This window comes from Zavarzinia marina (genome assembly GCF_021568905.1).
GTDB lineage: Bacteria > Pseudomonadota > Alphaproteobacteria > Zavarziniales > Zavarziniaceae > Zavarzinia > Zavarzinia marina.
In genome coordinates, this window is sequence record NZ_JAKGSB010000001.1 from 394,383 (window position 1) to 506,048 (window position 111,666).

The following is a 111,666-nucleotide window of genomic DNA, read 5'->3' on the forward strand; positions in this document are numbered from 1 at the left end:
TTGTGTTAAATATTCCAAACATCGAATTTTTGATGTGAGGTATTGAAGGCGAGACCGTTCGGGTGCAAATTACCTCCGGCGCGGATGTTCCGCGCCGGAGGTTCCGAATTGTCCGAACTCGACTTCCTGCCCGCGTTCGAGCCCGGCTGGGTCTGGCTGGCCGGCGCCGGTCCCGGCGATCCCGCGCTGCTGACCCTCGGCGTGCATGACGCGCTGCGCCAGGCCGACGTCGTGGTGCATGATGCGCTGGTGGACGGACGGGTGCTGCGCTTCGCGCGGACCGGCGCACTGCTGGAATTCGCCGGCAAGCGGGGCGGACGGCCGTCGTGCCGCCAGGCGGACATCACCGCGCGCCTGATCGATCTCGCCCGCCAGGGCAAGCGCGTGCTGCGCCTCAAGGGCGGCGATCCCTTCATGTTCGGCCGGGGCGGGGAAGAGGCGCAGGCATTGTCGCGCGCCGGCATTCCCTTCCGCGTGTTGCCGGGCGTCACCGCCGGCATCGGCGGCCTTGCCTATGGCGGTATTCCGGCCACGCACCGCGACTTCAATTCCGCCGTCACCTTCCTGACCGGCCATGATGCCGGCGGCGATGTGCCGGATGGTCTGGACTGGCCGGCGATCGCCCGGGGTTCGCCAGTGATCGTGATCTACATGGGCCTCGGCAAGATCGGCCGTATCGCCGATCGCCTGATCGCCGCCGGCCGTGCGCCGGGCGAAGCGGTCGCGGTCGTCGCCGATGCCTCCCTGCCCAGCCAGCGGGTGGTGGAGACGACGCTGGCCGGCGCCGCCGAAGCGGTCGCCGCCGCCGGCATTTCGGCACCCGCCCTGATCGTCGTCGGCGAAGTGGTGAAGCTGCGCGCCGAACTCGACTGGATGAACCGTTTCGTCGCCCCGCCGACGGATGCGGTCTCGCGGCGCCGGGCCTGATCGTCAGGGCGCCTTTCGCCGTGCCGGCAGAAGCGCGAGCACGGCGCGCTTCCCGTCCGCATCCATGAAACCCCAGGCGCCGATCTCCTCGACCGTGCGCAGGCAGCCGGTGCACTGCCGTGTCACCGGATCCAGCTGACAGACCCTGATGCAGGGGGAGGGCGGATCGCCTTCCGATCCGAAGCGTGATTTGCGCGACATGACGGGCCCTTCCTATCAGGAAAGCAGCGCCCTGCCGATTCCGAAGCGGGGACCGGGCGCTCCGAAACGCCCCGGCCCCGGTTGACGCAACGTCAAGCGAAGTCCGCTTGATCCCGAGTTGCGCACGGCTATCATCGCTGCCACCAAAGCCGGCCCGACAACGGCGAAAGGTGAGGAGAGTAGTCATGGATCTTGCGTTCAGTGCGGAAGATCTCGCGTTTCAGCGCGAGGTCCGCGAATTCATCGCCGCGAATTATCCGGCGGACATCAGGGCGCGTTTCGACGCCGGCCTCGAACCCCGCAAGGAGGATTTCGTCCGCTGGCAGAAGATCCTCTACGAGAAGGGCTGGATCGCGCCGGGCTGGCCCAAGGAATATGGCGGCACCGGCTGGACCGCGACCCAGAAATACATCTTCCAGGAAGAGCTGGGCGCCGCGAACACCCCGGGCATCATTCCCTTCGGCCTCGCCATGGTCGCGCCCGTCATCTACACCTTCGGGTCCGAGGAACAGAAGAAGCGCTTCCTGCCGGGCATCCTGTCGTCGGACGTCTGGTGGTGCCAGGGCTATTCCGAGCCCGGTTCCGGCTCCGACCTCGCCTCCCTGAAGACCAAGGCGGTGCGCCAGGGCGACAAATATATCGTCAATGGCTCCAAGACCTGGACCACCATGGCGCAATGGGCCGACTGGATCTTCTGCCTGGTGCGCACCGACAGCACGGTGAAGCAGCAGGAAGGCATCTCGTTCCTGCTCTTCGACATGAAGTCGCCCGGCGTCACCGTCCGCCCGATCATCACCCTCGAGGGCGGCCATGAAGTGAACGAATGCTTCTTCGACAACGTCGAGGTGCCGGTCGAGAATCTGATCGGCGAGGAAGGCATGGGCTGGACCTATGCCAAGTTCCTCCTCGGTCACGAGCGTTCGGGCATCGCCGCCGTCGCGCGCTCCAAGCGCGGCATCGCCAAGCTGAAAAAGATCGCCAATGCCGAACAGGCCGACGGCGCGCCCCTGATCGAGGATCCGGATTTCCGCCGCAAGCTGGCGGAACTGGAGATCGATCTGACCGCCCTCGAATATACCGAGCTGCGTACCCTGGCCCGAGAGAGCCAGGGCAAGGGGCCGGGCCCCGAATCCTCGATCCTCAAGATCAAGGGCACGGAGATCCAGCAGGCGATCACCGAAATGGCGGTCGAGGCGGCGGGCTATTACGCCTTCGCCTTCAACCGGCGCGCCATGGACGGTTCCAACGAGCCGATCATCGGCCCGGCGGCGACGGCTTTCGCGGCGCCGAGCTATTTCAACATGCGCAAGACCTCCATCTACGGCGGGTCCAACGAAATTCAGAAGAACATCATCGCCAAGATGGTGCTGGGTCTTTAAGGGGCGGACGACGACCATGGACTTCAATTACAGCGACGAGCAGAAGCTGCTGATCGACAGCGTCGAACGCTTCGTCAAGGACGACTACGACTTCGACACCCGCCGCGCCATCGTGAAATCCGAAGCGGGCTTCCGCCGCGACCTGTGGCAGCAGTTCGGCGAGCTCGGCTGGCTGGCCGTGCCTTTCTCGGAAGAGGACGGCGGCTTGGGCGGCACCCCGGTCGAAACCATGATCATCATGGAAAGCTTCGGCAAGGGCCTGGTGGTCGAGCCCTATCTCTCGACCGTCGTCATGGCCGGCGGCCTCCTGAAGCTGGGCGGCACCGCGGCCCAGAAGGAAGCGATCCTGCCGGACCTGATGGCGGGTGGCTTGATCGTCGCCGTCGGTTACGCCGAGCCGAGCTCGCGTTTCAACCTCGCCGACGTCTCGACCACGGCGAGCGCGTCGGGCGACGGCTATGTCCTCAAGGGTCACAAGTCGGTGGTGCTGCACGGCCCAATGGCCGACAAGCTCATCGTCTCCGCCCGGACGTCGGGTGATCGGCGCGATGCCGACGGTATCACCCTGTTCCTGGTCGATGCCGGTGCCGCCGGCGTCTCGCGCCAGGACTATCCGACGGTCGACGGGCTGCGCGCCTCCGAAGTGATCCTCGAAAATGTCCAGGTCTCGGCCGCCGACATCGTCGGCCCGCTCGGCGGCGGTCTCGCCCTTCTGGATCAGGTGGTGGACGAGGCGATCGCGGCCATCTGCGCCGAGGCTGTCGGCGCCATGGAAGTGCTGCACAAGGCGACCCTGGAATATTGCCGTACCCGCGTACAGTTCGGCCAGCCGATCGGCCGCTTCCAGGTCATCCAGCACCGTCTGGTCGACATGTACATGGCCTATGAGCAGGCAAAATCCATGGCGATCATGGCCAATCTGAAGCTGGATGCCGAGCCGGCGGAACGCCGCCGCGCGGTCTCCGCCGCCAAGGTCCAGATCGGCAAGTCGGCCCGCTTCGTCGGCCAGCAGGCCGTGCAGCTTCACGGCGGCATGGGCATGACCGACGAATTGAACGTCGGCCACTACTTCAAGCGCCTGACCATGATCGAGACCCTGTTCGGCAATACCGACTTCCACCTGAAGCGCTACGCCGCCTGAGGTTACGAGCCCTTTCCCGCGACAGATCCCGGCCTGCGCCGGGATGACGGCCAAAAGGAAGTCGTCGTCCCGGCGCAGGCCGGGACCTTTCAACGGAAGGGGCGCCTATCGCCGGTCGTAGTCGTGGTGCAGGTCGTGGATCACGACGCCGCCGCCCGGCGCCGGCTTGTGCAGCCAGTCGGGGCGGAGCAGGGTGCGCTTGGTGTCCTCGTAGCCGGCGCGCCAATGTTCACGCATCGAGGTGCGGGAGAATTCGAAATCCTTGGCCTCGCTCTCGTAATCCATCTGCTGATAGATCAGGTGGGCGATGTTGACGGGCGGGATTTCCGAAACCTCGGCCAGCAGGGCCTTGTCCTCGTCGTCCATCAGATGGGCCGGTACCTTGGACAGGGATTTCGCCACGCGCAGCCTGAAATCGTGATCGCGGCGATAGGTGTCGGTGGTGAAGCGCGTCCGGCTCGAATAGGTGATGTCCTTCTGCCGTCCCATGACGTCGCGCATGTCGCGGGGCAGGGTGCCGTTGGCGCTGAACAGATCGACCTGGAAGGCGAGGGTCGAGAGTTTCTCGCGCTGGCTGAGCAGATAGAGCAGGGGCGTGTTGGAGACGATGCCGCCGTCCCAATAGTAGTCGCCGTCGATCTTGATCGGCGGGAAGGCCGGGGGCAGGGCGCCCGAGGCCATGATGTGCTCCGGTCCGATCGTCTCGCGGAAATTGTCGAAATAGAGGAAATTGCCGTTGCGGACGTTCACCGCCCCGACCGAGAGGAAGATGTCGTCATTGTTCAGACGCTCGAAGTCGACGAGCTTCAGCAGGGTGTCGCGCAAGGGCGCGGTGTCGTAGAAGCTGGTCGCGCCCTCGGCGCCGCGAAGCTGGAACCAGGGATTGACGGCGCGCGGCTCGAAGAAGCCGGGCTGGCCCTGCAGCGTGGTGATGAAGGAACTCCACTGGTTGCGCCAGACGCGGAAAATGTCGCCGTCCGGAGTGTAGAGCCAGATCTTGCGGTCCGAGATCAATTCCCAGAATTCGCGCAGGCGCTCGACGCGCTTCTCGGGCGCATTGCCGGCGATGATGGCCGAATTGATCGCGCCGATGGAAACGCCCGACAGCCAGTTCGGCTGCACGCCACGTTCGGCGAGGGCTTCGTAGACGCCGGCCTGATAGGCGCCGAGGGCGCCGCCGCCCTGGAACACCAGGGCCACCCGGTCGTAATGGGCGACGATCTCGGCGACATCCGTCGACTCGCCCGCCACCGTGCTCTTGTCCAGCATGATGTCATTCTCCGGCCGCGGCCAGGGACTGGCCCTGGCGTTCGGCCATATAGTCGTGAGCCACCCGGCCGAGGCCGAGGGTGAGATCCGCCACGATATGGGTACCGCCGATGACGCGGCGCACCGGCAGGCCGGCGACATTGGCAATCGCGTGCGGCTTCAGGTCCAGCGCCGCCGGGCCGCTCCAGGCGCCCTTCAGCACGATGTCCTCCAGATAATATTCGACCAGTTCGCAGATGCGCGGCGTGCCGTCCACATGGGGAATGATCTTCAACAGGAAGCCGGGTTCGCGCAACGACTCCATGATCGGCTCGGCGGGCAGGGCCCGGTGCTTGAAACCCATGGTCGCGGTGGCGCAGACGATGGAGCCATAGGTCAGCGTGCCGACCAGGACATCCTTTTCGACCCGGATATGGGGTTTCGCGTATTTCTTCGGAAAGCCCCAGAGTTCGCGGCCGCCGGCGATCGGCGCCTCGTCGTCGAGATACATCGAATGGACGAAGCTGCCCTGGCGCCCCTCGAAGCTGACGGGGATCACCTGCCCGGTCTCGGTATAGTCGCCGAAGCCGGTCGAATCCGGCATGCGGATGAATTCGTATTTCACGATCGGGTCCGTCACCTCCAGCGGCTCCGGCACCACGGCGCGCAGCGCGCTCATGTCCGTCTCATAGGTGACGATGAAATATTCCCGGTCGACGAAGCGATAGGGACCGGGCGGAAACGAGGGATTGGTCAGGGGCATGGCGAAAGCCTGCCGCTTGACGTCGGCGATCTTCATCCGTCGGTCTCCCGCGTAGGGCGATGTTGCGTTGCAATATATTTCGCATGTTTTCATTGCGTTGCAATGACGGCGAGACCCCGGACAGGGCAGCCATGCTCTAACCGTCGTTGAGTTCGCGGCACCGTGACCGATGCTGTCGCGATGGACACGTCTTCCGGCGCAACGCTCGATCATTCCGCGGTTCTCCGCATCATTCTCGGCATCATGCTGGCCATGTTCCTCGGCGCGCTGGATCAGACCATCGTGGCGACGGCGCTGCCGACCATCGGCCGCGAGCTGGGCGATGCCGCCGATCTGTCGTGGATCATCACCGCCTACCTGCTCTCCTCGACCGCGGTCACGCCGCTCTACGGCAAGCTTTCGGACGTCTACGGCCGGCGCGTGCTGCTGCTGACCGCGATCTCCGTCTTCATGGTCGGTTCCGTCGCCTGTGCCCTCGCGCCCGACATGCTGACCCTGATCGTCATGCGCGGGCTGCAGGGCATGGGCGGGGGCGGCTTGATCTCTCTCGCCCAGACCATCATCGCCGACGTCATTCCGCCGCGCGAGCGGGCGCGCTATCAGGCCTATATCGCCGGCATGTTCGCCATCGCCAGCGTCGGCGGGCCGGTGCTGGGCGGCCTGATGGCGCAGCATCTGCACTGGTCGCTGATCTTCTGGGTCAACCTGCCGCTCGGCGTTCTGGCCTTCGTCATGACCGACCGCACGCTGCGCCGCCTGCCGCGCCATGACCGCAGGCACAGGATCGACGTCCTCGGCGCCGTCCTGATGATGGCGGCGGCGACGACGCTGCTGCTCGCCATCACCTGGGGCGGCATCGCCTATCCCTGGGGCTCGGGCCGGATCGTCGGACTGATCGTCGCCTCGGTCGTGCTCTGGGGGGCCTTCGTGCTGCGCGCGGCGACGGCCGAGGAACCCTTCCTGCCGCTCGCCGTCCTGCTCGAACCCGTGGTGCGCAATTCGATCGCCGCCGCCTTCTTCGGCATGGGCACGCTGATTGGTCTGTGCATGGTGATTCCGATCTATCTCGAGACCCTGCGCGGTCACGACGCCTCGACCTCGGGCCTGATGCTGATCGCGCTGATGGGCGGAACGCCCCTCGGCGCCATGGTCGCCGGCCGGGCCATGGCGCGCTGGGAGCACTACAAGCGACCGGCGCTGGTCGGTCTCTCCCTGTCGACGCTGCTGGTGCTGTCGATCGGCTTCTGGCCGCTGGCCCTGCCGGATTGGGCGCTGCTCGTGATCCTGGCGCTGATCGGCGCCGGCATCGGCTGCGTCCTGCCGCTCTCGACCGTCTCGATGCAGAACGCGGTGCCGATCGCGCGCATGGGGATCGCCACCGGGGCGATGAATTTCTTTCGCGCGCTCGGCAGCGCGCTGATCGTCGCCGTGCTCTCGGCCGTCTTCTTCGCCGGTCTCGGCGAGGCGGGGGCGGCGGGCGGCTCCCTCGAGATGATGGCGGCGCGGGCGGTGGCGGAAGGGCGCGACCTGGGCGGAGCCTTCGCCCCCGTGTTCCAGGTCGCCGCCGCCTGTCTGGCGCTCACGCTCGCCTTCATCGTCGCGATGAAGGCGCTGCCGCTGCGCACCACCATCGCGCCCGCCTCGGCGGAATAGGGCTCCTAGATCTTCACGATCAGCTTGCCCGTGTTGCCGCCGTCGAACAGCATGTTCAGGGTTTCCGGCGCATTCTCCAGCCCGTCGACCACGGTTTCGCGCGCCTTCAGCTTGCCCTCCACCAGCCATTGGGCGAGCTGCATGCTGCCCTCGATGTAGCGGTCCTTGAAGTCGATGATGATGAAGCCCTGCAGGCGGATCCGCTTCATCAGGAAGGGCGAGATGTCGTAGCGCGGGCGCGTGGTGTCGTTATAGGTCGAGATCATGCCGCAGAGCGGCATCCGGCCGTAGAGGTTCATGCGGGCGACCACCGCCTCCATGATCTCGCCGCCGACATTCTCGAAATTGACGTCGATGCCCTTCGGCGTCGCCGCCTTCAGCTGCTCGCGCCAATCGGCCGCCTTGTAGTCGACGGCGGCGTCGAAGCCCAGTTCCTCGGTGATGAAGCGGCATTTCTCCGGCCCGCCGGCGATGCCGACGACGCGCATCCCCATGATCCTGCCGATCTGCCCGACGACGGAGCCGACGGCCCCCGCGGCCGCCGAAACGACCAGGGTCTCGCCCGGCTTCGGCTGGCCGATCTCGGTCAGGCCGAAATAGGCGGTGAGGCCGGTCATGCCGCAGGCGCCCATCAGGGTGGTCACCGGGATCGGCAGCCCGTCCGGGATCACCGTGGGCGGGAACAGTTCGCTCGGCCCGCCGGCGATGCTGTAGTCCTGCCAGCCGACCAGGCCGTTCACCAGGTCGCCTTCCTTGAAGGCGGGGTTGCGCGAGGCGACGACGCGGCCGATGCCGCCGCCGCGCATGACCTCGCCGATCGCGACGGGGGGCATGTATTGCGGCTGGTCCGACATCCAGATCCGGTTGGTCGGATCGAGCGAGAGATAGAGATTGCGGACGACGGCCTCGCCTTCGCCGGGTTCGGGCACCGGGCTTTCGACCAGATCGAAGTCATCGCGGGTCACGCGGCCCACGGGGCGGCGTTTCAGGCGGAACTGGCGGTTTATTGTCATGCTCTCCTCCCTTGTTTGGGCAAGACCATAGACCGAATGGCGGCCACGACAAATGCGCCCGTTGCCGTCGCGCCCCGCGCCCGGTAAAGCTTCCGCCATGAGAGAACCGCTGCGCCTGGCGCTCGCCCAGATCAATTTCACCGTCGGCGACATCGCCGGCAATGTCGCGCGTATCCTGGCGGCGCGGTCGGCCCCGCCCGCCGCCGGCTGCGACCTGCTCGTCACCTCGGAACTTTCGGTCACCGGCTACCCGCCGGAGGATCTGGTGCTGAAGCCCGCCTTCGTCGAGGACGCGATGGCGGCGGTCGGGGAGTTGGCCCGGGCGACGGCGGACGGCGGCCCGGCCCTCGTCGTCGGCAGCCCCTGGGCTCAGGACGGTCGGCGCTACAACGCCGTCTTCCTGCTCGCGGGGGGCGAGATCGTGGCGCGGCGCTTCAAGGTCGACCTGCCGAACTACGGCGTCTTCGACGAGAAGCGCGTGTTCGACGTCGGTCCCATGCCCGAGGTCGTGGACTTCAAGGGCTGGCGCCTGGGCCTGCCGATCTGCGAGGACGTCTGGACGCCCGTGGTGACCGCGCATCTGGCGGACCGTGGCGCCGAACTGATGATCGTGCCGAACGGCAGCCCCTTCGAGGCCGGGAAGGACGGCCAGCGCGCCGCCCTGCTGCGCGACCGGGTGCGCGAGACCGGCGTGCCCGCGATCTATCTGAACCAGGTCGGCGGTCAGGACGAACTGGTGTTCGACGGGGCGTCCTTCGCCGTCGACGCCGACGGCGCCATCGTCCTGCAGATGCCGGCCTTCGAGGAGGCGGTCGCGACCATCGACTGGCGGGGCGGGCAGGGGGCACGGCGCTTCGCCAACGGCCCCGTCGGCGGCCTGCCCGACGGTCTCGGCCAGATCTATGCTGCCATGGTCCTGGGCTTGCGCGACTATGTCACCAAGAACCGCTTTCCGGGTGTCGTGCTCGGGCTTTCGGGCGGTATCGATTCGGCGCTTTCGGCCGCTGTCGCGGTCGATGCGCTCGGGCCCGACCGGGTCTGGTGCGTCATGCTGCCGTCGCGCTACACCAGCGCCGACAGTCTGGAGGACGCGGCGCTCTGCGCCCGGATGCTGGGGGTGCGCCTGGACGAGGTCGGGATCGAGCCGGCGGTGGGCGCCTTCGCCCAGATGCTGGGCCCCGTCTTCGAAGGGCGAAAGCCCGACATCACGGAAGAGAACATCCAGTCCCGCGCGCGCGGCCTCTCGTTGATGGCGCTTTCCAACAAGTTCGGCCACATGGTGCTGACCACCGGCAACAAGTCCGAGGTCTCGGTCGGTTACGCAACCCTCTATGGCGACATGTGCGGCGGCTATTCGGTCCTGAAGGATCTCTACAAGACCACGGTCTTCGCGCTCTCCGACTGGCGGAACGGGAACCGGCCCGCGGGCGCCCTCGGTCCAGACGGCCCGGTGATGCCGAAGCGCGTGATCACCAAGCCGCCGACCGCCGAACTCCGCGAGAACCAGAAGGACGAGGACAGCCTGCCGCCCTATGAGGTGCTGGACGACATCCTCGAATGCCTGGTCGAGCAGGAGATGGCCTTCGAGGAAGTGGTCGCCCGGGGTCACGAGCCGGTGACCGTGCGCCGCATCGAGCATCTGCTCTATGTCGCCGAGTACAAGCGCCGCCAGGCGGCGCCAGGCGTGAAGATCAGCCGCAAGATCTTCGGCCGCGACCGCCGCTATCCGATCACCAACGGGTTCCGGGACGCGCGCTGACATGGTTTCCGTCCGCTTCGCGCCGAGCCCGACGGGCCGGCTCCATGTCGGCAATGCGCGGATCGCCCTGGTCAACTGGCTCTTCGCCCGGAAGAACGGCGGGCGTTTCATGCTCCGCCTCGACGATACGGACGCGGAACGCTCCACCGCCGAATTCGCCGCCGCGATCGAGGCGGATCTGCGCTGGCTCGGCCTTCATTGGGACGATTTCGCCCGCGAGAGCGACCGCTTCGCGCGTTACGACGCGGCCGTCGAGCGTCTGAAGCGCGACGGCCGGCTCTATCCCGCCTGGGAGACGGCCGACGAACTCGACCTGCGGCGCAAGCTGCAGGTCGCGCGCGGCGTGCCGCCGGTCTACGACCGCGCGGCACTGCGCCTGAGCGAGGCGGAAAAGGCCCGCCTGAGCGAGGAACGCGGCGCGCCCCACTGGCGCTTCCGTCTCGACGGCCGGCGCCTGTCGTGGACCGACATGGTGAAGGACGAGACCGTGGTCGATACGGCGTCGCTGTCGGATCCGGTGCTGATCAGGGCCGACGGGCGGCCGCTCTATACCTTGACCTCCGTCGTCGACGACATCGACTTCGCCGTCAGTCACGTCATCCGGGGCGAGGATCACGTGACCAATACCGGCGTTCAGGTCGAATTGTTCGAGGCCCTCGGGGCGGCCGCGCCCGTCTTCGGCCATCTGTCGCTGCTGGTCGATGCCGCCGGCGCGGGGCTTTCCAAGCGTCTCGGCGCCCTGTCCCTGGCGAGTCTTCGCGAGGCCGGCGTGGAGGCGATCGCGGTCGACGCCCTGCTGGCCAGGCTCGGCACCGCCGATCCGGTGGAACCGGTCGCCGATCTCGACACGCTGGTCGCCGGGTTCGATCTCGCGCGCTTCGGCAAGGCGCCGGCACGCTTCGATCCCGCCGAACTCGAAGCCCTGTCGCGGCGCTGCCTGCAGCTTCTGCCCTATGACGCCGTGCGCGCGCGCCTGCCCGAAGGCGTCGGACCCGCCTTCTGGTCGATGATCCGGGGCAATGTCGCCACTGTGGCCGATGTCGCCGACTGGTGGCGTATCGCCGGTGAGGCACCGGCGCCGGTCGCGATCGACGATGCGGCCGGCGTTCTTGCCGTTGCCGGCGATCTCCTGCCCCCCGGCGAACCGGACGAGACGACCTGGGGCATCTGGACCAAAGCCGTTTCCGCCGCCACCGGCGCCCGGGGGCGCAGCCTGTTCCGGCCGCTGCGCCTGGCCCTGACCGGGCGCGAACATGGGCCCGACATGCAATCCTTTCTGGTTTTTTTGACGCGCGACCAGATTTACGCCCGCTTAAGTAACATTTGATCCACTTCAAGGATCCTTTGGGCCGACTTGGGGCATTAACCGAGTTGGAACGGTAATGGCGTTCACATATAAGGAACGCCCGATTTCAAATCCGTGACGGTCCCAAGGTGCGCAGGAGCCACCCGCGAGGGTCGGCGAGAGCATGTGTTCGTTCAATGGCGGCAGCCCCGGTTGAGGTGTCGTCCCGACGCTGGAGTCCGCCTGTGGCGAAGACCGATGATGCAGAGAGGCGCGATCCGAGTTGGGCGATCCGTCCCTTTTTCACCGCGGCCCTTTCCGCCGTCTTCGCCCTCGCCGCCACCATCATCGCCTTCTATGTCTTCGTCACCGATCTGCGGGGCCTGGTCGGGCGCGATCTGAACGACATGGCCGCTTTCCTGGCCGGGGAAACGGGCGCGCCGCACCTCGCCGATCACGTCCATCAGGACAATCCGATCCTGTCGTTCCACAGCCGCTCCACCGAAGTGCCGCACGCGACGCCGGACGAGTGCATCGCGACGATGGTCGCCTGGCACATGCGGCATTTCTCGGACCATGATCCGAGGGCGGTGACCGCCCTGGTGACGCCGGTGTGCCATGGCGCCAAGATTTCGACGGCCAAGGGCCTCGGTTCCTCCGTCTTCGACGTCCTCGTCGCGGTCGAGGGCGACGATCGCCGCGTGATCGCCTTGTCGGCCTTCGAAGGTCGCCTCGACTCCGTCGATTTTCTGCTGGGCAATCCGCTCCTGATCGGTCTTGCCTTCGCCGTCGCGGGCAGTGCCGGGATCTTCGCCTATTTCCTCAGGCGGAGCAGCTATCAGGCCTATCTCGCGGCCCAGGACCGTGCCAGCACCGACGGCCTGTCGGGCACGCTCCGGCGCGAGGAGTTCCACACCGCCTTCGAACGGATGCTCGGCCAGATCAACGCGGGCAACGGCTTCGCCAGCCTGCTCGCCATCGACATCGACCATTTCAAATCGGTCAACGACCGTTTCGGCCATGCCGCCGGCGACGACGTGATCCGGCGCACGGGCCAGCTCATCGGCTCCACGCTCCGCGGCGGGGATCTGGTCGGCCGGGTGGGGGGCGAGGAATTCATGGTGGTTCTGCCCAGCCTGCCGAAATATGTCGCGGCCGAGGTCGCGGACCGGCTGCGCAAGCGCATGGCCGCCCACGCCTTCACCTTCGGCACCCAGTCGCTCTTCGTGACGGTCAGCATCGGCGTCGCCTCGGTGATGCCGGGCGACGATCTGGTCTCGGTCACCGAGCGTGCCGACCGCCGGCTCTATCAGGCCAAGCGCAAGGGGCGGAACTGCGTCGTCTGGGAAGACGACGACAATCACGATTTCTGAGCGACCCGAGCCTGTTCCAAGCGACCCCAGCCTGCGGCGGGGCTGGTCTGCGCGTGTGGACCGGGGTGATCCGATCTGCTAAAGCGAGGCCCTTGATCGGAGGTCGGGCAAGTGGTTCTGGTTCTTCACAACGGGGCGACCGGCAAGCGCGAGGAATTCGTGCCCCTGCGCCATGATGCCGTCGGCATGTATGTCTGCGGGCCGACGGTCTACGACTATGCCCATATCGGCAACGCGCGCCCCGTCATCGTCTTCGACGTGCTCTACCGGCTCTTGAAGCGGCGCTATGCTCATGTCCATTACGTCCGCAACATCACCGACGTGGACGACAAGATATCGAACCGCGCCCGCGAGGCCGGGGAGCCGATCGGGGCCATCACCGCCCGCACCACCGCCGCCTTTCACGAGGACATGGCCGCCCTGGGCAGCCTGCCGCCGGATGCCGAGCCCCGCGCCACCGCCCATATCGCGAATATGATCGCCATGATCGGACGGCTGATCGAGCGCGGCTTTGCCTATGTCGCGGAAGGCCATGTGCTGTTCAGCGTTTCGGCCAAGGCGGACTACGGCAAGCTCTCCAACCGCTCGCGGGACGAGATGGTGGCCGGCGCCCGCGTCGACGTCGCGCCCTACAAGCGCGATCCGGCGGATTTCACCCTGTGGAAGCCCTCCACCGGGGACCAGCCCGGCTGGGACAGCCCCTGGGGCCGGGGCCGGCCCGGCTGGCACATCGAATGCAGCGCCATGAGTCTCGCGGAACTGGGAAAGACATTCGACATCCACGGCGGTGGCCGCGACCTCGTCTTTCCCCATCACGAGAACGAGGTGGCGCAGTCGGAAGCCGCCAATGGGGCCCCCTTCGTCCGCTATTGGGTGCACAACGGCTTCCTGACCGTCAACGGCGAGAAGATGTCGAAGAGCCTCGGCAATTTCGTCGTCGTGCGCGATGCCCTGCGGAAGGCGCCGGGCGAGGCGCTGCGCCTCAACATGCTCTCGACCCATTACCGCGCCCCGATCGACTGGACCGACGAGGGCATCGCCCGCGCGCGCCAGGCCCTCGATCGCTGGTACGGCCTGATCGAGAAGGCGGAAGCCCATTGGGGCCGCGCCATCGCGCCGGCGGATCATGTTCCCGAGGCGGTGGAAGCCGCCCTCGACGACGACCTGAACACGCCGAAGGCGATCGCCGAGATGCACGCCATCGCCAACGAGGGTTTCGGCGCCGGGACCGAGGATGCCCTGGTGCCTGCGGCGGCGAAGCTGAAGGCGGCGGGCGCTGCCCTCGGCATCCTCTCGCAGGAACCGCATCAATGGTTCCGCTGGCAGCCGGCCGGCGATGCCTCGGGGCCGACGGACGACGAGATCGAAACCCTGATCGAGGCGCGCAAGACCGCCCGCAAGGCGAGGAATTTCGCCGAGGCGGACCGCATCCGCGACGAACTGGCGGCCCAGGGCGTGATCCTCGAGGATGGACCCCAGGGCACGAAATGGAAAAGAGCCTGACATGAACGGCCAAGCCGATGGGGCGAAGGAACGCCTCTACCTTTTCGATACGACATTGCGCGACGGTGCGCAGACCCGCGGCGTCGACTTCTCGGTCGAGGACAAGCGCGCCATCGCCCTCGCCCTGGATCGTCTCGGCATCGATTACGTCGAGGGCGGCTGGCCCGGCGCCAATCCGACCGACACCGCCTTCTTCGGCAATGCCCCGGCCTTCGGCCATGCCGCCTTCACCGCCTTCGGCATGACCCGGCGCCCGGGGCGCAGCGCCGACAACGATCCGGGCCTCGCCGCGCTGCTCGACACCAGCGCGACGGCGATCTGCATCGTCGGCAAGACCTGGGATTTCCAGGTCGACGTCGCCCTCGAAATCCCCCGGTCGGAAAACGTCGACATCATCGGCGACAGCATCCAGCACCTGAAGGCGCGCGGCCGCGAAGCCATGCTGGACGCGGAACATTTCTTCGACGGCTACAAGGCCAATCCCGCCTATGCTCTCGACTGCCTGCGCGCCGCCCATGGCGCCGGCGCCGACTGGGTCGTGCTGTGCGACACCAATGGCGGCACCCTGCCGCATGAGGTGGAACGCATCACCGCGACGGTCGCGGAGAAGATCCCCGGTATCCGCCTGGGTATCCATGCCCATAACGACACGGAAAACGCCGTCGCCAATTCGCTGGCCGCGATCCGCGCCGGCGCGCGCCAGGTCCAGGGTACCCTGAACGGCCTGGGCGAGCGCTGCGGCAACGCCAATATCGTCAGCCTGATCGGCACCCTGTGCCTGAAGCCCGAATTCGCGGAACGCTTCGAGACCGGCATTTCGCCGAAGGCCCTGTCCCATCTGACCCAGACCTCGCGTCTTCTCGACGAGATCCTGAACCGCAGCCCGAACCGCCATCAGCCCTATGTCGGCCAGGCGGCCTTCGCCCACAAGGGCGGACTCCACGTCTCGGCCGTCCTGAAGAACCCGGCGACCTACGAGCATGTGAAGCCGGAGGCGGTGGGCAACGAGCGCCAGCTCCTGATCTCGGACCAGGCGGGCAAGTCGAACATCCTGGCCCGGCTCCGCGAGGTCGGCATCGACCTGCCGGCCAAGGATGCCCGCGTCGACCGCCTGCTCGAAGAGGTGAAGGAACGGGAATACCTCGGCTATTCCTATGATGGCGCCGACGCCTCCTTCGAACTGATGGCGCGCCGCGTGCTGGGCCAGGTGCCGGACTATTTCTTCGTCGACAGCTTCAAGGTCCTGGTCGAGCGGCGTTACAACGCGCGCCGCGAGCTGGTCACGGTTTCGGAAGCCATCGTCCGGGTCCAGGTCGACGGCGAGAAGATGCTGTCGGTGGGGGAGGGCAACGGCCCGGTCAACGCCCTCGATGCCGCGCTGCGCCAGGATCTCGGCAAGTATCAGTCCTATATCGACGATCTCGAACTGGTGGACTTCAAGGTGCGCATCCTCCAGCTCGGCAATGGCGGCACGTCCAAGGGGCTCGCCAATGTCGATCGCTGGCAGGCCGGCACCGGCGCGGTCACCCGCGTGCTGATCGAGAGCGCGGACGGGGCGGGCAATCGCTGGTCCACCGTGGGGGTCTCGCCCAACATCGTCGAAGCGTCGTTCCAGGCCCTGGCGGATTCGATCGTCTACAAGCTCTATCGCGACGGCGCGCCCGCCGGCACGGCGCCCGCCGAATGAGCGACGGGGTCTCGTGATGGTGGACGACGACGCCCCCCGTGCCGAAGGGGCCAATCCCTTCGGCGTCGGCATCGGCTCGCGGCCGAAGCCCAAGGGCATCGGCGTCGGCCCCGCCGAAGGGCCGGCCCCCGCCGTGGTGCTGGTCACGCCCCAGATGGGGGAGAACATCGGCACCACCGCCCGCGCCATGGCTAATTTCGGCCTTTCCGAACTTCGTCTCGTCGCCCCGCGCGACGGCTGGCCGAACGAACGCGCCTTTTCCGCCGCCTCCGGCGCCGACTGGATCCTCCAGGACGCCAAGCTCTATGAGACGACGGCGGAAGCGGTCGCGGACCTGACCCATCTCTATGCGACGACGGCGCGCGACCGCGACATGGTGAAACCCGTGGTCACGCCGCGCCGCGCCGCCCTCGAATTCAAGGGGCTGATCGACAAGGGACAGAAGCCCGGCATCCTGTTCGGGCCCGAACGGACGGGCCTGGAGAACGATGACGTCGCGCTCGCCCATACCATCCTCAGTGTGCCGACCTCGCCGCGCTTCTGGTCGCTCAACCTCGCCCAGGCGGTGCTGCTGATCGGTTACGAATGGCACATGCTGGGTGTCGAGGTACCAGAGAAGTTCCTCCGCATCGGCGAGACCCAGCCCGCGACCCAGGCCGAGGTCCAGGGCCTGGTCGATCATCTGGTGACGGAGCTGGACGAAGCCGGCTTCCTGCGCCCGGTCGAGAAGAAGCCGTCCATGGTGCGCAACATCGTCAGCTTCATCCAGCGCGCCGAACCGACCGGCCAGGACGTCCGCACCTTCCGCGGCGTCGTTCGCGCCCTGACCCGGCGCTATCAGCGCGGCCAGCCCAAGCCGAAGCCGAAGCGGTAGGGGCGAAACACGGACCTAGCCGCCCGCCAGCCACGTCCGCGTCGCGTCGTCCGCCGGAAAGAAGATCTCCACCCGCAATTCCTGCAACGTGACGTCGCGCGGCCCGCCCAGGCCGCCCAGGATGGTCAGGAAGGACAGCGGTCCGGCCGCCGTCGTGAAGCGCGCGGGCAGGAAGGGCTGGCCGTTGCCGCCGGGCGCGGCCAGGGGCTCGCCCCGCAGATGGGCCAGCACCTCCGCGCGGTCGGGCATGGGCACCCGCAGCCCGGCCTCGTCCTCGAGCAGCGCGATCAGATTGGGCCCGGCGCGCCCGGCACTGGCGCGCAACAGGGCGTCGGGCCGGGCGATTTCGGCGATCAGGCGGCCGGCGCCCTGGTTGAAGTCATGCACCGTCCAGGCCGGATCGACCACGATCGCGGGATTGGGATCGATCCGCGCCAGAAGAAGCCGCAGCGCGTCGCGCGCAAGGCCCAGGCTCGGATCGTCGATCGGCGTCTCCGCCGCCTCGGCCGGCAGGCCGGCGGCATGCAGCAGGCCGTTGGTCGCGCGCAGCGACAGATCGAGGGCGCGCGAGAGTTTCAGGACGACGTCCCGGCCGGGGCGGGCCCGGCCGGATTCGAGGAAGCTGATGTGGCGCTGGGCGACCTCGCTCTCCAGGGAGAGGCCGAGCTGGCTCAGCCGCCGCGCCTGTCGCAACTGGCGCAGCAGACTGGCGAAGGGCGGGCGCTGACCCGCGAGATCCGCGATGCTTGCCGTCATGGCCGCCATTGTAGCGCGCCCCCGTCAGACGAGAAGCAGGGCGGCGCCGGCACCTTCCATCGCGAGGAAGGCCGCCGGGAACTTGCCGATACGCTGTTCGCGCAGCAGCGCGACCAACCGGCCGAAAGCCATGCCGGCGAGCGCGATACCGACCACCACGGCCGGCCCGGCGCCGAGTTCGGGCAGCCACAGGGGCGCGATCAGCACTGCCGCCATGGCGAGACCATAGCCGCCATAGACGGCCTGGATCTCGTTCCTGGCATCGACGGTCTGGGCCGGCAGGCCGATCGGGGCGAGCATGGCGGCGGGCCGGACGAAGGCGACGAGGCCCATGACCGCGAAGATGACGGCGACGAAGATGGGGGCGAAACCGAGGCTCATGGCGCTCTCCTATCGATGGTGACCCGGAAAGGGTCGCGCCGAGAGGGAAGCGCCGCAATTACCTGCCCGGTAATCAGGGTCTGATTTCGATCGTGGTGCCGACGGCGACGGTCTCGTAGATCTCGCGGATCGCGGCATTGGAGACGGCGACGCAGCCCGCCGTCCAATCGTAGGGCAGGGTGACGAAATCGGGCATCCGGTTCGGCTGGCCGTGGATCATGATGTCGCCGCCCGGATCGACGCCGGCCGCCGCCGCACGCGCCCGGTCCGTCGCGTCGGGATAGGAGACGCGGAGCGAGAGCGTATAGGCGGAAGCGGGGTTCTTGGCGCTGATCCGATAGCGCCCCTCGGGCGTTCGGCCGTCGCCTTCGCGCGTCTTCGGCCCGACGGGCGAAAAGCCGAGGCGGATATCGTATTCGGCGATCAGGGCGCCCTGGTCATAGAGGCGGAGCTTGCGGTCGGCCTTGTCGATCCGGATCAGGTCGACGTCGGCCATCGCCGGACCGGCGATGGTCAGGGCGAGACAGGCGAGGGGGATGATCCGTTTCATCCCCGAGGATGCGCCGGCGAATGCGGCGGTTTCGCGGCTCAGTGCCGGCGGGCGGCCTTGATCTGCTCGACCAGGGCGAGGGTCTGCACCGCCTGATCCGGGGTCACGCGGGGCGTTCCGCCGGTGCGGATGGCGGCGAGGAAATCGGCCAATTCATCCAGCAGGGGTTCGCGCCGCCCGACCGGGATCACCGTGTCGACCACCGTGCCGTTTTCGCCCGGCGTATGCAGGGTCAGGGTCTGGGCGATGTAATTGGCGGTGGCGACCGCGTGTTCGCCCTTCACCTCGAGGGTCCGGATGCGGATCGGCGTCATGCGGCTGGCGCTGAAGGCGGTCAGGATCGGGCCCGGGAAGCTGACCAGCGCCGTCGCATAGTCGAAGCCCGGCACGTCCGCGCCGCGCAAGCCGTCGACATGGGCGCCCGCCGCCACCGGCCGGCCCAGAAGATCGAGCACGACGTCGATATCATGGACCATCAGATCGTCGATCACGTCGACGTCGGTGATGCGGGCCGCCCGCGCCAGGCGGCGCGCCGTCACGGCGTGAATAGGGCCGAGTTCCGACAGGTGGTCCTTCAGGGCGACCACCGCCGGATTGAAGCGCTCCAGATGGCCGACCGCCAGCACGACGCCCGCCGCCTTGCCCAGGTCCGCGATGCGCGCCCCTTTCGCCGCCGACAGGGCAAGCGGCTTCTCGATCATGCAATGGGTGCCGGCGGCGATGAAACGCGCCGCCAGGTCGACATGGGTGGTCGACGGGGTGACGATGGAGACGGCGTCGACGGCCGGCAGATCGTCCAGATCGGCGAAGGTCGGCACCTGGAACTGGCTTTCCGCCAGGGCGCGGTTCTCGGCATGGGGATCGACGGCACCGACGATGGTGACGCCCGGCAGACGGGCGTAGCAGCGCAGGTGATTGCGGCCCATGTTGCCGCAGCCGACGACGGCGACGCGAAGGGGGGAGGCGGAAGTCTCGGTCATGATGGCGTCGGCTTAAACGCCGGGGTCCGAAAAGGCAATGGCGAGCCGTAACTTCGCCGCGTTCGGGAGCGAAATTGACGATATGACACAGGTATCCGCTTCATCGTCCAAACGTCGCCGCCCCACCGCCTGGCCCTGGCGGGACCGGCGCGGCCGTTTCTCCCCCTTGAAGGCCGCCGTACTGGCGGCACTGGTGCTGCCCGGCATCGGCCTTGCCGTGCAATGGGGGGCGGGCGCGCTCCAGCCCCGGCCGCTGGAGGAGATCATCCATGCGACCGGGCTCTGGGGCATCCGCTTCCTCCTGCTGTCGCTCTGCCTGACGCCGATCCGGCAGGAGAGCCGCTATGCCGATCTGGTGCTGGTCCGGCGCATGATCGGGGTCGGGGCCTTCGCCTGGCTCTTCGTCCACCTCGGCTTCTATGTCGCCGATCAGGCCTTCGATCTGGGGCTCGTGCTGCGCGAGGTGCTGGGGCGCTTCTATCTGACCCTCGGCGCCATCGCGCTGATCGTACTGGCGGCGCTGGCCGCGACCTCGACCGACGGCATGGTGAAGCGGCTCGGCGCGCGGCGCTGGCGGGGGCTGCACCGGCTGGTTTACGGCGCCGGCGTGCTCGCCATCGTGCATTTCTTCATGCAGTCGAAGGCCGACCCGGGCGAGGCGACGGTGGCCGCCGGGCTCTATTGCTGGGCCATGCTGCGCCGGGCGGTGCCCGGGCTCGGGCTGGCGGGAATCGCGTTGGCCGCCGTGACCGCCATGATCGGCGCCGGCGTGGCCGAGGCGGCGTTCCTGTTCTTCCTGCGCAACATCGAGCCGGCCCGGGTGCTGGCCGCCAATCTCGATTTCGCCTTCGGGCCGCGGCCGGCGGTCTGGGCCGGCATCATCGTCCTTGTCGCCGAAGTGCTGTTCAGCCTTCGGCGGCGCGCCGCGCTTCGAGTTCGCGGTGGATCCGGGTCAGCGCCGTCGCGTCCAGCGGATAGCGCCGCATGACCAGGGCACCGGCGACATTCATCGCCATCGGCAGGAAGACATAGAGCACGATCAGCGCGGCCAGGCCCGGGATCGGCGCATCCGGCGGCAGATCGGCAACCGCTGCCGGCGAGAAGCCGAAGAGGTCGAGCAGGGGATAGGTCACCCCGACCGCCAGCGCGAAGCCGATCTTGTTGGTCATGGTCAGCAGGCCGTAGAAGAGGCCGGTGCGGCTGCGCCCGGTGCGCAGTTCGTCCTCGTCCGCCGCATCCGCGATCAGCGCCTTCAGGAGGAAGGTGCCCGAAGCGAAGCCGAGACCATAGAGCAGGGTCAGGGTGACGAGCGCGGTATCGTTGCCCGGCCCGAGGAAGACGAAGAAGAAGCCGATCACGCAGTTCCACACCGCGCCGATCGCGAAGGCGCGATGCTTGCCGAAGCGATACGAGATGGCGAGCCAGATCGGAATGCCGAGGATGCCGGCGACGAAATAGCCGAGCAGCAGGGTGGAGGTCAGATGGGGCGCCCGGACCACCGATTCGACCATGAAGACGAAGAGCGCGCCGGTCACCGCCGGCGGCACGCCCGCCAGCAGATCGGCCAGCAGGATCCGCTTCACGTAGGGATTGCGGGCGATGGTGATCACCGCCTCGCGCAGCGACAGATGGGCTTCGCCACAGCCTTTGCGGCTGGGCGGGTCCGGCACCCGGGTCAGCGCCAGGACGGCGCCCAGGGGGAAGATGACGATGACGAACCAGCCCATGGCGGCGATGCCGTCCGCCCGCTCGGCGTCGCCCGCCAGTTCGATCAGTGCCGGCATGGCCAGGACCGCGACCATGCCGATGATTCCGGCCATCTCGCGCCAGCCCTGGATGCGGCTGCGCTGGTGATAGTCGGGGGAGAGTTCGGCGCCCCAGGACATGTGGCTGATCACGCCGAGGGCATAGCCCGCGTACATCACGATCAGCCAGATGAAGACATGCAGCGGCCCGGCGCCTTCGGGCGGCATGAACAATTGCCAGGTGCCGAGGCACATCAGGGGCACCGCCAGGGCCAGCAGGGGCCGGCGTCGGCCGAAACGGCTGCGCACCCGGTCGCTGATCGCGCCGAGCGCCAGATCGGCGGCGAGATCGAACAGGCGGCACACCATGAAGATCTGGCCGACCAGGGTCAGGCCCAGGCCCATTTCCTTGGCATAGAAGGGCGGCAGATAGACGGCGACCGGCAGGCCGATGGCATAGAGGCCGAGGGCCGGGGCCGAAAAGGCCGCCAGCATGCCGCGCGGCACCGCCTTCGCCGCCCGGGCGCCCTTTTCCGTCATGGGCCCATGGCGTTCGGCGACGCCCTCCGCCTCGGCGGATGCCGTTTCGATCGAAGCCATACCGAACCTCCCCTCGCGGCCTTCTTGGGTTTTTTCGTTGCGACCGCAGGGGCACAGCCTGCAATTCCGCGCCCGGTGGGTCAAGCGTCCGCGCGGTTACGAAATCTTCAGGGAATCGGGCCTAGGGTTGCGGACATGGCGACAGGACATCCGCCCTGTCGCCGGAATTCCTCCCCTCTGACTGGTTTTCTGACCGACCCTCCGCCTCGTCGCGGAGGGTTTTCTTTTGCTGTCCCGTGACAGTAAGGTCGTCGGAACGGTGCGCGACGACGGGAGGGGCGATGTCGGTCCTGGGCTTCGACGGGGTGCTGCAACGCCTGCCCGCAACGTCGGTCATGACGGGAGCGGACAAGGCGGCCGCGGTGGTGGATGCGCCGGCACCCTGGGCGATCCGGGGGCGGGGCTTCGCCTGCCTGCTGCGCATGGACGGCGCCGCGCTCGACGGCGATGTCTTCGCCGCGCCCGAGCTGAAGGGCCGGCGCCGGCCCGGCCGCCTCGCCATCATGATGTATGTCGATTATGCCGAGACGCCCGCCGGGCCCTATCGCGAGCTGCTGTTCATACCCGGCAGCTACGAGTTCGCGGGCCGGCGCTTCTGGGCCATCAGCCGCATCTTCGTCTCCACCATGGACAGTGTCGTCAACGGCCGGCGTAACTGGGGCATTCCCAAGGAACAGGCGGATTTCGCGGTGACGCCCGACGGCAGGCGCGAGCGGGTGACGGTGACCGTGGCGGGCCGCCCCGCGGCGCGCTTCACCTTGAAGCCGGCGCCCCTGACCGTGCCGGTGACCACCGCCCTGGTGCCCGAGGGCATGCGCCGCCTGGGCCAGGTGCTGGGCAATCACCTGTTCGTGCTGGCACCCTCGGCCGCCGGCAAGGCCGGGCTCGGCGGCATATCCGACCTCTGGTCCGATCCCGCGCTGTTCCCCGACCTGTCGCGCGCCCGGCCCCTTCTGACCGCCGAGATCAGCCGTTTCCACATGACCTTCCCGCTGGCTAATATCACGCCCCTGTGAAGGGGGAGGCCTGTGAAGGGGGAGGGATGATGGCCGAGACCACGGACCGACGGGCGATTCTGCTGGCCCGCGCCATCGTCGTGCTGTTCCGGGATTTCGAGCGGGTGGCGCGCCAGGCCGACATCACCGTGCCGCAATACCGCTTCCTCCTGTTCCTGAAGCGCGGGCCCAAGCGCGCGGGCGATCTGGCGATTCAGGCCGCCATCGGCAAGCCCACCGCATCCGCCCTCATCGCCGACATGGAGAAGCGCGGCCTGATCACGCGGGAGGCCGATCCGGCCGACGCCCGCAGCATCAGGCTGCGACTGACCGAAATGGGTCTCGCCCGCCACGCCGCCTTCGAACGGGCCCTGGCCGATCATCTCCTCGCCCTCATGGGGGCGGAGGCCTCGGACGCGATCCTGGAGGCGACCACCACGCTCGCCTATCTGATCGATGCCAAGCGCGACGAAGCATCCCTCGAACAGGTGGGCGAGCTGATCGCTTGACAGCGGGGGCCTTCATCGGAATAGTTCGCCTCACGAACTAACGGCGAAAACGCCGCGGGAGGAAACGCCCCATGCAATTGACCGAGCAGCACGAAGAACTGCGCCGCACCATCCGCCGCTTCGTCGAAGCCGAGGTGAACCCCCATTGCGACGAATGGGAGGCGGCGGAAATCTTCCCGGCCAAGGAGGTCTTCCGGAAGATGGGCGCCCTCGGCCTGCTCGGCATCAACAAGCCGGAAGCCTTCGGCGGTCTCGGCCTCGACTATTCCTATGCCGCCGTCGCGGCGGAGGAATTCGCCCGCATCCATTCGGGCGGTATTTCCATGGCGATCGGCGTGCAGACCGACATGGCGACCCCGGCGCTGGCGCGCTTCGGCTCCGACGATTTGCGCGCCGAATTCCTGGCGCCCTCGATCGCGGGGGAGAAGGTCGCCTGCATCGGCGTCTCCGAACCCCATGCCGGGTCGGACGTCGCCCAGATCCGCACCAGGGCGGTGGCCGACGGTGACGACTACGTCATCAACGGCTCCAAGATGTGGATCACCAACGGCACCCAGGCGGATTGGATGTGCATGCTGGCCAACACCTCCGACGGCCACAAGCATCAGAACAAGTCGCTGATCTGCGTGCCCCTGAAGGACGAGAACGGCCAGCGCGCCAAGGGCGTCACCGTCGCGCGCAAGCTGAAGAAGATGGGCATGCACGCCAGCGACACGGCGGAACTCTTCTTCGACGACGTGCGCGTGCCGAAGCGCAACCTGATCGGCGAGCCGGGCATGGGCTTCGTCTATCAGATGCTGCAATTCCAGGAGGAACGGCTCTATGCCGCCGTTTCCTCCCTCGGCGGTCTCGACCTGACGATCCAGGAGACGATCGACTACACCCGCGAGCGCAAGGCCTTCGGCAAGTCGATCCTGGACAATCAGGTGGTCCATTTCCGCATCATCGAACTGATGACCGAGGTGGAGGCGCTGCGCGCGCTGACCTGGAACGCGGTCCAGACCCATGTCGAGGGCGAGGACTGCACCGTGCTCGCCTCCATGGCCAAGCTGAAGGCGGCCCGCCTCTCGCGCGAGGTCAATGACGCCTGCCTGCAATTCTGGGGCGGCATGGGTTACATGGACGAAACCATGGTCTCGCGGCGGTTCAGGGACGGCCGGCTGACCTCCATCGGCGGCGGCGCCGACGAGGTGATGATCGGCATCATCGCCAAATTCAAGGGCCTGCTGCCGGGCAGGGGTTGATCACAGGCCCGTCATCCCGGCGAAGGCCGGGATCTTTCGCCGGAAAGGGTGCCTTCTCGTCACGAGGCCCCGGCCTTCGCCGGGGCGACGAGCGAAATTACAGATCTTCCGGCACCGTATCGACGCCCCAGTCCTCGTAATGGGGGATATGGTCGTCGCCCAGCACGATCCAGGGTAGTTTCTTCGAGACCCAGGTGTGATACTCGGGCGTCACGCGCTCGGGCTCGTCAAGCGTCGCGCAGGTGAAGTCGATTTCGCCGGGCAGGCCGTGGAAGCGGAAGGTGATCTGGCTGCCGCAACGCGCGCAGAACTGGCGCAGCGACTTGGGCGACCAGGCGTATTCCGAAACCTCGCCCGTCAGATGGAAATGATCCATCGCCACCGTCGCCCAGGTGACATAGCCGGCGGCGGAAGCCTTGCGGCAGAGCGTGCAGTGGCAATGGCTGCACGATGAGGGCGGCGCCGTGATCCGGTAGCGGACGGCGCCGCAGAGGCAAGCGCCGGTCAGCGGATCCTCGGGCGTGATCGGCCGGGTCACAGGTCCAGCTCGCACCAGACCGGGGTGTGGTCCGAGGGGCGTTCCTTCTCGCGCGGGCTCTTGTCGACGCCGGCATCCACCAGGCGGTCGGCGGCCTGGGGCGAGAGCAGCAGGTGGTCGATGCGCAGCCCGTTGTTCCGCTCGAACGCCCGGCCCTGGTAATCCCAATAGGTATAGCGCCGGGGGCCGGGGTCGATCGCCATCAGGGCATCGGTGAAGCCGAGGTTGACGATCCGGCGAAAGGCCGCGCGGCTGTCGGGCTGGCACAGTGCATCGTCGCGAAAGGCGGCGGGGTCGTAGCAGTCGCCATCGGTCGGGCAGACGTTGTAGTCGCCCGCCAGCACCAGCGGTTCCTCGAAGGCCAACAGTTTTTCGGCATGGTCGCGCAGCCGCGCCATCCAGCGCAGCTTGTAGGGAAATTTCTCGGTATCGACCGGATTGCCGTTCGGCAGATAGATCGAGGCGACGCGCAGCCGCCCGCCGATCAGGACCTGAAGGAAGCGGGCCTGCTCGTCCTCCTCCTCGCCGGGCAGGCGGGTTTCCTCCACCTCCACCGTCTCTTTCGAGAGGATGGCGACGCCGTTATAGGTCTTCTGGCCGACGTATTGGACGCTGTAGCCCGCGTCCTCCACCGGTTCGGTCGGCATTTCGATCGTCTTGAGTTCCTGGAGGCAGACGACGTCGGGCCCGGCCTCGTTCAGCCAGTCGACGAGATTCGCCATCCGGGCCTTGACCGAATTGACGTTGAAGCTGGCGACGCGCATCGATGGGTCAGATGGCGAAGGACGAGCCGCAGCCGCAGGACGAGGAAGCGTTCGGATTCTTGACCTGGAAGGAGGCGGCCAGCATGTCCTCGACATAGTCGATGACCGAACCGGCCATCAGGTCGAGGGAGACCTGGTCGACATGGACGACGGCGCCGTCCCGCTCGATCACCAGATCGTCGTCCTGCACGTCCTCGTCGAAGGAGAAATTGTACTGGAAGCCCGAACAGCCGCCGCCGGTCACGGAAACGCGCAGGAAGGCGGCGGGATTGTCCTCCTCCTTCATCAGGTGGGCGATGCGGGCGGCGGCGCTGGCGGTCAGGCCGACGGCACGGTCCCCGGCGCCGGGGCCGGGGGGCAGGCCGTTGGCGCCGTTCTCGACGGTCTGGGTCTCGGACATGGCGGGCACTCCGGCACGAAAATCGTTAATCACGTGTCTCAAAGATAGGATGCGGCGGGCGCATGTCAAATTGCCGTCTTCGCCATGCTGCCTTTCTTGAAGCGCAACCGAGGGGCTAGTAGTTTCCCGCCATGACAGACGCCCGCGCCCCCTATGCGAGCGACCCGCGCCGCAGTCGCGGCCGCCGCACCCCGGAACCCGAGAGCCTGACCCGCACCGCCTTCCAGCGCGACCGGGACCGGATCATCCATTCGGGCGCCTTCCGCCGTCTGCAATACAAGACCCAGGTCTTCATCTTCGACGTCGGCGATCATTACCGCACGCGCCTGACCCACAGTCTCGAAGTGGCGCAGATCGCGCGCAGCATCTGCCGCCTGCTTCGGCTGGACGAGGACCTGGGGGAGGCGCTGGCGCTGGCGCACGACCTGGGCCACACCTGCTTCGGCCACGCGGGGGAGGATGCGCTGGACCAGCGCATGCTGCCCTACGGCGGTTTCGACCATAACGCCCAGACGCTGCGCATCCTGACCAAGCTCGAGAAGCGTTTCGCCGAATTCGACGGGCTGAACCTGACCTTCGAGAGCCTGGAAGGGGTGGTGAAGCACAACGGCCCCCTGCTGGACGCGGCCGGCAAGCCCCTGAAGGAAGAACCGCTGCCCGTCGCCATCGTCGAATACATGGCGGAGCAGGATCTCGAACTCGCCACCCATGCCGGGCCGGAGGCCCAGGTGGCGGCCCTGTCGGACGACATCGCCTACAACAACCACGATATCGACGACGGCCTGCGCGCCGGCCTGTTCCGCCTGGACGATCTGCGCGACCTGCCCCTGGTGGGCGAGGTGCTGCGCGGGGTGGAGGCGAAATACCCCGGCATCGGCCGCGAGCGGACGGCCCATGAGACGGTCCGGGCGCTGATCGGGCGCATGGTGACCGACGTGACCGACGAATCGAAGCGCCGCCTCTCGGCGCTGGCGCCCCGGACGGTGGAGGACATCCGCGCCCACGACCGCCCGGTCATCGGCTTTTCCGACGCCATGGCCGAACAGGATCGGGCATTGAAGGCTTTCCTCTGGAGCCGTATGTATCGCCATGACCGGGTGAACCGCATGACCTCCAAGGCCAGACGGTGCGTCCGCGACCTCTTCGACCTCTTTCTCGCCGAACCGCAATGCCTGCCGGCGGATTGGGCCCGGCGGGCCGAAGGCCCCGGCAGCCCCAAGACCGCCCGACTCGTGGCCGACTTCATCGCCGGCATGACCGATCGTTTCGCGATCGAGGAACATGCCCGCCTCTTCGACATCAGTGTTACGACATGACCAATTTCTTCGACCACCTCGCCACCGATCTCCGCGACAGACTCGCCCGGCTCGCGGCGGACGACGCCATTCCGGCCCTGCCGGACGATCTCGGCAACGTGGTGCTGGAGCCGACGCGCGATCCCGCCCATGGCGACGTCGCCACCAACGCGGCCCTGGTGCTGGCCAAGACCCTGCGCATGAAACCCCAGGACCTGGGCCGCCGGATCGCCGATGCCATGGCCGGGCATCCGGATGTGGTGGAGGCGGCGGTCGCGGGCCCCGGCTTCGTCAACCTGCGCCTGTCGGACGGTTTCTGGCGCGCCCGCCTCGCCGAGATCCTGGCGGCGGGACCGGCCTATGGCGAATCCGCCAAGGGGGCGGGGGTCGCGGTGAACGTCGAATATGTCTCGGCCAATCCGACCGGGCCGCTCCACGTCGGCCATTGCCGGGGCGCGGTGTTCGGCGATGCCCTGGCCGCGCTTCTCGAAAAGGTCGGCCATGCGGTCACCCGCGAATACTACATCAACGATGCCGGCGGCCAGGTCGACACCCTGGCCCGTTCCGCCTTCCTTCGGTACCGCGAGGCACTGGGGGAGGATATCGGCGACATTCCCGAGGGCCTCTACCCCGGCGACTATCTGATCCCGGTGGGGCAGGGGCTGGTCGAGAAATACGGCGACCGCTTCCGCCATCAGGACGAGTCGGTCTGGCTGATGCCGATCCGCGAATTCGCCATCGCCGCCATGATGGCCATGGTGCGCGAGGATCTGGAGGCACTGAACATCCGCCAGGACGTCTTCTTCTCGGAATACACCCTCCACACCTCGGGCCGGATCGACGAGGTGCTTCAGGAACTGGTCGACCGCGACCTGATCTATGAAGGCGTGCTGGAAGCGCCGAAGGGCAAGCAGCCGGACGATTGGGAGCCCCGGCCCCAGACCCTGTTCCGCGCCAGCCAGTTCGGCGACGATACCGACCGCGCCCTGAAGAAATCGAACGGCGCCTGGACCTATTTCGCCGCCGACATCGCCTATCACTTCGACAAGTACAAGCGCGGCTTCAATCACCAGATCGACGTCTGGGGCGCCGACCATGGCGGTTACATCAAGCGCATGCGCGCCGCCGTCACCGCGATCTCGGGCGGCAAGGCCGATCTCGACGTGAAGATCTGCCAGCTCGTGAAGCTGACGCGGGGCGGCGAGCCGGTGAAGATGTCCAAGCGCTCCGGCAGTTTCGTCACGCTCCGCGACGTCGTGGACGAAGTGGGCCGCGACGTGGTCCGCTTCATGATGCTGACGCGGAAGAACGACGCTCCCCTCGATTTCGATTTCGACAAGGTGACCGAACAGTCGAAGGACAATCCGGTCTTCTACGTGCAATACGCCCATGCCCGCGCGCGTTCCGTGCTGCGCAACGCGGCGGCGGAGATCGCGGGGATGGATCTTTCGCGCACCGGTCTTTCGGCCGCGTCGCTCGACCGCATCGAGAGCGCGGACGAACTCGCCCTGGTCAAGCAGATGGCGGCATTCCCGCGTCTGCTCGAACAGGCGGCGGATGCCCATGAACCCCATCGCGTCGCCTTCGCGCTCTATGATCTCGCGGCCGCCTTCCACGGTCTCTGGAACAAGGGCAAGGAAGATCCGTCGCTTCGCTTCATCCTGGCCGACGACCCGGTCCTGACCCATGCCCGTCTGGCGCTGCTCCAGGCGGTCTGCGACGTCATCGCCTCGGGTCTCGGCGTTCTCGGCGTCACCCCGGTCGAGGAGATGCGCTGATGCCCGACCAGCCGCAAGATCAATATACCCCCGACCCCTACGGCCAGGGCCCCTATCGGCCCGAGCGCATGGTGCCGCCCTCGACCGAGCCCGAGGGGGGGCTGCGCCTCGGCCGCCTGATCATGCTCGGCCTGCTCGGCGGCGGGCTGCTCTATCTGGCGCTCTCGCTCTTCGCCGGCGGGGACGAGAGTTACGACGTCGCGGACGCCGAGAGCGTGCCCCTGGTGCGCGCCAATCCGGAGCCGACCAAGGTGCCGCCGGAGGATCCGGGCGGCATGGAAGTGCCGGACCAGGACAAGCTGATCTTCGGCCAGATCGGGGGCGGGGGCGCGGACGGCGAATTGCCGGAGCAATTGCTGCCGCCGCCGCCGGAGCCGATGGCGCGCCCGACCGCGCCCGAGGATGCGCCGCCCGCACCCGAACCGCCGACCTCGATCGACGACATGGCGGACGACATGACCGCGCCCTTCGAGGAAGCGGCGCCTGCGCCGGTCCCTGCGCCGGTCCCTGCGCCTGCACCGGCCCCGGCCCCGGCTCCCACGCCCGCACCGCTGCCGGAACCGAAGCCCGCGCCTGCGCCCAAGCCGGCGCCCGCACCCGCGACGGCGCCCGCACCAGCGCCCGCGCCGGCGCCGGCACCGGCCGTCAGTTCCGGCGCGCTGATCCAGCTCGCCGCGCTCAGCGACGAGGCGGCGGCGCGGGCGGCCTGGGCCCGGATATCCAAGGCCAATTCCGACCTGCTCGGCGGCCTGAAGCCGGTGATCCAGTCGGTCACGGTGAACGGCAAGACGCTCTATCGCCTGCGGGCCGGCTATTTCGCCTCCAAGGACGCGGCGACCAATGTCTGTACCAAGCTGAAACAGCGCAATGTCGACTGCAATGTCGTCCGCTGAGGCGCCGCGCGCCGTCGTCGTCGGCATCGAGGGCGCGCGACTGACGGAACGGGAGAAAGCCCTGTTTCGGCAGGCGCCGCCCCTCGGCTTCATTCTCTTTTCGCGGAATGTCGAGACGCCGGATCAGGTCCGCGCCCTGACGGCGGAATGCCGGGCTTCGGTCGGCCGGGGGGATGCGACCGTCTGGATCGACCAGGAAGGCGGGCGCGTCGCGCGCCTGCGCCCGCCCCATTGGCCGCGCTATTTCCCGGCCCGCGCCATCGGCGATCTCGGCGGCGGCGCGGCGCAGCGCGCGGCCTATCTCCAGGCCCGGCTGATCGCCGAAGATCTGGCCGCGCTGGGGATCGACGTCGACTGCCATCCCTGCATCGACATTTCGGTGCCTGGCGCCCACGACGTGATCGGCGACCGCGCCTTCGGCAGCGATCCGGGCACCGTGGCCGATCTCGGCCGGGCCGCCTGCGAAGGCCTGCTCGACGGCGGCGTCCTGCCGGTGATCAAGCATCTGCCGGGCCACGGAAGGGCGCTGTGCGACAGCCATGTCGCGCTGCCCCTGGTCGACACCGATCTCGAAACCCTGGCCGCCAGCGATTTCGTACCCTTCGAGGCGCTGGCCGACATGCCCATCGCCATGACCGCCCATGTCGTCTATGGCGCCGTCGATCCTGAGCACCCCCTGACCCAGTCGGCCAAGGGGATCGAGGAGATCGTGCGCGGCCGCCTCGGCTTCGACAATGTCCTGGTGTCGGACGATCTGAACATGCAGGCGCTGGACGGGCCGCTGTGGCAGCGGGCGGAGCGGGCACTGGCGGCGGGCTGCGACATCGCCCTTCATTGCAGCGGCGATTTCGCGGAGATGGAGGCCCTGCTGCCCCGCGCGCCGGTGCTTTCCGGCCAAGCGGCGACGCGCTGGCACCTCGCCGCGTCGCGCCGCGCGCCGGCGCTGCCCTTCGATCGCGCAGCGGCCCGGGACGAACTGGACGCCCTGCTGGCGACGGGCGCGGTGGCGTGATGGCGGTTCGCCGTTCACCTCTCACCGCACCCCTATTCCCAAAGGGGCGCGGGAACCCACCACGCTCGGCATCGACTCCCTCGCCCCGCTTGCGGGGAGAGGGGTGGGGTGAGGGGGATCGCCTCTACGAGGAAACGGCGCCATGAACGAATTCCTGCAACAGGTATCGGTCTGGGCGCTGCCTATCATCTTCGCCATCACGCTGCACGAGGCGGCGCACGGCTGGATGGCGGATCGGCTGGGGGATCCGACGGCGCGGATGCTGGGGCGGATCTCGATCAACCCGATCCGTCACATCGACCCCCTGGGCACCATCATCCTGCCGGGGGTGATGCTGCTGGCCACCAACTTCGCCTTCGGCTATGCGAAGCCGGTGCCAGTCAATTTCCGCAATCTGCGCAACCCGCGCCGGGACATGGTGTGGGTGGCGGCCGCGGGGCCGGGGGCGAATGTGCTGATGGCGCTGGTCGCCGCACTTCTCCTTCACGTCGTGCCCTATCTGCCTGAACAGGCGGCCTATTGGCTGGCGGCCAATTGCATCAACGCGATGCTGATCAACGGCGTGCTCGCGGTCTTCAACATGATCCCGATTCCGCCGCTGGACGGCGGACGCGTGGCGGTCGGCCTGCTGCCGCGCGCGCTCGCCTATCGGCTGGCGCGGGTGGAGCGCTACGGCATGCTGATCGTCGTCGGCGCGGTCTTCCTGGTGCCGCTGCTCGCGGCGCAGATGGGCTATGCCTTCAATCCGGTGTTCGAAATGATCGCGCCGGTGGTGAAAGGCTTCGTGCGGCTTTTGCTCTCGATTGTCGGGCCGCCGCTTCAGTAGACTGTGCCGATGACCGAGAACCCGAACCAGCCCCTGCCGTTCGAGGAAGCGGAAAAGCCCCTGATCGGCGAGGACGGCGAAATCCTGACCGTCGACGTCGAGGGCTTCGAAGGGCCGCTCGACCTCCTCCTTGCGCTTGCCAAGGCGCAGAAGGTCGATCTGAAGAAGATCTCGATCCTCAAGCTGGCGGACCAATATCTGGTCTTCATCAACGAGGCGCGGCGCCTGCGCCTCGAACTCGCCGCCGATTACCTGGTGATGGCGGCCTGGCTCGCCTATCTGAAGTCTCGCCTCATGCTGCCGGAACCGCCGGCGGGCGAGGAACCCTCCGGCGAGGAACTGGCGGCGCGCATGGCGCTGCAGCTCGAACGCCTGGAGGCGATACGGGCGGCGGCGGCCAAGCTGATGTCGCGCCACCAGTTGGGCCGCGACGTCTTCGCGCGCGGTGCCCCCGAGGGCGTGACCGTGGTCCGGAAGTCGATCTGGTCCGCCAGTCTCTACGACCTCATCAAATCCTACGCCGACTGGACGGCGCGCAAGGTGGGCGGCCATCTGACCGTCAAGCTGCCGCCGATCTTCACCATGGAGGAGGCGATCCACCGCCTCTCCGCCATGCTGGGCGTGGATCTGGACTGGACCCAACTCGAAATCTTCATGCCCGAGGAATTCGACGATCCCCTCGGCCGGCGCTCGGCGCTGGCCGGAACCTTCGCCGCCAGTCTCGAACTGGTGCGCCAGGGCAAGATCCAGCTTCGCCAGAGCGAAGCCTTCGCCCCCATCTTCATCAGGAAGGCCCGCGACGAATGAGCGAGACCCCCGCGCCGACGGAAGACCGCGAGGACGACGTCCCCAACGAAGACGAGCCGGCCGAGGCTCGTTCGTTCGACGAGGGCGACATCGCCCACGGCTGCCGCATCGTCGAGGCGCTGATCTTCGCCGCCGCCGAACCCCTGGACGGGGCGAGTCTGGCCGAGCGCCTGCCGCCGGGCATGGACGTGCGTCCCCTGATCGAGCGCCTGACGGCGGATTATGCCGCGCGCGGCGTCAATCTGATCGAGGTCGGCGGGCGCTGGACCTTCCGCACGGCGCCGGACCTCGCCTTCCTGCTGCGCCGGGATACGGAGGAGACGCGCCGCCTGTCCCGCGCCGCGATCGAGACCCTGGCGATCATCGCCTATCACCAGCCCGTCACCCGCGCCGAGATCGAGGCGATTCGCGGCGTCGCGGTCAGCCGCGGCACCCTGGACGTGCTGATGGAAACCGCCTGGGTGAAGCCGGCGGGCCGGCGCAAGACGCCGGGCAAGCCCCTGACCTTCAAGACCACCGACGTCTTCCTCGAACATTTCGGCCTCGCCCAGATCGGCGATCTGCCGGGCATCGAGGACCTGAAGGCCGCCGGTCTGGTCGATCCGCGCCAGTCCATGCCGGTGATCGGCCGCGACGAGGATCTCGAACCCCTGGACGAGGAGGAAGAAGGCGGCGAGGACGGCGACGAGACCATCGCGATGGTCGAAGAGACGGCCGAAATCATTGACAGCGGCGATATGTCGCCCGAAGACGACACATCTGCCTGATCCGGTCCTTGCGCCGGCCGGCAATAATGATAATCATTCTCACGTATTTGCGGGTGCCGGGGCACCCAGTCGGGAAATCGTAGCAGCGTGGCCATCTCCGAACATCGTCTGGCGCGAAATGCGCTGCCGCTCAGGGGGCGGTTCCGGCTCGACGGCTGGAGTCTGATGGCGGTCGGGCTGGCGCTGTTCTTCGCGCTGCCGGTGGTGATGGTGGCCGCGGCCGCCCTGACCCCGGCGGGAGAGACCTGGGCCCATCTGAGCGAGACGGTGCTGCCGCGCTATATCGTCAACACGGTGTGGCTGATGGTCGGGGTCGGCATCGGCACGGCGGCGATCGGCACCGGCACCGCCTGGCTCGTCACCATGTGCGAATTTCCCGGACGGCGCCTGTTCGAATGGGCGCTGTTCCTGCCCATGGCGGTGCCCGCCTATGTCCTGGCCTATGCCTATACCGGGCTGTTCGACGTGGCGGGTCCCGTCCAGGGCCTGCTGCGGGATCTGACCGGCTGGTCGGTGCGCGACTATTGGTTCCCGGACGTGCGCTCCCTGCCGGGGGCCATCGCCATGATGGTGCTGGTGCTCTACCCCTATGTCTATCTGATCACACGGGCGGCCTTTCTCGAGCAATCGGTCTGTGTCCTCGAAATGGGCCGCACGCTCGGCTGCTCGCCGTGGGGCGCGTTTCGCCGCCTCGGCCTGCCGCTGGCCCGGCCGGCGGTGGTGACCGGCGTCTCCCTCGCGCTGATGGAGGCTTTGGGGGATTTCGGCACCGTGCAGTATTTCGCCGTCGACACCTTCACCGCCGGCATTTTTCGCACCTGGCTCGGCCTCGGCGATCCGGTTTCGGCCGCCCATCTCGCCGCCATGCTGCTGGGCGCCATCGGCTTCCTCATGGTCGCGGAACGCCTGGCGCGGGGGCGCGCCCGCTTCCATCACACCACCACCCGCTATCGCCCGCTGACCCGGCTGTCGCTGTCGCCGCTGGCGGGGGTGGGGGCCTGGCTCGCCTGCGCGCTTCCCATCGCGCTCGGCTTCCTGGTGCCGGCGACGGCCCTCGGCGTCTGGGCGCTGGGGGAGGAGGGCATGGCCACCGGCGCCTTCCTCACCTACACACGGAACACATTGGCGCTGGCGGTGCCGACGGCGGTGCTGGCGGTCGGTCTCGCCGTGCTGCTCGGCTATGGCCGTCGGCTCGGCCTGTCGGCGCCGGGCCGGGCCGCGGTCCGCATCGCCGCCATGGGCTATGCCGTTCCGGGCGCCGTGATCGCGGTCGGCATCCTGGTGCCGCTCTCCACTTTCGACAATGCGCTGGATGCCTGGATGCGCGAGCATTTCGACATTTCCACCGGCCTCTTGCTGTCGGGCACCGTGGGCGCCGTGATCTTCGCCTATCTGGTCCGTTTCCTCGCCGTCGCCTTCAACACGGTCGAGGCGGGGCTGGAGAAGGTGACCCCCAATATGGACGCCGCCGCCCGCAGCCTGGGGCGCGGGCCGCTGGATACGCTGCGCCGGGTGCATCTGCCGATGATGCGGGCCAGTCTCTTCACCGCCGGCCTGCTGGTCTTCGTCGACGTGATGAAGGAATTGCCCGCCACCCTGATGATGCGGCCCTTCAATTTCGACACATTGGCGGTCAAGGCCCATGAACTCGCCAGCGACGAGCGCCTGGCCGAGGCGGCCATGCCGTCGCTCGCCATCGTCGCCGTCGGCGTGCTGCCGGTCATCCTGCTCAGCCGGGCGATCGCCACGTCGCGCCCCGGCGCGGCCCAGGGGGCGCGGGGCTGATCATGTCCGGTCTCGCCTTTCGCGCCGTCACCCACCATTTCGGCAGGCGCATCGCCGTCGACACGCTCGACCTCGAGGTCGCGGCGGGCGAGGTCGTCTGCCTGCTCGGCCCGTCGGGCTGCGGCAAGACGACGACGCTGCGCCTCGCCGCCGGGCTTGAGACCCTGCAGTCGGGCGCGATCCTGATCGACGACGCCGTGGTCGCCGACGCGGGCGGCGCCCTGCCGCCGGAAAAGCGCCAGATCGGCCTGATCTTCCAGGACTATGCGCTGTTCCCCCATCTCTCGGTCCTCGACAATGTCGCCTTCGGCCTCGGGCGCGGGCATTCGGTGGCGGAGGCCCAGACGGCGCTCGACAAGGTCGGCCTCGGCGATCGCGGGCGCAGCTTCCCCCATATGCTCTCGGGTGGGGAGCAGCAGCGCGTCGCTCTCGCCCGTGCCCTGGCGCCCCGGCCCCGGGTCATGCTGATGGACGAACCCTTCTCAGGGCTGGACGTCCGCCTGCGCGACAAGGTGCGGGACGAGACCCTGGCCCTGTTGGCGTCGACCGGCGCCGCGGTCCTCCTCGTCACCCATGACCCGGAAGAGGCGATGCGCATGGCCGATCGCATCGCCCTGATGCGGGCGGGCCGGGTGGTGCAGCTCGGCACGCCCGAGAGCCTCTACAACCGCCCGGCCGACGCTGGCGCCGCGCGCTTCTTCGCCGAGGCGAACACGATCCGTGCCCGGGTCGGCGCCGACGGCAGGGTGGAAACCCCGCTGGGGGTCCTGTCCGGCGCGGGGCTCGCGGCCGGCACGGCGGTCGAGGTGCTGATTCGGCCCCATGCCCTGCGCCCGGTCGCGGCGGGCGAGGGGGTGGCGGCGCGGGTCGCGCGCTCGCGTCTTCTCGGCGCCGACAGCCTGGTGGAATTCCATGTCGATGGTGCCGGCGCGGTCGTGTCGGCGCGTATCGCGCCACCGGTTCTGCCTGCCCCTGGGGCAGAAATGTGCCTTTCCCTCGACCTCGGGCAGTGTTTTGTGTTTGAAGATCGAGGGGATGGGCCCAAATAAGCAGGAGGCCGAAGCGGGTACCGCATTTCTGCGCGTTGCCTGCACGGGGGGCTTGGGGCAATATCCCGGCTCTCTCGGCCGCTTCGTTTGGGCCACGTATTTTGAGAAGGAGAATCGGCGATGGGTGCGATGAGCATTTGGCACTGGCTGATCGTCATCGCCTTGGTCGTCCTCTTGTTCGGCGGCCGCGGCAAGATTTCGGAACTCATGGGCGATGTCGCCAAGGGCGTGAAGAGCTTCAAGAAGGGGCTCGCGGACGAACCGACGACGGCCCAGAAGGATGAGCCGCCGCGTCAGGTGACCATCGACGCCTCGTCTGAATCGGCGAAGAGCCAGGACGCGCACAAGGTCTGATCGGCGACGGCCGGCGGGGCGCGCGACCGGCGTGCCCCACCGGCGGTCCGATCCTTCTGTAATCGTTTGTCGCAGGGCCGGGCCCTGCCGGAGACAGGCGCATGTTTGATCTCGCGTGGTCCGAGATCCTTCTCGTCGGCGTCATCGCTCTCATCGTCGTTGGCCCCAAGGACCTCCCCGACCTGTTGCGCACGGTCGGTCAATGGGTGCGGCGCGCGCGCTCCATGGCTGCCGGCTTCCAGTCCACCTTCGACCAGATGATGCGGGACGAGGAACTGGCGAAGACCAAGCGCGACCTCGAAAATTCGATGTCCGGCACGCCCTCGCTCAACAAGATCGAGAAGCCCTCCTATGCGCCGGAAACCCCGCCCTTCGACCACAGCACCATCGAAGACACCGATCCCCGCACCGAAAACGACTATGCCGAGGATGCGGAAGCCGGCGACACCGAGGAAAGGCCCGTGACGGCCGAGTCGGTGGCGGCGATCGCGGGGCCCGAGCCGGTCGCGGATCCGGAGCCGGCGGCGGGCGACGAAGCTCCGGCCCCAAAGCCGGCCACGGGAAGCTGACATGGCGACGAGAACCGACAAGGACGAAGCCGAGATCGAGGCGAGCCGCGCGCCCCTGGTCGAGCATCTGACGGAATTGCGCCGCCGCCTGATCTATTCGGTCGCCGGCCTCCTGGCCTGCATGGTGCTGTGCTATGTCTTCGCCGAGGACATCTACGCCTTCCTGACCATGCCGCTCTACGAGGCCATGGGGGACGCCGGCACCAAGCGCATGATCTATACCGATCTGACGGAAGCCTTCTTCACCTATCTGAAGGTGGCGTTCTTCGGCGGTGCCTTCCTGGCCTTCCCCGTCATCGCCTCGCAGATCTACATGTTCGTGGCGCCCGGCCTCTACAAGAACGAGCGGGGCGCCTTCCTGCCCTTCCTGGTCGCGACGCCGGTGCTCTTCATCCTCGGCGCGGCGATGCTCTACTACCTGATCCTGCCGCTGGCCTGGCATTTCTTCCTGGGTTTCCAGGCGCCGGGAGGCGACGGCGCCCTGCCGATCGAGCTCGAGCCCAAGGTGAACGAGTATCTGAGCCTGGTCATGGCCCTGATCCTCGCCTTCGGCATCGCCTTCCAGCTGCCCGTGGTGCTGACCCTGCTCGGCCGGGCCGGTATCGTCACCTCCAAGATGCTGGCGGGCAAAAGGCGCTATGCCATCGTCGGCGTCTTCGCCTTTGCCGCGATCGTGACGCCGCCGGACGTGATCAGTCAGGTCAGCCTGGCGCTGCCCATGATCGTGCTCTACGAAGGCTCGGTCGTCATCATCCGCATGATGGAGAAACGGCGCGAGCGCGAGGCCAAGGCCCGCGAGGAGGAAGAGGACGAGGGCTGACGCCCCGTCCCGCCGGGCCTGACCGGTCCTCCCTTTCCGCTCGCCCGTCCTCCGGGCTGGACGGACTCCGGCCCCTTTTCTATAAGGTTCGGGCACCCCGCCTCAATCGAGCCCGAATCTCATGCATGACCTGAAACTGATCCGCGACGATCCCGCCGCCTTCGATGCCGCCCTGGCGCGTCGCGGCTTCCCGGCATCGGCGGCAGGCGTGCTCGACCTCGACCAGCAACGCCGCGCGATCCAGTCCGACCTCCAGGTCAAGCAGGCGAGGCGCAACGACGCCTCGCGCCAGATCGGCCAGGTGAAGGGCAAGGGCGGCAATGCCGACGATCTGATGGCCGAGGTCGCGGGCCTGAAGGCGGAGATCCAGGCGGGCGAGGAGAAGGACAAGGCGCTGGCCGCCGAGATCGAGGCCGCGCTCGCCGCCATCCCCAATCTGCCCGGCGCCGACGTGCCCGAGGGCGGGGAGGACTGCAACGTCGAGATCCGCCGCTGGGGCACGCCGCGCCTGATGGAGGGCGCCGCCCATTTCGAGATCGGCGAAGCCCTGGGGCTCATGGATTTCGAGGCGGCGAGCCGGATTTCCGGCGCGCGCTTCGTCGTCCTGAAGGGACAGCTCGCGCGGCTCGAACGCGCGCTCGGCCAGTTCATGCTCGACCTGCACACAACCGAGAACGGCTATACCGAGGTGGCGCCGCCGCTCCTGGTGCGCGACGACGCGGTCTATGGCACCGGCCAACTGCCGAAATTCGCCGAGGACCTGTTCCGTACCACCAATGGTTACTGGCTGATCCCGACCGCCGAGGTGCCGCTGACCAATCTGGTGCGCGAACAGATCCTGGACGCCGAGAAACTGCCGCTGCGCTTCACCGCGCTCACCCCCTGCTTCCGCTCCGAGGCGGGCGCCGCGGGGCGCGATACGCGCGGCATGATCCGCCAGCACCAGTTCGCCAAATGCGAAATGGTCTCCGTCACGACGCCCGAACAGTCGGCGGCGGAGCACGAGCGCATGACCGCCTGCGCCGAGGACGTGCTGAAGCGCCTGGACCTGCCCTATCGCGTCATGCTGCTGGCGGCGGGCGACATGGGCTTCGGCGCGGTCAAGACCTACGATCTCGAAGTCTGGTTGCCGGGGCAGAAGACCTATCGCGAGATTTCGTCCTGCTCCAACTGCGGCGATTTCCAGGCCCGGCGCATGCAGGCGCGCAGCCGGACGGCGGGCGCCAAGGGCACGGCGCCGGTTCACACCCTGAACGGTTCCGGCCTCGCGGTCGGGCGCACCCTGGTCGCGGTTCTGGAGAACTACGCGCGGCCCGACGGTTCGGTCGAGGTGCCGGCGGCGCTCAGGCCCTACATGGGCGGTCTCGAAGCGATCGCCGCCGATGGTTGACGGCGCCAAGGACAGGCCGCTCCGCATCCTCGTCTCCAATGACGACGGCATCCACGCGCCCGGCCTCAAGGTCCTGATCCGCATCGCCAAGGCGATCAGCACCGACGTCTGGGTGGTGGCGCCGGAGACGGAGCAATCGGGTGCGTCCCATTCCCTGACCCTGACCTCGCCGCTGCGCATCCGCAAGGCGGGCGCCAAGCGTTACGCCGTCTCGGGAACGCCGACCGATTGCGTGATGATGGCGATCGACCGGCTGATCAAGGGGCGCAAGCCCGATCTCGTGCTCTCGGGCGTCAATCGCGGTGGCAACATCGGCGAGGATGTAACCTATTCCGGCACCATCGCGGCGGCCATGGAGGGAACCATGCTGGGCGTGCCCTCGATCGCCATGAGCCAGGTTCTGGGTTTCGATCGGGACAAGCCCGTGCAATGGGCCTGCGCCGCCGCCCATGGCGCGGCCGTGGTGCGCCGCCTGCTCGAGACAGGCTGGCCGGACGACGTGCTGATCAACGTGAATTTCCCGCCCATCGCCCCGGAAGAGGTGACGGGCGTCCGCGTCAGCCATCAGGGGCGGCGCGGCGTCGGCAACCTCTTCGTCGAGGAGCGCGTGGACGCGCGCGGCAACGATTACTACTGGCTCGGCTACCGCCGCAGCCCGGAACCGCCCGAGGTCGATTCGGACATAGAGGCGGTCTATGCCGGCGCCATTTCGGTCACGGCGCTGCACCTCGACCTCACCCATTACGATACCCAGGCCAACCTGCGGCGGGCCTTTTCCGGTCTCGATCTCGGATCGTGACGGGGCGGGGGGCGAGGATGGGCACCAACACCGAGAAAGCCAGCCTGATCCTGAGCCTGCGCCAGCAGGGCATCACGGACATCCGCGTCCTCGGCGCCATCGAATCGATCCCGCGCGAGCGTTTCGTGCCGCCCGCCCTGGTGCACAAGGCCTATGAGGATACGGCGCTGCCGATTGCCGGCGGCCAGACCATCAGCCAGCCCTATATCGTCGCCTATATGACCCAGGCCCTCGACGTCGGTTCGCGCCACAAGGTGCTGGAGATCGGCACCGGCTCCGGCTATCAGGCCGCCGTGCTGGCGAAACTGTGCCGCCGGGTCTATACGGTCGAACGCCGCCGCGCCCTGATGCGCCAGGCCGAGCGCCTGCTGACCGACATCCACGTCCACAATGTCGTCACCCGATTGGGGGACGGGGCCAAGGGCTGGCCGGAACAGGCGCCCTTCGACCGCATCATGGTCACCGCCGCCGCCCCCGAAGTGCCCCAGGCCCTGATCGAGCAATTGGCCGAAGGCGGCGTCATGGTGCTGCCGGTCGGCAAGGTCCACGGCCATCAGGAAATCTGGCGCGTGCGCCGCCAGGGCGCCGAGGCCCTCTACGAACAATTGATGCCGGTGCGCTTCGTGCCGCTCGTCGAAGGCGTATTGCGCGACGATTGACGCGCGAGGGGCAGCGACAGAGACTGCGCCCATGGCGACATCCGGTACCTCCAGCGTGATTCGATCCGTTTCGATGGCCGTCTCGATGGCCGCCGCGCTGCTGGCCCTCGCAGGCTGTGGCGGGCGTGCGGATCTTGCGCCCGTCGAATATCTGTGGGAGGGCGGCACGGCGCCGACGGCCGGCGGCAGCGTTGCCGCCGCCGAGCCGATGCCGGCGGTCGTGGCCGCCCCCGTCGACCCTGTTTCCCCTGCGCCCGTCTTTGGCGGCGCGATCGAATCCGCGCCGCTCGAGCCGGCCCATGTCGATCCCGCACCGGTCGCGCCCGCGGGCTATCCGGCGGTCGCGGGTGACATCGTCGCGAGTGGCGAGACCGTGGTCGCCCCGGGCGAGACCCTGAGCGCCGTCTCGCGCCGGACCGGCGTGCCGCTGCGCGATCTGATCGTGGAGAATGGCCTGGTCGCGCCCTTCACCCTGCAGCCGGGCCAGCGCCTGCGCCTGCCCGAGACGCGCTATCACACGGTCGCCAAGGGCGACACGGTCTACAATATCTCCAACCGCTATGGCGTCGATCAGGCGAGCCTGATGGCCGAGAACGGCATCGCGCCGCCTTTCACCATCAAACTCGGCCAGCGCCTGCGCATCCCGGGCCGGGTGCAGACCGCGCCCGCACCCATCGCGGCGACCACCGCCATCGCCGCCATCCCCGCGGCGAGCGCGCCGACAGATCTTCTGCCCGGGACGATCGCGACGGCACCGGTGGCGCCGTCTCCCGAACCGCCCTCCATCGTCATCGTCGAGCCGGATCCCGACAGCCTGCCGCCGCCGGCAGACGGTTCCTATTACGTGCCGCCGCCGAGCGAGACGGCGCGGGCCGACGTGCCCCGGCCGGGCACCAAGCCGCAGGCGCCGCCCGAGGCCCCGCGCACGGCGGTCGCGGCGGCGACGACGCCGGCGGCCCCCGCCAGGCCGGCCGTGCCCGGCAACGGCGGCCTGCGGTTCGCCTGGCCCGTGGCGGGCGACGTCATTTCGGGCTTCGGCCCCAAATCAGGCGGCCAGCACAACGACGGCCTCAACATCCAGGCCGCCAAGGGCGCCACCGTGCGCGCGGCCGAGGCCGGCGTCGTCGCCTATGCCGGGGACGAGATCCGGGGCTTCGGCAATCTGGTGCTCATCAAGCACGACGGCACCTATATGACCGCCTACGCCCATAACGACGCGCTGCTGGTGAAGCAGGGCGACCGGGTGGCGCGCGGCCAGCCCATTGCCCGCGTCGGCAATACCGGCCACGTCACCGTGCCCCAGCTCCATTTCGAGGTGCGCAAGGCCGGGACCCCGGTCGACCCGGTGAAATATCTCGACGGCGGGGCGGGGTAGATTCGGCGCAGCCGGTTTCCACACGGGCCGGTTTCCGCACGGGCCGGTTTCGACACGGACAAGTTTCGGATCCGGCCGCGTTCACGTTTCGAGCGGCCGACCCAGACGCCCAGCCAGATCCTGGATGAACTGCCAGGCGACGCGACCGGAGCGGCTGCCGCGCGTGACCGACCATTCGATCGCCTGGGCGCGCAGGTCGTCCCTCGCGACATTCAGGGCGAAATGCGCGGCATAGGCTTCGATCATGGCGAAGAACTTGTCCTGGTCGCAGCCGTGAAAGCCGAGCCAGAGGCCGAAGCGATCGGACAGGGAGACTTTTTCCTCCACCGCCTCGCCCGGGTGGATCGCGGTCGACCGTTCGTTCTCGATCATGTCGCGGGCCAACAGGTGGCGCCGGTTCGAGGTCGCGTAGAACACCACGTTCGGCGGCCGGCCCTCGATGCCGCCGTCCAGCACCGCCTTCAGGGATTTATAGCTGGCATCCTGGCCGTCGAACGAGAGGTCGTCGCAGAACAGGATGAAGCGCCGGTCGACGCCGCGCAGGCGGCGCAGCAGGTCGGGCAGGGTGGCGAGATCCTCCCGCGCGATCTCGACCAGGGCGAGGGTGCCGTCATGGGCCGCCGCGACCTCGGCGTGGGCCGCCTTCACCAGGGAACTCTTGCCCATGCCGCGCGCCCCCCAAAGCAGGGCATTGTTGGCGGGCAGCCCGGCGGCGAAACGCCGCGTGTTCTCGACCAGAAGGTCGCGCACGAGGTCGATGCCCTGAAGGAGATCGAGCGGCACGCGCGAGACCGCGGGCACGCCGTGCAGGCGCATGGGGTCGGTCTGCCAGACATAGGCTTCGAAGGCCTGGATATCGTCGTCGCGGGCCGGCGGCGGGGCCATTCGCTCCAGACTGTCGGCGATGCGGGCAAGAAGGGGGATCAGGGCGGCGTCGGTCATGGCTGGGAAACTAGCACGGCCCGCGGCCGGCGATCCTCGCGAGATTTGCATTCCCCCCCTCAACGGCTATAGTCCGCGCGTTTCGAACCGTGCGGAGATGCTACGCCAATGTTGATTTCGACGGCTTATGCCCAGGCCGCGGGCGGTGCCGAAGGTGGAGCTGCGATGCTGATGCAGTTCCTGCCCCTGGTGCTGATCGTCGTGGTGTTCTATTTCCTGCTGTTCAGGCCGCAGCAAAAGCGCGCCAAGGAACACAAGGCGCTGCTCGAGGCGGTGCGCCGTGGCGATACGGTGGTGACCATGTCGGGCCTGATCGGCAAGGTCGCCAAGGTGCAGGACGGCGAAGTGGTCCTCGAGGTTGCCGAAGGGGTGCGCGTGCGCATCCTGAAGGGCACGATCTCCGAGGTCCGGGCCAAGGGCCAGCCCGTCGGCGACGACGAGAAGTGACGATCCCTCGGCCCGGATCGGATGACCGATTGCCGGGCCGGGCATCTTGAAAATCCGGGGTGCCGCCTCGTCGCGGCACCGGGTCGGAGCGGCGGACAGATCCCGGGTGACGGACCCCGGGCGGCCGGATACCGAGAACTCCAGGTTCCGTTACAGCCATACATTCGACAGATCGAGCGGCCGAAATGATCCAGTATTCCCGTTGGAAAATCCTGCTCTACATGGCGGTGGTCGCCCTCGGGGTGATTTTCGCCGCGCCGAATCTGTTCACCAAGGACACGTTGCAGGGCATGCCGTCCTGGGTGCCGCAGGAGCAGGTGAACCTGGGCCTCGACCTGCGCGGCGGCTCCCACCTCCTGCTCGAGGTCGACGTCGACACGGTCATCCATGACCGCCTCGAATCGCTGGTCGATTCGGTCCGCACCTCGCTGGTCGGCGCCGGCATCCGCTATACCGGCCTCGGCGTCGCCAATTCGGGCGTCTCGGTCACCATCACCGATCCGGACCGGGTGGAGGAAGCTCGCCAGTTGCTGCGCGATCTGGCGACGCCGGTCGGCGGCGGCGTTCTCGGCGGCGGCGTGCCCGATATCGACGTGGCGAGCGACGGCGGCAAGCTGCGCCTGACCCTGTCCGAAGCCGGCATCACCGAACGCACCACCGGCGCCATCAACCAGAGCCTCGAAATCGTGCGCCGGCGTATCGACGGCATGGGCACCTCGGAGGCGGTGGTGGCGCGCCAGGGCGACGATCAGATCGTGGTCCAGGTGCCCGGTCTGCAGGATCCGCAGCGCGTGAAGGAAATCCTCGGCCAGACCGCGAAGATGAGTTTCCGTCTGGTCGATACGGTCGATCCCGCCGAACTGGCCGCCGGCCGCGCGCCCGCCGGGACCGAGATCCTGTTCGGCGAGGTGCTGCCCGGCACCAATACGCCGGAGCCGATCGCGGTGCGCAAGAAGGTGTTGCTGACCGGCGAAATGCTGGTCGATGCCAGCGCCAGCACCAATCCCCAGACCGGCGAATGGGTGGTGAGCTTCCGTTTCGACGGCGAGGGCGCCAAGCGCTTCGCCAGTGTCACCAAGGAAAACGTCGGCCGGCGCTTCGCGATCGTGCTCGACGACAAGGTGATCTCCGCTCCCGTGATCCGCGAGCCGATTCTGGGCGGCCAGGGCCAGATCAGCGGCAATTTCACCGTCCAGGGCGCCAATGATCTCGCGGTCCTGCTGCGCGCCGGCGCGCTGCCCGCCCCCCTGACCGTGATCGAGGAGCGGACGGTCGGTCCCGATCTCGGCGCCGACGCCATCGCGGCGGGCGAATTGTCGGGCCTGATCGGCACGGCGCTGGTCGTGATCTTCATGGTGCTGTTCTACTCGGTCACCGGCGTGATCGCCGTGATCGCGCTGATCGCCAACATCGTCCTTTCGATCGCCATCCTGACCCTGATGGGCGCGACGCTGACGCTGCCGGGCATCGCCGGCCTGGTGCTCACGGTGGGTGTCGCGGTCGATGCCAACGTGCTGATCAACGAACGCATCCGCGAGGAGACCTTGCTCGGGCGGGGCGCCGCGGCGGCCCTCGACATCGGCTTCAACAAGGCCTATGCGACCATCATCGACAGTCACCTGACGTCGCTCTTCGCGGTCGCGACCCTGTTCTTCTTCGGCGAGGGGCCGGTGAAGGGTTTCGCCGTCACCATGGGCATCGGCCTGATCCTGTCCCTGTTCACGGCGGTCGCGCTGGTCCGGGTCGGCATGGTGCAATGGGTGCGCTGGACCCGGGCGAAGGTCCTGAACATCCATTCGCTGTTCAACCTGCGCCGGCTGCTGCCGGAAAACACGAACTTCCGCTTCATGCGCGGGCGCTTCATCGGCATCGCCATGTCCGCCGTGCTGTCGACCCTGTCGATCGTGCTGTTCGTGACGCCGGGGCTGAACTACGGCATCGACTTCGCGGGCGGCATCGTCGTCGAGGTCAGGACAGAAGGCCCGGCCGATCTGGGGCGCTTGCGCAGCGGCCTGAACGAGTTGCAACTGGGCGAGGTTTCGCTGCAGGAATTCGGCGGACCGTCCGACGTGCTGCTGCGCCTGCCGCGCCAGGCCGGCGGCGAAGACGCGCAGAACACCGCCGTCGAAGCGGTGCGCGGCAAGCTGGCCGAAATCTCGCCGGGCGTGAACCTGCGCCGGGTCGAGGTGGTCGGGCCACGCGTCTCGGAGCAATTGATTTCCAGCGGCGTGCTCGCCGTGCTGCTCTCCTTCGGGGCGATGCTGATCTACATCTGGTTCCGCTTCGAATGGCAGTTCGCGGTCGGCGCCGTCGCCACCCTGCTGCTCGACATCACCAAGACCGTGGGCTTCTTCGCCCTGACCGGGATCGAGTTCAACCTGACGGCCATCGCGGCGGTGCTGACGCTCATCGGCTATTCGATGAACGACAAGGTCGTGGTCTACGACCGCATGCGCGAAAATCTGCGCAAATACAAGACCATGCCGCTGCGCGACCTGATCGACATGTCGATCAACTCGACCCTGACCCGGACCATCTTCACCTCGGCCACCACCTTCCTGGCCATGGCGCCCATGGCGATCTACGGTGGTTCGGCGGTGTCGGGCTTTGCCCAGGTGATCCTCTTCGGCGTCGTCGTCGGGACCTCGTCGTCGATCTTCATCGCCGCGCCGCTGCTGCTGTTCCTCGGCGAGGGCAGGCTGCGCCGGGGCTCGCCCGCCGCGGCCGAGGCCAGCGGCGGCCCGAAGACACAGTCGGCCAAGGGCTGAGGCCCGCCGGTCAGGATCCGAGAAAGGAGGCGCCATGGCGCTCCGCGAACTCGACCAGGCGCCGCGCCGGATCGAACGCTATGGCGCCGGCGGCTTCCACATCGAGGGTGAACGCCACGAGGGCGCGCTCCTGCTGACCGCCAGCATCCTGGCGCCGCTCGCCATGGCCGACGCGACCACGGCCGATGCGGCGGCGGTCGCCGGCATTGTCGAGGCCAGGGACGACTTCGAGATGATCCTGATCGGCACCGGCCCGCGCTTCGCCATGCTGGCCAAGCCGGCGCGGGAGGCGCTGCGGGCCGCCGGCGTGCGCTTCGATGTCATGGACACGGGGGCGGCCTGCCGCACCTACAACGTCCTGGCGGCCGAGGGCCGGCGCGTCGCCGCCGCCCTGCTGCCGGTGCCCTGAGGCCGATCGTGGCGGTGCCGTCGGCGGAACCCCTCGGCGATTTCGTCCGCATCCACGATCCCGACCGCTTCCTGGCGGCCATGTTCGCGCCGGCCGGGCGGCGCGGCGATCTGTTCGCGCTCTATGCCTTCAATTTCGAGGTGGCGCGGGTGCGCGAAATCGTGTCCGACGCCATGATCGGCCAGCTCCGCCTGCAATGGTGGCGCGATGCGCTCGACGAGGTCGCCCTGGGGCGCCCGCCGCGCCAGCACGAGGTGGTGCTGCCGCTGGCGCAGGCGATCGCCCGCCACGACCTGCCCATGGCGATGTTCGAGCGCCTGCTCGATGCCCGCGAACTCGATCTCGACGACCAGCCGCCGCCCGATCTCGCCGCGCTTCGCCGCTATCTCGACGGCACTTCCGGCACGCTGATCGAACTCGCGCTCCGCGTCCTCGGCGTCGAGGCCGGGGCGGGGGCGGCGGTCGCCCATGCCGCCGGTGTCGGCTTCGGCCTCGCCGGTATTCTGCGCGCCCTGCCGTTCCATGCGGGGGCCGACCGTCACTATCTGCCCGCCGATCTCATGGCCCGCCACGGGGTCGAGCGTTCGGCGCTGGCGGCGGGGCGGGGCGGGCCCGCGCTGGCGGCGCTCTCGGCCGAGATTGCCGATCATGCGCGCCGCCACCTGGACGAGGCCCGTCGACTGTCACGGGACCTGCCGCGCGGCGCCGTCGCCGCCCTTCTGCCCGCGACCGTGGCGCGGGGCTGGCTGAAGGATCTGGCGAAGAACGGCCACGACCCCTTCGCGCCGGTGGCACCCCGGCCGCTCTCGCGCCTCGCGGCGGTGACATTGGCCGGCCTGCGCGGGCGGCCATGAGGCCCAGGCGGCTTGTCCTCGCCGCGCGGCCATAGTAAGAGCCTGCACCTGACCCGAAACAGGCGGGAGACACGTCCGATGGCCCTCTACAGCATGACCGGATTCGCGAGGGCCGCCGGCACGCTGGGCGAGACCGATTTCGTCTTCGAGATCAAATCGGTGAACGGCCGCGGGCTCGAGATGCGGGCGCGCCTGCCGGGCGGTTTCGAGCGCCTGGAGCGCGAGCTGCGCGACGCCGCCACGCGCCGCCTGAAGCGCGGCAATCTCCAGATCCAGCTCAATTTCGCCACCGCTGCCGATACCGCGCCGCCCCGAATCGACCGCAAGGTGCTGGATCACTATTGCGCCGTCGCCATCGAGGCGGCCGCCGCCAACGGCCTGGAGCCGCCCCGGATCGAGACCCTGATGGCGCTGCCGGGCGTCTTCCAGCGAAGCGAAGGTCTCGCCGCCGATCTGGACGAGACGGCACAGGACGCCGTATTGACCGCTGCCTTCGCCACGGCGCTCGACGAATTGGTCGCCGTCCGCGCGGCTGAAGGCACGCATCTGGCCGTTGCCCTCGGCGCCCATCTCGACGAGATCGCGCGCCTGACCGATGCCGCCGCCGCGCAGGCCGAGACCCAGCCGGCGGCGATCGCGGCAAGGCTCGCCGCCCAGCTCGCGGACCTGCTGCGCGACAAGGCCGGCGCTGTCCCGCCCGAGCGCCTGGCGCAGGAAGTGGCGCTGCTTGCCGTGAAGGCGGACGTGCGCGAGGAGATCGACCGCCTGCGCGCCCATGTCGCCGAGGCGCGGAAACTGCTGTCGAAGGGCGAGGGGGTGGGCCGCCGGCTCGATTTCCTGGCCCAGGAATTCAACCGCGAGGCCAATACGCTCTGCTCCAAGTCGACCGATGTCGAACTGACGCGGCTGGGCCTCGACCTGAAGACCACGGTCGACCGCCTGCGCGAGCAGGTCCAGAACGTCGAGTGACGCCGGGTCGCCGTGTAATCGAGGAACGCTCAATGTCATCTTACGGGATCGAACGGCGCGGCCTGATGCTGGTGCTGTCCTCACCGTCGGGCGCCGGCAAGACGACGATCTCGCGTCGCCTGCTCGAACTGGACGGGGGCATCCACATGTCGGTCTCGGTGACGACCCGGCCGCGCCGCCCCGGCGAGGTGGAAGGCCGCGACTACTGGTTCGTGACGCCGGCCCAATTCGGCGAGATGGTCGACGATCGCCGCCTCCTCGAATGGGCGAAAGTCTTCGGCAATCACTACGGCACGCCGCGGCGCCCGGTCGAGGAGGCGCTGGCGCTCGGCAACGACGTGCTCTTCGACATCGACTGGCAGGGCACCCAGCAATTGGCGGAACACGCCCGCGACGATCTCGTCTCCATCTTCATCCTGCCGCCCTCGACCCGCGAACTGGAGCGGCGCCTGCGCCAGCGCGCCCAGGATCCGGACGACGTGGTCGCCGCGCGCATGGCCAAGGCTTCCGACGAAATCAGCCATTGGGCCGAATATGACTATGTCGTCCTGAACGAGGACATCGACCGCACCCTGGCCCAGGTCCGCTCCATCCTCCAGGCCGAACGCCTGAAGCGCCGCCGCCAGACCGGCCTCGGCGATTTCGTGAAGCGCCTGCGCGACGGCGTCTGACCGCCGCCTTCGCGTCCCCATGCGCGTCGTTCCGTGCGCGTCGTCCCGGCGAAGGCCGGGACCTTTCGCGGGAAGGGCATCATCTCGTCACGAGGCCCCGGCATCCGCCGGGGCGACGTTCTTCTACGAGAGATTTTTCTTCAGGAACGCCACCGTGCGCGACCAGGCGAGTTTCGCCGCTTCGGCATCGTAGCGGGCCGCATTGGTGTCGTTGTTGAAGGCGTGCTGCACGCCTTCGTACTCATGCATCTCATAGGCGACGCCGTCGGCCTCCAGCGCCGCGACGAAGGCCGGGACGGCGGCGCCGATGCGCTGGTCCTCGCCCGCGTAATGGAGGAGGAGGGGGGCTTCGATGGCGGCGACGGCGGCGGCATCGGGCGGCATGCCGTAATAGACGACGGCGGCCGCGAGCGGGCTCTTCGCCGTCGCCAGCCGGCCCGACAGGCCGCCGCCCCAGCAAAAGCCCACGGCGCCGACCTTGCCGTCATCGGCGGCCGCGAATTCGACCGCCTTCACGGCGTTCGCCAGGGTCTCGGTCCCGTCCAGCTTGCCGATCATCTCGCGGGCCTGATCCTCGTCGGTCGGCGTGCCGCCGAGGGGGGAGAGGAAATCGGGCGCCACCGCCCGGAAGCCGTCGACCGCGAGGCGGCGCGCGACATCCTTGATATGCGGGTTCAGGCCCCGGTTCTCGTGAATGACGATGACGCTGGCCACGGCCGCCCCGTCCTTCGGCTTCGCCTCATAGGCGGAAACGGCGCCGGTCGCGCCGTCGAACGTGATGTCGGACGCGTCGATACGCGCGTCGTCCGGCGCCACCTGGGCCGCCCTTGCGTAGTCGTTCTGGAGCGCGGGCAGAAGGGCGAGGGCGGCGGCCGTCCCACCGGCGAGGCGCGCCAGACGGTCCATGAACGTCCGCCGGTCGAGGGGGGCGTGGGTGTATTCGTCGTAGAGGTCGATGATCCGCTGATCCATGGTGTCGTCTCCTCCGTCGCTGGTCGAAGGATGAGGGGAAGAGGCCGTCGCCGCAATCCCCACCCGATTACCGGCGGCCGTCAGCGCAGGCTGCGGGCGTGCCGCAGGCCCGGAAACAGGCGCATCCAGGCCAGCGCCACCGCAATGGTGCCGAGGCCGCCGATCACGGCGGCGGGGATGACGCCGAACCAGCCCGCCGTGATCCCGGATTCGAATTCGCCCAATTGGTTGGAGGCGCCGATGAAGAGCGAATTCACGGCGCTGACGCGGCCGCGCATCTCGTCCGGGGTGGAAAGCTGGACCAGGGTCTGGCGGATGACGACGCTGACGTTGTCGGCGGCGCCGAGCACGATCAATGTGATCAGCGACAGCACGAGGCTCTCGGAAAGGGCGAAGATCACCGTGCAGACGCCGAAGACGATCACGGCGGCGAACATCTTCAGGCCGACGCCGCGTTCGAGGTTCAGGCGCTGCATCTGCCAGGCCATCAGAAGGGCGCCGACGGCGGGTGCCGTCCGCAGCAGGCCGAGGCCCCAGGGGCCGGTCTCCAGGATGTCGCGGGCGAAGATCGGCAGCAGCGCGGTGAAGCCGCCCAGCAGCACCGCCACCATGTCGAGGGAAATGGCGCCATAGAGCACGGGATGGCGCCGGATGAAGCCGAGACCCGAGAAACTGGCGGCCAGGGTGAAGGCTTCGCGCCCGGCGCGCTGTTGCGGCCGGCCGCGCAGCCGCGTCGAGGCGAAGGACGCCCCGGCGAAGAAGGCGGCCGAAAGCGCCAGCGGCACGAAGGCGCCGAGAAGGCCGCCCAGCGCGGGACCGACGATGGTCGCCGCCTGCATGGCGGAAGACGAGATGGCGACGGCGCGCGGCAGATCCGCCGCCGTCACCAGGGCCGGCAGCAGCGCCTGCATCGCCGGGCGCTCGAAGGTTCGCGCGGATCCGAGAACGACGAGGCCGGCGAAGATCCCGGTGACCCCCAGCCAGCCCTGCAGGATGCCGAGGGTCATCAGGGCCAGTGTCGCCGCCTGGACCACCTGGGCGATCAGCACGATGCGCCGTCGCTCGAAGCGATCGGCGACGGTGCCGACGACGAAGGTCAGCACGACCATGGGCAGGAATTGCGCCAGCCCGGCGAAGCCGAGCAGATAGGCACTGCCCGTCAGTTCGTAGATCAGCCAGCCGAAGGCGACCGACGACATCTGGAAGCCCAGCGAGCCGAGCACGCGGGCGATCCAGAAGGACGCGAAAGCGGGTTGCCGATGAAGGGCACGCAGGGGCTGGTCGTCGGACATGATCGGGGGGCGACGGTGGGACGGGGCAGACTATCAGCCGCGACGGCGCCTGACCCCTGCCCATGGCGGGGGCCCGTCATGCGTCTCGGAAGGGCGGCTCCGCGAGGGCCCGGGCAAGAGCCGCGAAGGCGGCGATGTCCAATTCCTCCGCCCGCGCGGTCGGGACCACGCCCGCCGCCTCCAGCAGGCGTTCCGCCGGCACCGCCAGGCCCTTCAGGCTCTGGCGCAGCATCTTGCGGCGCTGGCCGAAGGCGTTGGCGGTCACGGTTTCCAGGGCCGACAGGCGGCATTCGTGCCGGGGCGCCGGCAACGGGATGAGACCGACCACGGTGGATGTCACCTTGGGGGGCGGCACGAAGGCCTTGGGGCTGAGATCGAAGTGGTGGCGCACGCGACAGCGCCATTGCGCCATGATCGAGAGGCGGGAATAGGCGTCCTCGCGCGGGCCGGCGATCAGGCGGTCCGCCACTTCCTTCTGGAACATCAGGGTCAGGGAGCGCCACCAGGGCGGCCAGGGATCGGCCGACAGCCAGCGGATCAGCAGCGCGGTGCCGACGTTGTAGGGCAGATTGGCCACCACCTTGGCCGGCCGCGCGCCGAGCACCGCTGTCTCGTCCACCGCGAGCGCGTCGCCCGGGATCACCGTCAGGCGGCCGGGGGCATAGGCGGCGGCGATTTCGGCCAGCGCCTCGAGGCAGCGTTCGTCGCGCTCGACCGCGACGACGTCGGCCCCGGCGGCAAGCAGGGCGCGGGTCAGCCCGCCGGGGCCGGGTCCGACTTCGTAGACGAGATCGCCGGGCGCGATCTCGGCGGCCCTGGCGATCCGTGCCGTGACGTTGAGGTCGAGGAGGAAATTCTGTCCCAGCGCCTTCTTGGCCGCGAGGCCGTGGCGCGCGATCACGTCGCGCAGCGGCGGCAGGTCGTCGATCCGGCTCATGCGGCGGCGACGGTCCGGCGCCGCGTCGCGGCCATCTGCGCGGCGAGGCCGAGGGCGGAGAGGAGGCTCTGCGGATTGGCGCGGCCCGTGCCGGCGATGTCGATCGCCGTGCCGTGGTCGGGCGAGGTGCGCACGAAGGGCAGATTGAGGGTGACGTTGACGCCTTCGTCGAAATCGAGCGTCTTCAGCGGCAGCAGGGCCTGATCGTGATACATGCAGATGGCGGCGTCGTAGCGGCCGCGCGCGGCGGCATGGAAACTGGCGTCCGGCGGCAGCGGGCCGAAAGCGTCGAGCCCCGCCGCCCGCAGGCGGGCGACGGCGGGCGCGATGACCGCCGCCTCCTCGGTGCCGAGAAGGCCGCCTTCGCCGGCATGGGGATTGAGGCCGAGGACGGCGAGGCGCGGCGCCCCGATCCCGAAATCGGAGGTCAGCGCGCGGGCGGTCGCCGTCGCCACCGCGACGATCTCGTCCTCGGTCAGCAGGCGGGGCACCTCGGCCAGCGGAACATGGACGGTGACCGGCACCACGCGAAGCCGCGGCGAGGCCAGCATCATCACCGAACGGGCACCGCCCCCGGCCAGTTCCGCCAGGAATTCCGTATGGCCGGGATGGGCGAGGCCGGCGTTTTTCAGGGATTGCTTGCGGATCGGGTTGGTCACCACCGCCGCCGTCTCGCCGGCCTGGGTCAGGCGCACGGCGCGGGTGATCGATTCGATCACGGCGGCCGCGTCGCGCTCGTCGATCTGGCCGGGCAGGCCGTGGATCGGTGCTTCGACGGGCAAGACCGGCAGGGCCTCGTCGAACAGTGCGCGGTCGGCCTCCCCGGGCGCGGCGACGGTCGCGAGCGGCACCTGAAGACCCAATTGCTCGGCGACACGGGCCAGCCGCGCGGGCTGGTCGATCAGCAGGAAGACGGGACCGTCCGCGTCCCTTTCGCTCCAGGCCTTCAGCGCGATCTCTGCGCCGATGCCCGCCGGCTCGCCGCAGGTGAGCGCCAGCGGCGGGAGGGCGGTGGCCATGGGCTCAGCGGACCTCGATGGTCGCGGTACGCCGCAGATCGCGCAGGTAGCGCCGCGCCAGCATGGCGAGCTGTTGATCCTCGAGGTTGCGCTGGACGGCATCGCGCATCATGGAATCGGGCGTCTGGTCGATCCGGTCGCACAGGACGACCAGATGCAGGCCGTCCGTCGAGCGGACCGGACCGCCTGCCTTGCCGACCGGCAGGCCCGCGATGGCGCTGCGGTATTCCGCCGGCAGATCCTTGATGTTCAGGGTGCCGACCTCGCCGAACGTGGCGCCCGGCAGGCTGTCCAGCACGTCACGCGGCACGGCGCAACCCTCGATCCGGTCGCGGGCGGCGACCATGCGGTCGCTCAGGTCCTGAAGCGTGGCCGGATCGGTCGACATATTGGCCGGCACGAAGACCTGCTTGATCTCGACCATGGTCACTTCCGGCGGCGGCGGCGGCATCTGGCGCCGCTCGCGCAGGCCGATGATGAACCAGCCGCCCGGCGCCCGGACCGGCGGGGAGACCGAATTCTCCTGCATCTGGCCGAGGGTGTTGTCGAGCTCGCTCGAAAGCTGGCCGGGCAGGATCCAGCCGATGTCGCCGCCATTGGCGGCGGACGGCGCGTCCGAATATTGGCGGGCGAGGGCCGAGAAGCGCGCCCCCTGGCGGATCTGGTCGAACAATTGCTGGGCCAGTTGCTGGGACGATTGTTCCTGCTCGGGATTGTCGACCGCGATCATGATTTCGGAAACCAGGCTTTCCGGCCGGCCGGCATTGGCCTTGATGCGGTCGATGGCCGCCTGCACCTGTTCGGCGCCGACCGAAAGCCGGCCGCGATAGCGCTCCGTCACCACCTTGTTCCAGGTCAGTTCGGCCCGGAGCTGGCGCTTCAGGGTCGCGGCGGAGACGCCGGCGCCGGCCAGGATCTGGTTGAATTGTTCCGGCGTCACCCGGTTCGACTGCAGCACGCGCTGGAAGCTTTCCTCCACGTCGGCGTCGGTGATGGAGACCCCGACCTTGCGCGCTTCCTGGAACTGCAGGCTTTCGTCGACCAGGGAGCGCAACGCGGTCAGGCGCGCGGCGCGCGCCGCCTCGGGGCTGTAGGGAACGCCGGTGGTGACCAGCAGCAGGCGGACGCGCTGATCGACGTCGAGTTCGGTCACCACTTCCTCGTTGACGATGGCGGCGAGGCCGAGGCCGTTCGACAGGGCGGGAAAGGCGGAAGCGGCACTGCCGCTGTCACCGTCCTGGGCGACGGCGACGGAAGCGGTCGGTACGGCGAAGGCCAAAGCCAGGGCGAAAATGGAGACCGCAGTCGGGAAGGTTAAGCGCATTCTCGATCGTTCTTCTGGACAGATGCCGTATTTCGGGACGGATGCCGCCCGCAAGTCTGCAGGGACGCCGGACCGACGTTGGGCGACCGATGTGGGGGCCCGGCCGGGCTCTTCGGGAGCGGGGGGCAGCATAGTCCCAGAGGGACCGGAGGAAAAGCCTTGCGGCTGCTCTTCGGGGGGCGCCACGCGATCACATGCCGAGGTTGCGCAGCCGGAGCACCAGGTTGAACGAGGTGTCGGGCGTGACGTCGCGGTCGCGGGTGGTGTCGCGGCGGTACATGGCGCCGACTTCGATGCATTCGTCGCCGTAGAACAGCCCGATACCGGAGGAAATCATGCCCGTATCGTCGTTCAGGCGGCGGCGGGTATCGCCGTAGAGGGTCCAATAGTCGGTGATCCTGGCCGAGGCGGAGACATAGATCTCGTCGCGGTCGTCCTGATTGGGCACGCCGGTCTGGTCCTTGACCGCGGTATAGCCGATCGCGGCCTGCAGGCGCTTCGTCGTGATGACGGCGCGGACGTCGTTGCGGTTGAACGACAGGTCGTCCTTGTCCAGGCGGAAATTGTGCTGGATGTCCAGCCATTCGGTCGGCGTGAAGGTGATCGCGCCGACGAAATCCGACCGCCCGTTGCCGACACCGGCGCTGCCCGGATAGATGTCCTCCTCGTCGGTGAATTCGTAGCTTTCGCCGAAGAAGACCGAGAAGGTGGTGCCGTCGTTGCCGTAATAGGCGCTGCGCAGGCCGTAGACGAAGCGCGAGCCGGCGTCCCAGCGGTCGTAGCCCGGGAAGCGGTCGACGGCGAAGAGATTGGTGTCGTCGAATTCGAAGCTCTGGCTGTCCTCGTTGGAGATCACGCTCGACATCGGCGTGCTCGGTGCCAGCACCAGCTGCAGGATGGGTTCGATCACCTGGCGGCCGTTCGCCGTCGGCCGGGCCAGGGGATAACGGAATTCAACCGCGGCCTTGGGCAGCAGGCGGGCGGTCTGGCCCGAGACGTCGTTGCCGAAATCGTCGATCACATTGTCGGTGTCGTAGAGATCGCCCCGGACCGACAGGTTGACGGTGATGACCGAGCCGAGATCGGTGATCCACGGCCGCTGCCAGGCCGCCCCCAGGCTGAAGCGGCGCTGATTGACGCCCTCGTCGCGATGGATGGCGATGCCGTTGGCGCTGAGCTCCAGGCTGCCGCCGACGGTCTCCGGCTCGACGATCCAGCTCGCCTGGGCGAGCGGCAGCACCAGCGGCGTCTCGTCCGGGTCGGAAAAGGCGCGCAGGCCCTGGAAGCTGTAGCCGATGAGCGAGAAATAGGAGCGGTCGTAGAACCCCTCGGTATAGAGGTCCGAGGTCAGGAAGTTGGGCGAGGTGAACTGGAAGCGCTTGAGATAGGTGTCGGACGTCGATCGTTCCAGATCGAAGCCGACCCGCCAGTTGTCGTTCACGTCCCAGCCGCCATGGGCGAAGACATGGCCGCGGAATTCGTCGTTGCCCGTGGCGAAGCCGTTGGAGTCGAATTCCTCGCCGTAGCCGAAGCTGACCTGCGCCGTGACCTGGCCGCGGCTGAAGAGTTGGCGGTAGTCGGCGACCGCGTAGACCCCCTCCTGTGTGGTGTAATAGGGCGTCAGGGTCAGGTCGGTCGAATCGTCGATGGCCCAGAAATAGGGCACGCCGACGCGAAAGCCGAGGCGCCCGCTGCCGCCGATGCTGGGCGACAGGAAGCCGCTGAGGCGCTTCACGCTCGGATCGGGATGCGAGAAATAGGGCGTATAGGCGACGGGCACGCCCAGCACCTCGAAGGTGGCGTCCTCGTATTCGACGGTCTTCTTCACCTGATCGTGGGTGACCTTCACCGCCTTCACCTGCCAGAGCAGCGGTCGCTCGGGATCCTTCTCGCAGGGCAGGCAGGGGCTGTAGACCGCGCGCTCCAGGATCGTCGTATTCCCGTCGCTGCGGATGGCGCGGACCGCCGCGGCCCGCGAATCATCGGCGAACAGCAGGCGGATGGTCTGCACGAAGCCTTCGCGGAGCTGATCGTCCAATTCGACGTAATCGGCGAAGAGAACCTCGCCCGACGGCTCCAGCAGCGAGACATTGCCGGTGGCGGCGACGATCCGGCTCTCCTCGAAATAGGAGATCTTGTCCGCCATCAGGATGCGCTCGCCCTGGGAAATCTCCACCTTGCCGCTGGCGGTCACGGTCTTGGTGTTCGGGTTGTAGATCACTTCCTCGGCGATGATCTGCACCGGCGCGTCGGAGGTGGCGATGCCGCCCGGCAGGGTCTGGGCGACGGCCAGCGTCGGCCCGCCGATCGCGATCGCCATCAGGACGACGGCCATCGCCGTCCGGTTGCGGAGCGCGCGCAGGCCCGCACGGCGCGGACGCAGTCCGTCCCTGGGCATGGTGATCGGCCGCTCGGGGGCTTCGGGGCGTCGTCGGGCGGGCATCAACCGTCTTCCAGGTGAAACAGCAGGGCGATGCCGACCAGGGTCGCGGCGACGGCGGGGCCCCAGGCGGCGAGAAGGATGGGAACACTCTCCGCGATGCCGAGCGCCCTCGCAATGTCGGATACGACGAAAAGCGCAAAGCCCGCAACGCCGCCGAGGCTGATCAGGGCGGCGACGCCGCCGCGCCGCGAATGACGCAGCGAAACCGTGGCCGCCACCAGCACCATGGCGCAGAGCACCAGGGGCATGGAGGCGAGGCTGTGCCACTGGATCAGATAGCGGGTGGAGGAGAAGCCGGCAGCCTCGAGCCGCTGCGCGAATTGCGGAATCGCCCAGAAGGAGACCGAATCGGGATTGGCCAGGCTCTGCTGAATGTCCTCGGGGTGCAGGTTGGTGGCCAGTCGGTAGACCGGAACCGCCTGCGGCTGATGGTCGGGCTCGATCACCCAGGCGTCCGACAGGGTCCAGACGTCGCCGTCGAATTTCGCGCTGAAGGCCTCGATCCGGCGCTGGAAGCCTTCGTCGGGATCGAACATGAAGACGACGACGGCGCTGAGCCGCAGGCCGCCGTCGGACGCCGACAGGGCGTGGATGACGGCACTGCCGTCCTTGTCCGCCTGGCGCAGCCACAGCCCCGATTCGGTCACCGTCGACAGGCTGGACGAGGTGCCCTTGATGTAGAACGCCTCGAGCTGGCGGTAGTGGTAGTTCAGGGCCGAGGACCAGGGATTGACGATGCCGACGGTGAAGATGCCGAGCAGCAGCGCGACCATCATCGGCGGCGCCAGGAACTGCCAGACCGAGAGCCCGGCGGCGCGCGCGATGATCAATTCGTTCGACCGCGTCATGCGCGCGAAGGTCCACATGCCCCCGAACAGGCAGGCGAAGGGCAGCGCCATGGCGGCGAGGCCCGGCAGCTTCATGGCCGACATCTGAACCAGGGTCAGGAAATCGGCCTCGACATTGGTGACGCGGGAGGCCCGGCGCGTCAGCTCCAGAAGGTCGATCATGTAGATCAGCGCCAGCACCGGCAGATAGACGAGCACCAGGCCCGACAGGAAGCGGCGCATCATGTAGAGCGCGAAGACGGGGGCGATGCGCAGCATGTCAGGCGGCCCCCTGCGGACCGTCGGCGGCCAGTTCGGGCGGCGGCTCGTTGGTCTTCCGCACCGGCGGCCGAAGCACGAAGAGCGCGCCGACGGCACCCGCGATCGGCACCAGATAGAGCAGGGGGAACAGGCTCGGCTCGGAATTCACCAGACCGGCGACGCCGAGTTCGCTGAGCCGCAGGCCGAGGCCGACGACGCCGGCGATCGCCGCGCGCATGTATTTGCCGCGTCTCGAATATTCGCCCGACAACAGGCCGCAGGCGGCGATCAGGGCCAGCGGCAGGGCATAGAGCGGCGAGGACAGGCGCTTGTGCGCCTCGGTCCAGAGCACCGACGCGGCCTCCGCGTCCTGTTCCGTCCGGTAGGGCGGCAGGAGTTCCGTGAGGAAGCGTTCGCCCGGTTTCAGCCAGCGCGAGTCGCTCGGCCCGCCGAAGCCGCCGAGGTCGAGGACATAGCGCTCGAAGCTGAGGTAGGAACCCTTGCCGGTGAAGAGTTCGCTCTCCTGCCGGTTGCCGTTGACCAGCAGGACCTTGGTGCCTTCGCCTTCCGCCAGCAGGGCGCCGCGTTCGGCCATCATGGTGACGGCGCGGTCGGGCCGGCGCGCGTCATAGACCAGGATGCCGTGCAGTTCGCCCGAGCGGGCGCGCTCGCGGACGTAGACGGTGACGCCGGAAACGGGCTCGGTGAACTGGCCGTCCTGCAGGAAGACGGCGGCGAGATCGCCCCTGATCTCCGCGATTTCCGACTTGAAGGAGCGAAGGCCGAGGGGAGTTACATAGACGTTCAGTGCCAGGCTGATCAGCATGACCACGACGGCGAGTTCGAGCGCCGGCCGGATCTTGCGCCAGACCGAATAGCCGGACGCCGACATGACGATCAGCTCGCTGTCCTGCCACAGGCGGTAGAAGGCGAACATGACGGCGCAGAACAGGGAGACCGGCAGGATCATCGACAGCGCGCCCGGAATGAGCAGGGCGGTCAGTTCGATCAGGGTCTGCAGCGACAGTCCCTTGTTCACGATCAGGTCGACCGTGCGCAGGGATTGGCCGACCAGCATCACGCCCGTCAGCATGAGGGTGAAGAAGACCATGGGCCAGGCGATCTGCCGCCTGATGTAGGACGTCATGCGGTTCATGGCGCGGACTATAGCGGTCGCCCGGTGCGGGTGATAGAGCGGCAGGCGTTCGTGGTACCTCTCTCGCGACCGAAGTTCCCGCCGACGAAGAGATAATAGGTACCCTTGCGGTCGGGATAGGGCCGCATGTCGACGCGGGTGGGGCCGGTCACGGCATCGAATCGCGCCACCAGGTCCGGCGGCAGGCTGTCGCCCCGCGACACGATCACGGCATCGCAGCCGAGCGCGTCGTCGAGATCGAGGACCATGGCGAAGTGATCGTCCGGCACCGTGTCGTCCGCCTGCCAGCGCCGGATCAGGGCATCGCCGTCGCGCAGGTGATAGATCAGTTCGGCGGTCGCGCCGCGCTCGGTGGTGATCACCGCGCGGGGCCGTTCGCCGTCTGCATCGAGGCGCAGCGCGTCGACCGCCGTCGCCAATCTGTCCCAGCCGCGGATCCAGCGGAACGGGTCGGTCCTGGTCGAGAGCTCGACGAAGGGCACCTGGCCGACGGCCAGGCCGACGCCGAGAATCAGGAACAGCACGCCGTGAAAGATCAGCGTCCCCTTGATCAGGCGCCGGTAGTCGAGGCGCGCGAGCGCGGCGAAGATCAGCACGGCGAGGGCCGGAAAGGCGACGGCGGCCCAATTGCCGTGGGCCCGCGACAGAAAGGCCTGGACGACCAGCAGCGCCAGGATCGGCAGCGAGAACCACGCCAGCAGGCGGATGCCGGGATCGCGGAAGATACCGCGCGGCCAGACCAGCAGGACGACGAGGGCGACGGCGAGCACGGGGCCCAGGATCGCCACCTGATCGCCCAGAAAATCGACCACGCCCCCGATATTGCCGATATGGGCGCCGACGCTGGCGTTGGCGGCGGTGTGGCGGAAGGTCTCGAATCCCGTCAGCGCGTTCCAGATCAGATTGGGCGACAGGATCAGGAGGCCGACCACGCCGGCCAGCGCCAGCCCGCCCCATTGCCGCCGCTTCCCGACGAGGCCGAGGGCGGTGACGATCAGGGCGGGCACGGCGAAATAGATCATGGCGTATTTCGCCATCATGCCGATGCCGAGGAAGAGGCCGGTCGCCAGCCAGAAGCGCCTTTCGCCCGTCGCCGAGGCGCGCTCGAAGGTCCAGAGCGCGCCGCACCAGCACATCAGGAGCAGGGGGTCGGTCGAGATGATGAAGCCCGAGAAGGCGACCCCGGGCAATGTGGCGAAGCCGATCGCGGCAAGGACGCCGACCCGGGTGCCGAAGAGATTGCGCGCCAGCAGATAGACGAAGATCGGCGCGATGCCATAGGCGAGGACGGAGGGGGCCTTCACGCAGGCCGGCCCGTCGCCGCAGACCGCGGTGGTGGCGGCGATGGCCCAGCCGATCAGGGGCGGCTTGGAGAAATAGCCGAAGGCGAGGTCCTGACCCCAGAACCAATATTGCGCCTCGTCCAGATAGAGCGGCATCTGCCCGATGGCGAGGGCGACGAGGCGCAGCACGGCGATGCCGAGGGCGACCGTCACGACGAGGCGCAGGGCATCGCGGTCCGCCGTTGTGCCGGCGGCGGGGGCGGAATGGCCTGACGGGGGGGGCGATTTGTCCATGCGCAGTCAATAACCGCGCGGGCGCCGGCTGTCGAGCGGGCTTCCCAACGGCGTTTCCGGGCTTCTAAGATGCGGATCCGCCGGCCTCTCTCGTGCCGGCCGGCCCGCCGTGCCGGAGACCTGCTGGAGATTGTTCTCGATGAAGATTGCCTTTGCCGCCCCGAAGATGCCCGCCAGCGGCACTGTCGCGGTGTTCGTCCTCGACGGCGCCGAACTCGGCCCGACCGCCCAGACCCTCGACAAGCTGACCGCCGGCGCGCTCTCCCGCGCCATGATCGCCGGCCGCTTCAAGGGCAAGCGCGGCGAAACCCTGGAAGTGCTGGCGCCCGGCGGGCTCGACTTCGACCGCGTGATGCTGCTCGGCATCGGCAAGGCCAGCGCGCTCGACGATCTCGCCGCGCAGGCGATCGGCAGCAGCCTGATGGCGCGCGCGGCCTCGGCCGGTGAAGCCGCGACGGTGATGGTCGATACGGTCGATGGCGCCGCCATGGAGCGCGCCGTGATCGCGGCGCATGTCGCCTATGGCGCCCTGCTGCGCGCCTATCGCTTCGACAAATATCACACCAAGAAGACCGAGGACGAGAAGCCGACCCTGAAGAAGCTGACCGTCGCGCTCGAGGGCGAGGCGGCGGCGCGGAAGCTCTTCGCGCCGCTCGAGAAGATCGCCGACGGCGTCTTCATGACCCGCGATCTCGTCTCGGAACCCGCCAACATCATCTATCCCGAAACCTTGGCAAAAGAGGCCAAGGGATTGGAAAAGCTGGGAATCGAAGTTGAGGTGCTGGGCGAGGCGCAGATGCGCAAGCTCGGCATGGGGGCGCTCCTCGGGGTCGGCCAGGGCAGTGCCCGCGAAAGCCAGCTCGTCGTCATGCAGTGGAAAGGCGGCAAGGCCAAGGACGCCCCGGTCGCCTTCGTCGGCAAGGGGGTAACCTTCGACACCGGCGGCATCTCCCTGAAGCCCGCGGGCGGCATGGAAGAGATGAAGTGGGACATGGGCGGCGCCGGCACGGTGGTCGGCCTGATGAAGGCGCTGGCCGGGCGCAAGGCCAAGGTGAACGCCATCGGCATCGTCGGCCTGGTCGAGAACATGCCCTCCGGCACGGCGCAGCGCCCGGGCGATGTCGTGACCTCCATGTCCGGCCAGACCATCGAGGTGATCAATACCGACGCCGAAGGCCGTCTCGTGCTGGCCGATGCGCTCTGGTACTGCCAGGACCGCTTCAAGCCGCAGGTCATGATCGACCTCGCCACCCTGACCGGCGCCATCATCGTCGCCCTGGGGCATGAATTCGCCGGCCTGTTCTCCAACAACGACGAATTGTCGGAAAAGCTGGCCGCCGCCGGCAAGGCGACGGGCGAGGGGGTGTGGCGCCTGCCCATGGGCGAGGCCTATGACAAGATGATCAATTGCGATGTCGCCGACATGCAGAATGTCGGCTCGGACCGCGCCGGCGGCTCGATCACGGCGGCGCAATTCCTCCAGCGCTTCGTCAACGAGGTGCCCTGGGCGCACCTCGATATCGCCGGCACGGCCTGGAGCAAGAAGGAACGCCCGACCGTGCCGCGCGGCGGCACCGGCTGGGGCGTGCGCCTGCTCGATCGCCTCGTCGCGGACAATTACGAAGGCAAGTAAGCCGCCCCATGGCGGAGATCTCCTTCTATCACTTGGAGGCGCGGCCCCTCGAATGGGCCCTGCCGCGCCTCCTGAACCGCGTCGTCGAGGCGGGGATGCGCGCGGTCGTCGTCACGGGCGTCGCCGAGCGTCTACCCTTCCTCGATCAGGCGCTCTGGACCTTCGACGATCAATCCTTCCTGCCTCATGGCCGTGCCCCCGACGATTTCGCCGCTGACGAGCCGATCTGGCTGACCACCGATCCGGCGGAACGCCCGAACGACGCCACCGTCCTGGTGCTGGTCGACGGCGCCGGCCCGGCGGATTTCACCCTCGACGGCTACGCCCGCTGCCTCGACATGTTCGACGGCAAGGACGACGACGCCCGCGCCGCCGCCCGCAGCCGCTGGACCGCCTTCAAACAGGCCGGCCACACAGTCACCTATTGGCAGCAGTCCGCCGACGGCCGTTGGGAGAAGAAGGCGTAGCGCGCGTCCCGTCCTGTCAAAATGAGAACAAAAGAAGAATTTCCGCTTGCGTCGCCCGACGACTCGTGAAAGAACAAAAAAAGAACGATTTTGGTGCGGGAGAACGGCGATGACGGATGCGGTTTTCGATCGGGCGATGGCGGTTATGGCCTGGGCGTGTCGGCCGGGGCTGCTTCTGTTTCCCCTGCTGCTGATCGCGGAAATCGCCGGTCTGGTGCCGATGGAAATGGTCCTGCCCTTCGCCTCCATGGCCCTGATCCACATCGCCGGCCGCCGCCAATGGCTGACCCGCCGCGCCGAACGGGCAGGCGAGGGGGACTGGGTGGAGATTGCTCCGGTCGCCGTTCCGGCGCGGATCGACGCGCGGCGCTGAAGCGGTTCAGTCCGCCGCTTCCATCGCCTCCAATTCCTCGTTGAGGGTCAGCCACTCCAATTCGGCGGCCTCCTGGGCCTTCAGGATCTCGGCGCGCTTCTTGCCCGCCTCGACCATGGCGCCGGCATCGCCGTAGACCTTCGGGTCCGCCATGGCCGCCTCGAGTTTGGCGAGGTCCTTGGCCAGCCGCTCCATCAGGGTCTCGGCTGCCTTGATCTTCCGGGTCAGGGGGGCGCGGGCCTCGCGGGCACGGGCAGCTTCGCGGCGCTGTTCCTTGCGGTCGGCGGCCGAGGCGGCGTCGGCGGTCTTGACCGGGCCGTCCTCGAAACTGCCGGCCAGAACCTGACGGCGGTAATCCTCCATGTCGCCGTCGAAGGCCTTCACCGTGCCGCCGGCGACCAGCCACAGGCGGTCGGCGCAGGCTTCGATCAGGTGGCGGTCGTGGCTGATCAGGATGACGGCGCCCGGATAATCGTTCACCGCCGCCACCAGGGCTTCGCGGGCCTGGATGTCCAGATGGTTGGTCGGCTCGTCGAGGATGATCATGTTGGGCGCGTCGACGGCCATCATGGCGAAGAGGAGGCGCGCCTTCTCCCCGCCCGACAATTGGCCGACCGGCGTATCCGCCAGGGTCGCCCCGAAGCCGAAGGCGCCGAGCCGGCCGCGCACTTCGGTCGGGCTCGCCTTGGGCAGCACCGCCTGCATGTGCTGCACCGGGGTCTCGGTCAGGGTGAATTCGTCCTGCTGGTGCTGGGCGAAGAAGCCGGGGCGCAGCTTGGGCGCGCGAAAGAATTCGCCGCCGGCGGGCGTAAGCCGTCCCGCGATCAGCTTGGCGAAGGTCGACTTGCCGTTGCCGTTGGAGCCGAGGAGGGCGATGCGGTCGTCGGGATCGATGCGCAGCGACAGGTTACGCAGCACCGGCGGCCGGTTCTCATAGGCGACGGCGACGCCGTCCAGGGTGACGATGGGCGGCGACAATTCGTCCTTGCAGGGGAAACGGAACTCGACCCGGCTCTCCCCCGGTAGTTCGGGCAGGGGTTCCATCCTCTCGATCATCTTGATGCGGGCCTGTGCCTGCTTGGCCTTCGACGCCTTGAAGCGGAAGCGGTCGACGAAACTCTGCAGGTGCTTCTTGGCGGCGTCCTGCTTCTGGCGCTGGGCTTCCAGATTGGCGAGCTTTTCGGCCCTGGTGCGCATGAAGCGATCGAAGCCGCCGGCATAGAGGGTCAGCTTGCCCTGATCGAGATGCAGGATATGGCCGACCGCCTTGTTGAGGAGGTCGCGGTCGTGGCTGACCACGATCAGGGTGCGGGGATAGCGCGCCAGGAAGTCCTCGAGCCACAGCGTGCCTTCGAGGTCGAGATAGTTCGTCGGCTCGTCGAGGAGCAGCAGGTCGGGTTCGGCGAAGAGCACGGCCGCGAGCGCCACGCGCATGCGCCAGCCGCCGGAAAAACTGCCCATGGGCCGGTCCTGCGCCGCCTCGTCGAAGCCGAGACCGGCGAGGATGCGGCGTGCCCGCGCCGGGCCGGCATGGGCGCCGATGGCGTTCAGGCGCTCGTGGATTTCGGCCAGTCTGGCACCGTCCGTCTCGGTCTCGGCGGCCTGCATCAGATGGGCGCGTTCCTTGTCGCCGTCCAGCACGACCTGGACCGGCGTCTCGTCGCCGCCCGGTGCCTCCTGGGCGACGGTGCCGATGCGCGCCCCCCGGTCCACGGCGATCTCGCCGTCGTCGGCGTGGATCTGGCCCAGGATCAGGCGCAGCAGGGTGGATTTGCCGGCGCCGTTGTGGCCGACCAGGCCGATGCGATGGCCGTCCGGCACCTGGGCGCCGGCCCGGTCCAGGATGGTGCGACCCGCGATGCGATAGGTGAGACCGTCGATCCGTAACATGGCGGCGCTAATAGCATGGCGCATGCGGGGGCTCAAAGCGCCGCAGTTGCGAAGTCGGTGCCGCTCGGCTAAAAGGCCGCCAACTCGTTGTCACCCCTGTTCATGGAATGGAGCCGATCATGGCCGTCGAACGTACCCTGTCGATCATCAAGCCGGACGCCACCCGCCGCAACCTGACCGGCAAGGTCAACGCCAAGTTCGAGGATGCGGGCCTGCGCATCGTCGCGCAGAAGCGCATCCAGCTGACCAAGGCCCAGGCCGAGGGCTTCTACGCCGTCCATGCCGAGCGCCCGTTCTTCGGCTCGCTGGTCGACTTCATGATCTCCGGCCCGGTCGTGGTACAGGTCCTGGAAGGCGAGGGTGCCGTCCTGAAGAACCGCGAAGTCATGGGCGCCACCAACCCGGCCAACGCCGACGCCGGCACCATCCGCAAGGAATTCGCCGAGTCGATCGAAGCCAATTCGGTCCATGGTTCGGACAGCGCGGAAAACGCCGCCATCGAGATCGCCTATTTCTTCGCCCAAACCGAAATCGTCGGCTGACCGAAGCGATCCCAACGAAAGGGCCCGGCGGCGACGCCGGGCCTTTTTTGTTGAATGCGTCATTCCGGCGAAGGCCGGAATCTTTCGATGGAAGGGCGCGTTTGCCTGGGGGAGATCCCGGCCTTCGCCGGGATGACGACGTTGTGAGGGCGCACCCTACCGATCAATGACGAAGATGTCCTGTCGCGGCGCGGCGGGTGCCGCGCCCGCTTCCTGGCGGAGGTAATAGGCCATCCAGGATTTGACCGCGTCGACATAGGGCTGGGTCGCGGGGATGACCTTGGCCTTGCCCGGCGGGCCGACGCGGGAGCCGCCGTTGTAATGGCTGAGGGCGATGTCGACCGAGCCGTAGCGGTCGATCAGATGGCCGAGGAAGCGGACCCCGGTGCGGATGTTCACGCGGGGATCCCACAGGGTGTCGGGATCGAGGCCGAATTCGCCCCGTGCCGTCGCCGGCATGATCTGCATCACGCCGCGCGCCCCGGCGGGCGAAAGGGCGTTGGAGCGAAAGCCGGATTCGACCTTGGCGACGGCCTTGGCCAGCGCGAAGGAGACGGTGGTGGTGCGCGTCTCCTCTTCCAGGATCTTCATGATCTCGGCCACCTGGGCGGAGGTCGGCGGCGGTACCGCCATGGGGGTCACCGGGCTCTGGGTCTTCGGCGGCGGCGGCTTGGTCGCTTCCTCGATCACATAGGCGAGCACGGCGGGATCGAGCTGCGCCCTCTCGACCGCGTTCATCGCCTGATAATAGCGATAGGCGATGGAAATCCCGTCCGGCAGGCCGAGGAGATGGGCCCGCAGATACCATTCGAAACTGAGGGGCGCATTCTGTTCCAGCACCGTGCCGGTGCCGAGCATCCAGGCGATCGCTTCCGCCGCGCGGGCATCGCCCGCCTGGGCCGCTTCCAGCATGACCTGGGCGTCCTCGAGATCGGCGCGGCCGAGGCGAAGATCGGTGAAGGCCTGGACCACGCGGGCGCGGGCGGGTTCCGCACCGGCGGGCGCATGCAGGCCGGCGGCAAGGAGCGCGGCGATCAGGATCCGTCGCGCCATCGCCGCCGTCTCAGGTCAGGGTGACCCGGGTCCAGGCGTCCCCGGCATAGACCGTGCGCCCGTCCGCCAATGCCGCTTCGCCCGACGCCACCAGGGCGACGGCGGCGGGATAGAGCCGGTGTTCGGCCGCAAGGGTCCGGGCGGCGAGATCGTCCGGGCTCTCGCCCGGCACCACGGGCACCACGGCCTGGCCGATGATCGGCCCCGCATCCATGTCGGCGGTGACGAAATGGACCGAGCAGCCGGAAAAGCGAACCCCGCCCGCCAGCGCCTGTTCGTGGACATGGACGCCCTTGAAGGCGGGCAGCAGGCTGGGATGGATGTTGATCATGCGGCCCAGCCATTTCTCGGTGAAGCCGGGGGTGAGCAGGCGCATGAAGCCGGCCAGTACGACCAATTCGATGCCGGCCTCTTCGAGCGCCGCATCGAGGGCGGCATCGAAGGCGGCGCGCCCGTCATAGGCCTTGTGGTCGATCACCCTGGTCGGAATGCCTGCCGCCTCGGCCCGGGCCAGACCACCGGCGCCCGGCCGGTTCGACAGCACCAGGACGATTTCCGCCGGATAGGCGGGATCGGCGGCGGCGTCCAGCAGGGCGGCCATGTTGGAGCCGCGCCCGGAGATCAGGACAGCGGTACGCCGCCTTCGACCCGTCACGAGACCACCCACATTCGGTCCTGGCCCCACGACCCGGCCGGGCCGATGACCGTCGTCCGGGCGTCGCCCTTTTGTTCGACGATGCGACCGATCACGCCGACGCTCTCGCCCGCCTCGGCCAGCACGGTCATGGCGTCCGGCGCCTTTTCGCGCGAGACGACGGCGATCATGCCGAGACCGCAGTTGAAGGTATGGGCCATTTCCCGCGCCGTCAGGCGGCCGGTCTTCTGCAGCCAGTCGAAGATCGGCGGCCAGTTCCAGCAGCCGGCATCGACTTCGGCCGCCATGCCGTCCGGCAGGACGCGGGGCAGATTGCCGATGATGCCGGAGCCGGTGATATGGGCGAAGGCCTTGACCAGGCCCTGGCGATGGGCGGCGAGGGGGCCCTTCACATAGATCCTGGTCGGGGTCAGCAGGGTGCGGGCCAGGGAAACGCCTTCCTCCACCGGGCTCGGCCCGTCATAGGCTTGATTCTCGCCCTCGACGATGCGGCGCACCAGGGAATAGCCGTTGGAATGGATGCCGGAGGAGGCGATGCCGATCAGAAGGTCGCCGGGCGCCACGTCGGCCCCGGTCAGCAGCCTGTCGCGCTCCACCGCGCCGACCACGAAACCGGCCAGGTCATAATCGCCGTCGGCATAGAGGCCGGGCATTTCCGCCGTCTCGCCGCCGATCAGGGCGCAGCCCGCCATCTCGCAACCCTTGGCGATGCCCTGGATGACGGCGGCGGCCGCCGTCACCTGGAGCCGCGACGAAGCGAAATAATCGAGGAAGAACAGCGGCTCGGCGCCCTGGACGACGAGATCGTTCACGCACATGGCGACCAGATCCTGGCCCACGGTGTCGTGGATGCCGGCGGCGATGGCGATCTTCAGCTTGGTGCCGACACCATCGGTCGAGGAGACGAGGAGGGGATCGGCATAGCCGGCCGCCTTCAGGTCGAAGAGGGCGCCGAAGCCGCCCAGCCCGCCCATGACGCCCGAGCGCAGCGTCGCCTTGGCCGCCGGCTTGATCGCTTCAACCAGGGCGTCGCCCGCTTCGATGTCGACGCCCGCGCCGCGATAGGTATAACCGCTCGTCATGACTTTCCCGATGGAAGGACCCCGGACGCCGGATGCGTGGGGCCGGATGCGGGGACCATACTGAAAACCGTATCATTCTCAAGGTCGGGCGCGGAACATGGAAGGCATGTCGGACTTCGAGGCATTGCTGGCGGAAATCAGGGCGTGCCGCCTATGCGAGACGCATCTGCCGGCGGGGCCGCGGCCGGTGGTGCGCGGCCGCCCGGGGGCGCGCCTGCTGGTCGCCGGCCAGGCGCCGGGGCGCCGGGTCCACGAGACCGGCATTCCGTTCAACGATCCTTCCGGCGATCGCCTGCGCGACTGGATGGGGATCGACCGCGAGACCTTCTACGACGAGCGCCGAATCGCCATCCTGCCCATGGGCTTCTGCTATCCGGGCACGGTGCCGAAGCAGGGCGACCTGCCGCCCAGGCCCGAATGCGCGCCGGCGTGGCGCCAGCGGCTGATGGCCGGCCTGCCCGAGGCGCGGCTGGTGCTGGCGATCGGCGCCTATGCCCAGGCCTGGCATCTGGCGGGCCGGGAGGGGCGCAACCTGACCGAGACCGTGCGCCGGTTCCGGGACTATCTGCCCGATGTCCTGCCGCTGCCGCATCCCTCGCCCCGCAACAACCTCTGGCTCCGGCGGAATCCCTGGTTCGAGGCGGAAGTGTTGCCGGAATTGAAGACCCGTGTCGCCGATCTCGTCGGTTTCGGCGTGCCGACCGCCTTGTGACGCGCGGTTCTCCGGCTATAGTCGCCGGAACGCCACCAACTTCCGGATCGGCCATGTCGATGAAGCGTCTGCTGCCCCTCGTGTTGTTCCTCCATGCGGTCGTCTTCGCCGCGCTGGGGGCGGCAGCCAATGCGCAGACCTTCGGGGTCCAGCCCTTCGCCGAGACCTATCTGGTCGAGGGCGTGCCGGCCAAGGCCAGCGCCGAGAGCCCGCTCGCCGCGCGCGACGCGGCGCTGGCCAAGGCCCAGCGCGAGGCGCTGGACATCCTCTTGAAGCGGCTCGTCGGCCCGGGCGGCGAGGGGCGCCTGCCGGCGGCGACCGACCAGCTCGTGTTCAAGACCATGCTGGGCTTCGAGGTGAAGGAGGAAAAGACCTCGCCCACCACCTATTCGGCGCTGATCTCGGTCGAATTCCGCAAGGCGCCGGTGGACGAACTGCTGGCCGGCACCGGCGTCGCCCATGTCGAGGCGGCGTCGAAGCCGGTGGTGGTGGTGCCCGTCTTCGTCGGCGCCAACGGCTATCCCGTGCTTTTCGACGGCGACAATCCCTGGCGCGATGCCTGGTTCCGCCACGACGGCCGTACCGATCCGCAGCCCCTGGTGGTGCCGATCGGCGATCTGCCGGACATTCAGGCCCTGTCGCCGCAGACCGCCCAGTCGGGTGACCGCGCGGGCTTCGCCATGATCGCCGAGCAATACGACGCCTCCGGCGCGCTGCTGGCGACGGCGCTGCTTGCGGGCGGCAACCTTTCGGTGACGGTCGCGGAGCCGGGGCAGGCGCCCTTCTACAACGGGGCCTTCGAGGCGGGCGACTTCGATGCCGCCGTGACGGAGGCCGCGGCGGCGATCCAGAATCGCTTCCGCAGCATGAACGAGGTGCCGGCCGGTCCGCCCGCCAGCTTGGAAGCGAAGGCGGTCTTCACCGACCTCCGGGGCTGGCGCGACCTGAAGTCCGCGATCGAGGGCACGCCGGCGGTGCGGCGTCTCGTCGTCCGCCGGCTTCTCGTCGGCGAGGCGGCGGTCACCCTGAACTATCAGGGCGATCCGGCCAGCCTGCGCGCGGCCCTGGCGCAGCGCGGCGTCGCCCTCGAAACCGGGGCCGGCGGCGGCTGGGCATTGCGCGCGGGGGCGCCGACGTTCGCGCCCTTCGTGGCCGAGCCGCCCGGATTCGGCGCCTTCGACGACGCGGCGCAGCCGCCGCCGGTCCTGTTCCCGCCGTCCGCGCCGCCGCCGGAACCCCAGCCGACACCGGACGACGGCGGGACCTTCGGCCCGGATTTCCTGTTCCAGTGAGGCCGTCGGGCCGGCCGCCCCTTGCACACATGATGCCTCGAGCACAGAAGACGCCCACGGCGAACAAGACGCCCATGAAGCCTCGCCCATGATCAATCTCGCCAACGCGATCACCCTGGGGCGGCTGGTGGCCGTGCCGGTGATCGTCTGGATGCTGGTCGCCGGGCGCCACGACGCCGCCTTCTGGCTGTTCGTGATCGCCGGCATCTCGGACGGCGTGGACGGTTTCCTGGCAAAGCGTTGCGGCATGGAGACGGCGCTCGGGCGCTATCTCGATCCGCTGGCGGACAAGGCGCTGCTCGTCTCGATCTACGGTACCCTCGGGCTTCAGGGCCATCTGCCCAGCTGGCTGGTGATCCTGGTGATTTCGCGCGACGTGCTGATCGTCGGCGCCGTATTGCTGTCCAGCGCCGTGGAACATCCGGTGGAGATCCGGCCGACCCTGGTGTCCAAGGCGAATACGGTGGCGCAGATCATGCTGGCGGTCTGGATCCTGGCGCATTTCGCTTTCGATTTCTCGCCGCTGGCGGACAATGTGACCGGGGTGCTGATGTGGTCGGTCGCGGTAACCACCGCCGTTTCCTGGTATCGTTACCTGGTGATCTGGCTCGACGACATGGCCGGAATGGAGCGTTAGAGATGAGCGCGCGTCAGCAAATGATGTTCTGGCTCGCGGCCGTCGTCCTCTTCGGCCTCGGACTCTGGGCGCTCGCGCCCGTGCTGCTGCCCTTCGTCGTCGGCATGGCCATCGCCTATCTGCTCGATCCCCTGGTCGACCGGATGGAGCGCTGGGGCATCGGCCGGGCGCTCGGCGCCGCGCTGATCATGGCGGGCGCCGTGCTCTTCCTGCTGATCGTGCTGGTGGCCCTGTTCCCGCTGGTGCGCGACCAGTTCCTCGCCCTCGGCCAGGCCATGCCGGATCTGCTGGACCGGACCCAGGCGGCGGCGCGCGAACTCTTCGAGGGCGCGATGTCGGAATTGAGCCGCCGCCAGCAGGACGCGGTCGCCACCGGCATCGACGAGATCGGCAAGAACGCCGTCGCCATGGTCGGCAATGTCCTGTCGCAGCTCTGGTCGGGCGGGCTCGTCGTCGTCGACTTCCTGTCGATCATGCTGATCACGCCGGTCGTGGTCTTCTATCTGCTGCGGGATTGGGAGAAGGTGATCGCCGCCATCGACGGCTGGCTGCCGCGCGATCACGCGCCGACCATCCGCGAACAGGCGCGGCTGGTCGACAAGGCGCTGGCCGGCTTCGTGCGCGGGCAGATCATGGTGTGCCTGATTTCCGGCACGCTCTATGCCCTCGGCTGGACCGTGGCGGGTCTGAACTTCGGGCTCATCATCGGACTGATCGCCGGCTTTCTCGCCTTCATTCCCTATGTCGGCGGGCTGGTCGGCCTGACCCTCGCGGTCGTGGTCGGGGTCGGCGACTTCGGCCTCGACTGGATCCGGCTCGGCTCCATCCTCGCCGTCTATCTGGTGGTTCAGGGGGTGGAAGGGACCTTCATTCAGCCTTGGCTGGTCGGGCGCAGTGTCGGATTGCACGATCTCTGGATCATCTTCGCGCTGCTCGCGGGCGGCGCGCTGTTCGGTTTCATCGGCGTCCTGATCGCCGTGCCGGCGGCGGCGGCCTTCGGGGTATTGGTGCGTTTCGCGCTGAACCGCTACCTCGAAAGCGGCTTCTACAGGGGGACGGCGCCGGATGACGACACGTGACGCACCCCCGCCCGAACAGATCCCCCTGGACCTGCCGTTCCGCGCCGCCCTCGGCCGGGACGATCTGATCGTCCATGCCGGCAATGAGACGGCGGTGCAATGGCTGGGGCGCTGGCCGGACTGGCCCGGGCGCATTCTCGCCCTGATCGGGCCCGCCGCCTCGGGCAAGAGCCATCTCTCCAGCGTCTGGGCGGCCGACGCCGGCGCGCTGCGCCTCGGGCCGGGCGCGCTTTCGGTCGCCGTCGTGCCCGATTTCGCGGGTCATCCCGTGCTGATCGAGGATGCGGACGGCATGGCCGACGAGACGGCCCTGTTCCATCTGATCAACCTGACCCGCGAGCGCGGCGGCAGCCTGCTGCTGACCGCCCGTTCGGCACCGGCGCGCTGGCCGGTCACGCTGCCGGACCTGCGCTCGCGCCTCGGCGCCGTGCCGGTCGCCCGCCTCGGCCTGCCGGACGAGGAGACCCTGAAGGCCCTGATGGCCAAGCTGCTGGCCGACCGCCAACTGGCGCTGGAGCCCCGGCTGCTGGACTGGGTGGTGACGCGGATCGACCGGACGCCGGCTGCCGTCGCGGCCATGGTGGCGGCGCTGGACCGTGAGTCCCTGAAGGTCGGCGGAAAGCTGGGGCCCGGGCTGGTGCGGCGCGTGGTGGCGGCGCGATCGACGGCGGAAAATCCCGATGATGCCGCCGATCATGCTGCGGCGCCATGAGACTGTAATCTTGCTATTGTAGCTTGCGCGCCATAATCCCCCAAATTTCGAGGAGCAGCCGCCGTGACCGACCAAGCAGCGACCCATGCGAAGGATGACGACGGTACCCCGGCCGAGCTGGACGGCGTCACCATGGTGCCCCAGATCGAGTTGACCAGCCCGGACCGCTTCATCAACCGCGAGCTTTCGTGGCTGGCCTTCAACAACCGCGTGCTCGAGGAAGCCTGGAACGTCCGCCACCCGCTGCTGGAACGCCTGCGTTTCCTGTCGATCTCGGCCAACAACCTCGACGAATTCTACATGGTCCGCGTCGCCGGCCTGCGCGCGCAGCACCGTGCCGGGGTCGAGACGCTGAGCTTCGACGGCCTGACCCCCGCCCAGCAACTCGTCGAGATCAACGCCATGGCGAGCAAGCTGATGGCGGACCAGCAGCGTTGCTGGATCGACCTCAACCACGAAATGCGCGCCGCCGGCATCTTCGTCCTGGCGCCCGACGAACTGACCGCCGCCGAGACGGAATGGCTGTCCCAGCGGTTCCTCGACTACATCTTCCCGGTGCTGACGCCGCTGGCGGTCGATCCGGCCCATCCCTTCCCCTTCATGCCGAACCTCGGCTTCGCCATCGTCCTGCAGCTGAAGCGCAAGTCCGACGGCCAGGTGATGCGCGCCCTGCTGCCGCTGCCCAGCCAGATCGAGCGCTTCATCCGCCTGCCGGGCGAGGGCATCCGCTTCATCAGCCTCGAGAATACGGTCGGTCTCTTCTTCGATCGCCTGTTCCCGAATTACGAGCTGACCGGCAAGGGGCAGTTCCGCATCATCCGCGACAGCGACATGGAGATCGAGGAAGAGGCGGAGGACCTCGTCCTCGTGTTCGAGACGGCGCTGAAGCGCCGGCGCAAGGGCGTCGTCATCCGCCTGAAGATCGACGGTTCCATGCCCGAGGACCTGCGCCGCTTCGTCATCGAGGAGATGGAGGCGACGGAGACCGCCGACGTCGTCGTGGTCGACGGCATTCTCGGCCTCGCGGACACCAAGCAGTTGATCACCGACGACAGGCCGGAGCTGAAGTTCACGCCTTACAATGCCCGATTTCCCGAACGCATCCGCGACTTCGGCGGCGACTGTTTCGCCGCCATCCGTTCCAAGGATATCGTCGTCCACCACCCCTACGAGAGCTTCGACGTGGTGGTCCAGTTTCTTCGCCAGGCTGCGCAGGATCCTGCGGTCGTCGCGATAAAGCAGACCCTGTACCGCACCTCCAACGACAGCCCGATCGTCAAGGCCCTGATCGAGGCGGCCGAGGCCGGCAAGGTGGTGACCGCCCTGGTCGAGCTGAAGGCGCGCTTCGACGAAGCCGCAAACATCAAATGGGCGCGCGACCTCGAACGGGCCGGCGTTCAGGTCGTCTACGGCTTCCTGGAATTGAAGACCCACGCCAAGATCAGCCTCGTGGTACGCCGCGAGGCGGGCGGCCACTTGGCCACCTACACCCATTTCGGCACGGGCAACTACCACCCGATCACCGCGCGCATCTACACCGACCTGTCCTATTTCACGGCGGATCCGGTGCTGGGCCGCGACGCCGCCTATCTCTTCAACTTCCTGACCGGCTATGCCCGGCCGGAACATCTGGTGAAGCTGGCGGCCTCGCCCGATACGCTGCGTCCGACCCTGCTGCGCCTGATCGACGAGGAGATCGAGCACGCCAAGGCCGGCCGCCCGGCCGAGATCTGGGCCAAGATGAACAGCGTGGTCGATCCCACCATCATCGACGCGCTCTATCGCGCGTCCCAGGCGGGCGTCGAGATCCATCTGGTGGTGCGCGGCATCTGCTGCCTGCGTCCGGGCGTGCCGGGCCTTTCCGAGAACATCCACGTGAAGTCGATCGTCGGCCGCTTCCTCGAACATTCCCGCGTCGTCTGCTTCGGCTCCGGCCACGAGATCCCCTCGGCCCATACCAAGGTCTTCATCTCCTCCGCCGACTGGATGCCGCGCAACCTCGATCGCCGGGTCGAAACCCTGGTGCCGATTCTCAACCCGACCGTGCACGCGCAGATTCTCGATCAGATCATGATCGCCAATCTGAAGGACGAAGCGCAGTCCTGGGAGCTGAAATCCGACGGTACCTTCGTACGTATTCCGGTGAAGGACGGCGCGTTTTCGGCGCATAACTACTTCATGACAAATCCGAGCTTGTCGGGTCGCGGCAAGGCGCTTAAGACCGGCCAGGCGCCGCGTCTGGTGCTGGATGAATAGCGACTTGGAAAGTGATGAGTATCGCTGAGGCTGCGACACAACAAATACATGGAAGATACACGGGGCGGGTTGGGGTCGTGGACATCGGCTCCAATTCGGTCCGGCTCGTCGTCTATGAGGGGGGCGGGAGAAACCCCGCCGCCATGTTCAACGAAAAGGTGCTGGCCGGGCTCGGCCGGCGCCTTTCTTCCACCGGCCGCCTCGACGAGGACGGCCTGAAATCCGCCTATGCCGCGATCGAGCGTTTCACCGCGCTCGCGAGGGTCATGGGGGTGCGCCATCTCGACATCGTCGCCACCGCCGCGGTCCGCGACGCCGAGGACGGCGCCGATTTCGTGACCCGCGCGACCGAGATCGCCGGCCATCAGGTCCGCGTGCTCTCGGGCCAGGAGGAAGCCTATTTCTCGGCCGAAGGCGTGATCTCGGCGATTCCCGATGCCGACGGGCTGGTCGGCGACCTCGGCGGCGGCAGTCTCGAGGTGGTGCTGGTGGGCCGTGGCCAGGTCGGCGCCCAGGCGACATTGCCGCTGGGCCCGCTTCGCCTCGCCGAAGTGGCGCAGGGCGACAGGGCCAAGGCCAGCGCCGTCATCGACCAGGCCCTGACGGGCCTGCCCTGGCTCGACCAGGTGAAGGGGCGCAGCTTCTACGCCGTGGGCGGGGCCTGGCGCGCGCTGGCCAAGATCCACATGGCCCAGGTCTCCTATCCGCTCCGCGTGCTGCACAATTACCGCATCATGCGCGGCGACGTGCGCGACATGTCGCGGGTGATCTCCAATCTCTCGCGCGAGAGCCTGGAGCGAATCTCGGGCCTGTCGCGCCGGCGCCTGGACACGCTGCCGCTGGCCGCCCTGATCCTCGACCGGGTGCTGAAGGCGACCAAGCCCCGCGATGTCGTGTTCTCGTCCTATGGCCTGCGTGAAGGCCTGCTCTACAGCCGTCTGCCCAGCCGCGAGCGCGATCTCGACCCGCTGATCGAGACATCGACCCAGATGGGGGCGCGCATGGGCCGTTTTGCCGAGCACGGCGACGAGATGGCGCGCTGGACCGCCGGCCTCTTCGCCGACGAGAGCCCGGCGGAGGAGCGCCTGCGCCGGGTCGCCTGCCACCTGTCCGACATCGGCTGGCGCGGCCATCCCGACTATCGGGCCCAGCAGAGTCTGTTCGAGATCCTGCGCGGGCCTTTCGTCGGCATCGATCATCCGGGACGGGCCCAGGTCGCGCTGGCGATCTATGCCCGCTATGACGGCGACATCGAGGCTGGTGCCTGCCGTCAGGCTTCCGCCGTGCTCGACGACCGCGAGGTGCTGCGCGCCCGCGTGCTGGGCGGGGCGCTGCGCCTCGGCCACGTTTTGACCGGGGGCACGCCGGGCATCGTCCACGATTGTCCGCTGGCGGTGGAAGGGGATGCCCTGGTGCTGCGCCTCGCGCCGCGCCACGCCGGGCTGGACGGGGAGGTGGTGCAACGCCGCCTGGCCGCGGTCGGCCGGCTGCTCGGCCTCGCAACCAGGGTGGCGGTGGACGTCTGAGGCCTCAGGTCCCGAGGTGGGGCGCGGCCATTGCGGCCGCGCTCTCCTCGACCAGGCGGCGCTGCTGGGCGCGGCGCAGGCGCCGATGCAGGCGCACGGTCCAGACCAGTTCGACGATCAGGACGGCGATGCCGATCAGCACCCAGCCCGCTTCGCCGCTGTTCACCGTGGCGAGAAGCCCGAAATCATAGATGCCGTGCAGCAGGACAGGCACAATCAGGGCGCGGGCGATCATGCCGCGCGCCGCTTCCGGCTCGAAATGGGCGCGGGCGATGTAGAAACCCATGATCGCGCCCAGCATGGCGTGGCCCGGCACGGCCGAGAAGGCGCGCACCAGCGCGATGCCCAGCCAGCCGTCGCCGCCGCCCGCGACATAGAGCACATTCTCGAAGGTGGCGAAGCCGAGCGAGGCGACGACGCCGTAGACGAGGCCGTCCATCGGCTCGTCGAAGGCCTTGAGCCGGCGCGAGAAGCCGAGCAGCACGGCGAGCTTCAAGGCTTCCTCGGGCAGGGCGGCGAGGATGAAGGCCTGAACCCCGGCAAGCGCGAAGGGATCGGTCACCCGCGGCTCCAGCAGGTTCTGCAGGGGCACGACGATCGCCAGCACCGGCGCAACCGTCGCCACGCCGAAACCGAAGGTGCCGAGAATGCCCCCCCAGGGCTCCGGAAAACGGTCGCTGCGGATGAAATAGACCAGCAGGAAGAGGGACGGCAGCAGCGCCGCGCCGATCATGGTCAGGTCGGCCATGGCGCGCGCCGTCCGCCGTTCACTCGTCGAGACGGATGAGCTTGATCCGCCGGCCCTCGGCCGCCAGCGCCAGCTTGCCGGTCTTCAGCGCCAGCGCCGCCTCGCCGAAGACCTGGCGGCGCCAGCCGCTCAGGGCCGGGACATCCGCCTCGTCGTCGCCGGCGATGCGTTCCAGGTCCGCCGTATTGGCGACCAGCTTCTGGGCGACGCCGTGGCGCTCGCACTGGAGCTTCAGCATGACCTTGAGGAGTTCGACCAGGGGGCCGACGCCGCGCGGCGTCTCCACCGGCTTTTCCGCCTCCGGCAAGTCTTCGTCGGGGCATTCGAGGCCGAGGCGCACCGCTTCCAGCAGGGAGGGGCCCAGCTTGCCGTCGGCGAAGCCCTTGGGCACGCCGCGCGACTGCTTCATCTCGTCGATCGAATGGGGCGGATGGGCCGCCAGTTCGAGGAGCGCGTCGTCCTTCAGCAGGCGCCCGCGCGGCAGGTCGCGGGCCCGCGCCTCGGTCTCGCGCCAGGCCGCGACCTCGCGCAGGATGGCCAGAAAGCGGCGGTTGGTGGTCCGCGTCTTGATGCGCTGGAAGGCCTGGCGCGGCTCGACGATATAGGTGGCGGGATCCATCAGGATCGCCATCTCCTCGTCCAGCCATTCGGTGCGGTCGCTGCGTTCCAACTCGCCCGCCAGATTGTCGTAGACCTTGCGCAGGTGGGTGACATCGCCGATGGCGTATTGCAGCTGGCGGTCGGTGAGGGGGCGGCGCGTCCAATCGGTGAAGCGCGACGACTTGTCGAGGCTGGCACGCGCGATCTTCGACACCAGGGTCTCGTAGGAGACGCTGTCACCATAGCCGCAGACCATGGCCGCCACCTGGGTGTCGAACAGCGGCTCAGGGATCCGGCCGGAGATCTTCAGAAAGATCTCGATGTCCTGGCGCGCGGCATGGAAGACCTTGAGGACGTTCGGATCGGCCATGAGGTCGAGCAGGGGCTGCAGGTCGATCAGCGGCGCCAGCGGGTCGATGATGGCGGCGACGTCCGGTCCCGCCACCTGCACCAGGCACAGCTTCGGCCAATAGGTGTTGTCGCGCAGGAATTCCGTATCGACGGTGACATATTCGGCCTTCTTGAGGCGATCGACCAGCGCGGTCAGCGCCTCGGTGTCGGTGATGTGGAGAAAGCCTTTCGCCATCTTTGAAAGATATTCCTTTTCAATAAATTAGACGTTTTTCCTGAAGTCCGGAATCAGGAACGCCAGCGCAAGGTGCGTTCCTTGACCGGATTCTGAAATTCACGGCCTTCGGCCTTCGCCCGGGCGAATTCCTTCTTCAGGCGATAGTACCACTTGGCCTGGGTGTCGGCGTCCTCGAGCAGCATCAGCGACGGACCATGGGCGAGGCCGGCCTGCTGCATGGTGACGATCTCGCCGTCCTGCTTCAGGAAGGTGCGGGCGAAATGGCGCAGCACCGGCTTCAGCACGGTCACCCAGGGCATGGTCCAATACATGGTCTGGGTGATTTCGCACGCGGTCTCGGTCAGCGGCGTGATCGTCGTGATGCCGGTGAAGCGGTTGCGCCCGACCTGGATCTCCTCGGTCCGGACGCCCGGCAGGCGGAAGGCGATCTCGGTCTCCGGCTTGCCGCCGAGCAGCTTGTAGGCGAAGGAATTGCTGGACGGCGCGTGGCGCACCATGGTGAAGCCGAGCGTCGAGGGGGCGAATTTCTTCGCCTTCTCGTGCATCGACGATTTGGTCCGCCACCACCAGGCGCGGTGGACATAGGGGCCGTGGGCCGGGTCCATCAGGCCGACGACGGCATCGTCCAGCGGGCAGGGGAAGACCATCTTCTCGATGTGGGACGGCCTTGCGTCGACGGGAAAACCCGGCACGTCGGGCACTTCGACCGTCTCCGCCAGGGCGGGATCGCCGACGAAGATCCAGATCAGGCCGTGTTTCTCGACGATCGGATAGTGGCGCACACGGATGCGGTCCACCTTCACCGGCTGATCGGCGGTCAGCGACGGGATGCAGGTGCAGGTGCCGGCGCGGTCGAAACGCCAGCCGTGATAGCAGCATTCGACCTCGCGTCCGTCGAAGCGCCCGCAGGACAGCGGAATGCCGCGGTGGGGGCAGAGATCGCGAAGCGCGAAGGCCTTGCCGTCGGCGTCGCGCGCCAGCAGCACGGGCTCGCCCAGCAGGGTCTTCGCCTGCATGGCACCGCTTTTCAACTCGCGGCCGGGCAGGGCCATGTACCACAGGTCGCGCAGCCAGACGGGTGCGTCGATGCCCCGGGCGGGGCGGATCTCGGCGGATTCGGGCGGGGTGTCGACGGGGGCGTCGACGGGGGCGACGGTGGCGGTCTCGGTCAATGTAGAGCCCATGAAACGACGAAAGCGGCGGGACAATCCCCGCTTGTTAGCAAATTTTCGCACGAAATGCGCCCGTCGTGATGGTCGCAGGCCGAATGCCGGACCCGCGGGCGTCCGACACTTGCTAAGCCGGGCGCGCGCCCGTAAAACCCGGCGATCGCATCGGAGTTGTTCAGACCATGCACGCCTATCGCACGCATACATGCGGTCAGCTGACCGCCGCCGACATCGGCTCGTCCGTCCGCCTTTCGGGCTGGGTCCATCGCAAGCGCGACCACGGCAACCTGCTGTTCGTCGACCTGCGTGATCATTACGGCATCACCCAATGCGTGGTCGAGACCGACGAGGCGGCGTTCAGAACGGTGGAAGGCCTGCGCTCCGAGTCGGTGATCACCGTCACCGGCAAGGTCGTGAAGCGCGCCGAGGGCACCGAGAACCCGAACCTGGCGACCGGCGCCGTCGAGATCCGCATTGCGGAGATCGCGGTGCAGTCGGCGGCCGAGGAACTGCCGATGCCGGTCTTCGGCGATCACGACTATCCCGAGGACATCCGTCTCAAATACCGCTTCCTCGATCTGCGCCGCGAGAAACTGCATCAGAACATCATCCTGCGCTCCAAGGTCATCGCCTCGCTGCGCCGGCGCATGATCGACCAGGGCTTCATGGAGTTCCAGACGCCCATCCTGACGGCGTCGAGCCCCGAGGGTGCGCGCGACTTCCTGGTGCCCAGCCGCCTGCATCCGGGCAAGTTCTATGCGCTGCCCCAGGCGCCGCAGCAGTTCAAGCAGCTTCTGATGGTCGCGGGCTTCGACCGCTATTTCCAGATCGCGCCCTGTTTCCGCGACGAGGATGCGCGCGCCGACCGCAGCCCCGGCGAATTCTACCAGCTCGATCTCGAGATGAGCTTCGTCACCCAGGACGACGTCTTCGCGGCGGTGGAGCCGGTGATCGCCGGCGTGTTCCGCGAATTCTCGGAGAAGGAGATCGCGGAAGGCCCGTTCCCCCATATCGCCTATCGCGACAGCATGCTGTGGTACGGCAACGACAAGCCCGACCTGCGCAACCCGATCAAGATCGTCGACGTCTCCGAGACCTTCCGGGGCTCCGGCTTCGGCATCTTCGCCAAGGCGGTGGAGCAGGGCGCGGTGGTGCGCGGCATTCCGGCGCCGGGCGCCGCCAGCCAGCCCCGCAGTTTCTTCGACAAGATGAACGACTGGGCGCGCGGCGAAGGTGCCGCCGGCCTCGGCTATGTCATCTTCGAGGGCGAGGCGGGCAAAGGGCCGGTGGCCAAGAACATCGGGCCGGAGCGTGTGGCGCAGCTGAAGGAAATCAGCGGCTGCAAGGACGGCGACGCGATCTTCTTCGCCTGCGACAAGGAACTCGCCGCCGCCAAGCTGGCCGGCCTGGCGCGCACCCGCATCGGCACCGAACTGGACCTGATCGAGAAGGGCACCTTCCGCTTCTGCTGGATCGTCGATTTCCCGATGTTCGAATACGACGAGGACGAGAAGAAGATCATCTTCTCCCACAACCCGTTCTCGATGCCCCAGGGCGGCATGGAAGCGCTGGAGAGCCAGGATCCCCTGACCATCAACGCCTTCCAATACGACATCGTCTGCAACGGCATCGAACTGTCGTCGGGCGCCATTCGTAACCACCGGCCCGACATCATGCTGAAGGCCTTCGACATCGCGGGCTATGGCGCCGAGGAAGTCGAGGCCCGCTTCGGCGGCATGCTGAACGCCTTCCGTTACGGCGCCCCGCCCCACGGCGGCATCGCGCCGGGCGTCGATCGCATCGTCATGCTGCTGGCGGAAGAGCCGAACATCCGCGAAGTCATCGTCTTCCCGATGAACCAGAAGGCGGAAGACCTGATGATGGGGGCGCCGGCCGAAGTCTCGCCCAAGCAGTTGCGCGAACTCTCGATCCGTCTGGCGCTCCCTGAAAAGAAGCCCCAGGCCTGAGGACCGGCCCTCACCGTCACCTGTCGTCGGCCGCCCTGGAACGTGTCATCCTGACCGTCACGGGCGGCCGCACGGCATCGGGGAGGGCACCATGAGCGGGGATCATCCGACCCTCGAGGAGACGGCGGCTTTCGCCGGCATGCTCCACGCCGCGCAGACCGACAAGGCGGGCCTGCCCTATATCGGGCATCTGGCGCGGGTCTCGCGCCATCTGGCGCGGCTCTTTCCGAATGCCACCCTGGCGGAACGCCATGCCGCCTGGCTGCACGACAGTCTCGAGGATACGCCGACGACGGCCGAGGATCTGGCGGCGCGCGGCTATGATCCCGCCGTCATCGCCATCGTCGCCGCCCTGACCAAGCCGGCGGATGTGCCGAGCTATCAGGCCTGGATCGAGCGCCTGGCGGCCAGCGGCTTCGTTTCCGCCATGCGGGTGAAGCTGGCGGATCTGTCCGACAATGGCGATCCCGCGCGCCTCGCGAAGCTGCCGCCCGAAAAGGCCTCCTCCCTGTCGCGGCGCTACGGCCGGGCCATGGCGACGCTTTCGGCGGCGCTCGATACTCACGGCGATGGCGACGACGAAGAGCCGCGCGCCGTGGAACTGGTGCCGGTAACACTTTCAATTACACAGGCCGACCATCTCGCCTTCGTCTTCGCGGCGGCGGAGGCCGGGCGCACGGTGGAGGATTTCATCGTCGAGGAAGCGCTCTATCTGGCCGACATGATCGTCGCCGCCGGGCGCGACAACGTCCGCCTCGCACGGGACGGACGGGCCAGGGCCGCACCCTTTCACGAAGCCCTGCGCCGGGGTCTGGAAGAGCCGGAGGACTGACGGCCCCGCTTGTCCCGGAAACGGGGCAACCCTCTCCATCTGGGGGCTGGTGCGGGCTGGCGGAACGAGTCATCGTCCGTCCCGACCCCGTCGAACGGGGCGTGGCCGCAAGGCTTGGGCCGCTGAGGCCTGGGAGGAGATAGACGATGATTCTGTATGGCGTGGGCCTGTCCCCCTATGTGCGCAAGACGCTGGTCGCCCTGAAGGAAAAGGGCATCGCCTTCGAGCATCAGCCGGTGATGCCGGGCGACAACAGCCCCTCGTTCCGGGCGATGAGCCCCTTCGGCAAGATCCCGGCCTTTTCGGACGGTGACTTCTCGATCTGCGATTCGACCGCGATCCTCACCTATGTCGAGGCGAAATTCCCCGAGAATGCCCTGTTGCCGGCGGATCCCGCGCTGCGCGCCAAGGTGATCTGGTTCGAGGAATTCGCGGACACCATCGTGTCGGCCCAGGTCGCGACGATCTTCTGGAATCGTGTCGTGGCGCCCCGCTTCATGGGCCAGGACGGCGATCTGGCCGCCGCCGACAAGGCGGAAAAGGAGGGCCTGCCCCCGGTGCTCGCCTATCTCGAAAGCCAGATCCCGGCCAGCAACTTCCTGGTCGGCGACATGCTGACGCTGGCGGACATCGCCGTCGTCGCCCATCTCGTCAACCTCGGCTATGCGGGGCTGGAGATCGACGCCGCGACCTATCCGAAGCTGGCGGGTTACGTCGCCACGATCCAGGCCCGCCCGGCCTACATCGAGGCGCTCACGGCGGAAAAGGCGATGTTCGGCGGCTGAACCCGCCTCGCATGGCTGTCATGCCGTATCCCTGACGGATCGACCGAAACGGATGGTTGCCATCCGTTTCGGGGAATCGATCCGCAACATCAGAAGTTTGTGGCTCGACCCCGACAGATGAAGGGGTCCTTCCGCCAGGGTCGAACCATTAGTGTGCGGCATGGCAATGCCCGTCGACATCTGGTAAGTTCCGGCCCCTGCCAACACAAGCGAGGGCGCTTGCCGTGTCTGTCATTGCCTTGGCGTCCGACCATGCCGGCGTCGATCTGAAAGCCTTTCTGGCCGACGAACTGAAGGCCCGCGGGTTCGAGGTCCTGGACCTCGGCACCGATGGTCCGGCGTCCGTCGACTATCCCGATTTCGGCTATGCCATGGCCGATGCGATCGCGAAGGGCAGGGCGGAGAAGGGGGTGGCCATCTGCGGCTCGGGCATCGGCATTTCGATCGCGCTCAACCGCTTCCCGCACATCCGCGCGGCGCTTTGCCACAACGGGCTGACGGCGCGCCTGTCGCGCCAGCACAACGACGCCAACGTGCTCGCGCTCGGCGCGCGCATGATCGGCCTCGAAGTCGCCCGGGACTGTCTTGCCGCCTTTCTCGACACCCCCTATGAAGGGGGCCGCCATGCGAGGCGCGTCGACAAGCTGGGCCATCCGCCCGCCGCCGCCTGCTGAACCCTCATCCCCAGCCTTTTCGAGGTGCGCCCATGACCGCCACTTCCGCCGCCGACCGTTCCAATACCTCGTCCTTCTTTGGCGCCTCCCTGGCCGAGACCGATCCGGAACTCGCCCACGACATCGCGCTCGAGCTGAAGCGCCAGCAGGACTTCATCGAGCTGATCGCGTCCGAGAACATCGTCTCGCGCGCCGTCCTCGAGGCCCAGGGCTCGGTCCTCACCAACAAATACGCCGAAGGCTATCCGGGCCGGCGCTATTACGGCGGCTGCGAGGAAGTGGACAAGGCGGAAGCGGCGGCGATCGAGCGCGCCTGCCAGCTCTTCGGCGCGACCTATGCCAACGTCCAGCCCCATTCGGGTGCCCAGGCCAATCAGGCGGTGTTCTTCGCCCTGATGGCGCCGGGCGACACCTTCCTCGGCCTCAATCTCGCCGCCGGCGGTCACCTGACCCATGGCGCGCCCGCCAATCAGTCGGGCAAATGGTTCAAGCCGGTGCCCTATTCGGTGCGGCCCGACACCCATCAGATCGATTTCGACGAAGTCGCGGCGCTCGCGCGCGAGCACAAGCCGAAGGTGATCATCGCCGGCGGCTCGGCCTATCCGCGCCAGATCGACTTCGCCAGGTTCCGTGCCATCGCCGATGAAGTCGGCGCCTGGTTCATGGTCGACATGGCGCATTTCGCCGGTCTCGTCGCCGGCGGCGCCCATCCGAACCCGCTGGACCACGCCCATGTCGTGACCACCACCACCCACAAGACCCTGCGCGGGCCGCGCGGCGGCATGATCCTGTCGCGCGACGCCGACCTCGGCAAGAAGATCAATTCGGCGGTCTTCCCGGGGCTTCAGGGCGGTCCCCTGATGCATGTCATCGCCGCCAAGGCCGTTGCGTTTGGCGAAGCGCTGCAGCCCGCGTTCAAGACCTATGCGCGCCAGGTGGTCGAGAATGCGAAGGCCCTGGCGGAACGCCTGAAGGGCCACGGCTTCGATCTCGTCTCGGGCGGGACCGATACCCATGTGATGCTGGTCGACCTGCGTCCCAAGAAGCTGACCGGCAACATCGCCGAGAAGGCGCTGGACCGGGCGCAGATCACCTGCAACAAGAACGGTATCCCGTTCGATCCGGAAAAGCCGATGGTGACCTCGGGCATCCGCCTCGGCACGCCGGCCGGCACCACGCGCGGTTTCGGCGTCGCCGAGTTCCAATATGTCGGCGACCTGATCGCCGAGGTGCTGGACGGCCTGGCCGCCAATGGCGTCGAGGGCAATGGCGCCGTCGAGAAGGCGGTCGCCGAGAAGGTCGTGCGTCTCTGCGCCGATTTCCCGATTTACGGTTGATTTGGCCGATCTACGGCTGACGAGGCCGCTACACCAACTTTCTGGCGGTGCCGCGTCGGGCTTGCGCGGCACCGCCTGATTCCCAGGTTGAATCTCAGGGGCGAGGGGGATTGAGATGCGCTGCCCGTTCTGTGGCCATGAAGAAACCCAGGTGAAGGACAGCCGTCCGACCGAGGACAATTCGGCGATCCGGCGGCGGCGCTTCTGCCCCGGCTGCGGCGGCCGTTTCACCACCTTCGAGCGGGTACAGATCCGCGAGATCACCATCGTGAAGAAGAGCGGCCGGCGCGTGCCCTTCGACCGCGACAAGTTGGCCCGCTCGATCATGATCGCGATGCGCAAGCGCCCGGTGGAGCCTGAGCGGGTGGAGCGCATGATCTCGGGCATCGTGCGCCGCCTCGAATCCACGGGCGAGAGCGAAGTGCCGTCGGACATCGTCGGCGAGATGGTGATGGAGGGCCTCGCCTCCCTCGATAGCGTCGCCTATGTCCGCTATGCCTCGGTCTACCGCAATTTCCGCGAGGCGAAGGATTTCGAGACCTTCGTCGGTCGTCTGGCCGGTACGGATGCCAACGAGTGATCGTTTCTCCGAGGTCGACCGCCGTCACATGACGGCGGCCCTGACGCTCGCCCGGCGCGGCCTCGGCGCCGTCGCCCCCAATCCCGCCGTCGGCTGCGTGCTGGTGCGCGAGGGCCGCGTGGTCGGCCGCGGCTGGACCCAGGCCGGCGGCCGCCCCCACGCCGAGACCGAGGCGCTGGCGCGGGCCGGCGTGGCGGCCAAGGGCGCCACCGCCTATGTCACGCTGGAACCCTGTTCCCACCACGGCAAGACCGGACCCTGCGCCGATGCCCTGGTCAAGGCCGGCGTCGCCCGTGTCGTGATCGCCACCATAGACCCGGACCCGCGCGTCTCGGGCCGGGGCGTCGCGATGCTGGAGGCGGCGGGGGTCAGGGTCGACGTCGGCTGTCTCGAATGCGAGGCGCAGGCCGTGAACGCCGGCTTCTTCGGCCGCCTGGACGGCAGGCCCACGGTCACCCTGAAGCTCGCCACCAGTCTCGACGGCAAGATCGCGACGCGGACCGGCGACAGCCAGTGGATCACGGGGGAGGTGGCGCGCGCGCGCTCCCATCTTCTTCGGGCGGAGCATGACGCCGTCATGGTCGGCGTCGGCACGGCGATCGCGGACAATCCCCAGCTCACCTGCCGCCTGCCGGGCCTGTCCGGGCGCTCGCCGGTGCGGGTCGTGGCGGACGGGCGCCTGCGCCTGCCGCTGACCCACATCCTGGTGCGGACGGCGCGGGACGTGCCGACCATCCTCTTCACCAATCAGGGCAATCCCTCCGAACGCCGCCAGGCCTATGTCAAGGCGGGCGTCGAGGTAATCGAGCTGACCGGCGACGGCCTCGGCCGGCCCGATCCGGCGAAGGCGATGAAATGTCTCGCGGACCGGGGCATCACCCGCGTCATGGTCGAGGGCGGCGGGCAATTGGCCGCCAGCATGGTCCATGCCGACCTCGTCGACCGGGTCTATTGGTTCCGGGGTTCCTGCGTCATCGGCGAGGAGGGGCGCCCGGCCGTGGCCGCCCTCGGCCTCGACAAATTGGCCAAGGCGCCGACCTATGCGCTGGACGCGGTCGAGCGTCTCGGGGACGACCTCTTGGAAATCTACCGCCTCTCCCGTTAAGAGTGACGCCCATGTTTACTGGCATCATCACCGACGTCGGCCGGATCGAGCGTATCGAACAGCGCGGCGACACCCGTTTTCGCATCGCCACCGCCTATGACATGGGCGAGGTGGCGATCGGCGCCTCCATCGCCTGCTCGGGCGTCTGCCTGACCGTGGTCGACAAGGGCGCGGGCTGGTTCGAGGTCGACGCCTCGGCCGAGACGCTGCGCCGGACCAAGCTGGGCGACTGGACGCTCGGCAGTCTGGTCAATCTCGAACGCTCGCTCCGGGTCGGCGACGAGATGGGCGGCCATATCGTCACCGGCCATGTCGACGGTCTCGCCCGCGTCGTCGAGCTGGAGCCCGAGGGCGACAGCATCAAGATCCTGTTCGAGGCGCCGGAAGGCTATGCCCGCTATGTCGCGGCCAAGGGCTCGGTGGCGCTGGACGGCGTCTCGCTGACCGTGAACGGGGTCGATGGCGCGCGCTTCTGGGTCAACGTCATTCCCCATACCCAGGCCATGACCACCTTCCGGCGCGAGCTGCTGCCTCTCGGCACCGCGATCAATTTCGAGATCGACGTCCTGGCGCGCTATGTCGCCCGGCTGCAGGAGTGGCAGGCATGAGCGAATGGGCCGGTCAGCTCTCGCCGATCGAGGACATCATCGAGGATGCCCGCAACGGCCGCATGTTCATCCTGGTCGATCACGAGGACCGCGAGAACGAGGGCGATCTGGTCATCCCGGCGCAGATGGCGACGCCCGAGGCGATCAACTTCATGGCCCGCTACGGGCGCGGCCTGATCTGCCTGTCGCTGACCCGCCAGCGCACCGAACAACTGGGCCTGACCCTGATGAGCCGGGACAATCTGTCCCGCCACCAGACCGCCTTCACCGTCTCGATCGAGGCGCGGGAAGGGGTCTCGACCGGCATTTCGGCCCATGACCGCGCCCATACCGTCGCCGTCGCCATCGACCCCACCAAGGGGCCGCAGGATCTGGCGACGCCGGGCCACGTCTTTCCCCTGGTCGCGCGCGACGGCGGCGTCCTCGTCCGCGCCGGCCATACCGAGGCGGCGGTCGACGTCTCGCGCCTCGCCGGGCTCAACCCGTCCGGCGTGATCTGCGAGATCATGAACGACGACGGCACCATGGCGCGCCTGCCGGATCTGGTGAAATTCGCCCAGTTCCACGGGCTCAGGATCGGCACCATCGCCGATCTGATCTCGTATCGCCGGCGCTGGGACAATCTGGTCGCCAATGTCGGCGCGACCGAGATCGAGTCGGCCCACGGCGGCCTGTTCCGGGCGCTCGTCTATCGCAACAAGGTCGATGGCGCCGAGCATCTGGCGCTGGTCAAGGGCGACGTCTCGGCTGGCGAGCCGGTGCTGGTGCGCATGCACAACGTCAATGTCTTCGAGGATCTGCTGGCGGACCGGCGCGGCCGGCCCAGCCCGCTTGCCGCCTCGATGGAGGCGATCGCGGCGGAGGGCAGGGGCGTCGTCGTGCTGATCCGCGACAACCGCCAGAACGCCCTGTCGGATTTCGTCGCCCGGCGCGGCAATCCCGGGACATCCGCGCCCGGCGGCGCCCCGGCGGGCGACGAACTGCGCGACTACGGCATCGGTGCGCAAATTCTTCTGGACCTCGGGGTCCATGAAATGATCCTTCTTTCCAACACAAGGCGGACCATCGTCGGTCTCGAAGGCTACGACCTCAGGGTGACCGATCACCGCCAGCTCGAGATCGGTTGAACGAGACATGCGACCCAAGGCGACTGACGCCGGCGATCCCAACCTGCCCCGCACGGGCGGGACGGGCAGCCCCCACCTCCTCATCGTCGAGGCGCGCTTCTACGAAGCGATCGCCGACGAACTTCTGCGCGGCGCTGCCGAGGCGATCGAAGCCGCCGGCGGCTCCTGGGAGCGGATCACCGTGCCCGGCGCGCTGGAGATCCCGGCCGCCATCCGCATCGCGGAAGAGGGCAGCCGGGCCCGCGCCAACCGCGTGCGCAAGGTCGACGGCTATGTGGCGCTCGGCTGCGTGATCCGGGGCGAGACCAGCCATTTCGATTATGTCTGCGGCGAGAGCGCGCGCGGCCTGATGACCCTCGGCGTCGATCACGGCATCGCCATCGGCAACGGCATCCTGACCGTCGAGAACGAGGATCAGGCCTGGGCCCGGGCCGAACGCGCCGACATGAACAAGGGGGCGGGAGCCGCGGAGGCGGCGCTGGCCCTGATCGGGCTGCGCAAGCGCTTCGGGGTGGCGTCGTGACCAATCCGCCCAATGTCCCCTTCAAGGCGCCGACCCCGCGCAAGCCGAAGCCCGGCGTGAAGGCGCGCAGCGCCGCCCGTCTGGCCGCCGTTCAGGCGCTCTATCAGATCGAGGTCACGGGGCGGCCCGCGACCGGCGTGATCAAGGAATTCGTCGCCCATCGCCTGGGGGTCGAATTCGACGAGGGCGAGAAGCTGCACGACGCCGATCAGGCCTTCTTCGGCGATCTGGTGCGCGGCGCGAGCGAGCGGCGCGAGGATATCGACGGCCTGATCGCCCCGGCATTGACCGCCGACTGGCCGCTGGACCGGCTCGATTCGATCCTGCGCGCGACGCTGCGCATGGCGGTCTATGAATTCCTGGCCCGTGTCGACGTGCCGGCACGGGTGGTGATCAACGAATATCTCGACGTTGCCCACGCCTTCTTCGCGGGCAGCGAACCGGCCTTCGCCAATGGCGTGCTGAACACCCTCGCCCGGCGCCTGCGCCCCGCGGAATTCACCTGATCCGGCGCCGGGGGCGGCCATGGACGAGTTCGAGACGATCCAGCGGCTGTTCGCGCCGCTGGGCCGTTCCGAGCCCGGCGCATTCGGGCTGGGCGACGACGCCGCCGCCCTTGCGCCGGCGCCCGGCCAGGATTTCGTCCTGACCAAGGACGCGATCGTCGGCGGCGTCCATTTCTTTCCCGACGATCCGGCAGATGCGGTGGCGGCCAAGCTGCTGCGCGTCAATCTCTCCGATCTCGCCGCCAAGGGCGCCGTGCCGCGCGCCTATCTGCTCGCCGCCGGTTTTCCGGCGGATCTCGACGGGGCCTGGATGGAGGGTTTCGCCCGGGGACTCGGCGATGATATCGGGCATTTCGGCGGCGCCCTCGTCGGCGGCGACACGGTCTCCACCCCGGGCCCCGCCTTCTTTTCCCTGACCGCGATCGGCGAGGTGCCGTCGGGCACCATGATCCGACGCGCGGGTGCGCGGCCGGGCGATCTCGTCTGCGTCTCCGGCACGATCGGCGACGCCGCTCTCCATGTCGCGCATCGACTGGAGGGCAGGGCGGTCCAGGGCGCCGAGCATCTCGAGCGGCGTTATCGCTTTCCCGAACCGCGACTCGCGCTCGGCCGGGCCCTGCGTGGCGTGGCGCGTGCCGCCTGCGACATTTCCGACGGACTGGTCGCCGACCTCGGTCACATCTGCGAACAATCGGGTGTCGGCGCCGTGATCGAGGCGGCGAAACTGCCGCTGTCGCCGGCCGCCGCCGCCAGCATCGCCGCCGACGCCGCCTTGCTGGAGACGGTGCTGACCGGGGGCGACGACTATGAACTCGTCTTCGCGGCGGCGCCGGATTCGGATCTGGCGGCCTTGTCCGCGATCACGCCGGTCACGGTCGTCGGACGCTTTGAGGAAGGTCATGGTGTGCGCGTGCTGGACGGGGCAGGTTCGGCCCTGAAGTTGAGCCGAACGGGTTGGCGCCATGCCGTCGGCACGAAGGAAGCCGGGGCATGAAGCGCATCGTCATCATCATCGTCGCCGTCCTGCTCCTCGCGGGCCTCGCCGTCGGCGGCCTCTACATGGGCGGCTTCATCTTCGCCGCGCCGGAAGAGGCGGCGGCCGAGGAACCGGCGCCCGAGCCGACCCTGCCGGAATTGCCGGCGGTGGTCTATTTCGAGCTCGGCAACGTCATCCTGCCGGCCTATCGCGGCGGCCAGTTCCGCAACTACATCAATTTCGTCTTCCGGATCGAGGTGGCGGACGAGGCGACGGTGGAGAAGCTGCGCGACCGCACGCCTCACATGCGGGCGGCGCTGGTCGCCGATTTTTCGGTCGCGCCGATCGAGACCGAGGACGGTCCCGCCGATTTCGACGATGCGACGGTCCGGGCGCGGGTGCTGGCGGCCCTTCGCCGCGCCACCGGCAAGGACGCGGCGGGTGAGGACATCGTGCGCGGCGTGCTGATCGACCGCGTTCTGCCGATCAGGGGATAGAGCCGCGATGTCCACCGCCATGTCGCCCCTCGAGAAGCGGAACGTGCTGCTGCTGGGCCTCGGCCAGGCGCTCTACGGCACCGCGACCACCATCCTCTTCACCCTGAACGGGCTGGCCGGCCACCTGCTGGCGGACGACAAGGCGCTGGCCACCCTGCCGGTGACGGCGATCATGGTCGGCACCGCGCTCTCGACCGTGCCGGCCGCCCTGATCCACAAGCATCTGGGGCGGCGCCGGGGCTTCATGCTGGGCACGGTGGCCGGCGCCGTCGGCGGCCTCGGCTTCGGTGCCGGCCTCTGGTACGGGAGTTTCTGGCTCTTCGTCGCGGCGGCGCTGGTCACCGGCTGGTATTTCGCCAATGCCCAATTCTATCGCTTCGCCGCCGCCGAGGCCGCGGGACCCGAGCATCGGCCGCGCGCCATCAGCCTCGTCATGGCGGGCGGTGTCGTCGCCGCCCTGGCGGGCCCGGAACTGGTCAAGCTGACCAAGGATCTCGCCATCGGCATGCCGTTTCTCGGCGCCTATGCGACGGTGGTGATCCTGGGGCTCATGGCGACCGGGATGCTGGTCGCGCTGCGCCTGCCGGATCTGCCCGCCGCCGCCCGGCACGACGAGGGCCGGCCCCTGAGCGTGATCCTGGGCCAGCCGCGCATGATCGCGGCGCTGTCGACCGGCGTTGCCGCCTATGCCTCCATGAGCCTCGTCATGACGGCGACGCCGATCGCCATGGTCGCCTGCAGCCTGACGGTCGAGGACGCGGCCTTCGTCATCCAGTGGCACGCGCTCGCCATGTATGTGCCGTCCTTCTTCACCGGCCGCCTGATCGAACGTTTCGGCGTCGCTTCGGTGATCGCCGTCGGTCTCGTGCTCATTCTCGGCTGTTCGGCGGTGGCGCTGTCGGGCATCACCCTGACCCAGTTCTGGATCGCCCTGGTGCTCGTCGGGCTCGGCTGGAACTTCGCCTTCGTCGGCGCCACCAGCCTCGTCACCACCTGCCACACGCCGGCGGAACGGGCCAAGACCCAGGCCGCCAACGATCTGATCGTCTTCGGCGTGGTCTCCCTGGCGTCCTTCATGTCGGGCGTGCTGCTGAACTGGACCGGGTGGGACGGCGTGCCCGTGGCCGTGCTGCCGCTGGCGGCGCTGGCCCTCGCCCTGGTGCCGCTCGCGGCGCGGAAGGGCGGGCCGGCCAAGGCGCCGTCCGAGCCGGCCCATGCCTGCTGCTGCGGCGGATGCCACGGCCATGGCGATTAACCTTAGCGAGATTGCGGTCCCCCGTCTTCTCTGGCACCGTCGGGCCGGGTTGAAGCGCGGGACCGAGGGTGCAGCAGGGTGCCCATCCCGGGGCAACCCGAGGAAACATGCGGGGAGAACATGGACACAACAATCGGTCTTTGGGCCGTCATCGGTTGCGGCGTGCTTGCGCTGCTCTATGGCCTGTGGGCTTCGCGCGACGTGCTGTCGCGTGACGCCGGTACCGTTCGCATGCAGGAGATCGCCACCGCCATTCAGGTCGGTGCGCGCGCCTATCTGAACCGGCAATACCGCACCATCGCCCTCGTCGGCATCGTGGTCGCGGTGGCGCTGTTCCTTCTGCTCGGGCTTTACGTTGCTGTCGGCTTCGTGATCGGTGCCGTGCTCTCGGGCGCGGCCGGCTATGTCGGCATGAATATCTCCGTGCGCTCCAACGTACGCACGGCGGCGGGCGCGCGCGAGGGCATCGCCAATGCCCTCGGCATCGCCTTCAAGGCGGGCGCCGTCACCGGCATGCTGGTGGTCGGCCTCGCGCTGCTCGCAGTCGCCGTCTACTACTACGCCCTGATCGAACTGGGGGCGACCGGTCGCGACCTGATCGATCCCCTGGTGGCGCTGTCCTTCGGTGCCTCGCTGATCTCGATCTTCGCCCGCCTCGGCGGCGGCATCTTCACCAAGGGGGCCGATGTCGGCGCCGACCTCGTCGGCAAGGTCGAGGCCGGCATCCCCGAGGACGACCCGCGCAATCCCGCCGTGATCGCCGACAATGTCGGCGACAACGTCGGCGACTGCGCCGGCATGGCCGCCGACCTGTTCGAGACCTATGCCGTGACCCTGGTCGCGACCATGGTGCTCGGCTCCATCTTCTTCTCGGGCAATCCGGTGCTCGCCGGCCAGATGATGCTGCTGCCGCTCGCCATCGGCGGGGTCTGCATCATCACCTCGATCATCGGCACCTTCTTCGTCCGCCTCGGCGCGTCGCAGAACATCATGGGCGCCCTCTACAAGGGCCTGATCGCCACCGGCATCCTGTCGGCGGCGGCGCTGTGGCCGGTGGTGCAATACGTCCTCGGCGACATGGTGACGCCGTATACCGGCGGCGGCCATGTCTTCACCGGCATGGATCTCTTCATCTGCGGGCTGGTCGGCCTCGCGGTGACGGGTCTCATCGTCTGGGTGACCGAGTATTACACCTCGACCGCCTTCCGCCCGGTGCGCTCGGTGGCGCAGTCCTCGACCACGGGTCACGGCACCAACGTGATCCAGGGGCTCGCCGTCTCGATGGAGGCGACGGCGGTGCCGGCGCTGATCATCTGCGTCGGCATCGTCGCCACCTATCAGCTCGCCGGTCTGTTCGGCATCGCCATCGCGGTCACCACCATGCTGGCGCTGGCGGGCATGGTGGTCGCGCTGGATGCCTATGGCCCGGTGACGGACAACGCCGGCGGCATCGCCGAAATGGCCGAACTGCCGCCCGACGTGCGGAAGACGACCGATGCGCTGGACGCCGTCGGCAACACCACCAAGGCGGTGACCAAGGGCTATGCCATCGGCTCCGCCGGTCTCGCGGCACTGGTGCTCTTCGCCGCCTATACCGAGGATCTGAAGGCGTTCTTCGGCGGGCTCGAAGTCACCTTCGACCTCTCCAACCCCTATGTCGTGGTCGGCCTGCTGGTCGGCGGCCTGCTGCCCTATCTGTTCGGGGCCATGGGCATGACGGCGGTGGGCCGGGCGGCGGGTTCCGTCGTCGTCGAGGTGCGGCGCCAGTTCAAGGAGATCAAGGGCATCATGCAGTACAAGGCCAAGCCGGATTACGGTAAGGCCGTGGACCTGCTGACCAAGGCGGCGATCCGCGAGATGATCGTGCCCTCGCTGCTGCCGGTGCTGGCGCCCGTGGTGCTCTATTTCGTCGTGCTGGCGGTCGCCGACCAGAAGGCGGCCTTCGCCGCCGTCGGCGCCATGCTGATGGGCGTGATCGTCACCGGTCTCTTCGTCGCGATCTCCATGACCGCCGGTGGCGGCGCCTGGGACAACGCGAAGAAATACATCGAGGAAGGCCACCACGGCGGCAAGGGCTCCGACGCCCACAAGGCCGCGGTGACCGGCGATACCGTGGGCGATCCCTATAAGGACACGGCGGGCCCCGCCGTGAACCCGATGATCAAGATCACCAACATCGTCGCCCTGCTGCTGCTGGCGATCCTGGCCCATATGTAACGGGCCCATATGTAAAAAGAAGAGGCCCCGGATTTCCGGGGCCTCTTTCTTTCTCTCTGTTCCATCGCTGCCCCCGGCCTGCGCCGGGGCGGGGCGTTTCCGGTCAAGGCCGGCCGATGGTGCCGCCGGGCAGGGGGGCGGAGGAACTGCCGCCCGAGGGCGCGTTGAAGCGGCCGAGATTGCCGAAGAGCTGCTGCCAGATGGTCAGCTCGTTGCCGAGCGTCGGCGTCCTGTCCGGGTTCATGGCGACCTGCTTGCCGTCCTCCTGATCGAGGCGGCTGACCTCGGTCACATTGCCGGCCGGATCGAAATCGATGATCAGCACCGCCTGGTCGGTCACCGCGTCGCGCTCGAAGGCCACCCGTTCGGTCGTCGCCGAGATGTAGTACCAGGAACTGTCGTCGAAATTGGACACGGTCGACGGCGTGCCGAGCAGCCGCGCCACCGATTCCTTGTTGTCGACGCCGGGCCTGATGGCGGACACGGCGACATCGTCCGGGCGCCAGCCCCGCTCGTCGATCACCGGGGCACACGCGCCGAGGGCGAGGGCGGTGAGAACGGCGGCGGCCGTGAGTTTCGGCGGGACGAAGCGTTTTGCGGCCATGGCGGAATCGGTTCCATCAGCGCGTGGATAAATTTAATACCCACTGGATATATCATATCGGCAGGGCGCACCTTGTCATTCGCGCCCGGACCTGTCAATTCGACGGCGCCGCCCTCGGGAACGGGCGGGAAGCGAGGACTCTGGAATGTTTTTCGGCCTGATCAACCGGCAGGACCCGCGCGTCGCGGCGACACTCTATGCCCGCGCCGTGGATCTGGCGCGCGCGCCGGTGTTCTATCGCCGCTTCGCCGTCGCGGACACGATGGACGGGCGCTTCGACATGGTCACGCTCCATGTCGTCCTGTTGCTGAACCGCCTGAAGGGGGAGAGCGACAAGCGCCTTGCCCGCCTGTCCCAGGGCGTGTTCGATTCGATGTTCGCCGACATGGACCGGACGCTCCGCGAATTGGGCGTGGGCGACCAGGGCGTGCCGCATCGGGTGAAGAAGATGGGCCAGGCCTTCTACGGCCGCCTCAATGCCTACGACCAGGCCCTGGAGGCCCCGGACGACGGGGCGCTCGGCGAGGCCCTGCACCGCAACCTCTATCGCGGCGCCGAGGTCGGGCCGGAGATTCTGGCGGGCATGGCCGGCCATGTCCGTCGCACCGTCGCGGATCTGGCCGCCGTGCCGGCCGAAACCTTTCTGCGGGGCGAACTGCCGATCACGGCACCGCCCGAGGAGTGACTGCCATGAACAAGGACGAACTCCCGGCCGAATTCTCCCGCCCGCTCCGGGCGGAATCGGTCCATATGCGGGGCCGCACCGAACGCCTGACGGCGACGCCGGCGGAATGCGCCGCGCTCGCCGCGCGCTTCGACATCCTTGCGGTCGAATCCCTGAGCGCCGAGATCGAACTGCGCCCCCACCGGCGTGACGGTCTCGCCCTCAGCGGGCGGCTGGCCGCGGATGTGGTGCAGGCCTGCGTCGTTTCCCTGGAGCCGGTGCCGGCCCATGTGGAAGTGGCTTTCGAGCGGGTCTACGAGCCCGGCGCCGAGGATCCGAACGAGAGTTTCTCGGTCGACGACCTGTTCGATCCCGACGCCGACGACCCGCCGGAGCCCCTGATCGACGGTATCGTCGACCTGGGCGAACTGGTGGCGGAGGAACTGGCGCTGGCCCTCGATCCCTATCCGCGGGCACCCGATGCCGAGATCCCGGCGCAATACCGCGCGGAGGAGGAAGAGGGGCCGGCGGACGCGGGAATGCAGGACACCCATCGCCCCTTTGCGGTGCTCAAAGGTGGCAGAGACACTTGAGTTCGAGAACTTTCCGTGTATGTTCTCCGCTTCCCGGGCGGGGCTTGCCCCGTAACCAAGACGAGTTGACGAAAAATGGCTGTTCCCAAGAAACGCACCACGAGCTCGCGTCGCGACATGCGCCGCAGCCATCACGCGCTGACCCCGGTCGCGTCGAACGAATGCCCGAACTGCGGCGAGCTGAAGCTGCCGCACCACGTCTGCGGCGCTTGCGGCTATTACGACGGCCGCGAAGTGGTCGCGGCTGCGACCACGGCCTGACGACGGGTTGGTTCGGGGCATGGCGGACATGTCCCCACTGGTGATCGCCATCGACGCCATGGGGGGCGACCATGCCCCCGACGTGCTGATCGAAGGCGCCGCCATCGCCCGCGAGCGCTTTCCGCAGCTCCATTTCGTCTTCTTCGGCGACCAGGCCCGCGTGGCCCCGCTGGTCGAGAAGCAGGCGCTCCTGAAGGACTGCTGCGAACTGGTCCATACCGACTCGGCGATCTCGGCCGACGAGAAGCCGAGCGTCGCCATGCGCCGCGGCAAGGGCACGTCCATGTGGCTGGCCTGCGAGGCGGTGCGCGACGGCAAGGCCCAGGCGGCGGTCAGCGCGGGCAATACCGGCGCGCTGATGGCGATCGCCATGCTGCTGCTGCGCATGTCGCCGGCGATCAGCCGGCCCGCCATCGCTTCCTTCGTGCCGACCGTCCGGGGCGAATCCGTCATGCTGGACCTCGGCGCCAACGTCGGCTGCGACGAGCGCAATCTGGTCGAATTCGCCTTCATGGGCGCCGCCTTCGCGCGCGCCTCCCTCGGCCTGCCCAAGCCGCGCGTGGCGCTCCTCAACATCGGCACCGAGGATCTGAAGGGCGACGAGTCGGTCCGCCTCGCCGCGCAGACCCTGCGCGAGACGCCGGACCTGCCGTTCGAATTCAACGGTTTCGTCGAAGGCAACGGCATCGCCCAGGGCCAGGTCGACGTCATCGTCTCCGACGGTTTCGCCGGCAATATCGCCTTGAAGACCCAGGAGGGGACGGCGCGCCTCGTCTCCGCCTATCTCGCCGCCACCTTCCGTCGCTCGCTCTGGTCGCGGCTCGGCTATCTGCTGGCGCGCCCGGCGCTGCAGGCGCTGCGCGAGCGACTCGATCCCAACCGCTACAACGGCGGTGCCTTTCTCGGCCTCAACGGTCTCGTGGTGAAGAGTCACGGCGGCACCAATGCCGTCGGTTTCGCCGCCGCCATCGGCATCGCCGCCGATCTCGCGCTCAGCGGATTCGTCACCCGCATCCTGGAAGACTTGAAACGCATCGCCCCCGCAGGCGACGATGCGCCCGAAGATCAGATCGCAGTCGAATCATGAGCGTTGCCGAATCATGAGTACCGGTGGTGGCGTCATCCGTTCCCGCGTCGTCGGCTGCGGTGCCTATCTGCCCGAAAGGGTGATGACCAACGCCGAACTGGCGGATTTGGTGAACACCGACGACGCCTGGATCACCGCGCGCACCGGCATCCGTCAGCGCCATATCGCGGCCGAAGGCGAATGCACCTCTGATCTCGCGACGGCGGCGGCGAAGAATGCCCTGGCCGCGGCCGGGCTCGAGGCCGGGGACATCGACCTGATCGTCCTTGCCACCGCGACCCCGGATTTCACCTTTCCGGCGACCGCGACCATGGTGCAGGCCAATCTCGGCATCCGCCGGGGCGCCGCCTTCGACATCCAGGCCGTGTGCTCGGGCTTCATCTATGCGATCGCGACGGCCGACAATTTCCTGAAGGCGGGCCAGCACAAGCGCGCCCTGGTCATCGGCGCCGAGACCTTCTCGCGCATTCTCGACTGGGAGGACCGCACCACCTGCGTGCTGTTCGGCGACGGTGCGGGCGCCGTGGTGCTGGAAGCGGGCGAGGGCACCGGGGGCAATGGCGACCGGGGCATCCTGACCAGCCATCTTCATGCCGACGGGCGCTATCGCGACCTTCTCTATGTCGACGGCGGGCCGTCGCGCACCAAGACCGTGGGCCATCTGCGCATGACGGGGCGCGAAGTCTTCCGCCATGCCGTGGTCAATCTGGCCGAAGCGGTGAACGAGGCCCTGGCCGCCACGGGGCTCGCCCCGACCGATCTCGACTGGATCGTGCCGCATCAGGCCAATCTGCGCATCATCGAGGGCACGGCCAAGAAGCTGGGGGTCGATCCGGCCCGCGTCGTGGTCACCGTGGACCATCACGGCAATACCTCGGCCGCCTCCGTCCCCCTCGCGCTTGCCGAGGCGATGGCCGACGGGCGCATCCAGCCCGGGCATCTGGTGCTGCTCGAAGCCATGGGTGGTGGCTTCACCTGGGGCTCCTGTTTGGTCCGAATCTGAGATTTTCGTACTATCCCCTTGATATTGAGGGGCTTCTTGCTTCACCCTAGACATCGTGACAGGGAAGGGCGCGGATGCCGGTCGTGAATCGGCCACAACCGCGAGCCGGAATGCCTTGCGGGGGAAGTATGGCCAATACCATCACGCGCGCGCATCTCGCCGAGGCGGTCTATCAGGAGGTGGGCCTGTCGCGGAATGAATCGGCCGAACTGGTCGAATCCGTGCTCGAGGCGATCGCCGCCAGCCTGGTCGAGGGGGAATCGGTGAAGATCTCCTCCTTCGGCACCTTCACCGTGCGCCAGAAGGGCGAGCGCGTGGGCCGCAATCCCAAGACCGGGGAGGAAGTGCCGATCGCGTCGCGCCGGGTGCTGGTGTTCCGACCCTCCCATGTCCTCAAGGACCACATCAATGCCGGCATGAGCCGGCGGCGCGACGGGTAAGGCCCGATGCCGGCGGGCGCCACCGACCGGGCGAACGACGACCTCGGACCCGAAGAGGTCCAGGGCCCGGATGCCGAGAGCGGGGCCGATGGCGGGGCCGAGGGCGGGCGGCCGCAACGGGGCGGGACCAAGCATCCGGGCGCCTTCCGCACGATTTCCGAAGTCGCCCATGATCTCGACGTGCCCCAGCACGTGCTGCGCTTCTGGGAAACCCGCTTTCCGCAGATCAAGCCGATGAAGCGGGGCGGCGGCCGGCGCTACTACCGGCCCGAGGACGTCGCCCTGCTGCGCGGCATCCGCCATCTCCTCTACAGCGACGGCTATACCATCAAGGGCGTGCAGAAGGTGCTGCGCGAGAACGGCGCCCAGGCCGTGATCGCCGTCGCCAAGCCGCTGGCGGAACGCCTCGCGGACCACCGCGAGCAGGCCGTGGCGCCCGCCGTGGAGGCGGAAGCGGCGGCCCCCGTCGCGCATGAAGAGCCGGTCGTGTCGCCGGACGCCCCCGTCCGCGCGGACGACGTCGCCTATTGGCGCAACCTCGCCATCGAATTGCGCCGGGAACTCGACGCCGTCCGCCGCCTGCTCAAGGGCGGTTGAGGCCGGTCAGCCGCAGCTGAACGGGCCGCTCGTGACGGGCAGGGGACGTCCGCCGAACGTGCCGGCCATGGCCGGATCGACCCGCCAGACGCCCCGGAAGCGGACACCGGCGGCGTCGCGCGTCATTTCGACATTCTCGATGATTCCCTGGCGGCCGACCGCCGGCTCGCCCCAGCGGCCGCGCCAGACGCCGCCTTCGCGCGTCAGTTCCACCCAGCCACCGGCCGATTTGTCCCAGGTCGAGTCGTAGCTGCCGCTGGCGAAGCCGGGCCGCGAGGTTGTGACCACGATCGTGCCGAAGCCGCTGGCGCCGCAGCGATAGGTGCCGGCGGGAAGGGTCGCGACATCGAGGTCGCCGTCGTCGCCGCCCGTGCCCTCCACCAGGGTGCAACGGGCGGAGCCGGTGGCATCCGGCAGGGCGGTGCCGCTCAGGTTGCCGGACATGCCGGGGACAATACCCCAGTCGCCCGAAAAGCCCGACGCGGTGACGGTCATGCCGGTGAGATAGCCGGCGCGGCCGACCGCCGCCTCGCCCCAGGTGCCGCGCCACTGCGCGATCGAGGCATCGTATTTCAACTCCAGCCAGCCGGATTTTCCCCCGACCCAGGTGCCCGTGTAGAGGCCGGTGGCATAGCCCGCCGTCGAATAATCGATCTCGACGGTGCCGAAGCCGCCACTGCACGCATAGCGTCCGCTGGCGAGCGTGGCCGGCGTGGCGGCTCCCGCCGTTCCGACAAGGCTGGCGGGGGCTTGGGCGATGATGGCCGCAAAGCCGATACCGAGTACAAGAAGGGTGTTGCGCGTCATGGCGTTTCCTCCTCTCCCAGCCGGGCCATCATGCGCGCCGGATGCCGGCGTGCAGCGCAGCAATCGACGCTTTCGGCGCCGGATGGGGGGCAAAACGCCTCGCTTCGGGGACGCAATTTCCCGGTGCAGGGCGGGCGGGCGTGATGTAATAACCGTTCACATGGAGTGGGACCGGCGCAGGCGCAAGTCAGACGATTCGGGCGATGGCACGCGGCGCGGCTATCACCACGGCAATCTGCGCGAGGCGCTGATCGGCGCGGCGCTGGACCTGATCGCCTCCAAGGGGCTGTCGGGCGTCACCTTCGCCGAGGCGGCGCGCGCCGCCGGCGTCTCCGCCGCCGCGCCCTACCGGCATTTTCCCGACCGCGAGAGCCTTCTGGCCGAGGTGGCCAGGCGCGGCTTCGAGCATTTCGCGGAACGGCTGGAAGCCGCCTGGCAGGACGGCCGGCCGGAACCCGTCGCCGCCTTCAACGCCGTCGGCCGGGCCTATCTCGCCTTCGCCCGGGCGGAACCCGCCTATTACACCGCCATGTTCGAGGCCGGCCTCTCGCTCGACGACCACGCAGACCTGCGGGCGGCGGGGGATCGCGCCTTCGCGGTGCTGCGCGGCGCCGCCGAGCGTCTGGTCGGCGATCTCCCGCGCGAGGGGCGGCCGCCGGCCCTGATGATGGCGCTGCACGTCTGGTCGATGTCCCACGGCATCGCGGCACTCTTCGCCCGCGCCGACGGCGGCCGGCGCCGCCTGCCCATGAGCGCCGAGGACCTGCTGGAGGCCGAGGTGCTGATCTATCTGCGCGGCCTCGGCATCGCCGCCTGACTCATGCCCGGCCCGAGCCGTGGCTCGGCGAAAAATCGACACGGGCGGTCCTCGATCGTCTTGACAGTCGGCCCCGTGTCCCCATTTATGTAAATGTCATTAACATTGACATCGGCATCAACGGCAACGACAGGGAGTGTTCGACGTGGGCATCGTGCAGAGACTCGACGACTACGGCAAACCGGCCTGGATCGCGACCATGGTCCTGGCTTTCATCGTGTTCTGGCCGGTGGGACTCCTGGTCCTGGCCTATCTCTACAGGAGTGGACGCATGGCGGATTGGAACCTCGACGGTCGGCATTTCGGGGAACGGCGTTTCGGGCGCTGGTACGGCCCTTGCGGCGGTGCGCGCCGCCATCATCGCTACCATGCGCGCAGCAGCGGCAACGGCGCCTTCGACGAATACCGCGAGGAGACGCTGCGCCGGCTCGAGGACGAACAGCGGGAATTCACCGAATTCCTCGAGCAACTCCGCAAGGCCAAGGACAAGGCGGAATTCGACCAGTTCATGGCTTCGCGCGGCAAGGCCAGGCGGCCTGACGACGATGATCGTTCCGAAGCAGGCGACTCGTTCGGCGGCGACATGGGCCCGCAGCCGGCGTGACGCTGGCGCCGGGCGGCGCCGAACCGCCCGGCCCCCCAGCCTCGAAAGGCCCGGAAGCCGCCGGTTTCCGGGCCTTTCCCATGGCCTGAAAAATCTTGCGCCGCGCCATTGCCGAAGCCAGGCGATGCCGTTATAGTCCGCCGCCTCGCGGCCGTTCAGCCGCCTGACGGGCAGTAGCGCAGCCTGGTAGCGCATCAGTCTGGGGGACTGGGGGTCGTCGGTTCAAATCCGGCCTGCCCGACCATCACGGTCGCAAGACCACGAAATTAGGCCGCCTTCGAGCGGCCTAATTTTTTGCCTGATCACCGAACCACGTCATGCGCCTGCAGCACGTCCCTGATCCAGGTCTGGAACAGGCGGATGCGGGGCGGCAGGTGGCGCCGCCGGACGTAGAGCAGGGAAAGCTGCATGGGCGGCGGGCGGAAGTCGGGCATGATTTCGATCAGGGCGCCGGTGTCCAGCAGGTCGCGGACGTCGAAAGCCGGGATCTGGATGATGCCGAGACCGGCGCGGGCGGCGGCGATATAGGCTTCCGCATTGTCGACGGTGATCGCGCTCCGCATGGTCAGCGTGCGCGGCGTTCCGTCCTCGACATGCTCCCACGCGGCATCGCCGGCCGGCAGACGCGCCGCATAGTTCACGAGATCATGCGACGGCAGGTCGTCCGGCGTCGCCGGCGTGCCGCGCGCCGCGAGATAGGCGGGACTGGCGCAATTGATCAACTCGACATCGCCCAGCCGGCTGCAGACGAGGTCGGAATTCTCGAGCGCGCCGACGCGGATCACGAAATCGACGCCTTCGGCGATCATGTCGACCAGGCGATCGGTCATGCTCAAGGTCAGTTCGATGCCGGGATGGGCGGCGATGAAGTCGGGCAGGGCGGGGATCACGATGCGCCGCCCGATCCGGCTCGGCATGTCGATGCGCAGGCGCCCGCGGATCCGCATCGGACCCTTGCCGAACATGTGTTCCGAAACCTCGACCGCGTCGACGATGTCGCGGGCGCTGGAAAAGAAGCGCAGCCCGTCGTCCGTCGGCATCACCCGGCGCGTCGTCCGTTGCAGAAGCTGGACCTGCAGCCGGTCCTCCAGCGCCTGGACCTCGGTGGAGACGGTCGAACGCGGCAGGTTCAGCGCCGCTGCCGCGCGGGTGAAACTGCCGCTCTCCATCACCTGGATGAAGATCTGCATCTGGCGGATTCGGTCCATGGGCCATTGTTCGCTATTTTCGACGATACTGGTCGAGAATGCGCGATTTATACGTGTCTTTCTACCAATCAATCTGGGCCAGGAGGCATCGCGACGGGCGGTGCCGCATCGGAACCGGGAGCCGGGCATGTCCAGAAATTCGATCGAAGGCAAGGTGGTTTTGATCGCCGGTGGCGCGAAGAACCTGGGGGGCCTGCTGGCCCGGGAATTCGCCACCCATGGCGCAAGGGCGGTCGCCATCCATTACAACAGCGCGGCGACGAAAGCGGCGGCCGAGGCGACGGTCGCGGCCGTCAAGGCGGCGGGGGCCGAGGCGGTGGCGTTCCAGGCCGATCTGACCTCGGCCGCGGCCATGGAAAAACTCTTCGCCGACACGATCGCCACGGTCGGCAGGCCCGACATCGCCATCAACACGGTCGGCATGGTGGTGAAGCGGCCGATGACGGAGGTCACCGAGGAGGTCTTCGACCAATCCTGTGCCGTTAATGTGAAATCGGCCTTCTTCTTCCTGAAGGAGGCGGGCAGGCACCTCAACGACAACGGCAAGGTCTGCACCATCGTCACCTCGCTGCTCGGCGCCTTTACGCCGTTCTATGCCGCCTACGAGGGCCTGAAGGCGCCGGTCGAGCATTTCACCCGCGCGGCCTCCAAGGAATTCGGCGCGCGCGGCATCTCGGTCACCGCGATCGGACCGGGGCCGATGGACACGCCCTTCTTCTATCCGGCCGAGGAGAAGGAGGCGGTGGAATACCACAAGTCGGCCGCCGCCCTCTCGCCCTTCTCGAAGACCGGCCTGACGGACATCACCGACATCGCGCCCTGGATCCTGTTCCTGGTCTCCGACGGTTGGTGGATGACCGGCCAGACGATCCTGGTGAACGGCGGCTATACCACGAAGTGATCCCGAAGGCGGGCGGCGGATCGGGATGATCCGCCGCCCGTACCCTATTTGCCGGGTGTCACGGCGTCGCCGTCGTCGTCCCGCTCGAGCGGCATCAGAACCGTGCGGTCGGCCAGCCAGTCGGCGAGGCGGGCGCGGTCGGGAATTTCGATGCGGCCATAGCCGAGGTTCAGCAGGTCCTCCGCCACCAGGCGGCGCAGGGCCTTGCCGATCGAGACCCGCGAGACCCCGAACAGGGAGGCGAGATCGTCCTGCACCAGGCCGACGCTGCCGGGCCCGGTGCTGCCGCGCGTCATGGCCAGCAGATGCTTGGCCAGTTGGACGGGCAGGGGCAGGCGGCGCAGATCCTCGGCGAATTCGACCAGGGCGTGGATCCGCCGCGTCGCCAGACACAGCAGGGCCCAGCTCAGGTTGCGGTCCTCGTGATAGAGCGCCATGAAGCGCGGGCGCGGGATCTGGTCGATCACCACGTCGCCGATCGCCACCACGTCGTGGGTGCGGGGCAGATTGGCGAAGAGGGTGAATTCGCCGAAGCAATGACCCGGCCCCAGGATCGAGGTGGTGACATAGGAGCCGTCCGAGCCCGGATTGCCGATGCGCACGGTGCCGGAGCGCACCACCGAAAGCCCGGGCTTGCGGTCGCCCCGGGCATGAACCAGGGCACCGTCGCGGTAGTGGACGGGCGTGCCCGCCGCCAGCAGCGCCGCGCGCGTCGCCTCGGGCAGCAGGGGGAGCAGGGCGGGCGTGTCGAGATCGAAGAGATCGGGCATGGGCCAGGCCTCGGGGGGCGACGATTTTCGCCGAATAGATAACTAGTTGGCATTCTAGCCCCGGTGATCGGCCTATCCCAAGCGCAGAACGATGACGGGCGCGCCGCCCCTCCTGGAGAAAGCCATGGAAACCAAGGATATCGCCGTTTTCGGCATCTTCCTCGCCGTCGCCTTGCTCGAAGCCTGTTTCACCGGCCTGATCGCGAAGAAGGAACAGAAGCCGGGCGACCGCAGGGTCGAGGTGCTGAGCCTCGGCGCGATGATGTTGATTTCCATGCCGCTGGCACTGGCCGGCGGGGCTTTCCTGGCCAGCCAGTTCGCGCCCCGGGATGCCCTGATCGGCCTGCCCGTGATCGCGCAGATCGCGATCCTGCTGATCTTCGACGACATGTTCCAATATTGGTGGCACCGCCTGTCCCATTCGGTGTCCTGGCTCTACAAGCTGCATCGGCCCCATCACAACGCCGAATACATGTCGGTGCGCATCGTCTATCGGAACAATTTCTTCTACTACCTGCTCATGCCGTCGCTGTGGCTGTCCGGCGCCTTGATCTTCCTCGGCCTCGGCCATGTCTATGCCATCTATGTGGTGGTCAAGATGGCGGTGATCATCGGCGCGCATTCGGACTTGCGCTGGGATGCGCCGCTCTATCGCATCAAGTGGCTGTCGCCGGTGATGTGGGTCGTGGAACGCACGATCTCCACCCCCGCGACCCACGCCGCCCACCACGGCAAGCATGCGTCCGACGGCGTCACCAACTACAAGGGCAATTTCGGCAACCTGCTGTTCTTCTGGGACGTGCTGTTCGGTACCGCCAAGATCACCCGGCGCTATCCCGAACAGTTCGGCGTCGAGAACCTGCCGCCGACGACCGTGAGCGAACAGATGCTGTGGCCCCTGTTCCGGGCGCCGGAAGAAACGATTGAAGAGGAACCGGTCGCGGTCCGCGCCCGGGCCTGACGATCCGGATATCGAGATCGAGGGCGCGGATCCCGCGATCCGCGCCTTTCTCGTTTGCCGGCCCAACAAGTTATCGTCGTCCTGGCGAAGGCCGGGATCTCTCGAAAACGGGGCGGCTCGTCCCGATGCAGGCCCCGGCCTTCGCCGGGGCGACGGTGTGAGAGCCTACCGCCCCCGCGTGAAGTGGCGCGCCAGCGTAAGTCCCACACCCCAGGCGGCGAAGGGCGGGATGGAGGCGAGGGCGTAGATCGTCACCTGGCCGAGTTCGGGCCGGGTCTCGAACAGATGCTGCATCAGGAAATAGCCGGCGATGACGCCGAGCAGGCCGGCCCAGAAGGCGATGCGGCGCGGGGTGTCGATGACGTCGCCGTCCGATGGCGGCTGAGGATTGGGCATGGGCGATTCCACGGGGTGCGGCCCGTTCCGATTGCTTCTTTTCCATATTACCCCCCGAAAGGGGAGCGTGGCACCGCGCCATTGATCAGTCATGTTGATGACCATGGCAAGGGCGACATCATCGGCGGCTTTGTCTTCGGCGAAAATTAGGGTATAAACCCTAAAAATAGCGAGAGGGAGGCACGAATGGCACAGGCATCGGTTTCTACGACAGCGATTTCCCCCAATGCCGGTACCCCGAAGGCAGGCCCGGCGACGGCGGCGGTCCCCGATCCCTGGACCCTGCCCCTCGACAAGATCGACCCGAGCCGGCCGGAGCTCTATCTGAACAATGTCCACGGCGACTACTTCCGCCGCCTGCGTCAGGAAGACCCGGTGCATTTCACGGCCGAAAGCGCCTTCGGCCCGTTCTGGTCGCTGACCCGCTTCGACGACATCGTCGCGGCCGAAACCAACACCAAGGTGTTCTCGTCGGAGCCCTCGATCATCATCGGCGATCCGACCGACGATTTCGTGCCGCCCATGTTCATCGCCATGGATCCGCCGATCCACGACGTGCAGCGTCGCGCCGCCTCGCCCGCGGTTGCCCCTCAGCGCCTGTCGGAATTGGAGGATCTGATCCGCCGCCGCGCCGGCGCCATCCTGGACAGCCTGCCGACCGACGAACCCTTCAACTGGGTCGACCGCGTCTCGCGCGAGCTGACCACCCAGATGCTGGCGACCCTGTTCGACGTGCCCTTCGAGGACCGCTACCTGCTGCCCTATTGGTCCGACGTCTCGACCGCGTCGGAAGCCGTGGGCGTGCCCGCCGACATGGCGGAGCGCCAGCGCATCCTCATGGAATGCCTCGCCTATTTCACCAGGCTGTGGCACGAGCGGGCGGCGGCCGAGCCGAAGTTCGACTTCATCTCGCTGATGGCCCACAACCCGGACACCAAGGACATGGTGAAGAACCCGCTGGAACTGGTGGGGAACCTGATGCTGCTGATTGTCGGCGGCAACGACACGACCCGCAATTCGATCTCGGGGGGCGTCGTGTTCCTGAACCAGAACCCGGCCGAATACGACAAGCTGCGCGCCGACCCTGGTCTGATCACCAACATGGTCTCGGAGGTCATCCGCTATCAGACGCCGCTGTCCCACATGCGCCGCACGGTGAAGGAAGACGTCGTCTTCGGCGGCAAGCAGATCAAGAAGGGCGACAAGGTCGTGTTCTGGTACTGCTCCGGCAACCGCGACGAGACGGCGATCGACAATCCCGACGCCTTCCTGATCGACCGGCCGCGCGCGCGCCATCATATCTCCTTCGGCTTCGGCATCCACCGCTGCATGGGCAACCGCATGGCCGAAATGCAGCTCCGCGTGCTGTGGGAAGAGATCCTGAAGCGCTTCGACCGGGTCGAACTGGTGGCGGAGCCGAAGCGTGTGCTCTCCAATTTCGTCAACGGCTACGACGAAGTGATGGTGCGCCTGCACCCCAAGGCGGTCTGACGCCGGCCACGGACGGGGGCGCCTTGGGCCGAAAACGGCCTGAGGCGCGACGCCGCGCCTTTCGCGCCCGCAACGAAGCTGACACGGCGGGCGCGATGCGCTACTCGTGCGCCATGGCCAAGAGGAACACGCGCCAGCGCATCATCGAAACCGCCCTGCGGCTGTTCAACGAAAGGCATTTCGGCAATGTCACGACCGCCGCCCTGGCGGCCGAACTGGGCATGACCGAAGGCAACCTCTGGTACCATTTCAAGAGCAAGCGCGATCTTCTCGACGCGATCGCGGAACGCTATGTCGCCTTCGCCCGCGAGCGCCTGGCGATCGTGCCGGGCGAGGACGACGTGCTCGAGGATTACGCCCGCCTGCTCGCCGCTCTCTCGGACGAGGTGCGGAGCTTTCGCTGCATCTTCCGCGACCGTCCGGACTATGGCGAATTTCCCGCCAGCCTCCACGACGCGGCGGGGGCCATCTACGAAGCCTCCTGGGCACAGATGGGGCGCTTCTTCGCCGCCCTGAAGACGGCTGGCCATCTCGACATTCCCGACGCCTGGATTGGCCCCCTGGTGACCAATTCGATCGTCGTCATCCGCTTCGCGCCCGAATTGTTCCGCGAAATGAACATGAGCGACGAGGACATGACCCGCATGGCGGATTGGGGCATCGTCCATCACCTCGACTGTTTCGGAGACTGGCTTAAGCCCGAGGCCCGACGGCGCCTGGTGGCGCGCCTGAACCTCGACGAGGCGATCGCGACGGCGTCGAGTTTCCCGGGCGCCTTTTCGCGCCGCCCGTGATGATCTATTTTCCGCGCCTGCGCCACGGGTTCCCCAGCCGTGGCGCGAACCACTGGATATGGAACCGAGCATGAGTGTCGCCGGCATGATGCAGAGCCAGTCGCAGGCCCGGAGCCTGCCGTCGCAACCCTCGCCGAACGAGCGGGCGGTGGCGCGCTGGCTGTTCGTCGTCTCCTTCCTGCTGCTGGCCATGGTGGTGCTGGGCGGGGTGACGCGGCTGACGGATTCGGGCCTCTCCATCACCGAATGGAAGCCGGTCAGCGGCGCGCTGCCGCCGCTCTCGGCCGAGGCGTGGGAGGCGGAATTCGCCAATTACCGCAAGATCCCGCAATACGAGCAGCTCAACTACGGCATGAGCCTTGGGGAATTCAAACGGATCTTCTGGTTCGAATGGTCCCACCGCCTGCTCGGGCGCCTGATCGGCTTCGCCTTCCTCGTGCCCTATCTGTGGTTCCTGCTGCGCGGCAAGCTGGACCGGCCCATGGCCTGGCGCCTGGGCGGGATCCTGATCCTCGGCGGCACGCAGGGCGCGCTCGGCTGGTTCATGGTGGCGTCCGGCCTGACGGAACGGGTCTCGGTCTCGCAATACCGGTTGGCGGCCCATCTCTCGCTCGCCTTCGTCATTCACGCGGCGGTGTTCTGGACCGCGCTCGATCTCTGGCGGGGCAGGGTGGTCCGGATACCGTCGCCCGGCCTGTCGCGGCTCGCCGCGCTCGGGCTGGCGCTGGTCTTCCTGCAGATCGTGCTCGGCGCCTTCGTCGCCGGGCTCGATGCCGGGCTTGCCTACAATACCTGGCCGCTGATGGACGGGGACTGGATCCCGAACGGGCTGTTCACCCATGTGCCGGCATGGCTCGACCCGTTCGAGAACAATATCACCGCGCAGTTCCTGCACCGGCATTTCGCCATTCTGGTCGCGGTCCTTCTGGTCCTTCATGCGCTCGCGGTCCGTGCGCGGGCGCCCGCGGCCTCCGATGCCGCGCTGCTGGTCGCCTTCGGTGTCGTCCTGCAGGTGCTGCTCGGCATCTGGACCCTGATCGCCGTGGTGCCGGTCTGGCTCGGCGCCCTGCATCAGGCGGGGGCCTTCATCCTCTTCACCCTGGGGCTCAATCTGCTGCACCGGCTGCGCCGGGTTTGACGGCCCATATTTTGACGGGCTCATGCAGGCGAGGTCTGCCGATCCGGCATGAGACAAGCCATGGCGCGCCGCGCAATATGGCGGGATGACGACGACCGCTTCCGCCCGTTCAGCCAATCCCCGTTCCGCCAATCTGGGCCTCGGCTTTTCCAGCATCGCCCATAGTTTCTCCCATCTCTTCACCCTGCTCTATGCGACGGTGGTGCTGGCGGTGGAGAAGGACTGGGGCCTGCCCTACGACACATTGGCCTGGGCTTCGATCCCGCTCTTCGTGCTGTTCGGCGCGGGCGCCATTCCCGCCGGCTGGCTGGGCGACCGCTGGAGCGCGCCGGGCATGATCGCGGTCTTCTTCGTCGGCCTGGGCGGTGCCGCCATCGCGACGGGTTTCGCGGACAATCTGACCCAGCTCACCCTCGGCCTCGCGGCGATCGGGCTCTTCGCCTCGATCTATCACCCGGTCGGCATCGCCTGGCTTGTGCGCAATGCCGCCAATCGGGGCCGCGCGCTCGGCATCAACGGCATCTTCGGTTCGCTGGGCACCGCGGGCGCCGCCGTGGTCGCCGGCTTCCTGGCCGATCGTTTCGGCTGGCGCACAGCCTTCTTCGTGCCCGGCGCGATCTCGCTCGCGATCGGCATCGCCTTCATCGTCCTGATACGCCGGGGCCGCATCTTCGACGTCGCCCATGACGTCGCGCCGACCGCGGCGCCGGGCCGGGGCGAGGTGCGCCGCGTGTTCTGGGTGCTGTCGGTCACCATGCTGATGACCGGGCTGATCTATCAGGCGACCTCGGTCGGCCTGCCGAAGCTGTTCGAGGAACGCGCGGGGTCCCTGGTCGAGGGTACCTTCGGCATCGGTCTTCTGGTCTCGGGCGTCTATGTCTTCTCGGCGCTCAGCCAGTTCGTCGGCGGCGAGATGGCGGATCGGTTCCCGCCGCGCATGGTCTATATGGCGGCACAGCTCGCCCAGATCCCGGTGATCCTGATCGCGGTCATGCTCTCGGGCTCGGCCCTGGTGGGCATGGCGGCGCTGATGATCTCGTTCAACGTGGTCGGCCAGCCGGCGGAAAATACCCTGCTGGCGAAATATACCCCGCCGGCCTGGCGCGGCCGCGCCTTCGGCGCGAAATTCGTGCTGACCCTCGGCGTGTCGTCCCTCGGCGTCAGCCTCGTGCCCATCATTCACCGCCTGACCGGATCGCTGGACGGGCTGCT

The 111,666-nt window shown here is 68.0% G+C and carries 111 protein-coding genes and 1 tRNA gene (1 of these 112 cut by a window edge); 78 read left to right on the forward strand and 34 right to left on the reverse strand.

Annotated features, from left to right (window positions below; genetic code table 11):
• Positions 1–108: 108 nt before the first annotated feature.
• The gene (gene cobA / locus L2U69_RS01880) at positions 109–927 is read left to right on the forward strand and encodes a uroporphyrinogen-III C-methyltransferase (protein WP_236104651.1); all 819 of its coding nucleotides are present in this window, start codon (positions 109–111) and stop codon (positions 925–927) included.
• 3 nt (positions 928–930) lie between these two features.
• Here the strand turns inward: cobA and L2U69_RS01885 are convergent, their stop codons facing one another.
• On the reverse strand, positions 931–1,128 hold the full coding sequence (locus L2U69_RS01885; RefSeq protein WP_236104652.1) for a DUF1289 domain-containing protein: 198 nt from the start codon (positions 1,126–1,128) through the stop codon (positions 931–933).
• 185 nt (positions 1,129–1,313) lie between these two features.
• On the opposite strand from L2U69_RS01885, the gene L2U69_RS01890 reads away from it, so the two are divergent.
• Together L2U69_RS01890 and L2U69_RS01895 are read left to right on the forward strand one after the other, a co-directional pair.
• Positions 1,314–2,507 carry an acyl-CoA dehydrogenase family protein gene (locus tag L2U69_RS01890; protein ID WP_236104653.1) on the forward strand — a complete coding sequence of 398 codons (1,194 nt, stop codon included), beginning with the start codon at positions 1,314–1,316 and terminating at the stop codon, positions 2,505–2,507.
• Between the two features lie 16 nt (positions 2,508–2,523).
• The gene (locus tag L2U69_RS01895; protein ID WP_236104654.1) at positions 2,524–3,648 is read left to right on the forward strand and encodes an acyl-CoA dehydrogenase family protein; all 1,125 of its coding nucleotides are present in this window, start codon (positions 2,524–2,526) and stop codon (positions 3,646–3,648) included.
• A gap of 105 nt (positions 3,649–3,753) precedes the next feature.
• Here the strand turns inward: L2U69_RS01895 and L2U69_RS01900 are convergent, their stop codons facing one another.
• Complete coding sequence (locus tag L2U69_RS01900; RefSeq protein ID WP_236104655.1) at positions 3,754–4,917, reverse strand: patatin-like phospholipase family protein; 1,164 nt, start codon at positions 4,915–4,917, stop codon at positions 3,754–3,756.
• 4 nt (positions 4,918–4,921) lie between these two features.
• Positions 4,922–5,695: an acetoacetate decarboxylase gene (locus tag L2U69_RS01905; RefSeq protein ID WP_236104656.1), complete on the reverse strand. Its 774-nt coding sequence runs from the start codon at positions 5,693–5,695 to the stop codon at positions 4,922–4,924.
• Positions 5,696–5,821: 126 nt separating this feature from the next.
• Here L2U69_RS01905 and L2U69_RS01910 point away from each other — a divergent pair, with 126 nt between their 5' ends.
• Positions 5,822–7,312 (forward strand): MDR family MFS transporter, encoded by a 1,491-nt coding sequence (locus L2U69_RS01910; protein ID WP_236104657.1) that lies wholly within the window; start codon positions 5,822–5,824, stop codon positions 7,310–7,312.
• A gap of 5 nt (positions 7,313–7,317) precedes the next feature.
• On the opposite strand, the gene L2U69_RS01915 is transcribed toward L2U69_RS01910, so the two are convergent.
• Complete coding sequence (locus L2U69_RS01915; protein WP_236104658.1) at positions 7,318–8,325, reverse strand: NADP-dependent oxidoreductase; 1,008 nt, start codon at positions 8,323–8,325, stop codon at positions 7,318–7,320.
• Between the two features lie 97 nt (positions 8,326–8,422).
• On the opposite strand from L2U69_RS01915, the gene L2U69_RS01920 reads away from it, so the two are divergent.
• The 6 genes from L2U69_RS01920 (at position 8,423) to L2U69_RS01945 (ending at position 16,806) form a co-directional block, all read left to right on the forward strand.
• A complete protein-coding gene (locus L2U69_RS01920) occupies positions 8,423–10,084 on the forward strand; it encodes an NAD+ synthase (protein WP_236104659.1) in 1,662 nt (553 codons plus the stop codon).
• Position 10,085: 1 nt separating this feature from the next.
• Positions 10,086–11,411 carry a glutamate--tRNA ligase gene (locus L2U69_RS01925; RefSeq protein ID WP_236104660.1) on the forward strand — a complete coding sequence of 442 codons (1,326 nt, stop codon included), beginning with the start codon at positions 10,086–10,088 and terminating at the stop codon, positions 11,409–11,411.
• A 203-nt stretch (positions 11,412–11,614) separates the two neighbouring features.
• Complete coding sequence (locus tag L2U69_RS01930) at positions 11,615–12,742, forward strand: GGDEF domain-containing protein (protein WP_236104661.1); 1,128 nt, start codon at positions 11,615–11,617, stop codon at positions 12,740–12,742.
• 111 nt (positions 12,743–12,853) lie between these two features.
• Positions 12,854–14,245: a cysteine--tRNA ligase gene (gene cysS / locus L2U69_RS01935; protein ID WP_236104662.1), complete on the forward strand. Its 1,392-nt coding sequence runs from the start codon at positions 12,854–12,856 to the stop codon at positions 14,243–14,245.
• A 1-nt stretch (position 14,246) separates the two neighbouring features.
• Positions 14,247–15,932 carry a citramalate synthase gene (cimA, locus tag L2U69_RS01940; protein WP_236104663.1) on the forward strand — a complete coding sequence of 562 codons (1,686 nt, stop codon included), beginning with the start codon at positions 14,247–14,249 and terminating at the stop codon, positions 15,930–15,932.
• 16 nt (positions 15,933–15,948) lie between these two features.
• Entirely contained in the window at positions 15,949–16,806 is an 858-nt protein-coding gene (locus tag L2U69_RS01945; protein WP_236104664.1) for an RNA methyltransferase, read from the forward strand.
• A 15-nt stretch (positions 16,807–16,821) separates the two neighbouring features.
• On the opposite strand, the gene L2U69_RS01950 is transcribed toward L2U69_RS01945, so the two are convergent.
• The 4 genes from L2U69_RS01950 to L2U69_RS01965 all read right to left on the reverse strand — a co-directional run bounded on the left by L2U69_RS01950 (position 16,822) and on the right by L2U69_RS01965 (position 19,473).
• The gene (locus tag L2U69_RS01950) at positions 16,822–17,562 is read right to left on the reverse strand and encodes a helix-turn-helix domain-containing protein (RefSeq protein ID WP_236104665.1); all 741 of its coding nucleotides are present in this window, start codon (positions 17,560–17,562) and stop codon (positions 16,822–16,824) included.
• A 24-nt stretch (positions 17,563–17,586) separates the two neighbouring features.
• Positions 17,587–17,943 (reverse strand): DUF4345 family protein, encoded by a 357-nt coding sequence (locus L2U69_RS01955; RefSeq protein WP_236104666.1) that lies wholly within the window; start codon positions 17,941–17,943, stop codon positions 17,587–17,589.
• A gap of 73 nt (positions 17,944–18,016) precedes the next feature.
• The gene (locus tag L2U69_RS01960; protein ID WP_236104667.1) at positions 18,017–18,493 is read right to left on the reverse strand and encodes a L,D-transpeptidase family protein; all 477 of its coding nucleotides are present in this window, start codon (positions 18,491–18,493) and stop codon (positions 18,017–18,019) included.
• A gap of 38 nt (positions 18,494–18,531) precedes the next feature.
• Entirely contained in the window at positions 18,532–19,473 is a 942-nt protein-coding gene (locus tag L2U69_RS01965; protein ID WP_236104668.1) for a Gfo/Idh/MocA family protein, read from the reverse strand.
• An 82-nt stretch (positions 19,474–19,555) separates the two neighbouring features.
• On the opposite strand from L2U69_RS01965, the gene L2U69_RS01970 reads away from it, so the two are divergent.
• Positions 19,556–20,461 carry a protein-methionine-sulfoxide reductase heme-binding subunit MsrQ gene (locus L2U69_RS01970; RefSeq protein ID WP_236104669.1) on the forward strand — a complete coding sequence of 302 codons (906 nt, stop codon included), beginning with the start codon at positions 19,556–19,558 and terminating at the stop codon, positions 20,459–20,461.
• On the opposite strand, the gene L2U69_RS01975 is transcribed toward L2U69_RS01970, so the two are convergent.
• Positions 20,379–21,818, reverse strand: a complete 1,440-nt coding sequence (locus L2U69_RS01975) for an MFS transporter (RefSeq protein WP_236104670.1) — start codon at positions 21,816–21,818, stop codon at positions 20,379–20,381. The genes L2U69_RS01970 and L2U69_RS01975 overlap by 83 nt on opposite strands.
• Positions 21,819–22,099: 281 nt before the next feature.
• On the opposite strand from L2U69_RS01975, the gene L2U69_RS01980 reads away from it, so the two are divergent.
• The 3 genes from L2U69_RS01980 to L2U69_RS01990 all read left to right on the forward strand — a co-directional run bounded on the left by L2U69_RS01980 (position 22,100) and on the right by L2U69_RS01990 (position 24,566).
• Positions 22,100–22,834, forward strand: a complete 735-nt coding sequence (locus L2U69_RS01980) for an acetoacetate decarboxylase family protein (protein WP_236104671.1) — start codon at positions 22,100–22,102, stop codon at positions 22,832–22,834.
• Between the two features lie 29 nt (positions 22,835–22,863).
• Positions 22,864–23,322, forward strand: coding sequence for a MarR family winged helix-turn-helix transcriptional regulator (locus L2U69_RS01985; protein ID WP_236104672.1), 459 nt, complete (start codon positions 22,864–22,866; stop codon positions 23,320–23,322).
• A gap of 71 nt (positions 23,323–23,393) precedes the next feature.
• On the forward strand, positions 23,394–24,566 hold the full coding sequence (locus tag L2U69_RS01990; RefSeq protein ID WP_236104673.1) for an acyl-CoA dehydrogenase family protein: 1,173 nt from the start codon (positions 23,394–23,396) through the stop codon (positions 24,564–24,566).
• 97 nt (positions 24,567–24,663) lie between these two features.
• Here L2U69_RS01990 and L2U69_RS01995 read toward each other — a convergent pair whose 3' ends face one another.
• Genes L2U69_RS01995 through erpA form a run of 3 tightly spaced genes read right to left on the reverse strand, consistent with a single transcriptional unit; the run spans position 24,664 to position 26,268 of the window.
• Positions 24,664–25,104 (reverse strand): GFA family protein, encoded by a 441-nt coding sequence (locus L2U69_RS01995; RefSeq protein WP_236104674.1) that lies wholly within the window; start codon positions 25,102–25,104, stop codon positions 24,664–24,666.
• Positions 25,101–25,868, reverse strand: coding sequence for an exodeoxyribonuclease III (gene xth / locus L2U69_RS02000; RefSeq protein ID WP_236104675.1), 768 nt, complete (start codon positions 25,866–25,868; stop codon positions 25,101–25,103). The genes L2U69_RS01995 and xth overlap by 4 nt, the downstream gene beginning before the upstream one ends.
• Positions 25,869–25,875: 7 nt before the next feature.
• A complete protein-coding gene (gene erpA / locus L2U69_RS02005) occupies positions 25,876–26,268 on the reverse strand; it encodes an iron-sulfur cluster insertion protein ErpA (protein ID WP_236104676.1) in 393 nt (130 codons plus the stop codon).
• Between the two features lie 131 nt (positions 26,269–26,399).
• Here erpA and L2U69_RS02010 point away from each other — a divergent pair, with 131 nt between their 5' ends.
• The 16 genes from L2U69_RS02010 (at position 26,400) to L2U69_RS02085 (ending at position 42,446) form a co-directional block, all read left to right on the forward strand.
• Positions 26,400–27,584 (forward strand): deoxyguanosinetriphosphate triphosphohydrolase, encoded by a 1,185-nt coding sequence (locus tag L2U69_RS02010; protein WP_236104677.1) that lies wholly within the window; start codon positions 26,400–26,402, stop codon positions 27,582–27,584.
• Entirely contained in the window at positions 27,581–29,341 is a 1,761-nt protein-coding gene (argS, locus tag L2U69_RS02015; protein WP_236104678.1) for an arginine--tRNA ligase, read from the forward strand. The genes L2U69_RS02010 and argS overlap by 4 nt, the downstream gene beginning before the upstream one ends.
• Entirely contained in the window at positions 29,341–30,234 is an 894-nt protein-coding gene (locus L2U69_RS19095; RefSeq protein ID WP_268967202.1) for an SPOR domain-containing protein, read from the forward strand. The genes argS and L2U69_RS19095 overlap by 1 nt, the downstream gene beginning before the upstream one ends.
• A complete protein-coding gene (gene nagZ / locus L2U69_RS02025) occupies positions 30,221–31,246 on the forward strand; it encodes a beta-N-acetylhexosaminidase (protein WP_236104679.1) in 1,026 nt (341 codons plus the stop codon). The genes L2U69_RS19095 and nagZ overlap by 14 nt, the downstream gene beginning before the upstream one ends.
• Positions 31,247–31,388: 142 nt before the next feature.
• On the forward strand, positions 31,389–32,072 hold the full coding sequence (locus L2U69_RS02030) for a site-2 protease family protein (RefSeq protein WP_236104680.1): 684 nt from the start codon (positions 31,389–31,391) through the stop codon (positions 32,070–32,072).
• A gap of 9 nt (positions 32,073–32,081) precedes the next feature.
• A complete protein-coding gene (locus L2U69_RS02035) occupies positions 32,082–32,879 on the forward strand; it encodes a segregation and condensation protein A (RefSeq protein WP_236104681.1) in 798 nt (265 codons plus the stop codon).
• A complete protein-coding gene (gene scpB / locus L2U69_RS02040; RefSeq protein WP_236104682.1) occupies positions 32,876–33,646 on the forward strand; it encodes an SMC-Scp complex subunit ScpB in 771 nt (256 codons plus the stop codon). The genes L2U69_RS02035 and scpB overlap by 4 nt, the downstream gene beginning before the upstream one ends.
• An 87-nt stretch (positions 33,647–33,733) precedes the next feature.
• A complete protein-coding gene (locus L2U69_RS02045) occupies positions 33,734–35,431 on the forward strand; it encodes an ABC transporter permease (RefSeq protein ID WP_236104683.1) in 1,698 nt (565 codons plus the stop codon).
• A gap of 2 nt (positions 35,432–35,433) precedes the next feature.
• Entirely contained in the window at positions 35,434–36,480 is a 1,047-nt protein-coding gene (locus L2U69_RS02050) for an ABC transporter ATP-binding protein (RefSeq protein WP_236104684.1), read from the forward strand.
• A gap of 120 nt (positions 36,481–36,600) precedes the next feature.
• Positions 36,601–36,834 carry a twin-arginine translocase TatA/TatE family subunit gene (locus tag L2U69_RS02055; protein WP_236104685.1) on the forward strand — a complete coding sequence of 78 codons (234 nt, stop codon included), beginning with the start codon at positions 36,601–36,603 and terminating at the stop codon, positions 36,832–36,834.
• A 101-nt stretch (positions 36,835–36,935) separates the two neighbouring features.
• Positions 36,936–37,403, forward strand: coding sequence for a Sec-independent protein translocase protein TatB (tatB, locus tag L2U69_RS19100; protein WP_268967203.1), 468 nt, complete (start codon positions 36,936–36,938; stop codon positions 37,401–37,403).
• Between the two features lies 1 nt (position 37,404).
• Complete coding sequence (gene tatC, locus L2U69_RS02065) at positions 37,405–38,223, forward strand: twin-arginine translocase subunit TatC (protein ID WP_236104686.1); 819 nt, start codon at positions 37,405–37,407, stop codon at positions 38,221–38,223.
• A 121-nt stretch (positions 38,224–38,344) separates the two neighbouring features.
• Positions 38,345–39,613, forward strand: coding sequence for a serine--tRNA ligase (gene serS / locus L2U69_RS02070; RefSeq protein WP_236104687.1), 1,269 nt, complete (start codon positions 38,345–38,347; stop codon positions 39,611–39,613).
• Positions 39,606–40,412, forward strand: coding sequence for a 5'/3'-nucleotidase SurE (gene surE / locus L2U69_RS02075; protein WP_236104688.1), 807 nt, complete (start codon positions 39,606–39,608; stop codon positions 40,410–40,412). The genes serS and surE overlap by 8 nt, the downstream gene beginning before the upstream one ends.
• A gap of 17 nt (positions 40,413–40,429) precedes the next feature.
• Entirely contained in the window at positions 40,430–41,071 is a 642-nt protein-coding gene (locus tag L2U69_RS02080; protein WP_236104689.1) for a protein-L-isoaspartate(D-aspartate) O-methyltransferase, read from the forward strand.
• Between the two features lie 31 nt (positions 41,072–41,102).
• On the forward strand, positions 41,103–42,446 hold the full coding sequence (locus L2U69_RS02085) for a LysM peptidoglycan-binding domain-containing M23 family metallopeptidase (RefSeq protein ID WP_236104690.1): 1,344 nt from the start codon (positions 41,103–41,105) through the stop codon (positions 42,444–42,446).
• Positions 42,447–42,527: 81 nt separating this feature from the next.
• On the opposite strand, the gene L2U69_RS02090 is transcribed toward L2U69_RS02085, so the two are convergent.
• Positions 42,528–43,388, reverse strand: coding sequence for an ATP-binding protein (locus L2U69_RS02090; protein WP_236104691.1), 861 nt, complete (start codon positions 43,386–43,388; stop codon positions 42,528–42,530).
• A 108-nt stretch (positions 43,389–43,496) separates the two neighbouring features.
• Between L2U69_RS02090 and yajC the strand changes: the two genes are divergently transcribed.
• The 6 genes from yajC to gmk all read left to right on the forward strand — a co-directional run bounded on the left by yajC (position 43,497) and on the right by gmk (position 49,506).
• Positions 43,497–43,835, forward strand: a complete 339-nt coding sequence (yajC, locus tag L2U69_RS02095) for a preprotein translocase subunit YajC (RefSeq protein WP_236104692.1) — start codon at positions 43,497–43,499, stop codon at positions 43,833–43,835.
• A gap of 185 nt (positions 43,836–44,020) precedes the next feature.
• The gene (gene secD, locus L2U69_RS02100) at positions 44,021–46,603 is read left to right on the forward strand and encodes a protein translocase subunit SecD (RefSeq protein WP_236104693.1); all 2,583 of its coding nucleotides are present in this window, start codon (positions 44,021–44,023) and stop codon (positions 46,601–46,603) included.
• A 34-nt stretch (positions 46,604–46,637) separates the two neighbouring features.
• A complete protein-coding gene (locus L2U69_RS02105) occupies positions 46,638–47,012 on the forward strand; it encodes an Mth938-like domain-containing protein (RefSeq protein ID WP_236104694.1) in 375 nt (124 codons plus the stop codon).
• Positions 47,013–47,020: 8 nt separating this feature from the next.
• The gene (locus tag L2U69_RS02110) at positions 47,021–47,866 is read left to right on the forward strand and encodes a phytoene/squalene synthase family protein (RefSeq protein WP_236104695.1); all 846 of its coding nucleotides are present in this window, start codon (positions 47,021–47,023) and stop codon (positions 47,864–47,866) included.
• 78 nt (positions 47,867–47,944) lie between these two features.
• Positions 47,945–48,835 (forward strand): YicC/YloC family endoribonuclease, encoded by an 891-nt coding sequence (locus L2U69_RS02115; protein ID WP_236104696.1) that lies wholly within the window; start codon positions 47,945–47,947, stop codon positions 48,833–48,835.
• Between the two features lie 32 nt (positions 48,836–48,867).
• Positions 48,868–49,506, forward strand: a complete 639-nt coding sequence (gmk, locus tag L2U69_RS02120; protein ID WP_236104697.1) for a guanylate kinase — start codon at positions 48,868–48,870, stop codon at positions 49,504–49,506.
• A gap of 123 nt (positions 49,507–49,629) precedes the next feature.
• Here gmk and L2U69_RS02125 read toward each other — a convergent pair whose 3' ends face one another.
• The 9 genes from L2U69_RS02125 to L2U69_RS02165 form a co-directional block, all read right to left on the reverse strand.
• A complete protein-coding gene (locus L2U69_RS02125) occupies positions 49,630–50,478 on the reverse strand; it encodes a dienelactone hydrolase family protein (RefSeq protein WP_236104698.1) in 849 nt (282 codons plus the stop codon).
• 80 nt (positions 50,479–50,558) lie between these two features.
• Positions 50,559–51,770: an MFS transporter gene (locus L2U69_RS02130; RefSeq protein ID WP_236104699.1), complete on the reverse strand. Its 1,212-nt coding sequence runs from the start codon at positions 51,768–51,770 to the stop codon at positions 50,559–50,561.
• A 76-nt stretch (positions 51,771–51,846) separates the two neighbouring features.
• Positions 51,847–52,707, reverse strand: coding sequence for a 16S rRNA (adenine(1518)-N(6)/adenine(1519)-N(6))-dimethyltransferase RsmA (gene rsmA, locus L2U69_RS02135; protein ID WP_236104700.1), 861 nt, complete (start codon positions 52,705–52,707; stop codon positions 51,847–51,849).
• Positions 52,704–53,726, reverse strand: coding sequence for a 4-hydroxythreonine-4-phosphate dehydrogenase PdxA (pdxA, locus tag L2U69_RS02140; protein ID WP_236104701.1), 1,023 nt, complete (start codon positions 53,724–53,726; stop codon positions 52,704–52,706). Before pdxA ends, rsmA begins: the two co-directional genes overlap by 4 nt.
• A gap of 4 nt (positions 53,727–53,730) precedes the next feature.
• Entirely contained in the window at positions 53,731–55,050 is a 1,320-nt protein-coding gene (locus tag L2U69_RS02145; protein ID WP_236104702.1) for a peptidylprolyl isomerase, read from the reverse strand.
• 190 nt (positions 55,051–55,240) lie between these two features.
• Positions 55,241–57,493: an LPS-assembly protein LptD gene (locus tag L2U69_RS02150; protein WP_236104703.1), complete on the reverse strand. Its 2,253-nt coding sequence runs from the start codon at positions 57,491–57,493 to the stop codon at positions 55,241–55,243.
• Positions 57,493–58,599 (reverse strand): LPS export ABC transporter permease LptG, encoded by a 1,107-nt coding sequence (lptG, locus tag L2U69_RS02155; RefSeq protein WP_236104704.1) that lies wholly within the window; start codon positions 58,597–58,599, stop codon positions 57,493–57,495. The genes L2U69_RS02150 and lptG overlap by 1 nt, the downstream gene beginning before the upstream one ends.
• A gap of 1 nt (position 58,600) precedes the next feature.
• Positions 58,601–59,737, reverse strand: a complete 1,137-nt coding sequence (gene lptF, locus L2U69_RS02160) for an LPS export ABC transporter permease LptF (RefSeq protein WP_236104705.1) — start codon at positions 59,735–59,737, stop codon at positions 58,601–58,603.
• A gap of 8 nt (positions 59,738–59,745) precedes the next feature.
• A complete protein-coding gene (locus L2U69_RS02165) occupies positions 59,746–61,314 on the reverse strand; it encodes an ArnT family glycosyltransferase (RefSeq protein WP_236104706.1) in 1,569 nt (522 codons plus the stop codon).
• A 139-nt stretch (positions 61,315–61,453) separates the two neighbouring features.
• Between L2U69_RS02165 and L2U69_RS02170 the strand changes: the two genes are divergently transcribed.
• The 3 genes from L2U69_RS02170 (at position 61,454) to L2U69_RS02180 (ending at position 63,787) form a co-directional block, all read left to right on the forward strand.
• A complete protein-coding gene (locus tag L2U69_RS02170) occupies positions 61,454–62,947 on the forward strand; it encodes a leucyl aminopeptidase (protein ID WP_236104707.1) in 1,494 nt (497 codons plus the stop codon).
• Between the two features lie 8 nt (positions 62,948–62,955).
• Positions 62,956–63,414 (forward strand): DNA polymerase III subunit chi, encoded by a 459-nt coding sequence (locus L2U69_RS02175; protein ID WP_236104708.1) that lies wholly within the window; start codon positions 62,956–62,958, stop codon positions 63,412–63,414.
• 109 nt (positions 63,415–63,523) lie between these two features.
• Positions 63,524–63,787, forward strand: a complete 264-nt coding sequence (locus L2U69_RS02180) for a hypothetical protein (RefSeq protein WP_236104709.1) — start codon at positions 63,524–63,526, stop codon at positions 63,785–63,787.
• A gap of 6 nt (positions 63,788–63,793) precedes the next feature.
• On the opposite strand, the gene L2U69_RS02185 is transcribed toward L2U69_RS02180, so the two are convergent.
• Positions 63,794–65,701 (reverse strand): ABC-F family ATP-binding cassette domain-containing protein, encoded by a 1,908-nt coding sequence (locus tag L2U69_RS02185; RefSeq protein ID WP_236104710.1) that lies wholly within the window; start codon positions 65,699–65,701, stop codon positions 63,794–63,796.
• 95 nt (positions 65,702–65,796) lie between these two features.
• Between L2U69_RS02185 and ndk the strand changes: the two genes are divergently transcribed.
• Entirely contained in the window at positions 65,797–66,219 is a 423-nt protein-coding gene (gene ndk / locus L2U69_RS02190) for a nucleoside-diphosphate kinase (RefSeq protein WP_236104711.1), read from the forward strand.
• Positions 66,220–66,375: 156 nt separating this feature from the next.
• On the opposite strand, the gene L2U69_RS02195 is transcribed toward ndk, so the two are convergent.
• The 3 genes from L2U69_RS02195 to purM are packed head-to-tail and all read right to left on the reverse strand — an operon-like array spanning position 66,376 to position 69,009.
• The gene (locus tag L2U69_RS02195; RefSeq protein ID WP_236104712.1) at positions 66,376–67,272 is read right to left on the reverse strand and encodes a lytic transglycosylase domain-containing protein; all 897 of its coding nucleotides are present in this window, start codon (positions 67,270–67,272) and stop codon (positions 66,376–66,378) included.
• Between the two features lie 10 nt (positions 67,273–67,282).
• On the reverse strand, positions 67,283–67,927 hold the full coding sequence (gene purN, locus L2U69_RS02200; RefSeq protein WP_329605355.1) for a phosphoribosylglycinamide formyltransferase: 645 nt from the start codon (positions 67,925–67,927) through the stop codon (positions 67,283–67,285).
• Positions 67,924–69,009 carry a phosphoribosylformylglycinamidine cyclo-ligase gene (gene purM / locus L2U69_RS02205; protein ID WP_236104713.1) on the reverse strand — a complete coding sequence of 362 codons (1,086 nt, stop codon included), beginning with the start codon at positions 69,007–69,009 and terminating at the stop codon, positions 67,924–67,926. The genes purN and purM overlap by 4 nt, the downstream gene beginning before the upstream one ends.
• Positions 69,010–69,106: 97 nt before the next feature.
• Here purM and L2U69_RS02210 point away from each other — a divergent pair, with 97 nt between their 5' ends.
• From L2U69_RS02210 to ppx, 7 genes are all read left to right on the forward strand, one after another.
• A complete protein-coding gene (locus tag L2U69_RS02210) occupies positions 69,107–69,721 on the forward strand; it encodes a uracil-DNA glycosylase family protein (RefSeq protein ID WP_329605356.1) in 615 nt (204 codons plus the stop codon).
• Positions 69,722–69,774: 53 nt separating this feature from the next.
• Positions 69,775–71,013, forward strand: a complete 1,239-nt coding sequence (locus L2U69_RS02215) for a DUF2066 domain-containing protein (protein ID WP_236104714.1) — start codon at positions 69,775–69,777, stop codon at positions 71,011–71,013.
• An 88-nt stretch (positions 71,014–71,101) separates the two neighbouring features.
• The gene (locus L2U69_RS02220) at positions 71,102–71,650 is read left to right on the forward strand and encodes a CDP-alcohol phosphatidyltransferase family protein (RefSeq protein ID WP_236104715.1); all 549 of its coding nucleotides are present in this window, start codon (positions 71,102–71,104) and stop codon (positions 71,648–71,650) included.
• A 2-nt stretch (positions 71,651–71,652) separates the two neighbouring features.
• A complete protein-coding gene (locus tag L2U69_RS02225) occupies positions 71,653–72,729 on the forward strand; it encodes an AI-2E family transporter (protein ID WP_236104716.1) in 1,077 nt (358 codons plus the stop codon).
• On the forward strand, positions 72,716–73,441 hold the full coding sequence (locus tag L2U69_RS02230) for a P-loop NTPase family protein (protein ID WP_236104717.1): 726 nt from the start codon (positions 72,716–72,718) through the stop codon (positions 73,439–73,441). The genes L2U69_RS02225 and L2U69_RS02230 overlap by 14 nt, the downstream gene beginning before the upstream one ends.
• 132 nt (positions 73,442–73,573) lie before the next feature.
• Positions 73,574–75,697 (forward strand): RNA degradosome polyphosphate kinase, encoded by a 2,124-nt coding sequence (locus L2U69_RS02235; protein WP_236105758.1) that lies wholly within the window; start codon positions 73,574–73,576, stop codon positions 75,695–75,697.
• Positions 75,698–75,711: 14 nt separating this feature from the next.
• The gene (gene ppx / locus L2U69_RS02240) at positions 75,712–77,223 is read left to right on the forward strand and encodes an exopolyphosphatase (protein ID WP_236104718.1); all 1,512 of its coding nucleotides are present in this window, start codon (positions 75,712–75,714) and stop codon (positions 77,221–77,223) included.
• A gap of 4 nt (positions 77,224–77,227) precedes the next feature.
• Here the strand turns inward: ppx and L2U69_RS02245 are convergent, their stop codons facing one another.
• The 3 genes from L2U69_RS02245 to L2U69_RS02255 are packed head-to-tail and all read right to left on the reverse strand — an operon-like array spanning position 77,228 to position 80,332.
• Complete coding sequence (locus tag L2U69_RS02245) at positions 77,228–77,971, reverse strand: PrsW family intramembrane metalloprotease (protein ID WP_236104719.1); 744 nt, start codon at positions 77,969–77,971, stop codon at positions 77,228–77,230.
• 19 nt (positions 77,972–77,990) lie between these two features.
• Positions 77,991–79,157 (reverse strand): ribonuclease D, encoded by a 1,167-nt coding sequence (rnd, locus tag L2U69_RS02250; RefSeq protein ID WP_236104720.1) that lies wholly within the window; start codon positions 79,155–79,157, stop codon positions 77,991–77,993.
• Positions 79,158–79,210: 53 nt separating this feature from the next.
• The gene (locus L2U69_RS02255) at positions 79,211–80,332 is read right to left on the reverse strand and encodes an aromatic ring-hydroxylating oxygenase subunit alpha (RefSeq protein WP_236104721.1); all 1,122 of its coding nucleotides are present in this window, start codon (positions 80,330–80,332) and stop codon (positions 79,211–79,213) included.
• Between the two features lie 179 nt (positions 80,333–80,511).
• Here L2U69_RS02255 and aspS point away from each other — a divergent pair, with 179 nt between their 5' ends.
• The 15 genes from aspS (at position 80,512) to L2U69_RS02330 (ending at position 95,318) form a co-directional block, all read left to right on the forward strand.
• Positions 80,512–82,296, forward strand: coding sequence for an aspartate--tRNA ligase (gene aspS / locus L2U69_RS02260; protein ID WP_236104722.1), 1,785 nt, complete (start codon positions 80,512–80,514; stop codon positions 82,294–82,296).
• A 91-nt stretch (positions 82,297–82,387) separates the two neighbouring features.
• Entirely contained in the window at positions 82,388–83,128 is a 741-nt protein-coding gene (locus L2U69_RS02265) for an HD domain-containing protein (protein WP_236104723.1), read from the forward strand.
• A 146-nt stretch (positions 83,129–83,274) separates the two neighbouring features.
• On the forward strand, positions 83,275–83,913 hold the full coding sequence (locus L2U69_RS02270) for a glutathione S-transferase family protein (protein WP_236104724.1): 639 nt from the start codon (positions 83,275–83,277) through the stop codon (positions 83,911–83,913).
• A 224-nt stretch (positions 83,914–84,137) separates the two neighbouring features.
• Entirely contained in the window at positions 84,138–84,587 is a 450-nt protein-coding gene (gene rpiB / locus L2U69_RS02275; protein WP_236104725.1) for a ribose 5-phosphate isomerase B, read from the forward strand.
• 32 nt (positions 84,588–84,619) lie between these two features.
• Entirely contained in the window at positions 84,620–85,924 is a 1,305-nt protein-coding gene (gene glyA / locus L2U69_RS02280) for a serine hydroxymethyltransferase (protein WP_236104726.1), read from the forward strand.
• Positions 85,925–86,039: 115 nt separating this feature from the next.
• Complete coding sequence (gene nrdR, locus L2U69_RS02285; protein ID WP_236104727.1) at positions 86,040–86,504, forward strand: transcriptional regulator NrdR; 465 nt, start codon at positions 86,040–86,042, stop codon at positions 86,502–86,504.
• The gene (ribD, locus tag L2U69_RS02290; protein WP_236104728.1) at positions 86,491–87,609 is read left to right on the forward strand and encodes a bifunctional diaminohydroxyphosphoribosylaminopyrimidine deaminase/5-amino-6-(5-phosphoribosylamino)uracil reductase RibD; all 1,119 of its coding nucleotides are present in this window, start codon (positions 86,491–86,493) and stop codon (positions 87,607–87,609) included. Before nrdR ends, ribD begins: the two co-directional genes overlap by 14 nt.
• Positions 87,610–87,620: 11 nt before the next feature.
• Positions 87,621–88,217: a riboflavin synthase gene (locus tag L2U69_RS02295; protein WP_236104729.1), complete on the forward strand. Its 597-nt coding sequence runs from the start codon at positions 87,621–87,623 to the stop codon at positions 88,215–88,217.
• Positions 88,214–89,344 carry a 3,4-dihydroxy-2-butanone-4-phosphate synthase gene (gene ribB / locus L2U69_RS02300; RefSeq protein ID WP_236104730.1) on the forward strand — a complete coding sequence of 377 codons (1,131 nt, stop codon included), beginning with the start codon at positions 88,214–88,216 and terminating at the stop codon, positions 89,342–89,344. The genes L2U69_RS02295 and ribB overlap by 4 nt, the downstream gene beginning before the upstream one ends.
• Positions 89,345–89,351: 7 nt before the next feature.
• A complete protein-coding gene (gene ribH, locus L2U69_RS02305; protein WP_236104731.1) occupies positions 89,352–89,867 on the forward strand; it encodes a 6,7-dimethyl-8-ribityllumazine synthase in 516 nt (171 codons plus the stop codon).
• Entirely contained in the window at positions 89,864–90,373 is a 510-nt protein-coding gene (gene nusB / locus L2U69_RS02310; RefSeq protein WP_236104732.1) for a transcription antitermination factor NusB, read from the forward strand. The genes ribH and nusB overlap by 4 nt, the downstream gene beginning before the upstream one ends.
• 19 nt (positions 90,374–90,392) lie before the next feature.
• Positions 90,393–91,367 (forward strand): thiamine-phosphate kinase, encoded by a 975-nt coding sequence (gene thiL / locus L2U69_RS02315; protein WP_236104733.1) that lies wholly within the window; start codon positions 90,393–90,395, stop codon positions 91,365–91,367.
• Complete coding sequence (locus L2U69_RS02320; protein WP_236104734.1) at positions 91,364–91,846, forward strand: flagellar basal body-associated FliL family protein; 483 nt, start codon at positions 91,364–91,366, stop codon at positions 91,844–91,846. Before thiL ends, L2U69_RS02320 begins: the two co-directional genes overlap by 4 nt.
• A 7-nt stretch (positions 91,847–91,853) precedes the next feature.
• Positions 91,854–93,101: an MFS transporter gene (locus tag L2U69_RS02325; protein ID WP_236104735.1), complete on the forward strand. Its 1,248-nt coding sequence runs from the start codon at positions 91,854–91,856 to the stop codon at positions 93,099–93,101.
• Positions 93,102–93,221: 120 nt separating this feature from the next.
• Positions 93,222–95,318, forward strand: coding sequence for a sodium-translocating pyrophosphatase (locus tag L2U69_RS02330; protein ID WP_236104736.1), 2,097 nt, complete (start codon positions 93,222–93,224; stop codon positions 95,316–95,318).
• 103 nt (positions 95,319–95,421) lie between these two features.
• Here the strand turns inward: L2U69_RS02330 and L2U69_RS02335 are convergent, their stop codons facing one another.
• Positions 95,422–95,922: an outer membrane protein assembly factor BamE gene (locus tag L2U69_RS02335; protein ID WP_236104737.1), complete on the reverse strand. Its 501-nt coding sequence runs from the start codon at positions 95,920–95,922 to the stop codon at positions 95,422–95,424.
• 145 nt (positions 95,923–96,067) lie between these two features.
• Here L2U69_RS02335 and L2U69_RS02340 point away from each other — a divergent pair, with 145 nt between their 5' ends.
• The 7 genes from L2U69_RS02340 to L2U69_RS02370 all read left to right on the forward strand — a co-directional run bounded on the left by L2U69_RS02340 (position 96,068) and on the right by L2U69_RS02370 (position 100,567).
• Complete coding sequence (locus tag L2U69_RS02340; protein ID WP_236104738.1) at positions 96,068–96,607, forward strand: ubiquinol-cytochrome C chaperone family protein; 540 nt, start codon at positions 96,068–96,070, stop codon at positions 96,605–96,607.
• Positions 96,608–96,612: 5 nt separating this feature from the next.
• Entirely contained in the window at positions 96,613–97,179 is a 567-nt protein-coding gene (locus L2U69_RS02345; RefSeq protein ID WP_236104739.1) for a YceD family protein, read from the forward strand.
• Between the two features lie 75 nt (positions 97,180–97,254).
• Entirely contained in the window at positions 97,255–97,440 is a 186-nt protein-coding gene (gene rpmF / locus L2U69_RS02350) for a 50S ribosomal protein L32 (RefSeq protein ID WP_236104740.1), read from the forward strand.
• Between the two features lie 19 nt (positions 97,441–97,459).
• Positions 97,460–98,527, forward strand: coding sequence for a phosphate acyltransferase PlsX (gene plsX, locus L2U69_RS02355; RefSeq protein ID WP_408065794.1), 1,068 nt, complete (start codon positions 97,460–97,462; stop codon positions 98,525–98,527).
• Positions 98,528–98,540: 13 nt separating this feature from the next.
• Positions 98,541–99,530, forward strand: coding sequence for a beta-ketoacyl-ACP synthase III (locus tag L2U69_RS02360; RefSeq protein WP_236104741.1), 990 nt, complete (start codon positions 98,541–98,543; stop codon positions 99,528–99,530).
• Positions 99,531–99,658: 128 nt separating this feature from the next.
• A complete protein-coding gene (locus L2U69_RS02365) occupies positions 99,659–99,970 on the forward strand; it encodes an integration host factor subunit alpha (RefSeq protein ID WP_236104742.1) in 312 nt (103 codons plus the stop codon).
• 6 nt (positions 99,971–99,976) lie between these two features.
• Positions 99,977–100,567 (forward strand): MerR family transcriptional regulator, encoded by a 591-nt coding sequence (locus L2U69_RS02370; protein WP_236104743.1) that lies wholly within the window; start codon positions 99,977–99,979, stop codon positions 100,565–100,567.
• 6 nt (positions 100,568–100,573) lie between these two features.
• On the opposite strand, the gene L2U69_RS02375 is transcribed toward L2U69_RS02370, so the two are convergent.
• Positions 100,574–101,374, reverse strand: coding sequence for a hypothetical protein (locus L2U69_RS02375; protein ID WP_236104744.1), 801 nt, complete (start codon positions 101,372–101,374; stop codon positions 100,574–100,576).
• A gap of 160 nt (positions 101,375–101,534) precedes the next feature.
• Here L2U69_RS02375 and L2U69_RS02380 point away from each other — a divergent pair, with 160 nt between their 5' ends.
• From L2U69_RS02380 to L2U69_RS02390, 3 genes are all read left to right on the forward strand, one after another.
• Positions 101,535–102,191 (forward strand): TetR/AcrR family transcriptional regulator, encoded by a 657-nt coding sequence (locus L2U69_RS02380; RefSeq protein WP_236104745.1) that lies wholly within the window; start codon positions 101,535–101,537, stop codon positions 102,189–102,191.
• 145 nt (positions 102,192–102,336) lie between these two features.
• Complete coding sequence (locus L2U69_RS02385; RefSeq protein ID WP_236104746.1) at positions 102,337–102,795, forward strand: DUF2852 domain-containing protein; 459 nt, start codon at positions 102,337–102,339, stop codon at positions 102,793–102,795.
• A gap of 167 nt (positions 102,796–102,962) precedes the next feature.
• Positions 102,963–103,039: transfer RNA gene (locus tag L2U69_RS02390), tRNA-Pro, on the forward strand.
• A gap of 58 nt (positions 103,040–103,097) precedes the next feature.
• On the opposite strand, the gene L2U69_RS02395 is transcribed toward L2U69_RS02390, so the two are convergent.
• A complete protein-coding gene (locus L2U69_RS02395; protein WP_236104747.1) occupies positions 103,098–104,003 on the reverse strand; it encodes a LysR family transcriptional regulator in 906 nt (301 codons plus the stop codon).
• Between the two features lie 127 nt (positions 104,004–104,130).
• Here L2U69_RS02395 and L2U69_RS02400 point away from each other — a divergent pair, with 127 nt between their 5' ends.
• A complete protein-coding gene (locus L2U69_RS02400) occupies positions 104,131–104,904 on the forward strand; it encodes an SDR family oxidoreductase (RefSeq protein WP_236104748.1) in 774 nt (257 codons plus the stop codon).
• Between the two features lie 44 nt (positions 104,905–104,948).
• Here the strand turns inward: L2U69_RS02400 and L2U69_RS02405 are convergent, their stop codons facing one another.
• The gene (locus L2U69_RS02405; protein WP_236104749.1) at positions 104,949–105,674 is read right to left on the reverse strand and encodes a Crp/Fnr family transcriptional regulator; all 726 of its coding nucleotides are present in this window, start codon (positions 105,672–105,674) and stop codon (positions 104,949–104,951) included.
• Positions 105,675–105,798: 124 nt separating this feature from the next.
• On the opposite strand from L2U69_RS02405, the gene L2U69_RS02410 reads away from it, so the two are divergent.
• Positions 105,799–106,635, forward strand: coding sequence for a sterol desaturase family protein (locus L2U69_RS02410; protein WP_236104750.1), 837 nt, complete (start codon positions 105,799–105,801; stop codon positions 106,633–106,635).
• A gap of 165 nt (positions 106,636–106,800) precedes the next feature.
• Here L2U69_RS02410 and L2U69_RS02415 read toward each other — a convergent pair whose 3' ends face one another.
• On the reverse strand, positions 106,801–107,031 hold the full coding sequence (locus tag L2U69_RS02415) for a hypothetical protein (protein ID WP_236104751.1): 231 nt from the start codon (positions 107,029–107,031) through the stop codon (positions 106,801–106,803).
• 186 nt (positions 107,032–107,217) lie between these two features.
• Between L2U69_RS02415 and L2U69_RS02420 the strand changes: the two genes are divergently transcribed.
• From L2U69_RS02420 to L2U69_RS02435, 4 genes are all read left to right on the forward strand, one after another.
• Complete coding sequence (locus L2U69_RS02420; RefSeq protein ID WP_236104752.1) at positions 107,218–108,522, forward strand: cytochrome P450; 1,305 nt, start codon at positions 107,218–107,220, stop codon at positions 108,520–108,522.
• Positions 108,523–108,635: 113 nt separating this feature from the next.
• Positions 108,636–109,316: a TetR/AcrR family transcriptional regulator gene (locus L2U69_RS02425; RefSeq protein ID WP_236104753.1), complete on the forward strand. Its 681-nt coding sequence runs from the start codon at positions 108,636–108,638 to the stop codon at positions 109,314–109,316.
• A 70-nt stretch (positions 109,317–109,386) separates the two neighbouring features.
• The gene (locus L2U69_RS02430; protein WP_236104754.1) at positions 109,387–110,454 is read left to right on the forward strand and encodes a COX15/CtaA family protein; all 1,068 of its coding nucleotides are present in this window, start codon (positions 109,387–109,389) and stop codon (positions 110,452–110,454) included.
• A gap of 85 nt (positions 110,455–110,539) precedes the next feature.
• Positions 110,540–111,666, forward strand: partial view of an MFS transporter gene (locus L2U69_RS02435; protein WP_236104755.1) — the 5' portion only. The gene runs 97 nt beyond the window's last position; only the first 1,127 of its 1,224 coding nucleotides appear in the window; it begins with the start codon at positions 110,540–110,542; its stop codon lies beyond the right edge, outside the window.

Excerpts from the sequence above, each read along its gene's own strand:
- L2U69_RS02085 (WP_236104690.1), top strand. The coding sequence starts at position 41,103 with ATGGCGACATCCGGTACCTCCAGCGTGATTCGATCCGTTTCGATGGCC.
- L2U69_RS02335 (WP_236104737.1), bottom strand. The coding sequence starts at position 95,922 with ATGGCCGCAAAACGCTTCGTCCCGCCGAAACTCACGGCCGCCGCCGTT.
- L2U69_RS02195 (WP_236104712.1), bottom strand. The coding sequence starts at position 67,272 with ATGGCGCGACGGATCCTGATCGCCGCGCTCCTTGCCGCCGGCCTGCAT.
- purM (WP_236104713.1), bottom strand. The coding sequence starts at position 69,009 with ATGACGAGCGGTTATACCTATCGCGGCGCGGGCGTCGACATCGAAGCG.
- L2U69_RS01950 (WP_236104665.1), bottom strand. The coding sequence starts at position 17,562 with ATGACGGCAAGCATCGCGGATCTCGCGGGTCAGCGCCCGCCCTTCGCC.
- L2U69_RS02130 (WP_236104699.1), bottom strand. The coding sequence starts at position 51,770 with ATGTCCGACGACCAGCCCCTGCGTGCCCTTCATCGGCAACCCGCTTTC.
- tatB (WP_268967203.1), top strand. The coding sequence starts at position 36,936 with ATGTTTGATCTCGCGTGGTCCGAGATCCTTCTCGTCGGCGTCATCGCT.
- L2U69_RS01905 (WP_236104656.1), bottom strand. The coding sequence starts at position 5,695 with ATGAAGATCGCCGACGTCAAGCGGCAGGCTTTCGCCATGCCCCTGACC.
- L2U69_RS02360 (WP_236104741.1), top strand. The coding sequence starts at position 98,541 with ATGAGTACCGGTGGTGGCGTCATCCGTTCCCGCGTCGTCGGCTGCGGT.
- L2U69_RS01920 (WP_236104659.1), top strand. The coding sequence starts at position 8,423 with ATGAGAGAACCGCTGCGCCTGGCGCTCGCCCAGATCAATTTCACCGTC.
- L2U69_RS01915 (WP_236104658.1), bottom strand. The coding sequence starts at position 8,325 with ATGACAATAAACCGCCAGTTCCGCCTGAAACGCCGCCCCGTGGGCCGC.
- L2U69_RS02370 (WP_236104743.1), top strand. The coding sequence starts at position 99,977 with ATGCCGGCGGGCGCCACCGACCGGGCGAACGACGACCTCGGACCCGAA.
- gmk (WP_236104697.1), top strand. The coding sequence starts at position 48,868 with ATGTCATCTTACGGGATCGAACGGCGCGGCCTGATGCTGGTGCTGTCC.
- L2U69_RS01990 (WP_236104673.1), top strand. The coding sequence starts at position 23,394 with ATGCAATTGACCGAGCAGCACGAAGAACTGCGCCGCACCATCCGCCGC.
- L2U69_RS02030 (WP_236104680.1), top strand. The coding sequence starts at position 31,389 with ATGAACGAATTCCTGCAACAGGTATCGGTCTGGGCGCTGCCTATCATC.
- L2U69_RS02055 (WP_236104685.1), top strand. The coding sequence starts at position 36,601 with ATGGGTGCGATGAGCATTTGGCACTGGCTGATCGTCATCGCCTTGGTC.
- L2U69_RS02125 (WP_236104698.1), bottom strand. The coding sequence starts at position 50,478 with ATGGATCAGCGGATCATCGACCTCTACGACGAATACACCCACGCCCCC.
- L2U69_RS02265 (WP_236104723.1), top strand. The coding sequence starts at position 82,388 with ATGAGCGGGGATCATCCGACCCTCGAGGAGACGGCGGCTTTCGCCGGC.
- argS (WP_236104678.1), top strand. The coding sequence starts at position 27,581 with ATGACCAATTTCTTCGACCACCTCGCCACCGATCTCCGCGACAGACTC.
- L2U69_RS01885 (WP_236104652.1), bottom strand. The coding sequence starts at position 1,128 with ATGTCGCGCAAATCACGCTTCGGATCGGAAGGCGATCCGCCCTCCCCC.
- L2U69_RS02215 (WP_236104714.1), top strand. The coding sequence starts at position 69,775 with ATGTCGATGAAGCGTCTGCTGCCCCTCGTGTTGTTCCTCCATGCGGTC.
- plsX (WP_408065794.1), top strand. The coding sequence starts at position 97,460 with ATGGCGGACATGTCCCCACTGGTGATCGCCATCGACGCCATGGGGGGC.
- L2U69_RS02090 (WP_236104691.1), bottom strand. The coding sequence starts at position 43,388 with ATGACCGACGCCGCCCTGATCCCCCTTCTTGCCCGCATCGCCGACAGT.
- ppx (WP_236104718.1), top strand. The coding sequence starts at position 75,712 with ATGAGTATCGCTGAGGCTGCGACACAACAAATACATGGAAGATACACG.
- L2U69_RS02330 (WP_236104736.1), top strand. The coding sequence starts at position 93,222 with ATGGACACAACAATCGGTCTTTGGGCCGTCATCGGTTGCGGCGTGCTT.
- nrdR (WP_236104727.1), top strand. The coding sequence starts at position 86,040 with ATGCGCTGCCCGTTCTGTGGCCATGAAGAAACCCAGGTGAAGGACAGC.
- rnd (WP_236104720.1), bottom strand. The coding sequence starts at position 79,157 with ATGGCGAAAGGCTTTCTCCACATCACCGACACCGAGGCGCTGACCGCG.
- lptF (WP_236104705.1), bottom strand. The coding sequence starts at position 59,737 with ATGAACCGCATGACGTCCTACATCAGGCGGCAGATCGCCTGGCCCATG.
- L2U69_RS02105 (WP_236104694.1), top strand. The coding sequence starts at position 46,638 with ATGGCGCTCCGCGAACTCGACCAGGCGCCGCGCCGGATCGAACGCTAT.
- L2U69_RS02395 (WP_236104747.1), bottom strand. The coding sequence starts at position 104,003 with ATGGACCGAATCCGCCAGATGCAGATCTTCATCCAGGTGATGGAGAGC.
- L2U69_RS02150 (WP_236104703.1), bottom strand. The coding sequence starts at position 57,493 with ATGCCCGCCCGACGACGCCCCGAAGCCCCCGAGCGGCCGATCACCATG.
- L2U69_RS02225 (WP_236104716.1), top strand. The coding sequence starts at position 71,653 with ATGAGCGCGCGTCAGCAAATGATGTTCTGGCTCGCGGCCGTCGTCCTC.
- yajC (WP_236104692.1), top strand. The coding sequence starts at position 43,497 with ATGTTGATTTCGACGGCTTATGCCCAGGCCGCGGGCGGTGCCGAAGGT.
- glyA (WP_236104726.1), top strand. The coding sequence starts at position 84,620 with ATGACCGCCACTTCCGCCGCCGACCGTTCCAATACCTCGTCCTTCTTT.
- L2U69_RS02320 (WP_236104734.1), top strand. The coding sequence starts at position 91,364 with ATGAAGCGCATCGTCATCATCATCGTCGCCGTCCTGCTCCTCGCGGGC.
- L2U69_RS02175 (WP_236104708.1), top strand. The coding sequence starts at position 62,956 with ATGGCGGAGATCTCCTTCTATCACTTGGAGGCGCGGCCCCTCGAATGG.
- L2U69_RS02415 (WP_236104751.1), bottom strand. The coding sequence starts at position 107,031 with ATGCCCAATCCTCAGCCGCCATCGGACGGCGACGTCATCGACACCCCG.
- surE (WP_236104688.1), top strand. The coding sequence starts at position 39,606 with ATGGTTGACGGCGCCAAGGACAGGCCGCTCCGCATCCTCGTCTCCAAT.
- L2U69_RS02325 (WP_236104735.1), top strand. The coding sequence starts at position 91,854 with ATGTCCACCGCCATGTCGCCCCTCGAGAAGCGGAACGTGCTGCTGCTG.
- erpA (WP_236104676.1), bottom strand. The coding sequence starts at position 26,268 with ATGTCCGAGACCCAGACCGTCGAGAACGGCGCCAACGGCCTGCCCCCC.
- L2U69_RS02220 (WP_236104715.1), top strand. The coding sequence starts at position 71,102 with ATGATCAATCTCGCCAACGCGATCACCCTGGGGCGGCTGGTGGCCGTG.
- L2U69_RS02340 (WP_236104738.1), top strand. The coding sequence starts at position 96,068 with ATGTTTTTCGGCCTGATCAACCGGCAGGACCCGCGCGTCGCGGCGACA.
- ribB (WP_236104730.1), top strand. The coding sequence starts at position 88,214 with ATGAGCGAATGGGCCGGTCAGCTCTCGCCGATCGAGGACATCATCGAG.
- L2U69_RS01965 (WP_236104668.1), bottom strand. The coding sequence starts at position 19,473 with ATGACCGAGACTTCCGCCTCCCCCCTTCGCGTCGCCGTCGTCGGCTGC.
- L2U69_RS01955 (WP_236104666.1), bottom strand. The coding sequence starts at position 17,943 with ATGAGCCTCGGTTTCGCCCCCATCTTCGTCGCCGTCATCTTCGCGGTC.
- scpB (WP_236104682.1), top strand. The coding sequence starts at position 32,876 with ATGAGCGAGACCCCCGCGCCGACGGAAGACCGCGAGGACGACGTCCCC.
- L2U69_RS01980 (WP_236104671.1), top strand. The coding sequence starts at position 22,100 with ATGTCGGTCCTGGGCTTCGACGGGGTGCTGCAACGCCTGCCCGCAACG.
- L2U69_RS02010 (WP_236104677.1), top strand. The coding sequence starts at position 26,400 with ATGACAGACGCCCGCGCCCCCTATGCGAGCGACCCGCGCCGCAGTCGC.
- L2U69_RS19095 (WP_268967202.1), top strand. The coding sequence starts at position 29,341 with ATGCCCGACCAGCCGCAAGATCAATATACCCCCGACCCCTACGGCCAG.
- L2U69_RS02380 (WP_236104745.1), top strand. The coding sequence starts at position 101,535 with ATGGAGTGGGACCGGCGCAGGCGCAAGTCAGACGATTCGGGCGATGGC.
- L2U69_RS02165 (WP_236104706.1), bottom strand. The coding sequence starts at position 61,314 with ATGGACAAATCGCCCCCCCCGTCAGGCCATTCCGCCCCCGCCGCCGGC.
- L2U69_RS01895 (WP_236104654.1), top strand. The coding sequence starts at position 2,524 with ATGGACTTCAATTACAGCGACGAGCAGAAGCTGCTGATCGACAGCGTC.
- L2U69_RS02365 (WP_236104742.1), top strand. The coding sequence starts at position 99,659 with ATGGCCAATACCATCACGCGCGCGCATCTCGCCGAGGCGGTCTATCAG.
- L2U69_RS01975 (WP_236104670.1), bottom strand. The coding sequence starts at position 21,818 with ATGGCTTCGATCGAAACGGCATCCGCCGAGGCGGAGGGCGTCGCCGAA.
- L2U69_RS02145 (WP_236104702.1), bottom strand. The coding sequence starts at position 55,050 with ATGCGCTTAACCTTCCCGACTGCGGTCTCCATTTTCGCCCTGGCTTTG.
- L2U69_RS02235 (WP_236105758.1), top strand. The coding sequence starts at position 73,574 with ATGGTGCCCCAGATCGAGTTGACCAGCCCGGACCGCTTCATCAACCGC.
- secD (WP_236104693.1), top strand. The coding sequence starts at position 44,021 with ATGATCCAGTATTCCCGTTGGAAAATCCTGCTCTACATGGCGGTGGTC.
- L2U69_RS01900 (WP_236104655.1), bottom strand. The coding sequence starts at position 4,917 with ATGCTGGACAAGAGCACGGTGGCGGGCGAGTCGACGGATGTCGCCGAG.
- L2U69_RS02375 (WP_236104744.1), bottom strand. The coding sequence starts at position 101,374 with ATGACGCGCAACACCCTTCTTGTACTCGGTATCGGCTTTGCGGCCATC.
- L2U69_RS02295 (WP_236104729.1), top strand. The coding sequence starts at position 87,621 with ATGTTTACTGGCATCATCACCGACGTCGGCCGGATCGAGCGTATCGAA.
- thiL (WP_236104733.1), top strand. The coding sequence starts at position 90,393 with ATGGACGAGTTCGAGACGATCCAGCGGCTGTTCGCGCCGCTGGGCCGT.
- L2U69_RS02170 (WP_236104707.1), top strand. The coding sequence starts at position 61,454 with ATGAAGATTGCCTTTGCCGCCCCGAAGATGCCCGCCAGCGGCACTGTC.
- ribD (WP_236104728.1), top strand. The coding sequence starts at position 86,491 with ATGCCAACGAGTGATCGTTTCTCCGAGGTCGACCGCCGTCACATGACG.
- serS (WP_236104687.1), top strand. The coding sequence starts at position 38,345 with ATGCATGACCTGAAACTGATCCGCGACGATCCCGCCGCCTTCGATGCC.
- L2U69_RS02345 (WP_236104739.1), top strand. The coding sequence starts at position 96,613 with ATGAACAAGGACGAACTCCCGGCCGAATTCTCCCGCCCGCTCCGGGCG.
- pdxA (WP_236104701.1), bottom strand. The coding sequence starts at position 53,726 with ATGGCCACCGCCCTCCCGCCGCTGGCGCTCACCTGCGGCGAGCCGGCG.
- L2U69_RS02115 (WP_236104696.1), top strand. The coding sequence starts at position 47,945 with ATGGCCCTCTACAGCATGACCGGATTCGCGAGGGCCGCCGGCACGCTG.
- L2U69_RS02180 (WP_236104709.1), top strand. The coding sequence starts at position 63,524 with ATGACGGATGCGGTTTTCGATCGGGCGATGGCGGTTATGGCCTGGGCG.
- L2U69_RS02035 (WP_236104681.1), top strand. The coding sequence starts at position 32,082 with ATGACCGAGAACCCGAACCAGCCCCTGCCGTTCGAGGAAGCGGAAAAG.
- aspS (WP_236104722.1), top strand. The coding sequence starts at position 80,512 with ATGCACGCCTATCGCACGCATACATGCGGTCAGCTGACCGCCGCCGAC.
- L2U69_RS01985 (WP_236104672.1), top strand. The coding sequence starts at position 22,864 with ATGGCCGAGACCACGGACCGACGGGCGATTCTGCTGGCCCGCGCCATC.
- L2U69_RS02420 (WP_236104752.1), top strand. The coding sequence starts at position 107,218 with ATGGCACAGGCATCGGTTTCTACGACAGCGATTTCCCCCAATGCCGGT.
- cimA (WP_236104663.1), top strand. The coding sequence starts at position 14,247 with ATGAACGGCCAAGCCGATGGGGCGAAGGAACGCCTCTACCTTTTCGAT.
- L2U69_RS02245 (WP_236104719.1), bottom strand. The coding sequence starts at position 77,971 with ATGGCCGACCTGACCATGATCGGCGCGGCGCTGCTGCCGTCCCTCTTC.
- L2U69_RS02080 (WP_236104689.1), top strand. The coding sequence starts at position 40,430 with ATGGGCACCAACACCGAGAAAGCCAGCCTGATCCTGAGCCTGCGCCAG.
- L2U69_RS02405 (WP_236104749.1), bottom strand. The coding sequence starts at position 105,674 with ATGCCCGATCTCTTCGATCTCGACACGCCCGCCCTGCTCCCCCTGCTG.
- tatC (WP_236104686.1), top strand. The coding sequence starts at position 37,405 with ATGGCGACGAGAACCGACAAGGACGAAGCCGAGATCGAGGCGAGCCGC.
- L2U69_RS01925 (WP_236104660.1), top strand. The coding sequence starts at position 10,086 with ATGGTTTCCGTCCGCTTCGCGCCGAGCCCGACGGGCCGGCTCCATGTC.
- L2U69_RS02230 (WP_236104717.1), top strand. The coding sequence starts at position 72,716 with ATGACGACACGTGACGCACCCCCGCCCGAACAGATCCCCCTGGACCTG.
- L2U69_RS02410 (WP_236104750.1), top strand. The coding sequence starts at position 105,799 with ATGGAAACCAAGGATATCGCCGTTTTCGGCATCTTCCTCGCCGTCGCC.
- L2U69_RS02050 (WP_236104684.1), top strand. The coding sequence starts at position 35,434 with ATGTCCGGTCTCGCCTTTCGCGCCGTCACCCACCATTTCGGCAGGCGC.
- L2U69_RS01960 (WP_236104667.1), bottom strand. The coding sequence starts at position 18,493 with ATGAAACGGATCATCCCCCTCGCCTGTCTCGCCCTGACCATCGCCGGT.
- L2U69_RS02425 (WP_236104753.1), top strand. The coding sequence starts at position 108,636 with ATGGCCAAGAGGAACACGCGCCAGCGCATCATCGAAACCGCCCTGCGG.
- lptG (WP_236104704.1), bottom strand. The coding sequence starts at position 58,599 with ATGCTGCGCATCGCCCCCGTCTTCGCGCTCTACATGATGCGCCGCTTC.
- rsmA (WP_236104700.1), bottom strand. The coding sequence starts at position 52,707 with ATGAGCCGGATCGACGACCTGCCGCCGCTGCGCGACGTGATCGCGCGC.
- ribH (WP_236104731.1), top strand. The coding sequence starts at position 89,352 with ATGCGACCCAAGGCGACTGACGCCGGCGATCCCAACCTGCCCCGCACG.
- L2U69_RS02270 (WP_236104724.1), top strand. The coding sequence starts at position 83,275 with ATGATTCTGTATGGCGTGGGCCTGTCCCCCTATGTGCGCAAGACGCTG.
- rpmF (WP_236104740.1), top strand. The coding sequence starts at position 97,255 with ATGGCTGTTCCCAAGAAACGCACCACGAGCTCGCGTCGCGACATGCGC.
- L2U69_RS02210 (WP_329605356.1), top strand. The coding sequence starts at position 69,107 with ATGGAAGGCATGTCGGACTTCGAGGCATTGCTGGCGGAAATCAGGGCG.
- xth (WP_236104675.1), bottom strand. The coding sequence starts at position 25,868 with ATGCGCGTCGCCAGCTTCAACGTCAATTCGGTCAAGGCCCGGATGGCG.
- ndk (WP_236104711.1), top strand. The coding sequence starts at position 65,797 with ATGGCCGTCGAACGTACCCTGTCGATCATCAAGCCGGACGCCACCCGC.
- L2U69_RS01970 (WP_236104669.1), top strand. The coding sequence starts at position 19,556 with ATGACACAGGTATCCGCTTCATCGTCCAAACGTCGCCGCCCCACCGCC.
- L2U69_RS01890 (WP_236104653.1), top strand. The coding sequence starts at position 1,314 with ATGGATCTTGCGTTCAGTGCGGAAGATCTCGCGTTTCAGCGCGAGGTC.
- L2U69_RS02400 (WP_236104748.1), top strand. The coding sequence starts at position 104,131 with ATGTCCAGAAATTCGATCGAAGGCAAGGTGGTTTTGATCGCCGGTGGC.
- L2U69_RS01945 (WP_236104664.1), top strand. The coding sequence starts at position 15,949 with ATGGTGGACGACGACGCCCCCCGTGCCGAAGGGGCCAATCCCTTCGGC.
- nagZ (WP_236104679.1), top strand. The coding sequence starts at position 30,221 with ATGTCGTCCGCTGAGGCGCCGCGCGCCGTCGTCGTCGGCATCGAGGGC.
- L2U69_RS02430 (WP_236104754.1), top strand. The coding sequence starts at position 109,387 with ATGAGTGTCGCCGGCATGATGCAGAGCCAGTCGCAGGCCCGGAGCCTG.
- L2U69_RS02185 (WP_236104710.1), bottom strand. The coding sequence starts at position 65,701 with ATGCGCCATGCTATTAGCGCCGCCATGTTACGGATCGACGGTCTCACC.